The 115,343-nt window shown below is 69.8% G+C and carries 82 protein-coding genes, 6 pseudogenes and 1 riboswitch (1 of these 89 cut by a window edge); of the genes and pseudogenes, 31 read left to right on the forward strand and 57 right to left on the reverse strand.

Annotation, left to right across the window (positions count from 1 at the left end):
* Positions 1–20 precede the first annotated feature (20 nt).
* The 26 genes and pseudogenes from ACFJIX_RS16355 to ACFJIX_RS16480 form a co-directional block, all read right to left on the reverse strand.
* Positions 21–1,712, reverse strand: coding sequence for a phosphoethanolamine transferase (locus tag ACFJIX_RS16355; protein ID WP_377152754.1), 1,692 nt, complete (start codon positions 1,710–1,712; stop codon positions 21–23).
* 119 nt (positions 1,713–1,831) lie between these two features.
* Entirely contained in the window at positions 1,832–3,445 is a 1,614-nt protein-coding gene (locus ACFJIX_RS16360) for a response regulator (RefSeq protein WP_377152756.1), read from the reverse strand.
* A gap of 225 nt (positions 3,446–3,670) precedes the next feature.
* Positions 3,671–4,822: a molecular chaperone DnaJ gene (dnaJ, locus tag ACFJIX_RS16365; RefSeq protein ID WP_377152758.1), complete on the reverse strand. Its 1,152-nt coding sequence runs from the start codon at positions 4,820–4,822 to the stop codon at positions 3,671–3,673.
* A gap of 120 nt (positions 4,823–4,942) precedes the next feature.
* Positions 4,943–6,922, reverse strand: a complete 1,980-nt coding sequence (gene dnaK / locus ACFJIX_RS16370) for a molecular chaperone DnaK (RefSeq protein ID WP_377152760.1) — start codon at positions 6,920–6,922, stop codon at positions 4,943–4,945.
* 178 nt (positions 6,923–7,100) lie between these two features.
* Positions 7,101–7,640: pseudogene (gene grpE / locus ACFJIX_RS16375) on the reverse strand (nucleotide exchange factor GrpE); the annotation flags it as partial.
* Between the two features lie 189 nt (positions 7,641–7,829).
* Positions 7,830–9,089: a sugar MFS transporter gene (locus ACFJIX_RS16380; protein WP_377152762.1), complete on the reverse strand. Its 1,260-nt coding sequence runs from the start codon at positions 9,087–9,089 to the stop codon at positions 7,830–7,832.
* Between the two features lie 84 nt (positions 9,090–9,173).
* On the reverse strand, positions 9,174–10,127 hold the full coding sequence (locus tag ACFJIX_RS16385) for a carbohydrate kinase (RefSeq protein ID WP_377152764.1): 954 nt from the start codon (positions 10,125–10,127) through the stop codon (positions 9,174–9,176).
* On the reverse strand, positions 10,120–11,349 hold the full coding sequence (locus ACFJIX_RS16390; protein WP_377152766.1) for an AGE family epimerase/isomerase: 1,230 nt from the start codon (positions 11,347–11,349) through the stop codon (positions 10,120–10,122). The genes ACFJIX_RS16385 and ACFJIX_RS16390 overlap by 8 nt, the downstream gene beginning before the upstream one ends.
* A gap of 31 nt (positions 11,350–11,380) precedes the next feature.
* Entirely contained in the window at positions 11,381–12,370 is a 990-nt protein-coding gene (locus ACFJIX_RS16395; protein ID WP_377152768.1) for a LacI family DNA-binding transcriptional regulator, read from the reverse strand.
* A gap of 48 nt (positions 12,371–12,418) precedes the next feature.
* Positions 12,419–14,743: a GH92 family glycosyl hydrolase gene (locus tag ACFJIX_RS16400; protein WP_377152770.1), complete on the reverse strand. Its 2,325-nt coding sequence runs from the start codon at positions 14,741–14,743 to the stop codon at positions 12,419–12,421.
* 3 nt (positions 14,744–14,746) lie between these two features.
* Complete coding sequence (locus ACFJIX_RS16405; RefSeq protein WP_377152772.1) at positions 14,747–16,216, reverse strand: glycoside hydrolase family 125 protein; 1,470 nt, start codon at positions 16,214–16,216, stop codon at positions 14,747–14,749.
* Positions 16,217–16,227: 11 nt separating this feature from the next.
* Positions 16,228–18,903: a glycoside hydrolase family 3 C-terminal domain-containing protein gene (locus ACFJIX_RS16410; RefSeq protein ID WP_377152774.1), complete on the reverse strand. Its 2,676-nt coding sequence runs from the start codon at positions 18,901–18,903 to the stop codon at positions 16,228–16,230.
* On the reverse strand, positions 18,872–19,948 hold the full coding sequence (locus ACFJIX_RS16415) for an exo-alpha-sialidase (protein ID WP_377152776.1): 1,077 nt from the start codon (positions 19,946–19,948) through the stop codon (positions 18,872–18,874). Before ACFJIX_RS16415 ends, ACFJIX_RS16410 begins: the two co-directional genes overlap by 32 nt.
* Positions 19,945–20,136, reverse strand: coding sequence for a hypothetical protein (locus ACFJIX_RS16420; protein ID WP_377152778.1), 192 nt, complete (start codon positions 20,134–20,136; stop codon positions 19,945–19,947). The genes ACFJIX_RS16415 and ACFJIX_RS16420 overlap by 4 nt, the downstream gene beginning before the upstream one ends.
* Positions 20,133–20,627 (reverse strand): copper homeostasis protein CutC, encoded by a 495-nt coding sequence (locus ACFJIX_RS16425; protein ID WP_377152780.1) that lies wholly within the window; start codon positions 20,625–20,627, stop codon positions 20,133–20,135. Before ACFJIX_RS16425 ends, ACFJIX_RS16420 begins: the two co-directional genes overlap by 4 nt.
* Before the next feature lie 14 nt (positions 20,628–20,641).
* Positions 20,642–21,172, reverse strand: coding sequence for a discoidin domain-containing protein (locus ACFJIX_RS16430; RefSeq protein WP_377152782.1), 531 nt, complete (start codon positions 21,170–21,172; stop codon positions 20,642–20,644).
* The gene (locus ACFJIX_RS16435) at positions 21,138–21,992 is read right to left on the reverse strand and encodes an alpha-L-fucosidase (RefSeq protein ID WP_377152784.1); all 855 of its coding nucleotides are present in this window, start codon (positions 21,990–21,992) and stop codon (positions 21,138–21,140) included. Before ACFJIX_RS16435 ends, ACFJIX_RS16430 begins: the two co-directional genes overlap by 35 nt.
* 82 nt (positions 21,993–22,074) lie before the next feature.
* On the reverse strand, positions 22,075–23,367 hold the full coding sequence (locus ACFJIX_RS16440) for a TonB-dependent receptor (RefSeq protein ID WP_377161811.1): 1,293 nt from the start codon (positions 23,365–23,367) through the stop codon (positions 22,075–22,077).
* Complete coding sequence (locus ACFJIX_RS16445; RefSeq protein ID WP_377152786.1) at positions 23,277–24,758, reverse strand: TonB-dependent receptor; 1,482 nt, start codon at positions 24,756–24,758, stop codon at positions 23,277–23,279. Before ACFJIX_RS16445 ends, ACFJIX_RS16440 begins: the two co-directional genes overlap by 91 nt.
* A gap of 255 nt (positions 24,759–25,013) precedes the next feature.
* Positions 25,014–27,689 carry a glycoside hydrolase family 2 protein gene (locus tag ACFJIX_RS16450; protein WP_377152788.1) on the reverse strand — a complete coding sequence of 892 codons (2,676 nt, stop codon included), beginning with the start codon at positions 27,687–27,689 and terminating at the stop codon, positions 25,014–25,016.
* Positions 27,690–27,705: 16 nt separating this feature from the next.
* A complete protein-coding gene (locus ACFJIX_RS16455; protein ID WP_377152790.1) occupies positions 27,706–30,081 on the reverse strand; it encodes a beta-N-acetylhexosaminidase in 2,376 nt (791 codons plus the stop codon).
* 11 nt (positions 30,082–30,092) lie between these two features.
* Positions 30,093–31,172, reverse strand: coding sequence for a glycosyl hydrolase family 18 protein (locus ACFJIX_RS16460; RefSeq protein WP_377152793.1), 1,080 nt, complete (start codon positions 31,170–31,172; stop codon positions 30,093–30,095).
* Positions 31,173–31,225: 53 nt separating this feature from the next.
* Complete coding sequence (locus tag ACFJIX_RS16465; RefSeq protein WP_377152795.1) at positions 31,226–32,914, reverse strand: alpha-L-fucosidase; 1,689 nt, start codon at positions 32,912–32,914, stop codon at positions 31,226–31,228.
* Positions 32,915–32,922: 8 nt separating this feature from the next.
* Entirely contained in the window at positions 32,923–35,160 is a 2,238-nt protein-coding gene (locus tag ACFJIX_RS16470; protein WP_377152797.1) for a glycoside hydrolase family 2 protein, read from the reverse strand.
* An 8-nt stretch (positions 35,161–35,168) separates the two neighbouring features.
* On the reverse strand, positions 35,169–36,338 hold the full coding sequence (locus tag ACFJIX_RS16475; protein WP_377152799.1) for a LacI family DNA-binding transcriptional regulator: 1,170 nt from the start codon (positions 36,336–36,338) through the stop codon (positions 35,169–35,171).
* Positions 36,335–37,630, reverse strand: a complete 1,296-nt coding sequence (locus tag ACFJIX_RS16480) for a sugar MFS transporter (protein WP_377152801.1) — start codon at positions 37,628–37,630, stop codon at positions 36,335–36,337. The genes ACFJIX_RS16475 and ACFJIX_RS16480 overlap by 4 nt, the downstream gene beginning before the upstream one ends.
* A 256-nt stretch (positions 37,631–37,886) precedes the next feature.
* On the opposite strand from ACFJIX_RS16480, the gene ACFJIX_RS16485 reads away from it, so the two are divergent.
* Positions 37,887–38,951, forward strand: a complete 1,065-nt coding sequence (locus ACFJIX_RS16485) for a glucokinase (protein ID WP_377152803.1) — start codon at positions 37,887–37,889, stop codon at positions 38,949–38,951.
* A 78-nt stretch (positions 38,952–39,029) separates the two neighbouring features.
* Here the strand turns inward: ACFJIX_RS16485 and ACFJIX_RS16490 are convergent, their stop codons facing one another.
* From ACFJIX_RS16490 to ACFJIX_RS16505, 4 genes are all read right to left on the reverse strand, one after another.
* Positions 39,030–40,439, reverse strand: coding sequence for a hypothetical protein (locus tag ACFJIX_RS16490; RefSeq protein WP_377152805.1), 1,410 nt, complete (start codon positions 40,437–40,439; stop codon positions 39,030–39,032).
* Positions 40,440–40,499: 60 nt separating this feature from the next.
* A complete protein-coding gene (locus ACFJIX_RS16495; RefSeq protein ID WP_377161813.1) occupies positions 40,500–40,886 on the reverse strand; it encodes an RNA-binding S4 domain-containing protein in 387 nt (128 codons plus the stop codon).
* A gap of 95 nt (positions 40,887–40,981) precedes the next feature.
* Positions 40,982–42,409 carry a sensor histidine kinase gene (locus ACFJIX_RS16500; protein ID WP_377152807.1) on the reverse strand — a complete coding sequence of 476 codons (1,428 nt, stop codon included), beginning with the start codon at positions 42,407–42,409 and terminating at the stop codon, positions 40,982–40,984.
* A 9-nt stretch (positions 42,410–42,418) separates the two neighbouring features.
* Complete coding sequence (locus tag ACFJIX_RS16505) at positions 42,419–43,129, reverse strand: response regulator transcription factor (RefSeq protein ID WP_377152809.1); 711 nt, start codon at positions 43,127–43,129, stop codon at positions 42,419–42,421.
* A 162-nt stretch (positions 43,130–43,291) separates the two neighbouring features.
* On the opposite strand from ACFJIX_RS16505, the gene ACFJIX_RS16510 reads away from it, so the two are divergent.
* The 3 genes from ACFJIX_RS16510 (at position 43,292) to ACFJIX_RS16520 (ending at position 46,449) form a co-directional block, all read left to right on the forward strand.
* Positions 43,292–44,260: a Bug family tripartite tricarboxylate transporter substrate binding protein gene (locus tag ACFJIX_RS16510; protein ID WP_377152812.1), complete on the forward strand. Its 969-nt coding sequence runs from the start codon at positions 43,292–43,294 to the stop codon at positions 44,258–44,260.
* Positions 44,261–44,390: 130 nt separating this feature from the next.
* Positions 44,391–44,915 (forward strand): tripartite tricarboxylate transporter TctB family protein, encoded by a 525-nt coding sequence (locus ACFJIX_RS16515; protein WP_377152814.1) that lies wholly within the window; start codon positions 44,391–44,393, stop codon positions 44,913–44,915.
* Between the two features lie 19 nt (positions 44,916–44,934).
* Positions 44,935–46,449 (forward strand): tripartite tricarboxylate transporter permease, encoded by a 1,515-nt coding sequence (locus tag ACFJIX_RS16520; RefSeq protein ID WP_377152817.1) that lies wholly within the window; start codon positions 44,935–44,937, stop codon positions 46,447–46,449.
* Here ACFJIX_RS16520 and hemH read toward each other — a convergent pair whose 3' ends face one another.
* The 10 genes from hemH to argA form a co-directional block, all read right to left on the reverse strand.
* On the reverse strand, positions 46,450–47,550 hold the full coding sequence (hemH, locus tag ACFJIX_RS16525; RefSeq protein ID WP_377152820.1) for a ferrochelatase: 1,101 nt from the start codon (positions 47,548–47,550) through the stop codon (positions 46,450–46,452). It abuts the gene before it with no gap.
* A gap of 72 nt (positions 47,551–47,622) precedes the next feature.
* On the reverse strand, positions 47,623–48,561 hold the full coding sequence (locus tag ACFJIX_RS16530) for an adenylate/guanylate cyclase domain-containing protein (RefSeq protein WP_377152823.1): 939 nt from the start codon (positions 48,559–48,561) through the stop codon (positions 47,623–47,625).
* Between the two features lie 486 nt (positions 48,562–49,047).
* A complete protein-coding gene (gene rpoD / locus ACFJIX_RS16535; RefSeq protein WP_377152826.1) occupies positions 49,048–51,288 on the reverse strand; it encodes an RNA polymerase sigma factor RpoD in 2,241 nt (746 codons plus the stop codon).
* Positions 51,289–51,724: 436 nt separating this feature from the next.
* Entirely contained in the window at positions 51,725–52,150 is a 426-nt protein-coding gene (locus ACFJIX_RS16540; RefSeq protein ID WP_377152829.1) for a hypothetical protein, read from the reverse strand.
* Positions 52,120–53,790: a DNA primase gene (dnaG, locus tag ACFJIX_RS16545; RefSeq protein WP_377152832.1), complete on the reverse strand. Its 1,671-nt coding sequence runs from the start codon at positions 53,788–53,790 to the stop codon at positions 52,120–52,122. Before dnaG ends, ACFJIX_RS16540 begins: the two co-directional genes overlap by 31 nt.
* A 9-nt stretch (positions 53,791–53,799) precedes the next feature.
* Positions 53,800–55,953 carry a putative bifunctional diguanylate cyclase/phosphodiesterase gene (locus ACFJIX_RS16550; protein WP_377152835.1) on the reverse strand — a complete coding sequence of 718 codons (2,154 nt, stop codon included), beginning with the start codon at positions 55,951–55,953 and terminating at the stop codon, positions 53,800–53,802.
* 49 nt (positions 55,954–56,002) lie between these two features.
* Positions 56,003–56,368, reverse strand: coding sequence for a hypothetical protein (locus tag ACFJIX_RS16555; protein ID WP_377152837.1), 366 nt, complete (start codon positions 56,366–56,368; stop codon positions 56,003–56,005).
* Positions 56,369–56,650: 282 nt separating this feature from the next.
* Positions 56,651–56,953: an H-NS family nucleoid-associated regulatory protein gene (locus tag ACFJIX_RS16560; protein ID WP_377152839.1), complete on the reverse strand. Its 303-nt coding sequence runs from the start codon at positions 56,951–56,953 to the stop codon at positions 56,651–56,653.
* Between the two features lie 261 nt (positions 56,954–57,214).
* A complete protein-coding gene (locus tag ACFJIX_RS16565; RefSeq protein WP_088403658.1) occupies positions 57,215–57,487 on the reverse strand; it encodes an oxidative damage protection protein in 273 nt (90 codons plus the stop codon).
* 118 nt (positions 57,488–57,605) lie between these two features.
* Positions 57,606–58,946: an amino-acid N-acetyltransferase gene (gene argA / locus ACFJIX_RS16570; RefSeq protein ID WP_377152841.1), complete on the reverse strand. Its 1,341-nt coding sequence runs from the start codon at positions 58,944–58,946 to the stop codon at positions 57,606–57,608.
* A 110-nt stretch (positions 58,947–59,056) separates the two neighbouring features.
* On the opposite strand from argA, the gene ACFJIX_RS16575 reads away from it, so the two are divergent.
* Positions 59,057–59,470: a VOC family protein gene (locus ACFJIX_RS16575; protein ID WP_377152843.1), complete on the forward strand. Its 414-nt coding sequence runs from the start codon at positions 59,057–59,059 to the stop codon at positions 59,468–59,470.
* Between the two features lie 58 nt (positions 59,471–59,528).
* Here the strand turns inward: ACFJIX_RS16575 and ACFJIX_RS16580 are convergent, their stop codons facing one another.
* Complete coding sequence (locus tag ACFJIX_RS16580; RefSeq protein WP_377152845.1) at positions 59,529–59,780, reverse strand: hypothetical protein; 252 nt, start codon at positions 59,778–59,780, stop codon at positions 59,529–59,531.
* Between the two features lie 176 nt (positions 59,781–59,956).
* Between ACFJIX_RS16580 and ACFJIX_RS16585 the strand changes: the two genes are divergently transcribed.
* The 7 genes and pseudogenes from ACFJIX_RS16585 to ACFJIX_RS16615 all read left to right on the forward strand — a co-directional run bounded on the left by ACFJIX_RS16585 (position 59,957) and on the right by ACFJIX_RS16615 (position 67,978).
* Positions 59,957–60,751, forward strand: a complete 795-nt coding sequence (locus ACFJIX_RS16585; RefSeq protein ID WP_377152847.1) for a helicase-related protein — start codon at positions 59,957–59,959, stop codon at positions 60,749–60,751.
* An 8-nt stretch (positions 60,752–60,759) separates the two neighbouring features.
* Positions 60,760–61,362, forward strand: coding sequence for a hypothetical protein (locus tag ACFJIX_RS16590; protein WP_377152849.1), 603 nt, complete (start codon positions 60,760–60,762; stop codon positions 61,360–61,362).
* Positions 61,319–61,477: pseudogene (locus ACFJIX_RS16595) on the forward strand (hypothetical protein); the annotation flags it as partial. The gene ACFJIX_RS16590 and the pseudogene ACFJIX_RS16595, both read left to right, overlap by 44 nt.
* A gap of 303 nt (positions 61,478–61,780) precedes the next feature.
* A complete protein-coding gene (locus tag ACFJIX_RS16600) occupies positions 61,781–63,538 on the forward strand; it encodes a DUF3418 domain-containing protein (protein ID WP_377161815.1) in 1,758 nt (585 codons plus the stop codon).
* A gap of 104 nt (positions 63,539–63,642) precedes the next feature.
* Positions 63,643–64,494, forward strand: a complete 852-nt coding sequence (locus tag ACFJIX_RS16605) for a hypothetical protein (RefSeq protein ID WP_377152852.1) — start codon at positions 63,643–63,645, stop codon at positions 64,492–64,494.
* Positions 64,495–64,568: 74 nt separating this feature from the next.
* Positions 64,569–65,549: an HDOD domain-containing protein gene (locus tag ACFJIX_RS16610; protein ID WP_377161817.1), complete on the forward strand. Its 981-nt coding sequence runs from the start codon at positions 64,569–64,571 to the stop codon at positions 65,547–65,549.
* Positions 65,546–67,978, forward strand: coding sequence for an HDOD domain-containing protein (locus ACFJIX_RS16615; protein ID WP_377152854.1), 2,433 nt, complete (start codon positions 65,546–65,548; stop codon positions 67,976–67,978). The genes ACFJIX_RS16610 and ACFJIX_RS16615 overlap by 4 nt, the downstream gene beginning before the upstream one ends.
* A gap of 3 nt (positions 67,979–67,981) precedes the next feature.
* Here the strand turns inward: ACFJIX_RS16615 and ACFJIX_RS16620 are convergent, their stop codons facing one another.
* Together ACFJIX_RS16620 and ACFJIX_RS16625 are read right to left on the reverse strand one after the other, a co-directional pair.
* Positions 67,982–68,233, reverse strand: coding sequence for a hypothetical protein (locus tag ACFJIX_RS16620; RefSeq protein WP_297532022.1), 252 nt, complete (start codon positions 68,231–68,233; stop codon positions 67,982–67,984).
* A gap of 174 nt (positions 68,234–68,407) precedes the next feature.
* Positions 68,408–69,010 carry a 2-hydroxychromene-2-carboxylate isomerase gene (locus ACFJIX_RS16625; protein ID WP_377152857.1) on the reverse strand — a complete coding sequence of 201 codons (603 nt, stop codon included), beginning with the start codon at positions 69,008–69,010 and terminating at the stop codon, positions 68,408–68,410.
* A gap of 212 nt (positions 69,011–69,222) precedes the next feature.
* A riboswitch (cyclic di-GMP riboswitch) is annotated at positions 69,223–69,324 on the forward strand.
* 85 nt (positions 69,325–69,409) lie between these two features.
* Here ACFJIX_RS16625 and ACFJIX_RS16630 point away from each other — a divergent pair.
* The 13 genes and pseudogenes from ACFJIX_RS16630 (at position 69,410) to ACFJIX_RS16690 (ending at position 92,296) form a co-directional block, all read left to right on the forward strand.
* Positions 69,410–71,218 carry a ShlB/FhaC/HecB family hemolysin secretion/activation protein gene (locus ACFJIX_RS16630; protein ID WP_377152859.1) on the forward strand — a complete coding sequence of 603 codons (1,809 nt, stop codon included), beginning with the start codon at positions 69,410–69,412 and terminating at the stop codon, positions 71,216–71,218.
* Positions 71,219–71,262: 44 nt separating this feature from the next.
* Positions 71,263–71,370: pseudogene (locus ACFJIX_RS16635) on the forward strand (ESPR domain-containing protein); the annotation flags it as partial.
* A gap of 97 nt (positions 71,371–71,467) precedes the next feature.
* On the forward strand, positions 71,468–75,739 hold the full coding sequence (locus tag ACFJIX_RS16640) for a filamentous hemagglutinin N-terminal domain-containing protein (protein WP_377152861.1): 4,272 nt from the start codon (positions 71,468–71,470) through the stop codon (positions 75,737–75,739).
* Between the two features lie 22 nt (positions 75,740–75,761).
* Positions 75,762–76,553: pseudogene (locus tag ACFJIX_RS16645) on the forward strand (hypothetical protein); the annotation flags it as partial.
* Between the two features lie 442 nt (positions 76,554–76,995).
* On the forward strand, positions 76,996–85,095 hold the full coding sequence (locus ACFJIX_RS16650) for a beta strand repeat-containing protein (protein ID WP_377152863.1): 8,100 nt from the start codon (positions 76,996–76,998) through the stop codon (positions 85,093–85,095).
* Positions 85,092–88,448, forward strand: a complete 3,357-nt coding sequence (locus ACFJIX_RS16655; protein ID WP_377152865.1) for a hemagglutinin repeat-containing protein — start codon at positions 85,092–85,094, stop codon at positions 88,446–88,448. Before ACFJIX_RS16650 ends, ACFJIX_RS16655 begins: the two co-directional genes overlap by 4 nt.
* Complete coding sequence (locus ACFJIX_RS16660) at positions 88,448–88,777, forward strand: hypothetical protein (protein WP_377152867.1); 330 nt, start codon at positions 88,448–88,450, stop codon at positions 88,775–88,777. Before ACFJIX_RS16655 ends, ACFJIX_RS16660 begins: the two co-directional genes overlap by 1 nt.
* Before the next feature lie 110 nt (positions 88,778–88,887).
* Entirely contained in the window at positions 88,888–89,532 is a 645-nt protein-coding gene (locus ACFJIX_RS16665; protein ID WP_377152869.1) for a hypothetical protein, read from the forward strand.
* 14 nt (positions 89,533–89,546) lie between these two features.
* The gene (locus tag ACFJIX_RS16670; RefSeq protein WP_377152872.1) at positions 89,547–90,221 is read left to right on the forward strand and encodes a cysteine peptidase family C39 domain-containing protein; all 675 of its coding nucleotides are present in this window, start codon (positions 89,547–89,549) and stop codon (positions 90,219–90,221) included.
* A gap of 14 nt (positions 90,222–90,235) precedes the next feature.
* Positions 90,236–90,430: a hypothetical protein gene (locus ACFJIX_RS16675; RefSeq protein WP_377152874.1), complete on the forward strand. Its 195-nt coding sequence runs from the start codon at positions 90,236–90,238 to the stop codon at positions 90,428–90,430.
* A gap of 22 nt (positions 90,431–90,452) precedes the next feature.
* Positions 90,453–90,686: a hypothetical protein gene (locus ACFJIX_RS16680; protein WP_377152876.1), complete on the forward strand. Its 234-nt coding sequence runs from the start codon at positions 90,453–90,455 to the stop codon at positions 90,684–90,686.
* Positions 90,687–91,107: 421 nt separating this feature from the next.
* On the forward strand, positions 91,108–91,548 hold the full coding sequence (locus tag ACFJIX_RS16685) for a hypothetical protein (RefSeq protein ID WP_377152878.1): 441 nt from the start codon (positions 91,108–91,110) through the stop codon (positions 91,546–91,548).
* A 70-nt stretch (positions 91,549–91,618) separates the two neighbouring features.
* Positions 91,619–92,296, forward strand: a complete 678-nt coding sequence (locus ACFJIX_RS16690; protein ID WP_377152880.1) for a glutathione S-transferase family protein — start codon at positions 91,619–91,621, stop codon at positions 92,294–92,296.
* A 33-nt stretch (positions 92,297–92,329) separates the two neighbouring features.
* Here ACFJIX_RS16690 and ACFJIX_RS16695 read toward each other — a convergent pair whose 3' ends face one another.
* The gene (locus tag ACFJIX_RS16695; protein WP_377152882.1) at positions 92,330–92,542 is read right to left on the reverse strand and encodes a DUF4287 domain-containing protein; all 213 of its coding nucleotides are present in this window, start codon (positions 92,540–92,542) and stop codon (positions 92,330–92,332) included.
* A gap of 94 nt (positions 92,543–92,636) precedes the next feature.
* Entirely contained in the window at positions 92,637–93,953 is a 1,317-nt protein-coding gene (locus ACFJIX_RS16700) for an Nramp family divalent metal transporter (RefSeq protein WP_377152885.1), read from the reverse strand.
* A 111-nt stretch (positions 93,954–94,064) separates the two neighbouring features.
* Between ACFJIX_RS16700 and ACFJIX_RS16705 the strand changes: the two genes are divergently transcribed.
* The 6 genes and pseudogenes from ACFJIX_RS16705 (at position 94,065) to ACFJIX_RS16730 (ending at position 100,848) form a co-directional block, all read left to right on the forward strand.
* The gene (locus ACFJIX_RS16705; protein ID WP_377152887.1) at positions 94,065–94,574 is read left to right on the forward strand and encodes a lysozyme; all 510 of its coding nucleotides are present in this window, start codon (positions 94,065–94,067) and stop codon (positions 94,572–94,574) included.
* Between the two features lie 67 nt (positions 94,575–94,641).
* Positions 94,642–95,703, forward strand: a complete 1,062-nt coding sequence (locus tag ACFJIX_RS16710; RefSeq protein ID WP_377152889.1) for a hypothetical protein — start codon at positions 94,642–94,644, stop codon at positions 95,701–95,703.
* Between the two features lie 22 nt (positions 95,704–95,725).
* Positions 95,726–97,534 (forward strand): hypothetical protein, encoded by a 1,809-nt coding sequence (locus tag ACFJIX_RS16715; RefSeq protein WP_377152891.1) that lies wholly within the window; start codon positions 95,726–95,728, stop codon positions 97,532–97,534.
* 29 nt (positions 97,535–97,563) lie between these two features.
* Positions 97,564–98,742 carry a hypothetical protein gene (locus ACFJIX_RS16720; RefSeq protein WP_377152893.1) on the forward strand — a complete coding sequence of 393 codons (1,179 nt, stop codon included), beginning with the start codon at positions 97,564–97,566 and terminating at the stop codon, positions 98,740–98,742.
* A 119-nt stretch (positions 98,743–98,861) separates the two neighbouring features.
* A pseudogene (locus tag ACFJIX_RS16725) lies at positions 98,862–100,436 on the forward strand (AAA family ATPase); the annotation flags it as partial.
* 73 nt (positions 100,437–100,509) lie between these two features.
* On the forward strand, positions 100,510–100,848 hold the full coding sequence (locus ACFJIX_RS16730; protein WP_377162088.1) for a hypothetical protein: 339 nt from the start codon (positions 100,510–100,512) through the stop codon (positions 100,846–100,848).
* A 147-nt stretch (positions 100,849–100,995) separates the two neighbouring features.
* Here the strand turns inward: ACFJIX_RS16730 and rpoZ are convergent, their stop codons facing one another.
* The 12 genes and pseudogenes from rpoZ to ACFJIX_RS16790 all read right to left on the reverse strand — a co-directional run.
* The gene (rpoZ, locus tag ACFJIX_RS16735; RefSeq protein ID WP_058936171.1) at positions 100,996–101,199 is read right to left on the reverse strand and encodes a DNA-directed RNA polymerase subunit omega; all 204 of its coding nucleotides are present in this window, start codon (positions 101,197–101,199) and stop codon (positions 100,996–100,998) included.
* Between the two features lie 21 nt (positions 101,200–101,220).
* Entirely contained in the window at positions 101,221–101,856 is a 636-nt protein-coding gene (gmk, locus tag ACFJIX_RS16740; protein WP_377152895.1) for a guanylate kinase, read from the reverse strand.
* Positions 101,857–101,875: 19 nt separating this feature from the next.
* Positions 101,876–102,493 carry a HEAT repeat domain-containing protein gene (locus tag ACFJIX_RS16745; protein ID WP_377152897.1) on the reverse strand — a complete coding sequence of 206 codons (618 nt, stop codon included), beginning with the start codon at positions 102,491–102,493 and terminating at the stop codon, positions 101,876–101,878.
* A 1-nt stretch (position 102,494) separates the two neighbouring features.
* Positions 102,495–104,126: a DUF4157 domain-containing protein gene (locus ACFJIX_RS16750; protein ID WP_377152899.1), complete on the reverse strand. Its 1,632-nt coding sequence runs from the start codon at positions 104,124–104,126 to the stop codon at positions 102,495–102,497.
* 115 nt (positions 104,127–104,241) lie between these two features.
* The gene (locus ACFJIX_RS16755; RefSeq protein WP_377152901.1) at positions 104,242–104,499 is read right to left on the reverse strand and encodes a hypothetical protein; all 258 of its coding nucleotides are present in this window, start codon (positions 104,497–104,499) and stop codon (positions 104,242–104,244) included.
* On the reverse strand, positions 104,451–106,604 hold the full coding sequence (locus tag ACFJIX_RS16760) for a hypothetical protein (protein ID WP_377152903.1): 2,154 nt from the start codon (positions 106,602–106,604) through the stop codon (positions 104,451–104,453). Before ACFJIX_RS16760 ends, ACFJIX_RS16755 begins: the two co-directional genes overlap by 49 nt.
* Positions 106,601–108,784, reverse strand: a complete 2,184-nt coding sequence (locus ACFJIX_RS16765; RefSeq protein WP_377152905.1) for a hypothetical protein — start codon at positions 108,782–108,784, stop codon at positions 106,601–106,603. Before ACFJIX_RS16765 ends, ACFJIX_RS16760 begins: the two co-directional genes overlap by 4 nt.
* A gap of 241 nt (positions 108,785–109,025) precedes the next feature.
* Positions 109,026–109,751, reverse strand: a pseudogene (locus ACFJIX_RS16770) (DUF4157 domain-containing protein); the annotation flags it as partial.
* Positions 109,748–111,805 carry an ATP-binding protein gene (locus ACFJIX_RS16775; protein ID WP_377152907.1) on the reverse strand — a complete coding sequence of 686 codons (2,058 nt, stop codon included), beginning with the start codon at positions 111,803–111,805 and terminating at the stop codon, positions 109,748–109,750. The pseudogene ACFJIX_RS16770 and the gene ACFJIX_RS16775, both read right to left, overlap by 4 nt.
* On the reverse strand, positions 111,802–112,092 hold the full coding sequence (locus tag ACFJIX_RS16780) for a hypothetical protein (RefSeq protein WP_377152909.1): 291 nt from the start codon (positions 112,090–112,092) through the stop codon (positions 111,802–111,804). The genes ACFJIX_RS16775 and ACFJIX_RS16780 overlap by 4 nt, the downstream gene beginning before the upstream one ends.
* Positions 112,061–113,404: a hypothetical protein gene (locus ACFJIX_RS16785; protein WP_377152911.1), complete on the reverse strand. Its 1,344-nt coding sequence runs from the start codon at positions 113,402–113,404 to the stop codon at positions 112,061–112,063. Before ACFJIX_RS16785 ends, ACFJIX_RS16780 begins: the two co-directional genes overlap by 32 nt.
* Positions 113,405–113,408: 4 nt before the next feature.
* Positions 113,409–115,343: the 3' portion of a hypothetical protein gene (locus ACFJIX_RS16790; protein ID WP_377152913.1), read on the reverse strand. It continues 3,207 nt past the right edge of the window; 1,935 of the gene's 5,142 nt are visible here — the last part of the coding sequence; the start codon falls outside the window, past its right edge; the stop codon is at positions 113,409–113,411.

The following is a 115,343-nucleotide window of genomic DNA, read 5'->3' on the forward strand; positions in this document are numbered from 1 at the left end:
CACCCCCTGGGGTCAGGACGTCACGGCCGCCGGCAGGCGCCCACCCAGTCCCAGTCCTTGCGGTAGACCGAGGTCTCCACGCCGCTGAGACTCAGCACCGTGTGATACAGCCCGTCGTGCGACATCGGCGTGTCGCGACGCTGCGTCAGGCAGGCGCTGTCGAGCTTCTGCGACTGCCGCGTCTGTTCCGGCAGCCACAGGATCAGCGGCACGTGCTTCTGCTGCTTGGGCGCCAGCGCGTAAGGCATGCCGTGCAGGAACAGGTTGTTCTCGCCCAGCGACTCGCCGTGGTCCGACACGTAGAGCAGGCTCGGGTCGAAACGCTGCTCCTGCGTGCCCAGCCAGTCGATCGCCTTCGCCAGCACGTGGTCGGTGTAGGCGATCGTGTTGTCGTAGGCGCGACGGACCTGGTCCAGCTCGCACTGCTGCAGCGCGTTGCTGCGGCACTCGGGCTGGAAAGGCTTGCGGTCGTCGGGCGTGCGCAGGTAGTAGGCCGGGCCGTGGCTGCCCATCTGATGCAGCACCAGCACGACGCCGCGCGCGACGCGCTGCGGATCCAGCGCGGCGATGCGCGCGTCCAGGTCGTGCAGCATCACCTCGTCGAGGCACTCGCCGTCGGCGCGGCACAGGCCCGCGGGAATCGGGTGATCGGGCCGGGCGGGATTGATGGCCTGCGCATTCGGCACGCGGTCGCAGATGCCTTTGCAGCCCGCCTGGTTGTCCAGCCACAGCACCGCCAGCCCGGCGCGCTGCAGCACGTCCAACAGCGTCTGCTGGTTGCCGGGGTGGTCGACATACACCTCGCGGCCCAACTGCGAGAACATGCACGGCAGCGACGCCGCCGTCGACGTGCCGCAGGAGGCGACCTCGCGGTAGCTCAGCACCGGCTTCGTCGACAGCTCCGGATTGGTCGGCCGGTCGTAGCCGTTGAGCTGGAAGTTGTCGGAGCGCGCCGTCTCGCCGACCACCAGCAGGACCAGCGGCGGCCGCGCGCCCGCGGCACGCGGCGTGAGCCTGGCATCGGGGGCGACGACCTCGAGCGGTCCCCGGGGCTTCTTCTGCTTCTGCGCGGCCAACGCGGCGCTGGCCCAGATCGCATTGATCGGGCTGACCATCTTGGTCAGCGTCTTGTTGTTGCGCAGCGTGGAGGCCAGGTCGGCCGTCCGCGTCGCCGCCAGGCCGACACCGAGCGCCAGCGCCAGGGCCACGCTCGCCAGGTTCCATCCCAGCCGCTTGAACCAGCGCGTGTCGCTCAGGCGCTGCCGCCAGATCCAGACCAAGGGGATCAGCGCGATCACCGCGACATGCGCCGCCAGTCCCCAGCCGATCAGGTCGCGCGTCTCGCGCACGTCGGTCTGCAGCGCGTTGGTGATCATCGTGCTGTCGATGATCACGCCGTAGCTGCCGATGAAGTAGGCCAGCGGCGCCGTCATCAGCAGCATCAGCGTCAGCAGCGGCTTCACCGCCACGCGCCAGGCCAGCAGGCTGAAGGCGGCGGCCAGCACCATGATCACGATGCCGGCGAAGACGATGACGAACAGCTTGCCTGACGCGCCGGCGTAGTCCGGCATGCCCCACATCCGCTGCCACAGCGGCCAGTTGCCGAGCACGCCAACCCACAGTGCGGTCAGCCACGTCAAGACCAGCGGCGAACGAGCGCGCGCGGTGCCGGCCTCGCGAGCCCGCGAGGTCGAAGAATCGGAAAACGGCATCGTGTTGTGTCAGGCCGGCAAAAAGAAACCGGCCCTTGTAGTTGTCGTACCTGAAGCTCCCCTGAAGCCCCCTTGGCGCATGCTCGAGCTTCGCGGCAGCTTAGCCCCGGGAGCCCCCTTTATCCTCTCAAGGCCATGCCGCCGCCTCGGGCTGCCTTCAACCCATGGCCGCCGGTCTGCACATACCGGCGCTGCAGGTCCTCGATCCGCGGCTCCAGCGCCCCCGGATCGCTCATGCGGTCCCGGTAGCGCTTGAGCACCAGCGCGGCCATGTCGATCAGCTTGGCGTTCAGCGTCAGCGTCCCTTGCTCGACCAGCAGCTGCACGCCGGTCTGCGCGTCGCCGCGCATCGCATGGCGCATGGCCGTCTCGGAGATCGCGAACACCCGCGCATTCGCGTCGCGCAGCAGCTGCGTGCTGGGTTCGTGGCCTTCGGCCATGCTGATCATCACCTCGGTCGCCGACTTCGAACTGCAGAAGCGCAGGCCGAGCTGGCTCATGAGCGTCTCCATCTCGCTGAGCTCGATGTCCTGCCGCGCCATGCGCACCCACAGCGCGACGAGCAGGCTGGCGGCCTCGAGGTCGAAGTCCTCGTCGGCGGCTCGTCGCGCGAACCGGCGCGCGAGGAGCAGGGCGTCGGCCAGCTTGCGTTCCATCAGCAGCCGCAGGCCCTGCATCAGCACGTCGAAGCCCTGCAGGCGCTGGTCGCGCGGTGCGCGGTCCATGCCTTGCGTCAGCGCGTCCATCGCGTATTTCAGTCCCTTGCCGTCCTTCGCATCGAAACGCATCAGCGCGATCAGGGCCAGGCTGTGCGCATCGAACAGCTTGGAGCGCAGGCCCTGCGCCACGCTGCGCTCGAGCATCTTGAGCGCCTCGTCGCGCTGCCCCGCATAGAAGGCCAGCGTGCCGCAATGCTGCTGCCGCAGCAGGCAGCCGGGCGTCAGCGTCGCGGCGGTGCGGTAGGTCGCGAGCGCGGCGTCGATCTCGCCCTGTTCCATCTGCACCCGGCCCATCAGGTCGTAGCTGTCGGCCTGGTCGGGCATGTCGCCGATCAGCGTCTCCAGCGTGCGGCGCGCGGCGCTGAGGTTGCCGCTGGCGACCTCGGTGCGCGCCACCCCCAGCCGCGCCCAGGGCACGGTGCGCGCGGCGATGATGGCCTCGTAGAGTTCACGCGCCTCGGTGTGGCGCTCCAGGCGCAGCAGCAGTTCGGCGCCGATGCGGGCGGCGTACAGCCAGTAGGTCGCCTTGCGCTGGAAGCGCTCCAGGCAGAGGTCCGCGGCGCGGTTGAAGTCCCGCGCGTCGATGGCGTCGAAGATGCCCTTCAGCTCCAGCTTGCGATGCCGGGCGTTGGCCAGCCGGTCGGCCAGCGCGGCGCTCGTGTAGGGCTTGACGAGGTAGGCGTCCAGCGCCGCCTCGGCGGCCTCGGCGACCTTCGCGTACGAGGCTTCGCCCGTGACCATCACGAAGACGGTGGAGTAGGGCAGCAGCTGCTCGCGCCGCAGCTCGTCGAGCAGGTCCTGGCCGGACAGCTCGGAGCCGTCGAAGTAGTAGTCGCACAGGACGATGTCGTAGGGCTGCGTCTCCAGGATCACGCGGGCGTCGCGCACACGGGTGGCCTGGCGCACGTGGCCGACGCCGAGCTCGCGCAACTGCGCCGTCATCAGGCTGCGCGAGTTCGCGTTGCCGTCGATGACCAGCGCCTGCGTCTTGCCCAGCGGGCTGGCGAGCGTCATGGCCGCCGCCCCGCGGCGCCGCGCCACCCGTGCCGGGCGGGCGCCCATGTGAAAAAGCCCGCCTCCGAAGAGAGCGGGCCGGCAGCACCCCAACGATTTGTGCGAATGTCGTCAACCACGGACCGATTGTCTGCCCGGCGACTGGCGCCGGTCCCCCGGGTTTGCGTGGGTGGACCGGCCTGATTCGTGAATCGTGGCGAGGGTTTGCGTGTCGCTGTTGGCGATTTACTTGAAGAGATCCTTGACCCGGTCGGTCCAGCTCTTCGCGTTGGGCGAGTGACGCTCGCCGCCGTCGCGCAGGCTCTTGTCGAGTTCCTTCAGCAGCTTGCGCTGGTGCTCGGTCAGCTTCACCGGCGTCTCGATGCTGATGTGGCAGTACAGGTCGCCCGGATAACTCGAGCGCACGCCCTTGATGCCCTTGCCGCGCAGCCGGAAGGTCTTGCCGTGCTGCGTGCCCTCGGGCAGCTCGATCTCGGCCTTGCCGCCCAGCGTCGGCACCTCGATCGTGCCGCCCAGCGCCGAGGTCGTGATCGACACCGGCATCGTGCAGTGCAGGTCGTCGCCGTCGCGCTCGAAGATGTCGTGCTGCTTGATGCGGATCTCGATGTAGAGATCGCCCGACGGACCGCCGTTGACGCCCGGCTCGCCGTTGCCGGCCGAGCGGATGCGCATGCCTTCGTTGATGCCGGCCGGGATCTTGACTTCCAGCGTCTTGGTCTTCTTGATCTTGCCGGCGCCGTTGCAGGTCGTGCAGGGCTCCGGAATGATCTTGCCGGTGCCGTGGCAGTGCGGGCAGGTCTGCTGGATGCTGAAGAAGCCCTGGCGCATGTGCACCGTGCCGCTGCCGCCGCAGGAGCCGCAGGTCTTGGCGCTGGTGCCGGGTTTTGCGCCGCTGCCGTGGCAGGTCTCGCAGCCTTCCCACGACGGGATGCGGATCTGCGTCTCCTTGCCGCGCGCGGCTTCCTCCAGCGTGATCTCCATCGCGTAGCTCAGGTCGCTGCCGCGGTAGACCTGCTGGCCGCCGCCCTGGCGCCGGCCACCGCCGCCGCCCTGCTGGCCGAAGAGGTCGCCGAAGATGTCGCCGAAAGCCTCCGCGAAGCCGCCGAAGCCTTCCCCGCCCTGGCCGCCGCGGAAGCCCTGGTTCGGATCCACGCCCGCGTGGCCGTACTGGTCGTAGGCGGCCCGCTTCTGGCCGTCCGAGAGCATCTCGTAGGCTTCCTTGGTCTCCTTGAACTTGTCCTCGGCTTCCTTGGCACCGTCGCCCTGATTGCGGTCAGGGTGGTACTTCATCGCGAGCTTGCGATACGCCTTCTTGATGTCCTCTTCGCTGGCGTTCTTCGCGACGCCCAGGACTTCGTAATAGTCACGCTTTGCCATGGATCTTCCTGCGGGCCTCAAACCAAAACGCCGCGCGAGGCTGGCGGCCTCGCGCGGCGGCTGTCAATCGACAGCGATTGCCGTGCGCGATGCCGACGTGAGGGTCGGCATGCACGACGCTTACTTCGAGTCCTTGACTTCCTTGAACTCGGCGTCGACGACGTTGTCGTCGGCCGGCTTGGCCGAGGCCTGCGCACCCGCCGCTTCCGCGTGCTCGGCTCCGGTCGCGCCGGCGGCGCCACCCGCCGCGCCGGCCGCCGCCTGGGCGGCCTGCGCTTCGGCGTACACCTTCTCGCCCAGCTTCTGGCTGGCGGTCATCAGCGCTTCGGTCTTGGCGTCGATGTCGGCCTTGTCCTCGCCCTTGATGGCTTCTTCCAGGTCCTTGATCGATGCCTCGATCTTTTCCTTCTCGCCGGCTTCCAGCTTGTCGCCGTGCTCGGTCAGCGACTTCTGCACCGAGTGGATCAGGCCGTCGGCCTGGTTCTTGGCCTGGACCAGCTCGACCTTCTTCTTGTCCTCGGTCGCGTTGGCCTCGGCGTCCTTGACCATCTTCTCGATCTCGGCCTCGGACAGGCCGGAGTTCGCCTTGATGGTGATCTTGTTTTCCTTGCCGGTGCCCTTGTCCTTGGCGCCGACGTGCAGGATGCCGTTGGCGTCGATGTCGAAGCTGACCTCGATCTGCGGCAGGCCGCGCGGCGCCGGCGGGATGCCTTCGAGGTTGAACTCGCCCAGGCTCTTGTTGGCCTGCGCCAGTTCGCGCTCGCCCTGGTAGACCTTGATGGTCACGGCGGGCTGGCTGTCCTCGGCGGTCGAGAAGGTCTGGCTGAACTTGGTCGGGATGGTCGTGTTCTTCTTGATCATCTTCGTCATCACGCCGCCCAGGGTCTCGATGCCCAGGCTCAGCGGGGTGACGTCCAGCAGCAGCACGTCGGTGCGTTCGCCGCCCAGGACCTGGCCCTGGATCGCGGCGCCGACGGCCACGGCCTCATCGGGGTTCACGTCCTTGCGCGGGTCCTTGCCGAAGAACTCCTTGACCTTCTCCTGCACCTTGGGCATGCGCGACATGCCGCCGACCAGGATCACGTCGTCGATCTCGCCCACCGACACGCCGGCGTCCTTGATCGCGGTGCGGCAGGGGGCGATCGTGCGCTCGATCAGCTCGTCCACCAGCGATTCCAGCTTGGCGCGGGTCAGCTTGATGTTCAGGTGCTTCGGACCGGTGGCGTCGGCCGTGATGTACGGCAGGTTGACGTCGGTCTGCGACGAGTTGGACAGCTCGATCTTGGCCTTCTCGGCCGCTTCCTTCAGGCGCTGCAGGGCCAGCACGTCCTTGGTCAGGTCGACGCCCTGTTCCTTTTTGAACTCGCCGATGATGTAGTCGATGATGCGCTGGTCGAAGTCCTCGCCGCCCAGGAAGGTGTCGCCGTTGGTCGACAGCACTTCGAACTGCTTCTCGCCGTCCACGTCCGCGATCTCGATGATCGAGATGTCGAAGGTGCCGCCGCCCAGGTCGAAGACCGCGATCTTGCGGTCACCCGCGCCGTGCTTGTCCAGGCCGAAGGCCAGGGCCGCGGCGGTGGGCTCGTTGATGATGCGCTTGACGTCCAGGCCGGCGATGCGGCCGGCGTCCTTGGTCGCCTGGCGCTGCGCGTCGTTGAAGTAGGCCGGCACCGTGATGACGGCCTCGGTCACTTCCTCGCCGAGGTAGTCCTCGGCCGTCTTCTTCATCTTGCGCAGGACTTCGGCGGAGACCTGCGGGGGCGCCAGCTTCTTGCCGCGCACTTCCACCCACGCGTCGCCGTTGTCGGCGGCGGCGATGGTGTAGGGCATCAGGTCGATGTCCTTCTGGACTTCCTTTTCCTGGAACTTGCGGCCGATCAGGCGCTTCACCGCGTACAGCGTGTTGCGCGGGTTGGTCACGGCCTGGCGCTTGGCCGAGGCGCCGACCAGCACTTCGCCGTCTTCCTGGTACGCAATGATCGACGGGGTGGTGCGGGCGCCTTCCGCGTTCTCGATGACGCGGGTGGTGTTGCCTTCCATGACCGCGACGCACGAGTTGGTCGTGCCCAGGTCGATGCCGATGATCTTCTTCTTAGCCATGTGGTGCTCCTGAATTTGAAAACGGGGGGAACGGTCAGCGGGGAGGCCTTTCAGGCGGTCCCTGTGCGGCTCATCGGATGAGCGGCTGAAACAACGTTCCGGGATGCTTCTGATCTGTGGATAACTTGCCGGGGTTCAAGGGCCCGGTCACCTTTTTGTGCGAGATCGGTGCGTTTATTTCGGGCGCGGTCACGGTGACCAGCGCCGGACGCAGCACGCGGTCGGCGATCAGGAAACCCTTCTGCAGCACGGTCACGACGGTGTTCGGGTCCTGCTCGGCCGGCACCACGGAAATGGCCTGGTGCTGGTGCGGGTCGAACTTGGTGCCGGCGGCCGGGTTGATCTCGACCACCTTGTTGCGCTCCAGCGCGGACTGCAGCTGGCGCAACGTGGCATGGACGCCCTGGAGGACCTGCTCGACGCTGGCGTCGGGCAGGGCGATGGCGGCCGAAAGGCTGTCCAGCACCGGCAGCATCGCCTCGGCGAAGCCTTCGACGGCGAACTTGCGGGCCTTGGTCGTGTCGTCCTCGCCGCGGCGGCGGGTGTTCTCCACTTCGGCCTTGGCGCGCAGGTAGGCGTCGGACATCTCGGCCAGGCGGCGCTCGGTGTCGGCCAGCCTGGCCTCCAGCGTTTCGGGCACCGCGGCGGCGGCGGCGGCAGCAGCTTGCTGGGTCAGTTCGTCCAGCGTCGGATCGGGATGTTGGTTGTCAGTCGTCATGGTTGGAATGCCCCAATGCGGATGCCCGAGCCTCTCTGCGAAGGCGCGGCCGGCCTCTGGACGGCCAGCCTGCGTCGGGCGACCCGCCGCATCTGAGGCCCATGGCCGGAACTTCAAGAGGGGGATTTTGGCATCCGTGCGCGGGCAAACCCCGGGCCTGCTACCCGGAGGGCCGCGGGGACCACGAGACTAGGGCTTCACGTACATCGAGGCGTACCTGGCGCCGAAGTAGAGGATGAACGCGTAACACGCCGCCGGCAGCAGGAAGGACCACTGGACGCCCCAGCCATCGGCCAGCACGCCCTGCGCGAAGGGGACGATGGCGCCGCCGACGATGGCCATGCACAGGATGCCCGAGCCCTGGCCCGTGTGTCTGCCCAGGCCGTGGAGGGCCATGCTGAAGATCGTCGGGAACATGATCGAGTTGCACAGCCCGACCGCCAGGATGGCCCACATCGCGACCGGTCCGTGTCCGAAGGTCGCCGTCAGCACCAGGGCGATCGCCAGCAGGGCGTTGAAGGCCAGCGTCTTGCCAGGGCTGACGGCGCGCATCACGACGAAGCCGATGAAGCGGCCCACCATGGCGCCGGCCCAGTACATGCTCACGTAGCGCGCGGCGTCGGCCGGCGACAGGCCCGCGATGCCCGGTTCGCCCAGGAAGTTGATGAGGAAGCTGCCGACACTGACTTCCGCGCCCACGTACAGGAAGATGCCGATGGCGCCGAGCACCAGATGGCGGTGCGCCCAGGCCGAGCCATGGCCTTCGCCGGGCAGGGCGACGTCCTCGCCATCGTCGATCCGCGGCAGCCTGGCGGCCAGGAAGAGCAGGGCCAGGACCGCGAGCACCGCGGCGAGCGAGAGATAGGGCCCCCGCACGGTCGAGGCCGCCGCGGCCGCGGAGCCCGCCACGGACAGGATCAGCAGGCCGCCGACGGCCGGGCCGATGGTGGTCCCCAAGGAGTTGAAGGCCTGCGTGAGCGTGAGGCGGCTGGAGGCGGTGCGCGCCGGTCCGAGCACGGTCACATACGGATTGGCGGCGACCTGCAGCACGGTGATGCCCGAAGCCAGCACGAAGAAAGCCAGCAGGAACAGGCCATAGCCGCCGAAGGAGGCGGGGTAGAACAGCGCACAGCCGACGGCGGCGATCAGCAGGCCCGCCACCGCCCCCTTCTGGTACCCGAGGCGCCGGATCAAGGCCCCCGCGGGCAGCGAGACGATGAAGTAGGCGCCGAAGAAGCAGAACTGCACCATCATCGCCTGGACGTAGCTGAGGGTGTAGATCGCCTTGAGGTGCGGGATGAGGATGTCGTTCAGCGAGGTGATCAGTCCCCACATGAAGAACAGGAGGGTGACGACGATCAGCGGGCCGGTATTGCTGCCGTCGTGTCGCGGAGTTCCCGCGCCCGCCCGTTGAGCGCCGAGGGGGAGGTGAGGGGAAGTCTGTGCCATGTCGTCTCCAGTTGTTTTGATCGTCACTGACGCGTTCCGTCCGTCGCGCGCGGCGTTCGTCCGGCGCAGGGGCACGCCCGTTGTTCAGTCCATGGCGCCGCGGCCCTGGACGCTCGGCGGCCCGCTGCCTTGCAGCTGCTCGAACAGGCGATCGATCGCCTGTCTGCCCGGCGGTGTGGCGCCCGACTGCAGGCAGGCCGCGGAGCCGGCAGCCAGTGCCGCATGCAGATGCGCGAGCAGGTCGCGGTCGGCGTGGCGGGTGAGGCTATGCAGCAGCCCGGCCACGCTGGCGTCTCCCGCACCCACGGTGTCGACCACGTCGACCCGGGGCGCCAGGGCATCGCAGCGGACGTCGTCACGGAGCAGGCTCGCCCCCGCGCCGCCGCGTGTCAGCAGGCACAGCGCCGAGGGGTTCATCGCGCGCAGCTCGCGCAGCGCCTCGTCGACGCCGGCGCCGGGGAACAGGCCCCGCAGGTCGTCGTCGGAGACCTTGATCAGATCGGCCAGCGCCGCCATGCGCCGCAGCGTGGGCGTGTAGCTGGCATCCATCAGGTGGCGGTAGTTCGGGTCGTAGCTGATGGCCACCCCCTGCTGCTTGAGCTGCGCGGCCATCGCCACCAGCCGGTCGCCGAGCGGCTGGCGCGCCAGGCTGATGCCCCCGAAATGCGCCCAGCGCAGCGCACCGGACCAGCCGGCCGGCAGGGCCTGTTCGTCGAAGTGCAGGTCGGCGCTGTCGTTGCCGATGAAGAAGTAGGAGGGCGGCTCCCCCTGTTCGACGACGGCCAGCAACGGCGGGCGATCGACGCGCTGCATCAGCCTCCGATCGAGGCCCGCCCGCTCGCTGGCGGCCCACAGGGCGTCGCCGAAGCGATCCCGGCTGACGGACCCGGCGAAGGCGGTGGGCTCGCCCAGCGCCGCCAGCGCCCGCGCGACATTCCAGACGGACCCGCCCACGCGGCTGACCCAGTGGTCCTGGCCCTGATGGAGGAGGTCGGTCAGTGCCTCGCCCGCGCAGAGCATCAGCGGCGCGTCATGCATGAGGGGCCTTTCCGAGCGCGCCGACGATGTCGTAGCAGGCCCCCATGGTGTGGTAGTCCACCTTGCCGGCGGGGCTCTTCTCGTCGCTGAGCTTGTGGTTCCGCGGGTCCAGGATGCGGTACCAGGCGCCGTGCTCATGGTCGACGAAATGCGTCCAGCTGTAGGCCCACAGGCGCTCGTACCAGTCCCAGTAGAAGGCGGCGTCGGCCGCGCGGACCGCGAGCAGCGCCGCCGCGGCGGCGCTCTCCGCCTGCACCCAGAAGTACTTGTCCGCGTCGCACACGCTCAGGTCCGGCGCGAGCGAGTACTGCAGGCCGCCATGCGCGACGTCCCATCCCTTGTCCACCGCGACCTTGAACAGCCGCTCCGCGGTGGGCAGCGCCCAGCTCAGATCGGCACCCAGGACACTGCCGCGCGTTTCCAGCTGCACCAGCAGCTTGGCCCATTCGGTGAAGTGGCCGGGTTGGTAGCCCCAGGGCCGGAACAGGTGGGCCGGATCGTCGATGTTGTAGCGCCAGTCCGGCTGCCATTGCGCGTCGTAGTGCTCCCAGATGAGCCCACCACAGCGTTGGGCCTGCCGCTGGGTGACGTTGTAGGCCAGCAGGCGGGCCCGCTCGAGGTAGCGGTGCTCGCCGGTCGCGTCGTAGGCGGCCAGCATGGCCTCGCAGGCATGCATGTTGGCGTTCTGTCCGCGGTAGCTCGACAGCGACTGCCAGTCGGGGCTGGCCTCGTCCGCATAGAGCCCGGACGCGTCATCCCAGAACCGGCGCTCCATCAGATCGAAGGTCTCGGTCAGCCAGGGCCGGGCTTCGCCCAGTCCTGCCATCAGGGCATGGGCATAGGCCAGCAGCACGAAGGCGTGACCGTAGGCGTGCCGGGTGCCGTCGAGGACCTCGCGCTGTCCCGCGCGCCAGTTCAGCAACCAGTGGTAGCCGCCCTGCGAGGTGTCGAGATGCGCCTCGCGCAGGAAGCGCACCGCGTGCCTGAGCCCGTCGCGATGAGCCGGATCGCCGGAGTGGCGGTAAGCCATCGCGTAGGTGAAGACGAAGCGCGTGCTGCTGACCAGGTGGCGCTGGTGGGCGTCGTAGACGGTGCCGTCGTCCTTGAAGAAGTGGTACATGCCGCCGCTCGGATCGATGCAGCGGGGGTGGTAGAAGCTCATGCTGTGCCGGGCGTGGGCGAGCAGCACGGCGGGAGAGCGGAAGTCGGGGAAGTCGGACATGGTGGGAGGGAGTGAGGTGGGGTGAGGCGCGCTACGCGTCGCCGCTGCTGTCACGCACGATCAGGTCGACCGGCAGGACGATGGCTTCGTCGGGGCTGTCGGGCTCGCGTCGCAGGAGCAGTTCGACGCCGGCGGCGCCGAGCGCCTCCTTGTCCACGCGCAGCGTGCTGAGCGACGGCAACGCGGTGGCGGCACCGCTGATGTCGTCGAAGCCCACCACCGCGATGTCCCGTGGCACGTGCCACCCGTGGTCGCGGCAATGCGCCATGGCCACCAGGGCCGTGCTGTCGTTGTAGCAAAGCACGGCATCGGGCGGCTGGGGCAGGCTCAGCAGGCTGCGCATGGCTTCGACGACCCCGGTGTCGCCGTCGCCCATGTTGGGAACGATGATCTCGAGGGCGGGGTCGGCCAGCGTCCCGGACTCGTACAGGGCGCGACGGAAGCCTTGATTGCGCTGCTGGATGCTGAAGTGGGCCAGCGAGCCCGACAGCATCGCGATCCGTCGCCGGCCGCTGCGCAGCAGGTGCCGCGTGGCCAGGTAGCCCCCCATCGCGTTGTCCGGATTGACCGAGGTGAAACCCCGCTGCTGCATGTCGACGAGCACCATCGGCTTGCCTGTCTGCTTGAGCGCCGCGAGGACTTCGGGCTCGAAGAAGCCGGCGCACAGGATCGCGTCGGGCTGGTGCAGCCGTATCTGCTCCATCACCGGTGCCGCGGGGCCGACCACGTTGAAGGACAGCGCAATGCCCGCCTGCCGGCAGGCTTCCTCGGCACCGTGCAGGACCGGGGAGAAAAAATGGCTGGAGGCCCGCGTCCTGTGCTGGCAGTGCAGCAGGAAGGCGATGCGCCGGATGCGCACCTTGCGCAGCCGCGACAGGTCGTAGCCCATCCGATGAGCGGCGTCGTTGACCTTGTCGCGCGTGGCCGCCGTCATGCCGGCCTGGTTCTTGAGCGCTCGCGACACGGTGCCTGACGACAGCCCCGTCGCATGGGCGATGTCTCGGATCGTCACCTGGGTCATGGGTCTTGCATCGATTCGGGGGTCGGGGATGGCCGTCGAACCGCGCGGTCAGAGCGCGGCGGGCGGACGCGATGCCGGCGCCGCGCCGAAGTCCGGATTGGGGGAGGCCGCCATCGTGAACACGAGCCGGCCGCCCTGCATCAGGCTGGCATGGTCGATCCAGCTGCGCGTGTAGGGCTGGCCGCGCCAGGTCACCGCGCTCACATGGCACTGCGCGGGCCCGTTGCCCACGGCGTCGATCTCCAGCGTGCGGCCACCCGGCAGCGCCAGCGTGGCCCGCTCGACCAGCGGACTGCCGAACACATAACGCGCGCTGACCGGATCCACCGGATACAGCCCCAGCGCGCTGAGCACCAGCCACGCGGACATCTGCCCGCAGTCCTCGTTGCCCGACAGGCCGTCGGGCTGGTCGCTGTACAGCGTGTCCATGATCTGGCGCACGCGGGCCTGGGTCTTCCAGGGCTGGCCCGCGTAGGCGTACAGATAGGCGACGTGGTGGCTCGGCTCGTTGCCGTGTGCGTACTGGCCGATCAGGCCGGCGATGTCCGGCGGCGCGCCGGGCAACTGCTCGGAACTCGTGCTGAACAGCGCGTCGAGTTGGGCAACGAAGGCCTGCTCGCCGCCGAACAGCTGCATGTAGCCGGCCACGTCGTGCTGGTTCAAGAACGTGGCCTGCCAGGCGTTGGACTCGGTGAAGTCGTGCCAGCGCGTCGAATGACCGAGCGCACGCGGATCGAAGGGCTCGGCCCAGCGGCCGTCGGCCAGCCGTGGCCGCACGAAGCGCAGCCGGGCGTCGAAGACGTTGCGGTAGTTCAGCGAGCGCTTCTGCAGCAGCGCCGCATCGGCGCTGGCGCCCACGCCACGGGCCAACCGGGCCAGCGCCCAATCGTCGTAGGCGTATTCCAGGGTCTTGCTGGTGGCCTCTTCCTCGCGGTCGGACGGGATGAAGCCCCGTTGGCGGTACTCGGGCAGACCGCGGTAGGCATCGTCCATCGCGCGCTGGCGCCACAGCGGCCAGGCACGCTGGAAGTCGATGCCGTCGAAGCCCTTGGCCTGGGCCTCGGCCAGGACCACGGCGGAGTGGTAGCCGATCATGCAGCCGGTCTCGCGCCCCTGCAGCGGCCAGACCGGCACGCCCTGGTCGCTCTGCTCCGCCATGCGGATGAGGCTGTTGACGAGGTCGGGGACGCGCGCGGGCGTCAGCAGCGTCAGCAGCGGATGCAGGCTGCGGTAGGTGTCCCACAGCGAGAACTGCGTGTAGTGGCGCTCGCCCTGCGCCAGTCGGTGCACGCGAAGGTCCATGCCGCGGTATTGGCCGTCCACGTCGCTGGAGAGCGTCGGCGCGAGCAGGCAGTGATACAGCGCCGTGTAGAGCATGCGGCCGTGCCGTTCGTCGAAGGTCCGCAGCCGCAGCGCCGCGAGTTCCCGCTCCCAGGCCGCGCTGGCGGAGGCGCGGACCTGGTCGAAGTCCCATCCGGGCAGTTCGTGGCGCAGGTTGCGCAGCGCCCCCTCGGCACTGACGAAGGAGAGGCCGCACTTCACCAGCAAGGACTCCCCGTCCGCCGTGCGCCAGTGCAGGGCGGCGAGCAGCTGGGTCCCTCGCGACACACGGGTCGCGGCGCCGTCCGCGTCCGCCCCGTTGAACACCTCGAAGCGCTCGAAGGGCCGCGAGAACTGCATCGCGAAGTACACCAGCCGCCCCTGGGCCCACTGGTCGACCGCTCGCCCGCCCACGAGCGTGTCGTCGCCGACCACCTCGAGCTCGGCCCATGGCACCCGGGTGGGCACGCCCGGCCGGTCCTGCATGCCGTGGCGCAGATCCACCATGAGATGGCTGCGCGAGCCTTGGGCAAAGGTGTAGCGGTGCAGCCCCACGCGCTCGGTGGCGGTCAGCTCGACCGTGACGCCGCGATCCCGCAGGGCGACCCGGTAGTAGCCCGGTTCGGCGGACTGGTCCTCGTGCGTGAACGGGGCCCGCCAACCCAGCCCGGGGTTGTCGAGGGGGCCGGGCTGTCGCCGCACCTCGCCCACGCAGGGCATGACCAGCACGTCGAGCAGATCGCCGATGCCGGTGCCGCTGAGGTGGGTGTGCGAGAACCCCATGATCGAGCGGTCGTTGTCGTGGTAGCCCGAGCAGGCGTCCCAGTCGGCGTTGTAGGTGTCGGGACCGAGCTGCACCATGCCGAAGGGGCGTGTCGCCGCCGGCGTGGTGTGACCGTGGCCGCCGGTGCCGATGAAGACGTCGACGTGGCGGACGGCCGCTTCGCCCGCGGGTGCCGGTCGCGCAGCGGTCCACCGTCCGGGGTCGGCGCAGCCCGACAGGGGCAGGCTGGTGGCGATCGCCATCTTGAGCAGGTCGCGGCGTGTGGTCATGGGTCAGTTCGCTTGCAGCAGCGCGGGCCGGTGCCGCGCCAGGTCGAGGATCAATTCGCCGAACAGGCCGTTGGCCCAGGCGAACCAGGGGCGGGTGAAATGCGCGGCGTCGTCCTGGTCGAAGGCCTCGTGCATGAAGCCCGTGCCCGCGTGACTGGCCTTGAGCCAGCGCAGACAGTGGCGGACCTCGGCGGCGCCGGCGGCCGTGGCCGGCGCGGTCAGGGCCTTCATCGTGATGGACATCGGCCAGACCATGCGCAGGCCCTCGTGCGGGCCGCCCGTGCCCTCGGCCACGCGGCCGCGGAAGAAGTAGGGGTTGTCCACGCTCCAGGCCCGCGCACGCGTGCGGCGATACAGCGGCTCGTCCACCGCGCAGACGCCGAGATACGGCAGACTCAGCAGGCTGGGCGCATTCGCATCGTCCATGAAGAGCTGGTTGCCGAACCCGTCCACCTCGTAGGCCCAGACCTCGCCGGCCGGGGTGCGCAGCCTCGCGTGGCGATTCAGCGCCGTGGCCGTCTCGTCGGCCAGCGCCTTGGCTTCCGTGGCCAGCGCGGCGTCATGCAGCACCGCGTCGGCCATCACCGCGAGCTGGCGCAAGGACACCACGGCGAACAGGTTGGCCGGCACCAGGAACGGGTAGACGCAGGCATCGTCCGACGGGCGGAACATCGAGTGGATCAGGCCGACCGGCCGTGTCGGCGCGCCGTAGCCATCGAGGACCAGGGTCTCGGTGGCCGCCTCCGCCCGGCGCTGGAACCGGTAGGGGCCCGGCCCGGCCTTGCGCTGCTGCTCGCGCATCGTGCGCAGGACCGCGCGCATCGCCTCGGCCCACTGCGCGTCGAAGGGCGCGACATCGCCGGTGGCGCGCCAGTAGCCGTGTGCCAGGCGCAGGGGCCAGCACAGCGAGTCGAGTTCCCACTTCCGTTCGGACACGCCGGGCCGCATGTCCGTCAAGTCGCCGAGGGCCCACTTGAGCTGCGTGCGGGCAGAGGGGTCCTTCAGGAAGGCGTTGGCGTAGGGGTCGATCAGGAGGCAGCGCACATGGCGGTGGATCACGCCCCGGATGAGACGACGCAGGTCGGCGTCCTCGCGGGCGAACGGCAGGTAGGGCCAGACCTGGGCGGACGAATCGCGCAGCCACATCGCGTCGATGTCGCCGGTGATGACGAAGGCATCGGGCTTGCCGTCGACCGTGCCCAGCGTGACCGTGGTGTCCAGCGTGTTGGGCAGGCAGTTGGCGAACAGCCAGGCCAGCTCCGGATCGCCGATGCGGCGCTGGACCTCCGCGATGGCCGCGTCCACCGCGCGACTGACGAAGTGGCGCTGGTCCGGCGGGGGACGGCGGCTGGTGAACGGTTCAGCCGCAGGGGCCGTTGAGGCCGAGGCCAAAGCCTGCCCTGCGCCCGACCAGCCAACGCTGCCGGCCAGGCCCAGCTTGAGCATCGTGCGTCGAGCAGGGGAGTGAGACATGTCCGGCCTCCTCATCGCGGCAGCACCTGCCGACCTTCGATGTCGAAGCTCGCGCGCACGACCTCGGCGTGGCCGGGTTGACCGCCGCCGATCGCCAGGCGGTAGCGGCCCGGCTGCACCGATCGGACGCCCGCGGCGTCGACCTGGCTGAGCGCCCGGGCATCGAGCTGGAAGCGAAGGCTGCGGCGCTCGCCGGTCTTCAGCGGGACGCGCTGGAAGGCCACCAGCGCATGAGCGGGCGCCGTGGCCTCCGCGGCCTCGCGTTCCAGGTAGACCTGCACCACCTCGTCGCCGTCCCGCGCGCCGGTATTGGCCACGTCGACGTCGAGCGTGAGCGCCTGTCCCGCACTCAGCAGCGCGGTCGACAGCCGGGGCGCCTGGTAGGCGAATCGGGTGTAGCTCAGGCCATGGCCGAAGGGCCACAACGGCGAGCCCTTGAAGTAGCGATAGGTGCGCCCCTGCATGCCGTAGTCGGCGAAGGGCGGCAGGTCCTCTGCCGAGCGGTAGAAGGTGACCGGCAGCCTGCCCGCCGGGTTGTTGCGACCCAGCAAGGTGTCCGCGATCGCCTGTCCGCCGACCTCGCCGGGATACCAGGCGGCCAGCACGGCGTCCGCGTGTTCGGCGGCCCAGCGCAGGGCCACCGCGCTGCCGGACTGCAGCACCACCACCAGCGGCTTGCCCGAGGCCTTGACCGCCTTCAGCAGTTGCTCCTGGGCCGATGGCAGGTCCAGCGAGCTGCGGTCGCCGCCGTCGAAGCCGGGCACCTCCACCTGCAACTGCTCGCCTTCGAGATCGGGCGAGAGACCGACGAAGGCGATGACGACATCGGCCCTGCGCGCGGCGTTCACGGCCTCGGCCAACTGCACGTCGGCCGGCGCCTGCCATTGCAGCGCGAGGCCCTGGTCTTCGCCGGTGTGCAGCCACTCCACGCGCAGCGTCCGCGGGCGGCGATCCTCGAATCTCACGGTGGCGGCGGGCTGGTCGGTGTCGCCGTCCTGCAGCAGATGGTCGTCGAGGTAGAGACGAACCCGATCATGTCCGTCGCAATCGAAGCAGCGCTCGACGCGTACGCCGAGTCGGTACTCGCCGGTCGCCGGTGGCACGAACTGACCCCGCCAACGCACCGAGTAGCCGCGCGGCGGCAAACCGGCCGCGGGCGGGGCCCGGTTGAAGTCGAGATTCAAGGCGGCATCGGTGCTGACAGCGACCGGCTTGCCCGCCAATGCCGCATTGGCAAAGACTTCGCGGCGCAGTCCGGCTTTCCGTCGGGCGTGCGCAGCGCGGCCTGCGGCACGGCCACCGGCACGTCCGCCGCAAGGGCGGACCCCTGGGGCGGCGAGCACGCGTGAAGGCCCCAAGGCGCTGCGCAGCCCGGCCAGCGGCGTGATCGGGCGGTTCGCCACCCCGTGGTAGTTGGCGTGCAGGTCCTCCAGCAGCTCCGCCGTGGGACCGACGACGGCCACGCGGCTGTGCGCCGCCAGGGGCAACACGCCGTTGTTCTTCAACAGGACCATCGACTCGCGCGCGGCGCGCAGCGCCAGCGCGCGGTTGGCCGCCCAGGGGATGGGCCGTGCCGCCCGCGCCGGCGAGAACAGGCCCAGCCGCAAGCGCGCCTCGAACAGCCGCTGCAGCGAGCGGTCCAGCGCCGCCTCGCTGACGCGGCCGCTGGCCACGGCAGCGGCCAGCGCGGCAAAGCTGCGGCCGCAGTTCAGGTCCGTGCCGGCCTGCAGCGCCCGGGCCGACGCCTCGGCGTCATCGGGCGTGGTCTTGTGGAAGAGCGTCATGTCCTCGACCGCATCGCAATCGGTGACGACGAAGCCCTCGAAGCCCCAGTCCCGGCGCAGGCGGTCCTGCAGCAGACCGGCGTTCGCGCAGGCGGGCGTGCCATCCAGGGCGTTGTAGGCGCACATGATCGAGCCGGCATGCGCTTCCGTGACCGCCGCGCGGAAGGCCGGCAGGTAGCTCTCCTCCAGGTCGCGGGCCGAGGGGTTGACGTTGAACTGGTGGCGATCGCGCTCCGGTCCGCTGTGCACGGCGAAGTGCTTCGGCGTGGCGATCACCACCGGGCGCTGCGCGTCGGGACCCTGCAGCCCCCGCACGAAGGCGACGCCAAGGCGAGCGGTGAGGACCGGGTCTTCGCCGTAGGTCTCCTGCCCGCGCCCCCAGCGCGGGTCGCGGAACAGGTTGATGTTGGGCGACCAGATCGTCAGCCCGCCGTAGCGGGCCGAATCGCGCGACGCGCCTGGCGGCGGCACCGCCGTCTTGGCACGCGCCTCGGCGGCGATCACGCCCCCCACGGTCTGCAGCAGCGGGGCGTCCCAGCTGGCGGCCAGGCCGATAGCCTGGGGGAACACCGTGGCACGGCCGTTGCGCGCCAGGCCGTGCAGGCCTTCGCTCCACCATCCGTAGGCCGGCACCCCTAGGCGTTCGATGGCGGGCGCGCCATCCTGCAACTGGGCGATCTTCTCTTGCAGGCTGAGCCGGCGCACGAGATCGGCGGCGCGTTCGGCGTCGCCCAGACGCGTGTCGAGATAGGCGGGCGAGGCGGGCGCGGCGTGGGTCGACTGCCCGTGCAGCAGCGCGGCAAGACACAGCCACAGCGTCAGGTGTTGCGCCGGCTTCGCCCGACGGAGCGCGGGCGAGCGCCTGGCAGCCTCAGCCGAGGCGACGCGGGTCCAATTGCACATGCCGAATCTGGCTCCGTTTGTGGGTGTAGGTGACATGCACGCTGCCGTCCTGCGCCTGGATCGCCGCGGGGTAGGAGAACTCCTGCCCCGGCTCGTCCTCCAGCGTCGCCACGGTGCGCCAGTGCTGCCCGCCGTCGGTCGACAGCGCGACGTCCAGCCGGTCCCGGCCGATCCACCAGTCCCGGCCCCGCTCGCGCGGGTTGAAGACCATCAGCAGATGGCCGCCTCGCAGACCGAGGGCCTCGATGCCGGCATTGGGATTGGGCAGTGAGGTCAGGGTCGGCAACGACCAGGAGCGCCCGCCATCGCGTGAGCGCGTGACGGCGATGCGGTCCGCCATGCTGCGCGCAAAGGCCAGCACGCTGCCGTCGGGCCGCAACACCAGACTGGGCTGGATCAGCATGAACCCGCGAGGGTCGGCCACCGGCGCGTTCTCCAGCCAACTGCGGCCTAGGTCCCGGGTGCGTTCGAAGTGGATGCGCCAGTGGTGCTCGTCGTCCTCGGTGCTGGAGGGGCACAGCAGCGTGCCGTCCGCCAGCAGGAGGGGCTTGCTGCGGATCGGACCCAGGACGCCCTCGGGCAGTCGTCGCGGCGACGACCAACTGCCGCCGCCGTCGTCGGAGGTGATCAGCTCGCCCCACCAGCGCTGGGGGCTGGGGCCGACCTTGTAGAACAGCAGCAGCTGGCCGCCTTGCGCGGCGCCTGCCTGAAAGAGCACGGGGTTCCAGGTGGGCCAGCAGGTGCCGTCGGGCTGGCGCCCATCGGCGACAGGCCGCGGCGGACTCCAGGTGCCTGCTTCAAGCCGCGAGCACCAGATGCGCACGTCGGGCGCGCGCTCGGCGGTGCCCCCGAACCAGGCGGCCAGCAGGCCACCACCGGGCAAGGCCACCAGCGTGGAGGCATGCACCTGCGGCGTGGTCTGCTGCGTGTCGATGAACTCCCCGCGCACCACGGGGCTGGCGCCCCAGGCGCGTGTCCCCGCCATGCTGGCCAGCGCGGCGCCCAGCAGGCGCCGACGGGACGTGCAGACCGCCGCCGCTGTCATCGGGCCGCCCGCATCGCGGCCAGACGTCCGGCATCGATGCGCGCCTCGAAGCTGCCGCCGGCGCGGGCGCCGCTGCCCACGTGATACTGCCGCGCGCCGATGAGGCGATGCAACGCTGCCAGGTTGCCGGCGTTCACGCCCGAGCCCACCAGCGGTTCGACGCCTTCGCCGAGCTGCCAGCGCTTCACGAGTTGCCCGAGCAGCGCCGCGCCCCGCTCAGCGGTCGGCGCCGCGCCGACGTCAGCAATTGCGTCACCGCCCCCCGGTACGCGCTCAGCGCGCCGAAGGCACGGACCGGGTCGCGCACCGCGTCGAAGGCGCGATGGAAGGTCAGCGGCAGGCCATCGGCCCATCGCAGCACCTGGTCCAGGCACGCCCGGTCGATGTCGCCCTCGGGTGTCAGCGCGCCAAACACCACGCCGTGCGCGCCCGCGTCGCGAATCATGGCCACGGCCTCGCGCATCTGGCGCCTGTCGGCCTCGTCGTAGGAGAAGGAGCGGGCGTGAGGCCGCACCATGACCATCACCGGGAGGCGACACTGCTTCACCACGTCGCGCACCACGTCCGCCGCTGGCGTGAGCCCGCCCTGGGCCATGTCGGACACGAGCTCGAGCCGGTCCGCGCCCGCGGCCTCGGCGTCGCGCGCGTCCTGCGCCGACAGGGCGATGACTTCGATCAAGACCGGCGCTTGGCTCATGGGGCGGCGAAGAGCTTGAACTCGCGGATGCTCGCGGTGCCGGCGCTGTTGACGATGCGCAGCCGCACGCGACGGGTGCTCACCGGCGCGAACCTGTCGATCTTCATGTGGCCCACCGCCTGGGCCTTGGCCAGGGTCGTCCATCGGTGCCCGTCCCAGGCCTGGATCACGTAGCCGCGCACATGCTGGCCGTCCTCCAGGCGCTCCATGGTCAGCGCGCGGTCGATGGTGACCGCCTTGCCGAAGTCGACCTCCAGCACGCCCTGATTGACGTCGGTGGCCGTCCAGAAGGTGTCGGGATCGTTGTCCAGCGCCGCTTGCGAGCGCGCGTCGGTCTTGCCGTGCCGCGCCGCCACGTTGGCGGCATCCCCATAACGCGCTTGCAGGGCCTGCCCGAACTCGGCCAGGCGTTTCACGTCCGCGTCCGGCAACAGGCCCCGGCGATCGGGCGCCAGGCCCAGCACCAGCTGGCCGCCTCGGCCCACGCTGTCTTCATAGTTCTGCAGGAGCTCGTCGACCGTCTTCAACGAGGCGGCGAACTCGGGGTCGCGAATTCCAGAACCAGAAATCCTTGTGCAGCGGCGTATCCACTTCCACGGGCCGCCAGCGCAGCTTGCCGTGGCGGTCGATGACGTTCCAGTTCTCGCCTTCGATCACGCCGACCTCGTTGCCTACCCAGCGGATGTCGCCGTACTCGAACAGCGCGGTGTCGGCAAACACCATGGCGTTGGGCTGGTAGGTGCGCAGCGTCGCGACGTAGCGTTCGAAGTCGTAGACGTGGCCCCCGCTGCCCGCACCGTCGAGCCACCATTCGACCAGGGGGCCGTAGCCCGACGCCAGCTCCGTCAACTGGCCGGCGTAGAACTTGTCGTAGGCCTTGGCATCGGCGTAGCGGGGCTCGTGACGGTCCCAGGGCGAGAGGTAGACGCCCATGCCCATGCCTTCCTTCTTCACGGCCTCGGCGGTCATGCGGACCAGGTCGCCCTGGCCGTTCAGCCACGGGCTGGACTTGACCGAGTAGTCGCTCTCATGGGTCGGCCACAGCGCGAAGCCGTCGTGGTGCTTGGCGACCAGCACCAGGTAGTTGGCGCCCGCGGACTTCGCCGCGCGTGCCCACTGGCCCGGGTCCACGCGGTCGGGGTTGAACACGGCAGGGGCCGCTTGCCCGTCGCCCCACTCACGGTCCAGGAAGGTGTTGGTGCCGAAGTGGACCAGCACGCCAAATCCGCGATCCTGCCAGGCCAGCTGCTGCGGCGAGGGCGTGGTGTCGGTGAACGATTCGCTGGCCGATGCAGCGGTGAGCTGCAGGGCAGCCAGGGCCATGCACAGCGCAGGCAGCTTCCTCATCAACGGTCGGTACATCCTCAGATCCATCCAATGTCGCAAGACAAGGCTGATCGGCTCTCGCGAGCCGATCAGCGTGGCACGCTCAGAGCTTGAAGTTCATGCCCAGCACGATCGTGCGTCCGTTCTTGTAGAAGCCGGTGGGCGCATCCTTCGTACCGCTGAACTGGTAATAGGTCTGGTCCAGCAGATTCGTCGCGCTCAAACTGATCCCGATCTTTTTCGTGATCTCGTAGGAGGCGGACAGATCCAGCTGCTTGTACTGGTCGGTGAAATCCTGGGAATTCAGGCGACCGATCTGCGTGAAGTACTGCGAACGCCAGCTGTAGACCAAACGAGCCGCGAAACCGGCGTACTCGAAATACGGAATGATGTTGACCGTGTTCTTCGAGAGGTAGGGCAGGTTGAGACCTTCGCCCGTATCCGCCTTGGCATAGGTGTAGTTGGTCTGCAGACCGAAGCCATAACCCAGGTTCTGCTGATACATCAGCGACAGCCCCTTGACCTTGGCCGAGCTGGCATTGACCGGCGAGCTGATCGAGAAGGTGCGGTCGTTGATGACCCGGTCGTTCGTCACATTCACCACGTAATTGCTCACGTCGCGATAGAAGAACTCGGCGCCGACCATGCTTTGCGGCGCGAAATACCACTCGCCCGCCACGTCGAAGTTGGTCGACTCGTAGGGTTTCAGGTTGGGATTGCCGCCGCTGCCGGTGCCTCTCACCAGATCCAGGTTGGTGGCGCCGGCGAGATCGGAATACCGCGGACGCGCCAGTACTTTCGCCACCGAGAAACGGACGACCTTGGTGGAATCCAGCTCATAGGCGGCGTTGAAGCTGGGGAGGAACTTGTTGTAGCTCGTGTCGGTGGTCGTCGGCGCATAGGTGCTGCCGCCGTCGTTCGACAGGTAATAGTTCGAATCGTCCTTGGTGTGCACATAACGGACACCAAAGTTGCCTCGCCACCCGCCCACGTCGTAATTGAACTGCGTGTAGAGATTGGTCGTGTCCTCACGCACGCTGAAGGAGGAGCCATAGTCCGTCGTGAACGGTCCCTGCGGTTGACCCAGCAGGTAGTTCTTGACCTGCCCCAGGTCGGCGGTCGGCCAGTTCCGGATATCGCCACTCACATCCAGGCCGTCGTACAGCCCCGACGGCGCGTGCGAACTGCCGAACTGGTCCAGGCTGATGTCGCTCGTGGTATTGATGCGATTGCCGCGCGCGGACACGCCGTTGTCGTGCTTGATGAATTTGGTGCCGATCAGCACTTCATTGATCGGGCCCCAATTCAGCTGCCGGGACAGGTCGATCTGGCCGTAGCGCTCGCGGTCGCTGCTTTCCGCGTAGTAAATGCCGCCCGCCTGGTATTTGCCGTCGATCTGCGCGCCGGGCGCGGAGCCGGCCGGCGCGCCGGGAGGCCCCAGTTGGACGCGCTGCCGTTGTCGTAGACGATGCCCGCCTGCTTGGGGCCGTAGTTGAAGGAATAACCGCCCGACTTCAGCAGATACTTCATCAGGTATTCCGGCGATTTGCCGCCGGAGGCTGACGTGTAACCCACCTGACTGGCGAGTTTCCAGTCATCGCCCTTGAAATCGTGCCGCAGGTTCAGGCTCTTGGTGACGACCGTGGACTCGCGGTAATTCGCATCCAGTTCGGCATAGGGCTGGTTGCCGTTGCCGGCGCCTGCCGTGACGGTGGCCGCGGTGATCAGTCCGTTGTTGACGGTCGCCTGGGTGATCTTGTCGACGTCGCCGCAACCCGGGCAGGCATATCGCGCTTCGCTGTAGTTGTTGTATTGGCCGTGCACATAGATGCCGGTCAGATTCAACTCGTTCTTGTCGTTGGGCTTCCACTGCAAGGCGCCCTGGAAGCTGTCGCGCTGACGCGTCTGCTGGAAGAAGTCGCTGTCGATGGCCACGGGCATGCGCGCCGTCTGGGGATTCCCGCTGCCCGAGATCGTCGCCGACGGGCTGATGCCATTGCCGGTGGTATAGCCGAAGAACTCGATGCCGGCTTGCGCAAGGGTTTGCTTGTCATGCGACACCGCAGCCAGGAAACCAAAGTCGTTGGCTTCGTTTTTCCAGCTGTACAGCGCGGACGCCCGCGGATTGCCATCCCGGGAACGGTCGTTGTAGCTGTAGCCCAGCGAGCCCCGCAAGGTATTGGCCGGCAGATCCAGCGGCTTGCGGGTATGAATGATCACCGTGCCGCCGATGCTGCCCTCGTCGATGCGCGCTTCGGGCGACTTGTAGACCTCCATCACGCCGATGATTTCCGGCGACAGCAGGGTGTAGTTGAAGGTGCGGCCGCTGGTGTCGCTGGGGTTTCCGCCCCAATCCCCCGAGGCAATGGTCTGGCCATTGACCAGCACCCGGTTCAACGCCGGATCGGTCCCGTTGATGCTGACCTTTTCGCCTTCGCCGTACAGACGGTCCACCGCCACGCCGGGCAGGTGGGCCAGGGATTCGGCCGCGTTGGTATCGGGGAACTTGCCGATATCCTCGGCACTGATCACATCCTTGATCGAGTCGGCGTTGCGCTTGAGATTCATCGCGCGCAGCAGGCTGGCGCGATAACCGGTCACGTTGACCGTTTCCAGCGCCTCGGCCTTGGTATCGCGAGCGGCTGCCGGTGCGGCCACAGGCGCGGACGCTGCGGCACTCGGCGGCGTCGGTGGCGGCGCCGCCTGTGCAAATGCGGCGGGCCCGTAAATGGCCGCGAGCGAGGACACGAGGGTGGTTTTCAGGAGAAGTCGATTCGGTTTCATCATCGCAATCTTCTTAGAGGGGGGCGTGGAGGGGGACAGTGCCAAGACTGTCGATGGGGCCACGGTGGTTGGGATGTTCGACGGATGTGCCAGAACACTGCGCCGGCGCAGTCTGTTGGGCCATCTGTCGCTGGCACGCGGCCTCATGAGCCCTGCCAGCCTCTTGTCGATTCCATTCCGTCAATTCGGATTCCCTATATCCTTGTGGCATGAAATAACAAATACAAAAGCTGTGTCGATCGATCTTCCCGAGCAAGATCAATGCAGTGTCGAATTCACCAGGGAGCGCAGATTCAGCTGCGCCTGCAATGCTGGCAACGACGCTTTGGACCGCAACGGAATGACCACTTCGTCGCCGGCACGGATATCCAGCGAGTTATCCTCAAGCTCGACATCCAGCAGGCCGAAATCGACCCACACCGCGCGGGCGAAAGACGTGGATGTGATCGACAGCCGCCAGGAATCCGGCGCACCGGAAGGATCCGGACTGATGCGGGTCTGGAACTGGGGATCAACGAGTTTCAAATCCTTGGCGGGCACGAAGTAAACCGGCTGCCTGGCCACCACCTTGCCCCCGGCGATCAACTCGACTTCAGCGACCGTCCGGGTGGGATCCGCACCTTGCAGGAGGGCGGCGTCGGCGCGTTGCCAGACGGGCGTGACGGCGAGGGGCTTGACGACCACGGCCGTACGTTCCGATCGCAGGACGCGGCCATCCAGGTCGGAGACGCGCAGGCGCACCTCGGCGTCGAAGGGCTCGACCTTGTCGGAGACCACGGAGAAGTCGGTCTTGCCGGCCAGGCGCAGGGCCGTCACGGTCGTGTCCGCGTAGAAGCGCCGCGCGTGGAACTGCAGCGCCTTCCATCGACCGAAGAAGTCCACGCTCGACCAGGAGGCCCCGGGCCACACGTCGTTCAGCTGCCAGTAGAGCGAGCCCATGGACCGCGGGCGCTGACTGCGCAGGTGGGTGGCCGCCAGTTCGATGCCCTCGGCCTGCATGACCTGGCTGAGGTAGACGAACGAGGCGAAGTCCTTGGGCTCGCCGTAGTTCTTGCGGATGTAGAACAGCACGCGATCGTTGCCCACGTCGGGACCCGCGGCCACGCCGAACTTCTGGTGCGCGCGGATCACCGGCGAGTCCACGCGCTGGTCCTCGGGACCGGCATAACTCGCGACGGTGCGCATCTCGGGGTAGGACTGCAGGCCGTACTCCGACATGAAGCGCGGCGTGGTGGTCAGGAAGGTCTCGACCGGCGCCGAGCCGCCCGAGACCCGCCAGAAGTGCACGTCGCCATCGTCCATCTGGCCGGACGGCCCCTCGAGGTCGACGCCGGGCGACGTCGCCCAGTAGGGCACCTCCGGCGCATGCCGCTGCACGACGCCGCGCAGCACATCGCCGAACAGCTTGAGGTTGGCGCTCCACAGCCGCTCGCGCTCGTCCGGGGAGATCCGGTTCTTGAAGGCCAGCGTGGCGTCCCACGTTTCCCAGTCGGCCTGCACCTCGTTGCCGCCGCACCAGAGCACGATGCTCGGGTGATCGCGCAGGCGGCGCACCTGCTCGACGGCTTCCTGGCGGACGTTCTCCTGGAAGCCCGTGTCCGCCGGCAGGATGGCGCCGCCGAACATGAAGTCCTGCCAGATCAGGAGGCCCAGGGCATCGGCCTCTTCGTAGAACGCGTCGCTTTCGTAGTAGCCGCCGCCCCAGAGCCGCAGCATGTTCATGTTGGCGCGGCGGGCGCTTTGCAGCAGGGCGCGCTGCCGTGCGCGCGTGACGCGGTTGGGGAAGCTGTCGAGCGGGATCAGGTTCGCGCCCTTGGCGAACACCGGAATGCCGTTGATCACGAACGCGAAGCTTCGGCCCCAGGCATCCTTCTCGCGTCGCAGCTCGACGGTGCGCAGACCGGTGCGACGCGCCACGCGGGCCAGTTCGACACCCCCCTGCGTCAGCGTGGCTTGCAGCGCATACATCGGCTGCGCGCCATAGCCCGCCGGGAACCAGCGCTGCGGACGTTCGATGCGCACCGGCACGCTCAGCGCATTGCGGCCTGGATCCAGCATCACGTCCTGCGTCAGCGTGAAGGCGGCACCGCTGGGCGGCACCACCTCGACCTGCAGCCGGGCCGGGCCCGCGCGGGTGACGTCCACCTCGAGCTCGGCCGCGAGTTGCGCCACGCCTTCGTCCACGCGCTGCTGGCGGACGTGGAAATCCTCGACGCGGACGTGGCTCCAGCTTTCCAAACGCACCGGCTGCCAGATGCCCAGGGTCACGAAACGCGGCCCCCAGTCCCAGCCGTACTGGTACTGCGCCTTGCGGACATAGGTCGCGGTGGCCACGCCCTTGGGTTCGTCGCCGAACTGTGAGTCGTAAGCGCCCGGCAGGGCGTAGGGCTGCTTGAGCAGCCAGGGCAGCGTGCGCTTGATGGGCGATTGCAGGCGCACGAGCAGCGTGTTGCGACCGGGCTTGAGCAAGGCCTTGGCCGGCAGCCGCCAGCGACGGAACATGTTGTCGGTCGTCGCCAGCGGCTGACCGTTGAGGCTGATGCCGGCGAAGGTGTCCAGGCCGTCGAACACCAGGTCGACCTGCTCGCGGGCCAGGGTCGCGGCGTCGACCTGGAACTCCAGCCGGTACTCCCAATCCGACAGCCCGATCCATTGCAGGCGGGCTTCGTGGTCCGCCGCGAAGGGGTCGGCAATCAAACGGGCCTCCAGCAGGTCGGTCTGCACCGTGCCTGGCACGGTCGCGCCGTGCCAGGACGCGGCCTCGGGATGGGCCGAGGCCGCCTCCGGATCGGCCAGTCGGAACTGCCAGCCCGCGTCCAGCGGCTGCGTGTGCATCTGCGCCAGCGCCCATGGCGTCACGCCGGCGAGCGTGGCCGCCAGGCCAAGGGCGCGCACGGCCTGGACCCAACGGGCAATGAGGAGGGACTTGTGCATCTGGAGGCTGCTGCGACTAGTGCGTATCCGCGTGGAGGAGCAGGCGCGCCGCGTCGATCGCGAACAGCGGGCCGTCGATGGGTGCGGTGAACCGCAGGCAAAGGTCGTGGACGCCCGCCGAGGGGGGCAACGCCGCGGTCAGGGTGAAGGTGTCCGGCGCGCTGCCCGCAGGCAACGGCAGGGCTGCCAGCAGCGGCCCGCCACAGTCGTCCCGCCGCACTTCGAGCTCTCCCGTCGGCGTGCTGGCCGCGTGCTGGATCACCTTGACCGCGTCATGCGCCAGTCCGTAGTTGCGCGCGAGCCGTCCCGCCTGGACCGAGACGCCGTGCACGCCGTCCAGGCGCGCCTGCGGGTAGATCCAGCAGGCATCGAGGAGGTTGACGTTGAAGACGGGCGCCCAGGTGGTGGCCTCGGTGCGCAAGGGCACCCGCAGACCCAGCTCGCCGGGAGGGCAGGCCTGGAGCTCGTTGCTCATGCGGGTCAGCAGCGTCGCGGCGTCGAAGCGCTGCTCGCGCACGGCGGCGAGCGGCCGACCCGCGGCGTCGAAGGCGACGGCGCGCAGACGTGCGGGCAGTTTGACGATGAGCGGCTCATCGTCAGCGCCCCCGGCGCCGCCCGCGGCCGGTGACGTGGGCAGAGGCTCCGAGCCGTCCAGCGTGTAGCGGATCTGCCCCTGCCTGACCTGGTTGGACAGGCGCACCGGCGCTGCTCCCGCGGCCAGCATCGCCGCGGCACCGCCCTCGATGTCGAACTGCACGGCGAACGCGCTGTCGGCGGCATTCACGCCCTGGCGCAGATAGCGGGCCCGCTGCAGCGCCAGACGCGGCAGGAACCCGGGCCAGTCTCGCGCGGAGGCCGGCGACCAGGCCACTTCGGCCAGCGCGGCGATGCGGGGGAAGATCGCGTGTTCCCGGTGCTTGCGCGAGGGCATGTATTCCGTCCACAACGCGGCTTCCACCCCGAGGACGTGCCTGGCGCGGTCGGCGCCCAGGTCGCTGGGCATCGGCTCGAAGGCATAGACCTTCTCGATCGGCAGTTGGGCCAGCCGCCCTTCGGGCTCGTCGCCACGCGCGCTCTGCAGGTTGTCGAAGTACAGCGAGCCCGCCGGCGCCAGCACGACATCGTGGCCGAGCCTGGCGGCCGCGACGGCGCCTTCGGTGCCGCGCCAGGACATGACGGAGGCGCCGCTGGGCAGGCCGCCTTCCAGGATCTCATCCCAACCGATCAGCCGCCGGCCGCGGCGCTCCAGATGCCGTCCGATGCGGTCGATGAACCAGCTCTGCAAGGCTTCTTCGTTGGCCAGGCCCAGTGCCCGGATGCGCGCCTGCACGGTGGGCGAGGCCTGCCACTGGTCCTTGATCGCTTCATCGCCGCCGACATGGATGAAGGTGGACGGGAACACCGCCATCACCTCGTCCATCACCTGCTCGACAAAGCGGAGGGTCGATTCGTCGGCGTTGTAGAGGTAGGGGTTCACGCCATGGTTCACCGACACGGCGGGCCGCGGGTTGCGGCCCGGGCCGTCGCCGATGTCCACGCCCACGCCCGGGTAGGCCGCCACCACGGCCTGGGCATGCCCGGGCATGTCCAGCTCCGGCACGATGGTGATGTGGCGATCGGCCGCGTAGGCCACCAGCTCGCGCATCTGAGCCTGCGTATAGAAGCCGCCGTAGCGCGACGGCTCGCCGCCGGGGGGCGTGCGCCACGCGCCGATGCGGGTCAGGTCGGGGTAGCGCTTGATCTCCAGCCGCCAGCCCTGGTCATCGCTCAAGTGCAGGTGCAGCACATTGAGCTTGTGCAGCGCCATCTGGTCGACCAGCGCCTTGACCTCGTCCAGGGGCGCGAAATGACGGACGACGTCCAGCATCAGGCCCCGCCAGCCGAAGCGCGGCTGATCGGCGATGCGCAGCGCCGGCACGCTGGCCTCGCCCTGCGCGCCATCGGCGCTGAGCAGTTGCCACAGACTCACGCCGGCATAGAACAGCCCGGCGTCGCTGCGCGCCTGCAGCGTGGCGCCGCCGGGCGTCACGGCCAGTTCGTAGGCGCCATCGGGTGCGGCAGGCGCGGCCGGCGCGCGCGCGTCGCGACGCAGCACGATGTCGCCGCGCATGCCTTCGCGCAGCCGCAGGCGCAGGTGGCGGTCGCGCCAGGCCATGGCCGCGAGGAACGCCGCCGCGCGGCGGGCACCGCGGTCGCCCGGAGGAACCGCAATGACGGCGCCCGGCGACAGACGCAGGACGCCCGCATCGCGCGCGACCTGGGCCGGCATCGGCACGAGCGGCAGCACCTCGGCGCCGGCATGCGCGGCACCCGCCGCGGTCAGCGCCAGGGCGAGCTGCATCGCACGCACCACGCGGCGCGCGGGCAGGATGGCGGGGCGACAGGCTCGCATCGCAACCGCCCTCAACGACGCGACAGCGGCAGTTCGTCCCAGACGGCGGGGTCTTCGGCCCCAATCACCCAGGCGCTGAAACCGTCGATGCCGGACGCCTTCACCAGCTCGTAGCGCTCGCGGAAACCACGCGCATCGGGCATGAACACCCATTCGCGCATCTGGTCGCGTTCGAACCAGTAGTAGGAGGTCCGGTCGTCCTCGTCCCAGCGGATCTTGGCGCCGTACGTGGCGGCCAGCGGGATCGACTCGTCGGCATCGATGTAGTCGCCGACGATGTTCGGCGCCTCCTTGCCGTCGTCCCGGACCGGATTGCCGGTGGACCAGCGGTAGCCGTACAACGCGATGCCCAGGGAGAGCTTGTGCCGGGGCACGACCTTGAGCGCGTAGTCCAGGTGCTCCTTCATCCAGCGATAGCCGTCGACCGGACCGGGCGCGGTCCAGCGGGTGTGCTGGTCATAGGACATCAGCGAGACCAGATCCGTGACCTTGCCCAGGGCTTCCAGGTCGTAGGCGCCGCGCCAGTACTCCCACATCCACTTGGAGAAGGGGCCGCGGCCGGCCGCGCCGGGGGCGTTGGGCACCACGGCGACGCTCAGCGTCAGGCCCACCTTGTGCAGGGCGTCCGCCGTGCCCTTGGCCATCTTGGTGAAGGCGTCGCGGTCGGTCCAGGCGATGTTCTCGAAGTCGTACTGGAAGCCGACGTAGCCATGCTCCTTGGCGGCACGCAGCAGGGAGGCATTCATGCGGGCCTGGGCCTGCTCGTCGTGCAGGAGCTTGTGGAAGCCCTCCCGGTTGGTCGTCATCGACAGGATGGGCATCACCGGCACCCGCTTGCTCTTGGCCAGCGACAGCACGAGCGGGTTGGGCGCGCCGTTGACCAGGCCGGCGGCATCGACGCCGTACCAGGTGGGCACGAGCAGGTCGACCTTGTCGACATGCGCGACGAAGGCGTTGACCGACTTCTGCGTCTCCATCATGTAGAAGAGCGCGCGCGGCGCGGCCAGGGCCTGCTGCATGAAGCCGGTCAGCAGCAGCAGGAGGGACGCGGCGCACAGCCGCAGGAGCCGGTGTAGGGGGGAGGGAGGCATGGCGGAGGAGGGTGGCGTTGATGAATGCGGAGGGGCGGGTCGGGCGATGGCGCTCACCGCGACTCGATCTTGAAGACGTAGGCGTGGCGGCCCACGGGCTCCTTGGGCACCCGCAGGTGCAGGCCTGCGGCGTCCTGCGTGAAGGGGATGGCGCTGCGGTCCGCGAGCAGCGTGACGCGCTGGACCGGTGCCATCAGCGCGCCGGGCGCCAGCGAGCGGATCAGCAGTTCACTGCGGCCGTCGGCCCGCGGTTGAGGCCAGCCCAGCCCGATCGCGTAGAGGACGTTGCCCTGCGTCGTGAAACGGAAGTCCTCGGGCGTGTAGGGCTTGGCGTTGCGGTCCTGGAAGGTGCCGCCCACCACCTCGGTCGGGCCTTCGCCGAAGCGCGTCCAGGGCCGGCTGCCGTAGATGGCCTCGCCGTTGAGCTTCAGCCACGCGCCCATCTCCAGCAGGATGTCGCGCGCCGGGTCGGGAATGCTCCCGTCGCCGCGCGGGCCGATGTTCAGCAGCAGGTTGCCGTTCTTGGACACCACGTCGATCAGCTGATGCAGCAGCTGACCGGCGGGCTTGTAGGTGTCGCCGTCGATGTAGCCCCAGGAGGCGTTGCTGATCGACGTGTCGGTCTGCCAGGTCTGGGGCTGGATGCCGATCATCTGTCCGCGCTCGACGTCGTAGGTGCCGGCGCCTTGCGGGAAGGCATCCAGCTTGAAATCGATGACGGTGGCTTCGCCGCGCCGGGCCCCCTGGTTGTAGTAGTACGCGGCGAAGGTGGGCATGGTGGTCGCACGCATGCTGGCGTGGCCGATCCACCAGTCGAAGTACATCAGGTCGGGCTGGTAGGCGTCGACCAGCTCGGCGGTGCGGGCGAGCCAGTCGTCCAGCCAGGCCTGGGACACGTAGGTCCAGTCGTGCGGAAGGTCGCCGTCGTCCTTGCCGTGCAGCTCGCGCAACTGCGCCGGCCCGTACAACGCGGCGTAGCGCGGGTCGTTCACGTCGGAGGCGATGTGGCGTCCGCCGTCGAAGAACCAGTTGTGTTCGGCGCGGTGCGAGGAGGTGCCGAAACGCATGCCCTCCGCGCGGATCGCCCGGGCCAGTTCGCCCAGCACGTCGCGTTTCGGGCCCATCGTGGCGGCCGTCCAGTCGCTCAGCCGGGAGCGATACATCGCGAAGCCGTCGTGGTGCTCCGCCACCGGCACCACATACCTGGCCCCCGCCTGGGCAAACAGGCGCGCCCAGTCCTGCGGATCGAAGCGATCGGCCTTGAAGCGGTCGATCAGGTCCTTGTAGCCGACGCTGGCCGGCGTGCCGTACGTGGCGAGGTGGTGCTCATGGGGCTTGCTGCCCTGCTGGTACATGTCCCGCGAGTACCACTCGTTGCCGAAGGCCGGCAGGGAGAACACGCCCCAGTGCACGAAGATGCCGAACTTCGCGTCCGCGTACCACTGCGGCGGCTTGTAGCCCTGCAGCGAGGTCCAGTCGGCCCGGAAGGGGCCGGCCTTCACGCCGGCCTGCACCTGGCGCAGCACGCGGCTCCGCTCGCCGTCGAACTTGCTGACCGACTTGCGCCAGATGGCGTCGATCTCGGCCGGCGAGAGCGTCGCGGCGGTCGGCGCGGTCGGGTCGGCGGCGGGGACGGCCTGCGCCCAGGCGGGTGCCAGGCTGCTCGCCGCCAGCGCGGCGCCGAGGGTCCCCAAGGCGCCCAGGCGGCGCAGTGTCGATGCAGGCATGCGGAGGTGCTTCATGGCGGAGTTCATGGCGTGGCCTGCGAGGCGGTGGCGGTGGCAGCGGCGGGAGGGGTCTCGCCGATGGCGGGGAAGGGCGCGGCGCCCAGGCGCAACGCGGCCTGGTCCAGTCGGGTGTCCAGCGCCAGCGCGCCATCGGGCGCGAAGACGCGCAGGCGCAGGGTGGCGGCCACCAGGCGCTGCTCGGCGGGCCATCGGCCCCGCAGCGTGAACGGCGTCGACAAGGTGGGCATCTCCTGCGCACCCTGCGCGATCAGCCGGCCGTCGCGGTCCATCATTCGCCACTCGGCGCGATAGCCCAGCAGCGGGAACGACGGCAACTGCGTGGCGCCATTGGCCTGCAGCACGGCTTGGAAGCCGGTCAGCCCGTCGCCTGTCCACGCCCAGCCGAGTCGGGCGTTCAAGGGCGCATTGCGCTGCTGGTAGGCCGCGTACGACGGCTTGCGCTGCCGGTTCTCGTCCACCACGCCGTGGTCCACGTAGCCGGCCGTCTCGCCGACGGCGAGGTTGCGGTGGGACTTGTAGTCCTGGTAGATCCAGAAGATCGCGCCGGCCACGAAGTCGCGCCGCGCGAATGCGTCGAGTTGCTGGCGCAGGTTGGCGATGCGCTGGCGGTCCGCCTCGGCGGCATCGGGCGCGAAGGGGCCGACGTAGCCGTACTCGGAGATGACCAGCGCCTGCTCCGGGTAGGTCTTCTGGATGAAGTCCAGCCAGGGGTCGACCTGCTCGGCGGCACCGCTCCAGCTGCCGAAGTAGGCGTTGGCCATGATGAAGTCGGCCTCGTGCAGCGCCGGGTTGTCCTGCCACGGCGCGATGCTCACGTCGGAATCGGCGAAGGTGAAGAAGCGCGTCGGGTCCAGTTCCCGCACCAGCGCCTTCATGCGCCGCACGTAGGCCAGGCCGCCGGGCAGGCGCGTATCGCTTTCGTTGCAGACGCTCCAGGCGAAGATGCTGGCGTGGTTGCCGTCCGTGGCGATCATCTCGCTCAGCATCGTCCGGGCGAGGGCCAGCACGGCCGGGTCCTTCATCTGGGCCTCGCTGAACTGCCACATCGGGATCTCCGGCACCAGCAGGATGCCGTGCCGGTCGGCGTAGTCCAGCACGACGGGGTGCTGCGGGTAGTGCACCGGCCGGGTCAGCGTGGTGTGCAGCGCGCGCAGGTCGTCCCAGTCGTGCACGATGGTGCCGCGGGTCTCCGCCAGGCCTTCCCACGGGGAGTCTTCGTGACGCGTCAGGCCGGTCAGGCGGACCGGGCTGTCGTTGACCCAGAGCTTGCGGTCCCGCAGTTCGATGCGCCGCAGGCCGAGCGTGTCGGTCCGCACGTCGAGCACGCGGCCGTCGGCTTCCTGCAGTTCGGTGACGACGCGGTAGAGCCGCCCGTCGCCGATGTTCCACAGCTGCGGCCGGGCGATGGACAGCGCCAGGTCCACGCTGCGCTTGCCCCCCGCCGGCAGTTGCAGGGCTTCGCGTGTGCTCGAGACCTTGCCGCCGTCCGGCGCGAAGACGGTGGTGAGCAGGTGGAGCTGGCGCGGGCGGGCGCTGGCGTTGCTCAGGTCGACGCGGGCGCTGACCCGTGCCGGGTCCTCGCCGACGGTCCGGCCGGCCAGCCGCCCGCTCAGGGTGGCGCGCAGCGTCTGGCCGCGAATGAGGGCGCCGTCACCGACGCTCAGCCACACGTCGCGCACCAGGCCGCCGTAGTGCCACCAGTCGTACCAGACGCTGCCGCTGCCAGCCAGGCGCATCGCGTAGCCGGGGAGGCTGCGGGCGGTGGGCCGGTTGTCGATCGCCACCACCAGCAGGTTGGGCTTGCCACGCTGCAGCAGGCGGCTGATGTCGAAGGCATGCGCCGTGTGCCCGCCTTCGTGCCGACCCACCTCCACGCCATTGAGCCAGACGCGGCTGCGGTAGAAGGCGGCACCGAAGTTCAGCTCGACATGCGCCTCGTCGTCCAATGGCATGGACAGGTCCAGGCGGCGGAAGTACCAGCCCGTGCCTTCGAAGTCGGCGTCGGCGCCGACGTTCCACGAATGGGGCACGGTCACGCCGCGCGTCTGGCCCGGCACGTCGCGCGTCCAACCCGCGGCGACGCCTTCGTCCTTGGGGTCGGTGCGGAACTGCCAGTCGTCGTTGATGTCGATGCGCGTCGCCGCCCCGGACAGGGCGGGCAGGCCCGAGAGCGTCAGCACCAGACTGGCCAGCAGCACCACGCGGGCCGTCAACGCGGAAAGGAGAGGCGGGAGATGCATCGACGACCTCAGCGGCGGCGCGGCGGCGCGGCGGAACCGCGGACCACCAACTCGGGCGTGAACTCTTCGGCGCCCAGCGTCGGCACCTTGCCGGATTGGGCATGGCGCACGCGCTCGATCAGGCGCAGGGCCGCGCGGCGTCCGACCTCCACCGTGTCCTGCCTGGCGGTGGTCAGCGGGGGCCAGGTGAGCTGGGAGAAGGGGCTGTCTTCGAATCCGGCGATGGCCAGGTCGCTGGGCACGTCGAACCCGACCGAGCGGGCCGCGGCCAGCACCCCGGCCGCAATCTCGTCGTTGCTGCCGAACACCGCCGTGGGCGGCGACGCCAGCGCGAGCAGCTTGCGGGCGCGCCTGAAGCCGGAGTTGAAGTTGAACTCCCCTTCCAGCACCAGGCCCGGATCGACCTCGACGCCGTAGTCGCGCATCGCATCCATGTAGCCCGCATGGCGCTGGATGCTGGACTCGTAGTGCCCGTCGCCCCAGAGGAAGCTGATGCGGCTGTGGCCCAGCTGGATCAGGTGCTCCGTGACGGCATGGGCCGCGCGACGGTCGTTGATGCGCACGCAGTCCTGCATGTCCCGCGGGTCGTCGCCGGCCGACACGATGCGGATCACGACCACCCCGTGCGCCGCCAGCGCCTGCACCAGGTCCCGCTGTTCCGACATCGGCGGCGCCAGCACCAGGCCGGCCAGGCGCGAACGCCGCACCAGGTCCAGCAATTCCTGGATCGAGCCGTGCGCCGGCGTGCCGCAGGGGTGGATCTGCAGGCCGTAGCCTTGCTCCCTGCACGCGGAGAGCACGCCGTTCTGCAGACTGACGAGGTAATGCGCGTTCGGGTTGCTGTAGACCAGTCCGATCGCGAAGGAGTGCGTGCTGCGCAGGCTGCGCGCCAAGGGGTCGGACTGGTAGTTCAGTGCCGCGATGGCCTGGCGCACGCGTTCGCGCATCTCGGGGCGGACGGCGTCGTCCTCGTTGATCACGCGGGACACGGTCTTGAGCGACACGCCGGCCGCTTCGGCCACATCCCGGATCGACGCGCGAGGCGCCGCCGCGGTCCTCGCGGTCTTCGCCGGCTCCGTCGGCGCGGACTCGTCCGTGTCGTGAGGTGGGGGGCCGACGGTCTCGGTGTCGACAGGCTTGACCTTGGCCCTGGTCTTGGGTTTTGCGGTGGGTTTCATTCGGCATCCCCTTTGCGCAGACCCACGCGATAGCCCGCCAGCCCGTAGAAGAGGATGTAGAGATAGCAGGGCCCCATCAGGCACAGGAACACCAGCTGGAAGTCGTGGTGCTGCTTGAGGATGGCGAAGGCCTGGGGAATGATGGCGCCGCCCGCGATGCCCATGATCAGCAGCGCGGCACCGCGCTCGGTCGCCTCGCCCAGCGAGCGGATGGCCAGCGGGAAGATGGCCGGCCACATCATGGCGTTGGCGAAACCCAGGGCGGCCACGAAGCCGACCGAGACATAGCCTTGCGTGGCCCATGCGCACAGGGAGAAGACGACGCCCAACGACGCGGACACCGCCAGATAGCCCTGCTGGGAAATGAATTTCGGGATCAGCACCAGGCCCGCCACGTAGCCCAGCAGCATGGCCACCAGGGTGAAGGACGTGAAGAACTTGGTCTGGTCGGCCGGCAGGTTGAAGCCCGCGCCATAGGTGCCGATGGCATCGCCTGCCATCACCTCCGCCCCCACGTAGACGAACAGGCAGACCACGCCCAGCCAGAGGTGGGGGAAGGACGCCCAGCCACGTCGGGCGCCGCCTGCGTCCGGCTCGCCGCGGTTGGCGTCCGCCGCGCTGATGTCCGGCAGCGGTGACCGCAGGATGCCCACCGCCAGGAGGGCCAGCACGCCGGCCATGATCATGTAGGGCAAGCGGACCTTGTGGGCGAAGGCGTTCAGCAGCGTCTCGCGCGTCGCCGCATCGGCCGACTGCAGGCTCTGCGCCAGGCCGCCGACGTCGGACAGCACCACCGCGCCCAGCAACAGCGGAGCCAGGATGCCGGCCACCTTGTTGCAGATGCCCATCCAGGCGATGCGCTGCGCGGCGCTGTCGATCGGGCCGACGATGCTGATGTAGGGGTTGGCCGCGGTCTGCAGCAGTGACAGGCCGGCGCCGATCACGAACAAGCCGGTCAGCGCGCCCGGATAGAGGCGCAAGGACACGAACTGGCCGAAGACGACCGCGCCGCCCGCAATGACCAGCAAGCCGATCGCCATGCCGCGCTTCATCCCCGTGCGCTTGAACACCGCCGCGGACGGGAGGGCCAGGAAGAAGTAGGACAGGTAGAACGCCATCGGCACCAGGAAGGCGTTCACGTCGTCCAGATCGAAGGCCAGCTTCACGAAGGCAATCAACGGTCCGTTGATCCAGGTGAAGAACCCCATGATGAAGAACAGCAGGCCAATGATGACCACCGGTCCCAGCGGCGCGCGTGGTGCGGAAGGGGGAGAGGTTCCGGCAGTGGGCATTCAAGGACTCCGATATAGGCGGTTGGTGCGGGCTCGAACTCATTTAACTGACTTAATGACACTGTTGTCAATCGAGTCAGATCACCGTCGCAGTTGCGCACGTCGAACTAAAGATGCGGTTGTCACTGGGAAAACTCGTTGCAAGCGGTGAACAACGCTTGGAACAGCGAGGGAAAACACTGAGGAATCGGAGCGCGTTTTGACCGGTTTGGACAGCAATTGACAACTGTGTCATTTGCGGTCGAAACTCGTGGCCATGCTCATTGCTCCCCATTCGTGTGAGCCCGGTCCGTCAGGCTCGGGCGTCCTGTTCCTTGCGGCAGACGTGGGCGGCACGCACGCCCGGGTTGCGTTGGCACGCACGCTGCAAGTCGAGACCGGGGCCTGCCCGGTGGAGTTGCTGCACGGCGAGGTCTACGCCTGCGCGGCGTGGCCCGGCCTGGCCGATCTGCTGGCGGACTTCGCCGCCAGGCTGGCGCAGACGCCTTGGCGCGACGCGGGCCCCATCCAGGCGTGCGTGCTGGCGTGCGCCGGCTACGTGCAGGAGGACGTCGTCGTCAATCGCAACCTGCCGTGGCCGGTCTCCATTTCCGCCTTGCGAGACAGGCTGGGCATTGCCCACCTCGCGGTCATCAACGATTTCGAAGCGCTGGCGCATGCCGTGCCCCACGTCGGGCCGGCAGAGATGCGTCCGCTGATGACGGGCGATGGCGCCGTCGGCGGGCTGGCCGCCGGCCCGATCGTCGTCATGGGGCCCGGCACCGGCCTCGGCTGCGCGGTGATCCTGCCCAACGGGAAGGGCTCGCAGGTGCTGGCCACCGAAGCGGCGCATGTCTCGCTGGCGCCTGGAACGGCGCGCGAGCTCGACATCCTGCGCCTGCTGGCCGGTGACCAGCGCCATGTGCCGGTCGAGTACGCGCTATCGGGACCGGGCCTGCTCAAGCTGTACCGCGTGATCTCGGCGCTTCGAGGCGAGGAGCCCACGCTGCACACGCCCGCCGAGGTCACGGCCAGCGCGCTCGATGGCAGCTCGGCCGCCGCCACCGAGGCGTTGAACACCTTCTGCGCGTTGCTCGGCAGTTTCGCGGCCGACCTGGCGGCGCTCTACAGCGCCTACGGCGGCATCCTGCTGGCCGGCGGCATCCTGCCCAAGATCGAGTCCTTCCTGCAGCAAAGCGATTTCAAGAAGCGCTTCATGCACAAGGGGGTGCTGACCGCATTCCTCGAGCGCGTGCCCGTCCACGTGATCGATCACGGCGACCTGGGCGTGCTGGGCGCCGCGTGCTGGCTCGAAAAGGACCTCGCGCGCAAGACGGACTGAGATCACGGCGCCCATGCTTCCCCAGGGACGCCCTGCGCAACGCCCCGCAGCCGCCGCGGCGAGTGGTGCAGCGCTTCCCTAGAGCTGGCGAAGGGCGAGCGTCTCGACGGGGGACTCGGCATCGGCACGGGGCTCGAGGGGCGCGAGCCGTGCCCATTCGAGCTGCGCCTGCTGCCGCTCCAGCCGGGCGCGATCGCGTGCGAGGACGGCCGGCAGCCCGCCGAAGTAGGGATCGACGGCGGCCCCCACGCCGACGCCCAGTTCGATCGCCTTGCCGACGCGATGGACCCAGTTCAGCGGTTCGCGGCGGGTGGCCGCTCCCGCGAAGCTGACGAGCACGCCCAGCAGGGCCAGCAGCCAGGTCGAGACGGCGAGCAGCCGGATGCGGTCCCCGATGCCCCGGGCGAGGTTGCCCAGGCCGTTGCACGCGCCGGTCCCGGTGAAGCGGGGCATGACCGGCGCCGTCTTCTTCACCTCGAACAGGGGTACCTGCACGAGCGGCGCTTGACCGTCGCCGGTGTGCCTGGCGTCCGGCACGAGATGGCGCTTCCTGGCCATGAGCGTGCCGGCGATCAGGCCCGTGGCCATCCCGGCCATGAAGGACACGGCGGTGGAGATGCCGATGTCCGGCATCACGCCGACCGGCGACTGGCCCAGCGCGGTGCCGCGTACGGCGTTCAGGACGCCGAAGGCCACGACGCCGCTGCGCACGTGCGTGGTCCCGTCGATCTGTCCGGTGGCCTGCTGGACCTGCTGGATCTCCCGGCGGAGCCGGTCCACGCCCTTGTCGCCGTACGGCGCCCCGGTCTCATCCAGCAGGTTGGCCACGTGGTCCGGGATGAGTCGCTCCGGCGCGATGGCCGCCAGTTGACGGCCGGTCAACGCCGCGGCCCGTGGCGCCAGGACGCCGCCCAATGCCGCGAAGGTGCCGCCGACCAGCGTGGCGCCCAGCCACCGGAGGGTGACGACGGCGCAGAGCTGCTGCAGGGCGAGGTCGGTGTCCTGGTCGATGTAGTTGCGGTCCTCGCCGATGCCCAGCGGCATGCGGGTGTCGAAGTGGTAGCGGATGCCGAGTTCGGCGATCGCCGCGCCGGTGCCCCGGCCCATGCCGAATCCGCAGCCGGAGGAGCCGCCGATGTTCAGGGCCAGGGCGCCGATGGCCCGCAGCACTTCGGGATGGCCGGGCGACATCGTCGCGGCGCTCTGTCGGATCTCGTCGAAGCGCGCGACGGCCTGGGACCGGCTTGTCGCCTGGGCCAGGGACTGGACCCGCCATCCGGCGTCCGCGCGGAAGAGGACCCTGGCCATCGATCGGGCATCGGGGCGTGCCACCGGAGACGCATCGATCGCGGCGGGCGTCGGCTGTGCCTCGGACGGGGGGGCGCCGGCGACGACCTCGTCCTCCTTCGCGAGCGGAAACTCGTGAAGCGCCTGGTGCCTGGGAATGCCGATCATGTCGCCCTCGCTGCTCGCGTTGCGGCGGACCATGCGGCGCGCCGATGCCCACCGGGCGGCGCGGGGCCGCGTGGGATCGGCGGAACGGGGGCGTCAGTCCAGGCTGGCGGACCAGCGGTTCCAGTCCGCGAGGCGGCGGCGGTCCTGCTTGGTGGGGCGGCCCTGCTCGATGGCGTCGGCCGGTTCCGGCGCGAGGCGGCGCGCCTCGGCGGCGCGCTCGCGGGTCGCGATGCTGTCGGGCGTTTCCTCGTACAGCGCCTGCGCCACCGGCGCCGGACCGCGCATGGCGCTGAGTCCGGCCACCTTCACCTCGCGATCGATCTGACCCTGGCGCAGCTTCACGAGGTCGCCGACGCGCACGTCGCGCGAGGCCTTCGCCGCCTGCCCGTTGATGGTCACGCGACCCTTGCCGATCTCGTCGACCGCGAGCGAGCGGGTCTTGAAGAAGCGCGCGGCCCAGAGCCATTTGTCCAGGCGCATGCCGGCCGGGCCGGAAGCGGCCGCGGCGGCGGCGGGAGCGGCTGCGGAACCGGCGGAGCGGGAGCGGGCGTGGGAAGACATCAGCGTCGATTGTCCTATGGCGAGATCGGATCGGAGGATGGTGCCGCCGGCAACCGGACCACGGCGTCCAGGCCGGCGATGACCCCATCCTGCTCGCGGTTGTCCAGCGCCAGCGTGCCGCCGAGCGAGCCGACGATCTCCCGGCAGATGGCGAGCCCGAGCCCCGACCCCCCGCCGGCACCGGCAGCGAAGGGCTGTCCGAGCCTGGGCCTCAGCGCCGCCGCGATGCCGGGGCCGCTGTCGGCGATGCGCAGCTCGACGCCGCCGTCGGCTCCCGCGCCCCGCGTCACCCGCACTTCCAGACGTCCACCGCGGGGGCAGTGCCGCAGCGCGTTGTGCAGCAAATTGCGCACGAGCTCCCGCAGGGCCCATGCATGGCCGCGCACCGGCGCGGCGTCGGTGAAGAGCTCGAAGTCCAGTTCCGCGTCCGCGATCAGCGGCGCGAGGTCGAGCGCCACCTCGCGCACCGTCTCCGCCAGGTCGAGCCGCGGCGGATCGCCTTGCTGCCGCAGCTGCTCGACCTTGGCCAGCGCGAGCATCTGGTTGGCGAGCGCGGTGGCGCCGTCGACCGTGGCGCCGATCTCGTCGATCGCCTGCGTCAGCGGCAGGTCGCCGCGCCGCGCCGATTGCACCTGCGCCTTGAGCACCGCCAGCGGCGTGCGCAGCTGGTGCGAGGTGTCGCGCACGAAGCGCTGCTGGTGGGCGAACAGGCCGGCCTGCCGGTGCCAGGCCTCGTTGATCGCGACCACCAGCGGCGCGAGTTCCGCGGGCACGCCCGGCATGGGGATGGGGCTGAGGTCGTCGTCCGCGCGCGCGCCGATCGAGCGGCTCAACTCGCGCACCGGCCAGGTCGCGAAGAGCACCACGCCCCAGACCACGATCGCGATCACCGCAAGCAGCGCCGCCTGCCGCCACAGCGTGGAGACCAGCACCTGTCGCGCCAGCGTGCGGCGGATCTCCAGCGTCTCCGCGACCTGGATCGTCGCCACGCCCAGGCCCGCCTCGCCCGAGACGGGCTGCTTCAGCACCGCGACGCGCACGGCCTCGCCCTGGTAGACGTCGTCGTAGAAATCGACCAGCGCCGCGTAGGCGCCGCGATCGGGCAGCTTGCCATGCCACGCGGGCAGGTCGTCGAAGCCCGACACCCATTCGCCCTGGAAGCCGGTGACGCGATAGAACATGCGGCTGCGGTTGTCCGCCTCGAAGGCCTCCAGCGCCGCGTAGGGGACTTCGGAGACGAGGTGCGGCGCCTCGCGCGTGCCGTGCACGTCGAGCTGCTCGCCGATGGTCTTCGCCGAGGCGAGCAGCGTGCGGTCGTAGGCCGTGTCGATGGCCTTGAGCGCGTCCTCGTAGAGCCGGTGCGCGTTGGCGGCGATCAGCAGCCCGACCGGCACCAGGATGCCGACCAGCAGCCGGCTGCGCATCGAGGAGAGTCTGATCACCCGGCCCACTCAGTCCGGCGCCTTGAGTAGGTAGCCCAGGCCGCGCAGCGTCACCAGCCGCGCGCCGTCGGCGGGCAGCCGCTTGCGCAGCCGGTACGCGACGACCTCGACCGCGTCGGGCTGCACGTCGAGGTCGTCGGCGAAGACGATTTCCGTCAGCCGCTCCTTCGCGACCGCCTGGCCCGGTCGCGCCAGCAGCGCGCGCAGCAGCGCGGCCTCGCGCGGCGGCAGGTCCAGCGGCAGCCCGAGGTGGTAGATCGCGCCGCTGTCGGCGTCGACGCGCAGGCCGTGGAAGGCGTCGTCCTCGTGCGTGCCCATGCCGCCCGTCTGGCCGGTCTGGCCCGCCGATCCCGCCGCGCCGCGGCTGCGCCGCGCGAGCGCACGCACGCGGGCCTCGAGTTCGTCGAGATCGAAGGGCTTGGGCAGGTAGTCGTCGGCGCCGATGTTCAGGCCCAGGATGCGATCGCCCACCGTGCCGCGCGCCGTCAGGATGATCACCGGCGTGGTGAGCTGCTCGGCGCGCGCGGCCGACAGCAGTTCCAGCCCGTCGATGTCGGGCAGCGACAGGTCCAGCAGCACGACGTCCGGCGGTTGTGCGCGCCAGCGCTCGAGCGCCGCGCGGCCCTCGGCGAACACCTGCACCTGGATCCCGCGGCGTTCGAACGAGCGCGCCACCGTGGTCTGCAGCGCGGCGTTGTCCTCGACGAAAAGCAGCCTCATGCCCGGCAGTGTCCGCCACGCGCCGAGGCGCCGCCGCTCAGGGTCAACCCTGAGCTTTCCGACAGCCGATTGAAAGCCACCTTGTGCAGGATTCACGCCTACAACGACCGTCGGGCGCGTGCTCTGCCCCCGATGACCAGATCTACAACAGGAGACATGAGCATGCGTCGAGACCAATTCCTGAAGTCCGCGGCCGCGTTCGCCGCGCTGGGCGCCACCGGCGCGCTGCCGCTGAGCGCGCAAGCCGCGGCGGCATTGAAGATCCTGGTGCCCGCCAACCCCGGCGGCGGCTGGGACATCACCGGCCGCGCGCTGGGCAAGGCGCTGCAGGACGCGGGCGCCGCAGGCGCGGTGACCTTCGAGAACAAGGGCGGCGCCGCCGGCGCCATCGGCCTGGCGCAGTTCGTCAACGCCGCCAAGGGCGACCCGAACGCGATGATGGTGATGGGCGCCGTCATGCTGGGCGGCCTGATCACCAGCAAGCAGCCCGTCACGCTGACGCAGGCCACGCCGATCGCGCGCCTGACCAGCGAGTACAACGTCTTCGTGCTGCCGGCCAACTCGCCGTTCAAGACGATGAAGGACGTGGTCGAGGCGCTGAAGAAGGACCCCGGCTCGGTGAAGTGGGGCGGCGGCTCGCGCGGCGCCACGGAGCACATCGCCGCGGCGATGCTGGCGCGCGAGGTCGGCGTCGACGCGACCAAGATCAACTACGTCGCCTTCCGTGGCGGCGGCGAGGCCGTGGCCGCGATCCTGGGCGGCAACGTCAGCATCGGCGGCAGCGGCTACAGCGAATTCCAGGCCTACATCGAGAGCGGCAAGATGCGCCCGATCGCCATCACCGCGCCGCAGCGCATCAAGGGCCTGGACATCCCGACGATGAAGGAGCTCGGCTACAACGTCGAGATCGGCAACTGGCGCGGCGTGTACGGCGCGCCGGGCATCACGCCGGCGCAGCGGCAGGTGTTGATCGACCTGGTCGTGAAGGCGACCAAGTCCAAGGCCTGGGCCGAGGCGCTCGAGAAGAACGGCTGGACGCCGGCCGTGCTGACGGGCAAGGACTTCGAGGCGTTCGTCGACAACGAGTTCGCCTCGCTGCGCGCCATCATGCACAAGTCCGGGATGGTCTGACCCACCCCCTACCGCCTTCGGCGGCCCCCTCAAGGGGGCGAGCCCAGTGGCCTGGCGGAGCCAGTTCCACGGGCTCCGCTTGGTAGAACGGCGCCGCTGGCACGCTTTGATTCCGGACCGGGAGGTCTCCATGACTGATTCCACTCTGCAGGCCACGCCCGGCCCGCTCTATCAAACCCTGGTCGGCGCCGCGGCGATGGTCGTCGGCGGCGTGATGGCCTTCGGGGCCGCCGCGATCCCGTCCGATGCGGGCTACTCCGGCATCGGCCCGAACGCGCTGCCCTGGTTCGTCGCCGCGGTGCTGCTGATCTGCGGCGCCTGGCTGATCTGGGAATCGCGCAGCGGCGGCTTCCGTTCGATGGAGCCGCCGTCGGGCGCGCCCAAGGCCGACTGGCTGTCGGGGGCCTGGGTGGCCGCGGCCGTCATCGCCAACGCGTCGCTGATCACGACGATCGGTTTCGTCCTCGCCTGCACGCTGTGTTTCGTGCTGGCGGTGCGCGGCCTGCGCCGCGCCGAGGGCAAGGCCCACGGCGGCGTGCGCCAGGTCGTCATCGACGCCGTCACCGGCCTGCTGATCGCGGCCCCGGTGTTCTGGCTGTTCAACAAGCTGCTCGCGCTGAACCTGCCCGCCATCACGGCCGGCGGCTGGCTGTAACCCCAACCGGAGTCCCGACATGCAAGACCTCTGGACCCACCTGATGGGCGGTTTCGCCACGGCCGCCTCCGGCGCCAACCTGATGTGGGCCTTCATCGGCTGCGCGCTCGGGACGGCGATCGGCGTGCTGCCCGGCCTCGGCCCGGCCGTGACCGTCGCGATGCTGCTGCCGATCACCGCGCAGGTCGACCCGACCGCGTCGATGATCTTCTTCGCCGGCATCTACTACGGCGCGATGTACGGCGGCTCGACGACGTCCATCCTGCTCAACACCCCGGGCGAGACCGGCACCATGGTGACCGCGCTCGAAGGCTTCAAGATGGCCCGCCACGGCCGCGCCGGCGCGGCGCTGGCCACGGCGGCGATCGGCTCGTTCTTCGCCGGCACGATCGCGACCGTGCTGGTCACGCTGTTCGCGCCGGTGCTGGCGGACTTCGCCGTCACGCTCGGCCCGCCGGAGTACTTCTGCCTGATGCTGATCGCCTTCACCACCGTCTCCGCGGTGCTGGGCCAGAGCACGCTGCGCGGCATGACCGCGCTGTTCATCGGCCTGGCCATGGGCCTGGTCGGCATGGACCAGATCACCGGCCAGATCCGCTATACCGGCGGCGTGCCCGAGTTCATGGACGGCATCGAGACCGTGCTGGTCGCGGTGGGGCTGTTCGCGGTCGGCGAGACGCTCTACGTGGCGCTCTATGAAGGCCGCAGCAACCTGACGATGAACACCATGGGCCGCGTGCACATGACGCGCCAGGAGTGGAAACGCTCGATCCCCGCGTGGATGCGCGGCACGGCGCTGGGCTTCCCGTTCGGCGTGATCCCGGCCGGCGGCACCGAGATCCCGACCTTCCTGAGCTACGCGACCGAGCGCAAGCTGTCCAGGCACAAGGAGGAGTTCGGCACCGTCGGCGCCATCGAGGGCGTGGCCGGGCCGGAGGCGGCCAACAACGCGGCCGTGACCGGCACGCTGGTGCCGCTGCTGACGCTGGGCATCCCGACCTCGGTGACCGCGGCGATCCTGCTGTCGGCGCTGCAGAACTACGGCATCCAGGCGGGGCCGCAGCTGTTCGAGACCTCGTCGACGCTGGTGTGGGCGCTGATCGCGTCGCTGTACATCGGCAACGTGATGCTGCTGGTGCTGAACCTGCCGATGGTCGGCCTGTGGGTGAAGCTGCTGCGCATCCCGCGCGCGCCGCTGTATGCCGGCATCCTGATCTTCGCGACGGTCGGCGTCTACGGCATGCGCCAGAGCGCCTTCGACCTCTACGTGATGCTGGCCATCGGCCTGCTGGGCGTGGTGATGCGGCGCTTCGACTTCCCGACCGCGCCGGTCGTCGTCGGCATGATCCTGGGCCCGCTCGCCGAGGCGCACCTGCGCAACGGCGTCGCGATCGGCGGCGGGAGCTGGCGCGTGTTCTTCGAACGCCCGCTGTCGGCCGGCCTGCTGGCGATCGTGGTGATCGTGCTGCTGCTGCCGCGGGTGATGAAGTGGATGAGCGCGCGCAAGGCGCGCCAGCAGGCGGCTATCCGCTGATCAGCGCGTCGCGCCGGCGGTCAGCGCCGCGTCGCGCTGGCGGGCGAGGGCGGCCGCCTGTGCCTCGTCGGGCACGGCGGTCGTGGGCCAGCCCTGCAGGTGCTGCTCGGCGATCGCCGCCAGTGCCTTGATGTGGCTCGGGCGGTCGTTCAGGCAGGGGATGTAGCTGAAGCGCTGCCCGCCGCTGTGCAGGAAGGCCTCGCGCGCTTCCATGTCGATCTCTTCCAGGGTCTCGATGCAGTCGGACGAGAAGCCCGGGCAGATCAGGTCGACGGACTTCAGCCCGCGTCCGGCCAGCTCGCGCAGCGTGGGTTCGGTGTAGGGCTCCAGCCAGCGCGCCTTGCCGAAGCGGCTCTGGAAGGTCACCTTGTACTGCGCGTCGGACAGCCCCAGCGCCTCGGCCAGCAGCCGGCCGGTCTTCAGGCATTCGCAGTGGTACGGGTCGCCCAGCGCCAGCGTGCGCGCGGGCATGCCGTGGAAGCTCATCACCAGCAGCTCGCCGCGGCCCTCGGTCTTCCAGTGGGCGCGCACGCTCTCGGCGAGCGCGGCGATGTAGCGCTTGTCGTCGTGGTACCGGTTGACGAAGCGGAACTCCGGCACGTGCCGATGCGCCAGCGACCAGCGCGCCACGTCGTCGATGACGCTGGCGGTCGTCGCGCCCGAGTACTGCGGATACGCCGGCAGCACCAGCACGCGGGTGGCGCCGTCGGCGCGCAGCGCGTCGAGCTGCGACGCGATCGAGGGGTTGCCGTAGCGCATCGCGTGCAGCACCTTGACGCGATGGCCCAACTCGCCGAGCTGGCCCTGCAGCAGCTTGGCCTGCTTCGTGGTCCAGACCATCAGCGGCGAGCCGTCCTTCATCCAGATGCTGGCGTACTTCTTCGCCGATTTCGCCGGGCGTGTCCGCAGGATCACGCCGTGCAGGATCGGCCACCACGCGGCCTTGGGGATCTCGATGACGCGCGGGTCGGACAGGAACTGCGCCAGGTAGCGGCGCGTGGCCTCGGGCGTCGGCGCGTCGGGCGTGCCGAGGTTGACCAGCAGCACGCCGATCGTCGGCGCGCGCCCGTGGGTGTGATCGGGTTCGGGACGGAAGCTCATCCGGCGTGGGGCGGAAGACCGCGAAGAAGAGGGAACGAGGGGAGGGCGACGTGTGCCTGCGACGCGGAAGGTTCAGAGTCCGCGACGCAGCAGCGCCGGCGAGGCGGCTTCGGCCAGATGCAGCACTTCGAAACGCACGGTCGGGGCCTGCGACTCCGAGGCCGCGCCGCCGAGGCCGATCGCGCCCGCGCCGTGCAAGGTGCAGGACCCGCGACGCAGGCTCAGCGTCTGGCCGCCGGCGCCGAAGCGCACGAAGGTGCCGTTGTAGCTGAGGTCGGTCAGGCTGAAGCTGCTGCCCTGCCAGTCGATGCGCGCATGCGATCTGCTGACGCGGACGTCGGTGATGCAGTAGGTCGCCTGCGTGCTGCGGCCCAGCACGATGGGCATCTGCTCGATGTCGAAGACGCGGTCCAGGTCTTGCCAGACCAGCCGGATGCCTTCCGGCGCGGCGCTGCGGACGATCTCGCCGAACTGCGTGGCGCCGGGATCGCCGGTGCCCTGGTCCAGCACGTAGATGTGGACCGGTTCGGCGCGGCCGCGCACGCTGATGTGGTCGAGGCTCCGGAAGCGGGACTTCTGCGCGCTGGTCAGGCCGTTGACGACCTCGGCCGTCACGACGGTCTCGCCGTCGCCCGCGTGGTCGAGCAGCCGCGCCGCGACGTTGACCGCGTCGCCGAAGCAGTCGCCGTGGATCTCGACGACCTCGCCGCGCGCCAGCGCGATCTGCAGGTGGGTGTGGCGCAGGCGCTCGCTGCGCGCCGACGACTTCAGCAGCAGCTCCTGCATCCGCATGGCGGCCTTGATGCCGTCGCGCGGATTGTCGAACGCGGCCATCAGGCCGTCGCCCAGCGTCTTGATGATGTTGCCGCGGTTCTCTTCGACCGCCTGGCCGGTCAGGGCGACCGTCTGCGTCACCAGCCCCGAGGCTTCCGCATTCCCCAGCGTCTCGAACAGCGCCGTGCTGCCGCGCAAGTCGGCAAACAGGACGGTGCGCTCGCGGATCTGGGTCATCGGCCTGGGAAGGGGCTGAGGTGTGATGGAAGTCTCAGTGTAGCCGCGCCACCTTGGGCGTCACGTGGAGATAAGCCCTCGCCTTGGGGGCCTGTCGGCCCCTGTGCGACACCTCCCCCCAACAGGCGGGCGAATGCCGTACGCGACCCCGAGCGGTGGATCCCGAAGCGGATGCGAGGGCGGCCCGGGCTGCGGCGACCACAAAGAAAAAACCGGCCATCGTCCGAGGACGGGGCCGGCTTCTTCGGCAAATCCGGTGCCCATCGCTGGGCCCCGGATCTGAGGCTGGATCAGAGGTTGTCCAGGTACGTGCGCAGCTTGTGGCTTCGCCGCTCGCTGCATGCCGACTGCGTCGTCATCCGCCTGCGGCGGGCACGCCCCTGGTCAATCAAAGATTGTCCAGGTACGTGCGCAGCTTGTGGCTTCGCCGCTCGCTGCATGCCGACTGCGTCGTCATCCGCCTGCGGCGGGCACGCCCCTGGTCAATCAAAGATTGTCCAGGTACGTGCGCAGCTTGTCCGAGCGGCTCGGGTGCTTCAGCTTGCGGATCGCCTTGGCTTCGATCTGGCGGATGCGCTCGCGGGTGACGTCGAACTGCTTGCCGACTTCCTCCAACGTGTGGTCCGTGCTCATCTCGATGCCGAAGCGCATGCGCAGCACCTTGGCTTCGCGCGGGGTCAGGCTGTCGAGGATGTCCTTCACCACCTCGCGCAGGCCGGCCTGCATGGCGGCCTCGATCGGCGCGGTGTTGTTGGTGTCCTCGATGAAGTCGCCCAGGTGGCTGTCGTCGTCGTCCCCGATCGGCGTTTCCATGGAGATCGGCTCCTTGGCGATCTTCATGATCTTGCGGATCTTGTCCTCCGGCATCTCCATCTTCTCGGCCAGCGTCGGCGCGTCCGGCTCGAAGCCGAACTCCTGCAGATGCTGACGCGAGATCCGGTTCATCTTGTTGATCGTCTCGATCATGTGAACCGGGATGCGGATGGTGCGGGCCTGGTCCGCGATCGAGCGGGTGATGGCCTGACGGATCCACCACGTCGCGTAGGTCGAGAACTTGTAGCCGCGGCGGTACTCGAACTTGTCGACCGCCTTCATCAGACCGATGTTGCCTTCCTGGATCAGGTCCAGGAACTGCAGGCCGCGGTTGGTGTACTTCTTGGCGATCGAGATGACCAGGCGCAGGTTGGCCTCGATCATTTCCTTCTTCGCGTCGCGCGAGGCCTTCTCGCCCTCGTTCATCCGCTTGTTGATGCCCTTGAGGTCGTCCAGCGGCACCACGGCCTTGCCCTGGATGTCGATCAGCTTCTGCTGCAGCTCCTGGATCGCGGGCAGGTTGCGCGACATGATGTTCGCGTACGGCTTGCCCGAGGCCACTTCCTTTTCCGCCCACTGCAGGTTCAGCACGTTGGGCGGGAAGGTCTTGATGAAGTGCTCCTGCGGCATGCCGCACTTGTCCACGACGATCTTGCGGATCTCGCGTTCGAAGCGGCGCACGTCGTCCACCTGCGAGCGCAGGATGTCGCACAGCTTCTCGATGGTCTTGACCGTGAAGCGGATCGTCATCAGCTCCTGGCTGATCGCGGACTGGGCCTTGTTGTAGTTGGCCGACTTGTAGCCGTCCTTCTCGAAGGCCTTGCGCATCTTGTCGAAGTTGGTCGCGAGCGAATCCAGCTTCACCAGCGCGGCGTTCTTCAGCTCTTCCAGCTTCTTGGTCAGGGCCTTGGAGCCGCCGGCGCCGTCGTCATCGTCCTCTTCGTCGAACTCGTCGAAGTCTTCTTCCGCGACGTAGTCGTCCGCCTCGTCATCGGAGACGAAGCCGTCCACCGACTCGGAGATCTGCATCTCGCCGGCGCGGATCTTGGCGGCGATGGCCAGGATCTCCGCGATGGTCGTCGGGGAGGCCGAGATGGCCAGCATCATGGCCTGCAGGCCGCCTTCGATGCGCTTGGCGATCTCGATCTCGCCCTCGCGGGTCAGCAGCTCGACGGTGCCCATCTCGCGCATGTACATGCGCACCGGGTCGGTCGTGCGGCCGAACTCGGAGTCGACGGTCGACAGCGCGGCCTCGGCCGCTTCTTCCGCTTCCTCTTCGGTGGCGGTCGGCGAGGTCGAGCCCTGGATTAGCAGCGTGGCGGCGTCCGGCGCCTGCTCGTACACGGCGATGCCCATGTCGTTGAGCATCGACACGATCGCCTCGAGGATTTCCTCGTTGATCAGCTTCTCGGGCAGGTGATCGTTGATTTCCTGATGCGTCAGGAAACCGCGCGTCTTGCCCATCTTGATGAGGGTCTTCAGCTCCTGGCGGCGCTTGGCGACTTCCTCTTCGGTCAGCGCGGTCTCGTCCAGGCCGAACTCGCGCATCAGCGCGCGCTCCTTGGCGCGGCTGACCTTCATGCGCAGCGGCTTGGCCTTGGGCTTGTCCTCGCCGACTTCCTCGACCTCGACGGCCTCGACAGTCTCGACTTCCGCGTCGGCGTCGCCTTCGGTCTCGCCGTCGGCGTCGACATCGGCGAAGTCCTCTTCCTCCACTTCGACCTTGGCCTTGGCGGCCGGCTTCTTCGACTCGGTCTCGGCCTTGGGCTTGCGGCCGCGCTTGGGCTTCGCGTCGTCGTCGGACGCGGCAGCGGTGGCGGCTTTGGTGGTCTTCGCGGCGGCCTTGGCGGCCGGCTTCTTGACTTCTTCGGTTTCTGCGGCGGCGGCCTTGGACGCGGTCTTTTTGGCGGTCATGCAGTTCCTCGGTGGCTCAGGGGCCAGTAGGTGAATGCGGGGAAATCGCAGTGGGTGCAGGCAATGCAAACAGCCACCTGCCCCGCTGGCGCCCGCAAACTCCCGACTCCTGCGGGCTATGCGGCGCGAGCGAGCCAGGCGGCTCGAACTCAGGCCTCGGATGGCAGATCGGGGCAAACCGACTGCCATTCAAGGCTTTGCGCGTGAAGGTTAGCGTGAACCTTTGTTGTTGCAGCCCAGGCGGTGTAAGTTGGCCACTTTGTGTATGAACCCAGGGTCAGTGGGGGGCCGGGGACCGGTTGGCGCTGCGGTCACTCTTGACGCGCGAAAACCATAGATTATCTGCGAATTTTCCCATTCGGTCAAAAAGCGCGTTCTATCTGATGTTCTGCCACCCGATCTGGCGGCGTTCTGATGGGCGTTCTTGCAGCGAATTTCAGGCAGCCTCCAGCTCGCGGATCTGCCGCAGCAAGGCCTGGAACCGGGTCATGTCCGGTTGCGGGCTGCGCGCGATGCGATCGGCCTCCGCACGGAGCTTGCCGACCCACAGCTTGCGCATCACGACGCGGAACTCGACCTCCACATGCTCATCGGGCGGCGGTGCGCTCAGCGGGCCGCCGCTGACGCGCTGCGCGAGGTCCATCAGGTCGGCCTCCTGCAGGGCGATCTGTAGCACCGCCCACGGTGCCGGGCCGTTGTCGACCAACGAACGTTCGAGCCAGGCGATCAACTGGCCGTGTTCGCCGGGAAGCTCGTGCAGCAGCTGCAGGTCCTGCTCGCCGATCTGCTGCCAGAGCTCGCCGTGCAGCAGCAGCATCCGGACCGCCAGGTTCATCGGCGCCGGGGGCAGTTCCAGCGGCATGCCGATGGTTGGATCCTGGTCACGCTTGCGCCAGTCTCCCTTGCCGCCTTTGCCTTTGTATTCGCCCTTGGGCACCCATTTCTTGCGCTCGCCCTGGACTTGCGCCTGGGGCGCCGGAGCGGCGCCAGCGCCCGCTCCGTAAGCATCCGGAGGAATGTGGATGTCGTCCGCGCCGACGTGGGCCTCGTCGCCGTAGGCGGAGGCGGGGATGTCGAAATACGGCTCGTCGTGGGGGCCGTCGGAAGAGGGGAAGGGGCACGCGGCGCCGCCTTCGGAGGGGCGGCGGGCCGTTCCGCGCGCGGACGCGAGCCGGGGGCCGCCGGCGCTTGCGCGTTCGCCCACAGCGCCTGCAGTTCGGCGTCCGGCAACTGCGCGCGGCGGGCGAGCTCGCCCAGCAACTGCCGCTTCAGCAGCCCGTCCGGCAGCGCGGCCCACAGCGGCTTGGCGACGCTCAGCATCTTCGCGCGACCTTCCGGCGTGCCCAGATCGCAGCCGTCGGCGGCGGTCTCCATCAACTGGCGCGACAGCGGCACGGCGCCTTCGACGCAGCGTTCGAACGCGTCGGCACCGAGCTCGCGCACATACGAATCGGGGTCGTGCTCGGTCGGCAGGAACAGGAACTTGATCGTGCGCGTCTCGTTGGCATGGGGCAGGGCGGCCTCGAGCGCGCGCCCGGCCGCGCGGCGCCCGGCGGCGTCGCCGTCGAAGCTGAACACCACCGACTCGGTGAAGCGGAACAGCTTCTGCACGTGCTCCGCCGTGCAGGCCGTGCCCAGCGTCGCGACCGCGTTGCCGAAGCCGTGCTGCGCCAGCGCCACGACGTCCATGTAGCCCTCGACCACCAGCGCATAGCCGCGCCGGCGCATCGCCGGGCGGGCCTCGTAGAGGCCGTAGAGCTCGCGCCCCTTGTGGAAGACCGGCGTCTCCGGCGAGTTCAGGTACTTGGGCTCGCCCTTGTCCAGCACGCGGCCGCCGAAGCCGATGACCTCGCCGAGCACATTGCGGATGGGGAACATCACGCGGTCGCGGAAGCGGTCGTAGCGGCGCTGTTCGGCCTCGCTCTTGCCGGGGTCGTCCTGCAGGATGACCATGCCGGTCTCGACCAGCAGCGGATCGTCATAGGACGGGAAGGCGTTGGCCAGCGAGCGCCAGCCGTCGGGCGCATAACCCAGCCCGAACTGCAGCGCGATCTGGCCGGTCAGGCCGCGGCCCTTGAGGTACTCGATCGCGCGCGGGTTGGCCTTGAGCTGCTGGCGGTAGTGCTGGCCGGCCTTGGCGAGCACCTCGGTGAGCGTCGCCTGGCGCTGCTTCTGCGCCTTCTCGCGCTCGCGCTCCTGCGGACTGCGGTCGTCCTCGGGCACCTGCATGCCGGCCTGCTGCGCGAGGTCGCGCACCGCGTCGATGAAGCCGATGCCCAGGTGCTCCATCAGGAAGCCGACGGCGTTGCCGTGCTGGCCGCAGCCGAAGCAGTGGTAGGTCTGGCGGGACGGGCTGACCGTGAAGCTCGGCGACTTCTCGCCGTGGAACGGACACAGCCCCTTGTGGTTGATGCCGGCCTTCTTGAGGTCGACATGGCGGCCCACGATGTCGACGATGTCGACGCGGGCCAGGAGGTCCTGAATAAAGCCGGGCGGGATCACCGCGGGATTTTAAGTGATCGCCTGGGCGGGCACTTCCCGGGGCGGCAGGGGCGTGCGGCGCTGCGCCCAGGCGAGCAGCGCCTGCGGCGGCAGTGGCTCGCACAGGCCGCTGCCCTGGCCGACGCCGCAGCCCAGCGCGATCAGCGCCTGCGCGTGCGCCGGCGACTCGACGCCCTCGGCCACCAGTTCGCAGCCGAATTGCCCGGCCAGCGCGATCACGCCCTGCACCAGCGCGCGGTCCTGCGGATCGACGAGCATGGTCTGCACGAAGGAGCGATCGATCTTGAGCTGGTCCAGCGGCAGCTGCTCGAGCACCGACAGCGTCGCGTAGCCGGTGCCGAAGTCGTCCATCGCCAGGCGCAGGCCGAGGCGTTTGCAGTCGGTCAGCAGGCGGCGCGCGTGGGCGACGTCGTCGAGCGCGCTGGACTCGAGCAGCTCCAGCACCAGCCGGTGCGGCGGCACGTCGGGATGGCGCGCCAGCAGCGCCTCGAGCCGCGGCACGAAGGCCGGCGCCGCCAGGTGGCGCGGGCTGATGTTGACGCTGAGCTCCAGGTCCAGTCCCTCGGCGCGCCAGAGCCGGTTCTGCTCCAGCGCCTGCTCCAGCACCCAATGGCCGAGCTGCGCGGCCATGCCGCTGTGCTCGACGGTCGGCAGGAAGGCGGCGGGCGCCAGCAGCCCGCGCTGCGGATGGCGCCAGCGCAGCAGCGCCTCGGCGCCGAGCAGCGCGCCGCTGACCAGGTCCAGCTTCGGCTGGTAGTACAGGCAGAGTTCACCGGCCTCCAGCGCCTGCTGCACACGCAGCGCGGCCTGGGCTTGCGCCTCGCGGCTGCGGCGTTTCTCGACGTCGAAGAACTGCACGCCGTCCCGGCCGCTGCGCTTGACGCGGTACAGCGCGTGCGCGGCGTGACGCATCAGCGTCTCGGCCTCGCCGCCGTCCTGCGGGTACAGCGTCGCGCCGACGCTGGCGCTCAGGCGCAGTGCGCCGCCGGGAGCGTCCTCGGTGTCCTCGGCGCCGGCATCGTTGCCGTCGATGTCCCCGCTGTCCCCACTGTTCGGGCCTGGACTCGAGCCCGCGCCCGCGCTGCCGGGAAGGCCCTCGCCGCTCTCGTGGTCCGGATCGATGGGGCGGCGCAGCACCTGCACGAGCCGGTCCAGCGCCTGCTGGGCTTCCTCGAGGCTCTGCACGCGCAGCAGCAGGCCGAATTCATCGCCGCCGAGCCGGGCGACCTCGTCCGACCACTGCGGCGCCTGGCGCAGCGCGAGCGTCAGGCGCCGGGCGAGTTCCCGCATCGCCTGGTCCGCGCGGACGATGCCGTGACGCCGGTTGAAGGCGGCGAAGCCGTCCAGGTCCACGCGCGCGACGCACAGCATGAACCCCGGTCCGACCTGGCGGCTGGTGCGGAGCGCGGCCTGCAGCCGGCGCTGGAATTCCTGCTCGTTGGGCAGGCCGGTCAGCAGGTCGAAGCGGCCCAGCCGCTCCAGCGCCTGCTGCCGCTGCAGTTCCTGCGTCAGGTCGCTCAGCGCCAGCACGCGGTAGCGGGGCGGGCCGTCGGGCTCGGGGATCGAGGACACGGTCAGCCGCAGCGTCCGGGGCTGGCCGCCAGCCGCGCGGACCTTGACCAGGCCGTGCCAATGGCCGGCGGGATCGGCCAGCGCCTCGGCGATCGCGTCGGGATCGTGGCCGGCGCGGCGCAGTTGCGCCTCGTCCATCGGCAGCGCCGGGTGACCGAGCATCCGGCGGCGCAGCGCTTCGGCGGTGTCCGGCGTCTGGCCGTCGTTCTCGAGGACCAGGCCCGCGGGCGGCTCCAGCAGCGCGGCCATCAGCGTCCAGTACGCCGGGTTGGCGTCGAGCAGCCGGTGCTCGAGGTCGGTGATCGCGAGGCCTTCGTGCAGGTGCTGGAACAGCCCGCTGCTCATCCGCTGGCGCTCCTCGGCGGTACGGCGCCACTGGATGTCCTGCAGGCTGGCCAGCACCTGGCGGGCGCGGCCGCGGGGATCGCGGCGCGCGACGCGCAGCCGCAGTTCGTGCCAGACCCAGCCGCCGTCCTCGTCGGGCAGGCGCAGCGCGTGGTGCAGCGTGTCATGCAGCGTGTCGGGCTCGTGCGCCGTCGGGTCCTGGTGGTCGGTGTTCCGCGGCCCGGCCGTCTGCCCGCCCTGCAGCAATGCGGCAGGCGTTCCTCGAGCTTCATCCGGTCGACGGCGTGCACCTGCGTCAGCCAGGCCAGCGGATCGGCGGGATCGAGCGGTCCCAGCCGCGTCTGCCAGCCGGGCGACATCGCGACCGATTCGCCGGGGATCCATTGCGCCAAGGACAGGCCGGCCTCGTCGATCTTGGTGCGCCATTCGCGGCGCTCATCGAGCGCGCGCTGCCGCACCGCGCGCGCGCGTGCAGGACCGCGCCCAGGCCGAGCAAGGGCAGCAGCCACCAGGCCACCGCGCGCCAGGTCGGCCACAGCGCGCCGGCGACCAGGAGCAGGGCCGTGGCGGCCACCAACAGCACGGCCGGCGCCACCGCGGGCAGGCGTCGAGGCAGGGCGGGCGGGGCCCAGCCGGCGGGGGCGGACAACTCGGACTTCAAGATGGCGGCGGGGTAAGGAGGGAAAGAGCGGGCCCGCGCGGGACGCGGGTGGGACCGGCAGGCATGCTAGCCCTGCGCCGACGGTGGCCGGTCAGCGCTATCCCTGCCGGGGGTGGCGCCCCCCCGGAATGAGGGTGCCTCGCCGGACGCGGCGACGACAAGTGGCAGCCGAAAAGCAGCAGCTGAAAAGCAGCAGCTGAAAAGCAGCAGCCGAAAAGCAGAAAGCCACCCGAAGGTGGCTTTCATGGTGCCGGAAGGCGGGTCGCCCTCGGATCCTGGCGCTCAGATCACGAAATCTTCCAGCTTGGCGCCGCCGGAAATGGCGGCCTTCAGCCATTTCGGCTGCAGGCCACGGCCGCTCCAGGTTTCGCCGGTGGCTTGATTGCGATACTTCGCGGCCACCTTGGAGGACTTCGGCGTGCCGGTCTTGGCGGCGCGGGCGGTCAGGTCGGCGACCGTCAGGCCGTATTCCTGCATCAGCGACTTGACTTTGCCGATCGCGTCGGACCGTTCGCGGTCCTGGGTTTCCGCGATTTGCTGTTCGAGGGCGGCCCGCTGGGCCAGGAGGTCTTTGAGCGATGCCATTTATGCAATTCCTCGCGTAGTTCAACGGCTCCCTCGAAAGGGAATGCCGCATTATAGGCAGGGAATCGAGTATCACCGCAAGGGGGTAAATTCCCGGGCCGGCGTTGAAACGGCACGCTGAAACGGCATTTCCTTGAGTTTCCAGCGGATCAACTGTCAGGAAACGTGTCTCGCCTGACACGAGTTGACGATGGCGTCACCTGGATCGGTGGTGCGGAAATGCCCCGGAATCGGACCCCGCCGCGCACCGCGATGGGGAAATCACTCCGTCGGCGGGACATATCCGGCGGGCTGTTCCGCGCCGCCGCCGAAGAAGAACTGTTCCATCTGCCGCGCGAGGTATTGACGCGCGCGCTGGTCGGCCAGATTCAGGCGGTTTTCGTTGACCAGCATGGTCTGGTGCTTCATCCACGCGGCCCAGGCTTCCTTGGACACGTTCTCATAGATGCGCTTGCCGAGTTCGCCGGGATAGATGGGAAAGTCCATGCCCTCGGCTTCCTTCTTCAGATAAACGCATTGGACGGTGCGGGCCATATCAAACCTCGATGCTCAAAAAGTGTTGGGGGAGTGCGGCAGCCGGCCGACGCTGGGCCGCTGCCGCGGGATCGATCCCGGATGACGGGATCCTGGGGGAGGGTGAGGGGATCGCGGATCAGGCGAGTTTCTTGACGAGGACCTGCGAACGCCGGTCCCAGTTGTATTTGCGCTTGCGTTCCTCGGGCAACCAAGTCGGGTCGACCGGCTGGAATCCACGCTTGATGAACCAGTGCATGGTGCGCGTGGTCAGCACGAAGACGCTGGTCAGGCCCATGGCCTTGGCGCGCTGCTCGATGCGCTTGAGGATGCGTTCGCCGTCGCCCTGGCCCTGCACGGCGCTGGACACGGTCAGTGCCGCCATTTCGGCGGTGCGCGCCTCCTGATAGGGATGCAGCGCGGCGCAGCCGAATATCACGCCGTCGTGCTCGATGACGGTATAGGTCTCGATGTCGCGTTCGATTTCGCTGCGTTCGCGTTTGACCAGCGTGCCGTCGCGCTCGAACGGTTCGATCAGCGCGATCAGGCTGCCGATATCGTCGTGCGTCGCCTCGCGCAGGCTTTCGAGTTTTTCATCGACGACCATCGTGCCGATGCCGTCGTGGGTATAGACCTCCTGCAGGATCGCGCCGTCGACGACGAAAGGCAGGATGTGCGAGCGTTCGACGCCCGATTCGCAGGCCTTCACGCAGTACTTGAGATAGAAACCGACGTCGGTCGGCTGGGTCGGCGGCGGGAGTTTGGCGATCAGCCGTTTCGCGTCGGCCAGCGCCAGTTCCGTGTCGATCGCGCTTTCCGGGTCCTCGGGGTTTTCGCGCACGCCCTCGACCTCGGTCATGAACAGCAGCTTGTCGGCCTGCAGCGCGATCGCGGTTTCGGTCGCGACGTCTTCCATCATCAGATTGAAGGCGTCGCCGGTGGGCGAGAAACCGAACGGCGACATCAGCACGATGGCGCCGATATCGATGGCGCGCTGGATCGCGGCGGCATCCACGCGGCGCACGATGCCGGAGTGCTTGAAATCGACGCCGTCGACGATGCCGACCGGCCGCGCGGTCAGGAAATTGCCCGACACCACGCGCACCGTGGAATTGGCCATCGGCGTGTTCGGCAGGCCCTGGGAAAAGGCCGCTTCGATTTCGAATCGCAATTGACCGGCGGCTTCCTGGGCGCTGTCCAGCGCAATGCCGTCCGTGATGCGCATCCCGTGGCTGTATTGCGGCGGGTGGCCCTTGAGGGCGAGCTGTTCGTTCACCTGCGGGCGGAAACCGTGGACCAGCACGATCTTGATGCCCATCGCATGCATGATGGCCAGGTCCTGGACGAAGCTGTTGAGCTTGCCGGCGGCGATCATTTCCCCGGTCATGCCGACGACGAAGGTTTCTCCGCGATACGCATGGATATAAGGGGCCACCGCGCGAAACCACGGCACGAAGGTATGGGGGAAGACCAGGCTCATGGGCGCGGATTGTGCAACAGGCTGTCCCTGCAACGCGGCGGCAAGGTCACTTGCGGGACGCTGTGCGGGAGCGGAGCATGGCGCCTCCGCAACACCCCCCGGAGCGAGACATGGAAGTCTTCAAGACGCATGGTGCCTTCAGCTGGTCGGAGTTGATGACGACCGACACGAAGAAGGCGTCCGAGTTCTACGGCAAGCTGTTCGGCTGGACGATCGAGGCCATGCCGATGCCGGGCGGTCCGGCGGACGCGCCGCCGTACCACGTGATCAAGGCGCGCGGGGCGGACGACGCCATCGGCGGCCTGATGGCCTGCCCGCAGCAGGGCATGCCGCCCGCCTGGGGGATCTACGTCACGGTGGACAACGTCGACGAGACGGTGGCCCAGGCCAAGGCGATGGGCGGCAAGGTGCTCATGGAGATCATGGAAGTGCCCACCGTCGGCCGCATGGCGACGCTGCAGGACCCGCAGGGCGCGGTGATCAACGTGATCACCTATGTCGAGATGCCCGACGAAAAGAAATGAGGGTGACCTGACGTCCGGCCCGTTGTCGCGGGGCGCGAGATAATCCGCGCCCCGTGAGTCAAGACACCAACGCCCCCGCCGCGCCGCCTTCGCGTCCTCCCCGCCCGCCGCGTCCGCCGCGCCAGGCCGGACCTCGCCGCCCCGCGGCGCCCGCCACCCCGATCCCGCCGATCGAGTTCCCCGAATCGCTGCCGGTCTCCGGCCGTCGCGAGGAGATCATGCGGGCGCTCGCCGAGCACCAGGTGGTGATCGTCTGCGGCGAGACCGGCTCCGGCAAGACGACGCAGTTGCCCAAGATCGCGCTGGCCATGGGCCGGGGCCGCGGGCAACGGCGGCGGCCTGATCGGCCACACGCAGCCGCGCCGGATCGCGGCCTCCAGCGTCGCCAAGCGCATCGCCGAAGAGCTCAAGTCGCCGCTGGGCGACGTCGTTGGCTACAAGGTCCGCTTCCAGGACCGGCTGCAGCCGGGCGCCTCGGTCAAGCTGATGACGGACGGCATCCTGCTGGCCGAGACCCAGACCGATCCGCTGCTCAGCGCCTACGACACGCTGATCATCGACGAGGCGCACGAACGCAGCCTCAACATCGACTTCCTGCTCGGCTACCTGCGCGAGATCCTGCCGCGCCGGCCCGACCTGAAGGTGGTCGTGACCTCCGCGACCATCGACGCGGACCGCTTCGCCCAGCACTTCGCCTCGGTGAAGGGACCGGCGCCGGTGTTGATGGTGTCGGGACGGTTGTTCCCCGTCGAGCAGCGCTATCGCCCCTTCGAGGAATCGCGCGAGTACGACGTCAACGACGCCATCTGCGACGCGGTCGACGAGCTCTGGCGCGACGGTCGCGGCGACGTGCTGGTCTTCCTGCCCGGCGAGCGCGAGATCCGCGAGGCCGCCGAGGCGCTGCGCAAGCACCATCCGCCCGGCGTCGAGGTGCTGCCGCTGTTCGCGCGACTGTCCGAGCAGGAGCAGAACCGCGTCTTCCAGCCGCACGGCCAGCCGCGCATCGTGCTGGCGACCAACGTGGCCGAGACCTCGCTGACGGTGCCCGGCATCCGCTACGTGATCGACCCGGCCTGGCGCGCGTCAAGCGCTACAGCTACCGCAACAAGGTCGAGCAGCTGCAGATCGAGAACATCAGCCAAGCGGCGGCCAACCAGCGCGCCGGCCGCTGCGGCCGCGTCAGCAACGGCACCTGCATCCGGCTGTACGACGAGAAGGACTATCTCTCCCGGCCGCGCTTCACCGATCCGGAGATCCTGCGCAGCTCGCTCGCGGGCGTGATCCTGCGGATGAAGTCGCTGCATCTGGGCCAGGTCGAGGACTTCCCCTTCATCGAACCGCCGCCGCGCAAGGCGGTGGCCGACGGCTACCAACTGCTCAACGAGCTGGGCGCCGTCGACGAGCGCAACGAGCTCACGCCGATGGGCCATGAGCTGTCGAAGCTGCCGCTGGATCCGCGCGTTGGCCGGATGATCCTGGAGGCCCGCCAGCGCGACGCGCTGAGCGAGGTGCTGATCATCGCCAGCGCGCTGTCCGGTCAGGACGTGCGTGACCGCCCGATGGAGCAGCAACAGCAGGCCGACGAGAAGCACAAGAAGTTCGACGACGAGAAGTCGGAGTTCATGGGCTACCTGAAGCTGTGGAAGTGGCTTGGAGAGTCCCGCGGAGGGGAAGGGGGAGCACAAGCTCTCCAACCGCAAGCAGGAGCAACTGCTGCGCGACAACTTCGTCAACCCGCGCCGCGTGCGCGAGTGGCGCGACATCTACTCGCAGCTGCACACGGTGATTGCCGAGCACGGCTGGCGCCTGAACGGCGCCCCCGCGACCTACGAGCAGGTCCACCTGTCGATGCTGGCCGGCCTGCTGGGCAACATCGGCGTCAAGGCCGATGACGACGACTGGTACCTGGGCGCGCGCGGCATCAAGTTCTGGCGCCATCCGGGCGCGCACCTGAGCAAGAAGCCGGGGCGCTGGATCGTCGCGGCGGAGCTGGTGGACACGACGCGGCTGTTCGGCCGCGGCATCGCGGCGATCGAGCCGCAGTGGCTGCCCGGCATCGCCGGCCACCTGATCAAGACCCCAGCTGCTGGAACCGCACTGGGAGAGAGAAGGCCGCCGAGGTCGTCGCGCTGGAACGCGCGACGCTCTACGGCATCGTGCTCTACAACAACAAGCGGGTGAACTTCGGCCGCGTCGACGCCGTCGCCGCGCGCGAGATCTTCATCCGCGAGGCGCTGGTCAACGGCGACTGGGGAGACGCGGCTGCCCTTCCTGGCCCACAACCAGAAGCAGATCGCCAAGGTCGAGGAGCTGGAACACAAGTCGCGCCGCCAGGACGTGCTGGTCGACGACGAGCTGATCTACGCCTTCTACGACCAGCAGCTGCCGGCGGACGTGTACTCCGGCGTGACGCTGGAGAAGTGGTTCCGCGAGGCCAGCAAGGCCAACCCGCGCCTGCTGCAGCTCAGCCGCGACGAGCTGATGCGGCACGAGGCCGCCGGCGTGACGAGCAACGCCTTCCCGAAGACGATCCGCCTGGGCGGCGTCGACTGCAGCGCGACCTACCTGCACCAGCCCGGCGACGCGCGCGACGGCCTGACCGTCACCGTGCCGATCTACGCGCTCAACCAGGTCAGCGACGAGCGCGTCGACTGGCTGGTGCCCGGCATGCTCGAGGCCAAGGTGACGGCGCTGCTCAAGAGCCTGCACCAGAAGCCGCGCAACCGGCTGACGCCGCTGCCCGAGTTCGTCGCCGAGTTCGTCGAGCTGAATGCGTTCGCACAGGGCGGCCTGGTCGACGTGCTGCTCAAGGCGGTGAAAGAGCGCTCGCAGGTCGCCGTGCAGCGCAACGACTTCAAGCTGGAGCAGTTGCCCGCGCATCTGTTCATGAACATCCGCGTCGTCGACGAGCACGGGCGGCAACTCGGCCAGGGCCGCAACCTGGCGACGCTGAAAGCAGAGCTCGGCACCCAAGCGCGCTCCGCCTTCCAGGCCCTCGCCGCGCTCAAGCTCCACGGTCCGGGAGACTCCTCCAAGCAGCAAGGCTCGGAAGATTCCCTGGAGCGCCGAGGCGCTGACGACTCCCTCTCCCGCTCGCGGGAGAGGGCAGGGGTGAGGGCTGCGGTCGACGGGGGACGGCCGACGTCAAGCGACGGCCAGCCCTCCCGCGGCATCAAGGCGACGGTGATCCCGCCGACCAAACCCGCGACCGACGCCGCCAAGACCTACACGTCCTGGACCTTCGGCGAACTCCCCGAGCTCATGGAGATCAAGCGCGGCCCGCAGACGCTGATCGGTTTCCCGGCGCTGATCGACAAGGGTCAGCACGTCGAGATCGAAGTCTTCGACGAGCCCGAGATCGCCGCCGCGAAGCACCGTGCCGGCCTGCGCCGCCTGGTCGCGCTGCAGCTGAAGGAACCGCTGAAGTACCTCGAGAAGAACATCCCCGACCTGACCCAGATGTCGGTCGCCTACATGAGCCTGGGCACGGCCGAGGAGCTGCGCGACCAGATCATCGCGGTCGCGCTGGAGCGCGCCTTCCTGTCCGACCCGTTGCCGGTCGACGAGTTCACTTTCAAGGCCCGCCTCGAGGAAGGCCGTGCCCGCCTCAACCTGATCGCGCAGGAGGTGGCCCGCCTCGCCTTCAACGTGCTGATCGAGTACCAGGCCGCGCTGCGCAAGCTCAAGGACGCACGCACGGCGCCCAAGGACGTGGTCGAGGACCTGCAGGCGCAGCTGCAGCGGCTGATGCCCAAGCGCTTCGTGCTGCAGACGCCGTGGAGCCAGCTGCAGCACTTCCCGCGCTACCTGAAGGCGATCACGCTGCGGCTGGACAAGCTGCGTGCCGACGCGCCGCGCGACGCGAAGCTGCTCTCGGAGCTCCGTCCGCTGGAGCAGCGCTGGTCGCGCCGCCTGGCGGAACTCAAGGGCACGACCGACGCGCGGGTGGAGGATTTCCGCTGGCAGCTCGAGGAATTGCGGGTCAGCCTGTTCGCGCAGGAACTGAGGACACCGCAGCCCGTCAGCGTCAAGCGCCTGGAAAAGGTGTGGGCGCAGTTACAGAACTGAGCGGAGAATCCCCCCAGTTCTTCAGGCGGGGATCTCGGGTTTTCGGTCCAATTCAAGCTACAAAAGGTCCGTGGCCCTGCACCGTCGGGTGCCGCACATCGCTCGTGTCTGACAACACCACAACATCCTCCGCCGCCCCGATGCGGCGCTTCGGCCGCTTCGAGCTCCGCGGGCTGCTGCACAAGAGCCTGCGCTCGATGCTGTGGGTGGTCTTCGACCCGCAGAGCGGCCAGGAGCTGTTCCTGATGATGCCGCGCGAGAAGCCCAACAGCGAGGCGGCGATGCTGCACTGGCTGAAGACGGTCGACGGCGCGTCGCGCATCCATCATCCGAACCTGGCGCATGTCGTCGAGACCGGCCGCGTCGATCCGTGGCCCTACGTCGCCTACGACCGGGCGCTGGGTGAGACGCTGGAGGAGCGCATCGCCCGCGGCGCGCCGCCGCTGCCGCTGGACGCCGCCGGCTGGGCCGCGCAGGCGCTCGAGGGCCTGGCCTTCGCGCACGAGGCCGGCCATGCGCACCGCGACATCCAGCTGGCCCACATCGTCGTCGACGGCGCGAACCACGTCCGCGTGCTGGGGCTCGAGGTCGCGCAGGAGGTCGTGCCGCCGAATGCCGACTTCAACACCACCACGCGCCGCGCCGCGCGCGAGGCCGCCGAGGAAGACGTCGTCTGCGTCGGCCTGGTGCTGCATCGTCTGCTAGCGGCAAGCCGGTGCTGGAGGAGTCCGACCTGCAGGTCGTGCTCCAGCGCATGCAGCCGCAGGGGCATGACCTCGTGCGCCTGGGCTGGGAAACCCCTTATGCGATCCCCGAGCCGCTGCGCGCCATCGTCAACCGCGCCAGCGACCGGCAGACGCGCCAGCGTTACCACCTGGCGCGCAGCTTCTGGCGCGCGCTGGACGGCTGGCGGCTGTCGGCCGAGCAGGACGACGGCGGCCCGATCGCGCTGCTGAAGGACAAGATGCAGCGCTTCGGCCATCTGCCGAGCACCTCGGCCCGGCTGGTGACGACGGTGTCCTCGTCGGCGATGGCGGGCCAGCACGGCAGCCAGCTGGCGTCGATGGCACTGAAGGACATGGCGCTGGCGCTGGAGCTGATCCGGCGCGTCAACAACGCGCTGCGCCAGCAGGGCCCGACCAGCGGCGGCACGGTGCTCAACCTGCAGCGCGCGATCGCCATGCTGGGCCTGAACGGGCTGGAGGACGCGGCGCGGGCGCTCAAGCCCTGGCCCGGTCCGATGAACGAGGGCCAGGCGCAGTTCATGCAGAGCGTGATGCGCCGCGTCCAGCGCGCCGGCCAGGTGGCGCAGGCGCTGCGTCCGGCCGGGTACGACGGCGAGGTGATCTACCTGATCTCGCTGATGCAGAACCTGGGGCGGCTGCTGGTGCAGTACCACTTCCCCGACGATGCGCAGCAGATCCGCCAACTGCAGGTCGCGCCGGAGGCGACCGAGGACAACCCCAACCCGCGCGGCATGAGCGAGCAGTCCGCCGCCTACGCGGTGCTGGGCTGCGACCTGGAGAGTCTCGGCCTGGCCGTCGCCCGGTACTGGGGCCTCGGCGACGAGTTGCAGCACATGATGCGCCGCCAGCCGCAGGAGGCGCCGGTGCGCCATGCCGACGGCGACACGGAGCTGCTGCGGCTGACCTGCAGCCTGGCCAATGAACTGGTGGATGCGCTGGCGCTGCCGGAGCGCAAGCGCCAGGCGGCGATCGAGCTCGCGACGCGGCGTTATGCGCGCGCGCTCGGGCTGGGCCTGCGCGAGATCTACGACGCGCTCGGCACCAGCGGCGCGATCACCGACGCCGGCGAGAGCGGCCTCGGCGCGATGAGCGATCCGGCCGTCGGCGCGGCCGCGACCGCGGCGCCGCGCTCCCGGCTGCGCGAGCGTGCCGAGTCCGGCGCTCCCGCTCCCGCGGGCATGAAGACTGCCAACAACAACGCGAACAGCACCGCCCAGCCAGGATCGCCGACCGGCGCTTCCGAGCCCGGCAAGGACCGACCATGACCGCCATGCCGCCCGCCGTCGGGCGATTCAAGCCGTTGCGCAGCCTGGGGCAGGGCGCCCAGGCGGTGGTCTGGCTCGCCCACGATCCGCGGTTGGATCGCGAGGTCGCGCTGAAGGTGCTGACGCAGGCCGTCGACCGCGCGAGCGTGGACGCCTGGCTGCATGAGGCGCGCGCGGTCAGCCGGCTGACGCATCCCAACATCGTGCCGGTCTTCGAGGCGGACATCGAAGGCGGCCAGGCCTACATGGTCTTCGAGTACGTGCCCGGCGGCACGCTGACCGAGCGGCTGCGCCAGCGCGGCCGGCTGCCGGCGCGCGAGGCCGTCGCGATGATGCTGGGCATCCTCGACGGGCTGCACGCGGCGCACCAGGCGGGCGTCGTGCACCGCGACCTGAAGCCGTCCAACATCCTGATCGACTCGACGGGCCGGCCCAAGGTGATGGACTTCGGCATCGCCGGGCGCATCCAGTCCGGTGCGGTCAATGCGACCGGTGCGGGCGGTACGGCCGGCGCGGCCCCGCGCCCCAACCGCATCGTCGGCACGCCGGGCTACATCTCGCCGGAAGCGGCCCGGGGCGACGCCGCCTCGCCGGTGATGGACGTCTTTGCGGCGGCCGTGATGCTCAGCGAGATGCTGTCCGGCCAGCGGCTCAACTACGACCCCGATCCGTGGCGCGCGGTGCGCCGCGCGATGGAGCAGACGCTGGATCCGCCGGCCGATCTCGGACCCGACAGCGACGACGCGTTGCGCGCCGTGCTGCTGCGCGGCCTGTCGCGCGAGTCGTCGCAGCGCTGGGCCGATGCCAAGGCCTTCCACGACGCGCTGGCCGCGTGGCTGCATCCGGCCAGCGAGGCGCCCGAGGCGGGCGAGGGCGGCAGCGCCACGCTGGAGTTCCTGCTGCGCCGCATGCGGCATCGCAGCGACTTCCCCGCGATGGCCGACTCGGTGACGCGCATCCAGCGGATGACGCAGTCGGAGAACGAGAGCCTCACCTCGCTCTCCAACGAGATCCTCAAGGACGTCGCGCTGACCAACAAGCTGCTGCGCCTGGTCAACACGGTGCAGTTCAGCCACGCGGGCGGCGGGCACATCAGCACGGTGTCGCGCGCGGTGGCGCTGGTGGGCTTCGGCGGCATCCGCAACCTGGCGCTGTCGCTGGTGCTGCTGGAGCGGATGGAGAACAAGGGCCACGCGCAGCGCCTGAAGGAGGAGTTCCTCCGCTCGCTGATGGCGGGCTCGCTGGCGCGCGAGCTGTGCCTGGTGCCGCGCGAGAACGAGGAGTCCTTCCTCGCCACGATGTTCCAGGGCCTGGGCCGGCTGCTGGCCGAGTTCTACCTCCCCGAGGAGGCGCAGCAGGTGCGCCGCGTCGTGCGGCCCGAGCGCGGCATGGGCGAGCAGGCCGCGCCGCCGCTGAGCGAGGCCGCGGCCTCCGCGCAGGTGCTGGGGCTGAGCTACGAGAGCCTCGGCCTGGGCGTGGCCCGGCAGTGGGGTTTCCCGGACACCCTGCAGCGCAGCATGCAGCGGCCCGACGGTGACGCGCCGACGCGGCTGGTGGAGCACTCGACGGACCGGATGCGCTGGCTGGGCCGCGCGAGCAACGATGTCGCGGACGTCATCCTGAACAGCGATCCCGCCGAGGCGCATGCCAAGGTGCGCGCGATGGCGCAGCGCTACGCACGCGCGCTGGGTGTCGAGGCCAAGGCCTTCGAGGCCGCGGCGGACCAGGCGCGGCAGCGGCTGACGCAGCTGGCACAGGCAATGGACATCAAGCTGGCGAAGAACTCGCCGGCGCAGCGCCTGCTGGCGCCGCTGACGCCGTCGGCGGAGGACACCCTCTCGCCGCACCAGCTGCAGGCGACGATGGTGGACGGGCAGGCGCCGGCCGGCGTGATCCCGCCCGAGCAGGCGGCGGCGACGCTGGCCGCGGGCATCCAGGACATCACCAACGCGATGGTGGAGAGCTTCAAGCTCAACGAGATCCTGCGGATGATCCTGGAGACGATGTACCGCGGGCTGGGTTTCCGCCGGGTGATCTTCTGCCTGCGCGATCCGAAGACCGAGACGCTCACCGGCCGCTTCGGCCTGGGCGACGGGGTGGAGGCGGTGGTGCCGCTGTTCCGCGTCCCGTTGCGGGTGATGCCGGGTCTGCCGGCAGACCTGTTCACGGCGATCTGCACAAAGGGCGTGGACACGCTGATCGCCGACGCCTCCCAGCCCAAGATCGCCGAGCGGCTGCCGCCATGGTTCCTCAGCGGGGCCAAGGCGCACAGCTTCCTGATCCTGCCGATGGCGCTGCGCGGCGCGCCGTTCGCGATGATCTACGCGGACAAGACGGAGCCGGGCAGCGTGGTGCTCGACGAGAAGCAGCTGTCGCTGCTGCGCACGCTGCGCAACCAGGCCGTGATGGCCTTCAAGCAGGCGAGCTGAGCCTCAACGACGCGGGCCGTAATGGCCCGGGATCCAGCGGCGACCGCCGCCGCGGTTGTCCCAGTAGCCGTCGATCCAGATGGTGCCGGTGACGACCGGGCCGCCGTCCGAATAACCGGCGCCGTAGCCACCACCGTCGCCGTAGCCGCGGTCGTAGCCGTGATAACGATGGGCGGGAACCACGACGCAGCCGGTCAATGTCGCGACCAGCGGAGCCGCGACCAGCGCAAGGAGCAGGGGACGAAGCGTTCGCATGTGGGACCTCCATGAAGGGGACTGCATGCGTCAGACAACGCGGTCCCGGAGGTCGCCGATGACCGGTCACGCCGGACATTACGCGGCGGACACGGAGTAACGGTCGGTGAGCCCGCCCCCCGAACGGACCCGCAGGCCTGGCAGGCCCGACCTCCCGGTCGAGCCAAAGCCCGATCAATACGGGCCGTTCTTCAGCCAGTGTTCGAGTTGCGGCAGGCGGTCGTTGCCCCAGAAGCGTTCGCCCTCGACGATGAAGAACGGCGAGCCGAACACGCCGCGGGCTTCCGCGAGGTCGATCTCGGCCTTCAGGCGGGCGCGTGCGGCGGTGTCGTTGGCGATGGCCTGGAGCTGGTCGGGCGAGACGTGCTGGGTGGCGCAGAGGTCCTGGAGCACCTCGCCCTGGGCGATGTTGCGGTCGTCGACGAAGTAGGCCTTGTAGACGGCCTGGGCGAACTTGCGGCCCTGCTCGGGGTCGCGGTCGTTGAACCAGTGGAACAGGCGCGCGGCCATCTCGGTGTGCAGGCCCAGCGAGGACGGCGTGTTGTAGGGCACCTTCATGAAGGCGGCGAGCCGCACGACGTCGCGACGGACGTAGTCGCTGCGCATGACGCTGTTGGGAACGCGGATGCGTTCGAGCGACTGGAAGTTGGCGTCCAGCACGATGGCGTGCCAGTTGACGGTGCGGCCGTACCCGGCCGCGAGCTCGTCGATGCTCTGCGCGGCGATGTAGCCGTAAGGCGAGGCGAAGTCGAAATAGAAGTCGATCGGTGCGGACATGCGGGCTCCTGACAAGGCGCGCGGATTGTAGGAGGGTGTCTCGACGCGCCTCGAGACGCATCCGCCGGATGGGTGATGCCGCTACCGCATCCCCCGCCCGCGCGTCAACCACCCCCGGTTGGCGATGTGTCAGCGCTGTTGCCGTCCGATACAGTCATTTACTTCGGTACCCCCTGAGGGCGTTCATTCCGTGAGGGATGTCACACCCAGGGGGCTGACCAGGGCAAAACCGGCGCGAGCCGGCGACGCAAAGCCTCCGGTCTCGGCGCCGACATCCCAAAGATGTCACGACTCGAGATAGCGGGGTTGCCGTACCGGCATCGACCGGTTCGTGACGCATCGCCGCTTGTCCGGCCCGTCCTGGGTCGAAAAACAACGCCAGACCAACGGCAGGCAGGGATGCAAGAGAAGTATGAAACGCGGACGCCCGCGCGGCGGCGTCCGGCCGTCGGCGTGCCGACGGTGGCCACGATCGCGATCGCTGCCGCCTTGTGCGCCGGCATGGAAACCGCCTGGGGTCAGTCCTTGCCCCCGGGCACCGTCGACCCCGATGCGCAGCGCCAGCTCCAGCAGCAGCGCGAGGCGCAGCAGCGCCAGTCGCTCGAACGCGAACCGGACGTCCGCCTGCGCGCCAGCGCGCCGCAGGCGCGCCCCCGTCTGCGCGACGACGAGTCCCCCTGCTTCCAGATCACGCAGATCGAGCTGCGCGGCGTCGACGGCCAACCCCGCATGGCGCGCCAGATCGGCGCGCTCGACGGTCCCCAGGGCGACGACGCGCCGATCGGCCGCTGCCTCGGAGCCGGCAGCATCGCCACGCTGGTGACGCGCCTGCAGGACGCGCTGATCGAGGAAGGCTTCATCACCACGCGCGTCCTCGCGGCGCCGCAGGACCTGTCCACCGGCCGCCTCGTGCTGACCGTCGTGCCGGGCCGCGTCCACGCGATCCGCCTGCGCGAAGGCACCTCGCCGCAGGTGCGGCTCGCCAACGCGCTGCCGGTGAAGCCGGGCGACGTGCTCAACCTGCGCGACATGGAGCAGGCGCTCGAGAACCTGCAGCGCGTCCCCGGCGCGCAGGCCGACATCCAGGTCGAGCCCGCGCTGGGCACCAGCGAGCCCGGCTACAGCGACCTCGCCGTCAGCTACCAGGGCGGCCGTCAGTGGCGCTGGCAGGTCTCGCTCGACGACAGCGGCAGCGAGGCCACCGGTCGCTACCCGCTCGCGCTGACCGCGTCGCTGGACCACGCGCTGACGCTCAACGACCTCTTCTACGCGACGCTGAACCGCGATGCCGACTGGCTCGCGCGCCGCGTCGACCACCGCGAGGGCCCGCACAAGGGCACCGGCGGCCACGTGCTGCACTACTCGCTGCCGTGGGGCCATTCGCTGATCAGCGTCACGGTCAGCCGCAGCGGCTATCGCCAGGTCGTCATCGGCGCCAACCAGACCTACGTCTACCGCGGCGCCAGCAGCAACGGCGAGCTGAAGCTGACCCGCATGCTCTGGCGCGACGGCCAGTACAAGTTCAGCGGCTATGTGAAGCTGTTCGGCCGCGGCTCGCGCAACTACATCGACGATGCCGAGGTCGAGGTCCAGCGCCGCCGCACCGGCGGCTGGGAGGCCGGCATCAATCTGAAGCGCAATGCCGGCGGCATCGGCAGCGAGGCCGAGCTCAGCCTGAAGCGCGGCACCGGCGCCTTCCACGCGCTGTCCGCACCCGAGGAAGCCTTCGGCGAAGGCGATTCGCGCGTGCGCCTGCTGCAGGGCGGCTACAGCCTCAACGGCGCGATGACGCTCGGCGCCCGACAGTTGCAGCTGAGCACCTCGCTGCGCGGCCAGTACGCGTTGAACCGGCTGACGCCGCAGGACCGCTTCTCGATCGGCGGCCGCTACACGGTGCGCGGCTTCGGCAGCGACGCGTCGCTGTCCGCCGACAACGGCCTGCTCTGGCGCAACGAGGCCGAACTGCCGCTGTCCGCGGCGCAGCAGTCGCCGGCCGTGTCGATGTACCTCGGCGTCGACGCGGGCCTGGTCGGCGGCCATGGCGCCGAGCGCCTCGCGGGACGCCACCTGACCGGTGCCGTCATCGGCTCGCGTGTGCGCACGCAGGGATTCTCGCTCGAGGTCTTTGCCGGCGCGCCGCTGTGGCAACCGTCCCGCTTCCCCGCAGCCCGCGTCGTCGCGGGCTTCAACCTGACCTATTCGCGCTGAGCTCCCGTCGAGCCAGGCCCTGAACTCTTTCCGTTGAGATCGCGATGAACCGTCTTCAGTACCGAATCGTCTTCAACAAGCAACGCGGCCAACTGATGGCCGTGGCGGAAACCGCCTTGAGCCACAGCAAGGGCGGCACGAGCGGAGAGAGCGATGCGCCGGCGCGTCGCGCGCTGGGGACGGTGGAGACGGTGCCCGCGGCGTCGCGCGGACCGCCCTCGCTGCTCGCGCTGGCGGCCGCCTTTCGCGATGGGCGCGGTGATCACGCTGGCGCCGGACGCGCTGGCGCAGGTCAAGGCCGACCCCAACGCGCCGAAGCACCAGCAGCCGACGGTGGTCAACAGCGCCAACGGCACGGTGCAGGTCAACATCCAGACGCCGAGCGCCGCCGGCGTCTCGCGCAACACCTACAGCCAGTTCGACGTCGACAAGCGCGGCGTCATCCTGAACAACGCGCGCACCGACGCCAGCACGCAGCTCGGCGGCTACGTGCAGGCCAACCCGTGGCTGGCCACCGGCAGCGCGCGCGTGATCCTCAACGAGGTCAACAGCAGCGCGCCCAGTCAGCTCAAAGGCTACGTCGAGGTGGCCGGCCAGCGCGCCGAGGTCGTCATCGCCAACCCGTCCGGCATCCAGGTCGACGGTGCCGGCTTCATCAACGCCAGCGCGGCCGTGCTGACCACCGGCACGCCGCGCTTCAACGTCGACGGCAGCATCGCCGGCTACGGCGTGCAGGGCGGCCTGATCCGCGTGGACGGGGCGGGCCTGGACGGCTCGTCGACCGACTACACGGCGCTGCTCGCGCGCGCGGTCGAGATCAACGCCGGGATCTGGGCCAAGGACGCCCGCATCCAGACCGGCACGCAGGTCATGACGGTGGACGAGACCGGCGTCGCAGGCGGCGAGTCGCTCGCGCCGACGGGGGAGCGCCCGCGCTATGCGCTGGACAGCACCGCGCTTGGCGGCATCTACGCGCAGCGCATCACGCTGGTGGGCACCGAGGCGGGCCTCGGCGTGCGCCAGGCCGGGCAGGTGGTCGGCGGACAGCTGACGCTGCGCGCGGACGGCTGGCTGGACAACACCGGCACGGTCTACGCGCAGGAGGCCGATGCCAACGGCACGCCCGCGCTGACGGTGCAATCGAACGCCGGCGTGCGCAACGCCGGTTGGCTGGCGTCGCGCGGCTCGGCGGACGTCCGCGCTCCGCAGCTGAACGGCGAAGCCGGCAGCGTGAGCGCGGCGGGCATGACCGCCGACGGCGCGATCGTGGCCGGCGGCGGCCAGCTGTCGCTGACCGCCTCGCAATCGGCGAAGCAGGCCGGCCAGCTGCTGGCCGCGGACCGCCTGGCGGTGCAGGCGCCGGCGCTCGATCTCGGCGGTGCGCAGGTGCAGGCCGGATCGATCGCCCTCGTCGGCGACACCGTCGCGGCGCGCCAGTCGCTGCTGATCGCCGGAAGCGGCATCGACGTCGCAGGCAGCGCCTCCGTCGATCTGACGCGCGCGCAGGTGCAGGCGACCACGGTCGCCGCCACCGCGCCGACGCTGACCGCCGACGGCGCGCAGCTGTCGGCCACCGGCACCCTGAGCCTGAAGGCGGACGGCACGCTGAGCACGCAGGCGGCGAGCCTCGCTGGCGGGAAGCTGTCGATCACGGCGCACGACGCCGATCTGCGCCAAGCGGAATGGTTGCAGGTCGGCACCGACGCGCTCTCGCTGCGCGTCGACGGCACCCTGGCCGCCGACGGCGCGCGCGTGGCGAGCAACGGCGCTTCGCTGTCGATCGCGGCGAACGCCTTCAGCGCGATCGGCGCGAGCCTGGAGCAGTACGGCAGCGGCGCGCTGAGCATCGACGGCCAATCGGTCCAGCTGAATGGCGCCACGCTGTGGTCTAACGGCGCGCTGTCGGCGACGGCGGCGCAGCTGACGCTCGATGGCGCGGACGCGCAAGCGCGTGCGATCGCGCTGAAGGCCGACGGCACGCTGAGCCAGCAACGCGCGACGCTGCGCACGACCGGCACCGCGACGCTGAGCGCGGACCGCGTCGACAACCGCGACGGTCGCGTCGCCGCCGATGGCGGCCTGACGGTCCAGGCCGCTACCGAGCTTCGCAACGACCGCGGCGAACTGCAGGCGGCGTCGGGTGGCATCGCGATCGTCGGGCAGGCCGACATCGCCAACGCCGCCGGCCTGATCGCCGCGCGCGACGGCGTGTCGGTGCAGGGACGTTCGCTGGTGCAGGAGCAGGGGGCCGCGATCGGCGGCCAGGACGTGACGCTGACGCTGCAGGGCGAAGTCCGCCAGGACGCGTCGTCGACCATGTCCTCGACGAAGGGCCTCGGCATCGAGGCGCGCGCCATCAACGCCGATGGGCAAGTGCGCGCGGGCGGTGCGCTGACCTTGTCGGCGCAGGAGAACGTGGCACTGGGCGGCTCCGTCTACGGCGGACAGGTGACGGCGTCCTCGGGCGGCGACCTGAGCGTCGCCGGCCTGCTGGCGGCGCAAGGTGCCTTGAGCGCCACCGCGGCGCAACGACTGCAGACTGGCCCTGGCGCGACCATTGCGGCGGGCCTCGGCGCCGACGGCCGCCTCGGCGGCCAAGGCGCGCTGGCGATGTCGGCGGGTTCCGCGATGACGCTGCGCGGCCAGGTGCTGGCGGTCGATGCACGGCTCGAGGCCGCCGGTCTCGACCTCACCGGGTCGCAGATCCAGGCGATCAACGCGCTGGGCTTGAAGAGCGGCAGCGAACTGGTCACCGCGGGCGCGCAATTGAGCGCGTCGTCCCTGTCGCTCCAGGCGCAGGACTGGCGCCACGCCAGCGGCCAACTGGCACTGAGCGGCAGCGGCGACCTGACCGTTGCGCTGACCGGTCGGCTGGACAACCGCCAGGGCGTGATCCAGGCGAATGCGAAGAGCGTCTCGCTGACGGCGCAGACCATCGACAACACCGCCGGAAAGATTGTCTCCGGCGGCGACGCGCTGGCGCTGCGCGCGCAGTCGCTCGCGAACCAGGGCGGCACGCTGACGACATCGGGTGACCTGACTGTCGAGGCGCGCCAGCTCGACAACCGCGACGGCGAGTTGAGCGGTCGTCGTGTCGAGCTCGCCAGCCAGCAGCTCGACAACACCGGCCGCGGCCTGATCCGCGCGACCGGCGCGGTCTCCGTCGATGCCGACACGCTGACGCACACCGGCACCCTCGCGGCCGGCGACGCGCTGAGCGTGCGCGCGGGTGCGATCGACAGCAGCGGCACCTTCGCCGCGGGCCTGCGGGCCGACAACACGATCGGCGCATCGGGGGACCTGACGCTGAATGCCTCTCGCACGCTGCAGCATTCGGGCACGAGCCTGGCCGGCGGCATCGCACGCCTCGACGGCGGCGAGCTCCAGCTGCAAGGCAGCCAGACCCAGGCGGCGGGTCTCGTCGCCCAGGCGCATGGCGGCGAGCTGCGCCTGGATCGCGCCGTGGTGGTGGCGACCGATGGATTGAGCCTTCGCACGGGCGCGGCGCTGGTCACGGACAACGCGCAGGTGAGCGGCGGCACGGTGACCGTGTCGGCCGCCGACTGGCGCAACGCCGGCGGCGCGATCGCCCAGACCGCCGCGATCGGCGGCCTGACGGCCGCGGTGAACGGCACGCTGGACAACACCGGCGGCCGCATCGCCGGGAACGGCACGACGCTGTCGCTGAGCGCGCAGCGCATCGACAACGTCTCGGGTCAGGTGATTCACGCCGGCGGCGCGAGCGGCGAACTGCGCCTCGACGCGACGACGCTTAACGGCGCCGGCGGCACCATCGCCGGCGCCGGCGGGCTCACGCTCAACGTCGGTGGCCATGCCGACCTGGGCGGCGCCCAGGCGCTCACGCAGGCGGACCGCGTGGCCATCACCGCCGGCAGTCTCAGCACGCGTGAGGCGAAGCTGATCGCGCAGAACGCCGCGCAGCTGAGCGTGACCGGCACACTCGACAACACCGCCGGCCTGGTCCAGAGCGGCGGCCCGTTGACCGTGCAGGCGGCGACGCTGACCAACCGGGACGGCCAGATCGGCGGCGCGGGCATCACGTTGAACGGCGGCACCGTCGACAACGCGGGGCAGGGGCTGATCTCGTCGACGTCGTCGCTGACGGTGGCGGCGGACCGGCTGGCCAACGCGGGTCAGCTGCAGGCCGCGGGCGATCTCTCCGCCGCGGTGCGCGACGTGCTCGACAACACCGGCCTGATCGTGTCGCAGGGCGACGCCCGCGTGAACGCCGAGACCTTCCATCACACCGGTACCTTGGCCGCGCGCGGCAACGTCGTCGTGGCGGGTGGAACGCTCGACAGCACCGGCACCTTCGCCGCCGGCCTCAAGAATGACAACACCGTCGATGATCGCGGCGACCTGACGCTGACGGCGCGCGATGCGACGCACAGCGGGCTGTCGCTCGCGGGCGGCACGTTCTCGCTTGCCGCGGATCGCGCGGCGCTGCAGGGCAGCAGGACGCAGGCGGGGGACGGTTTCGCTCCAGGCCCTGGCCGGTGATCTGGGCCTGGCGCAGGCCACTGTGGCTGCGACGCGGCAACTGAGCCTGTCCGCCTCGGGTGCGCTGGACACGTCTGCCGCCGCACTGAGTGGCGGCAGCGTCTCCATCGCCGCCGCCGATTGGCGCCATGCGGCGGGATCGCTGGCGCAGACCGACACGGCCGGCGCCTTCCGCGCGGACGTCATCGGGACGATCGACAACCAGGGCGGCCGCATCGGCGCCAACGCCCAGTCGGTCAGCTTGAACGCCGGTGTCCTGGACAACCGGGGCGGCGACATCACCCATGCGGGCACGGGAACGCTGTCGGTGACGGCGACGACCTTGTCCGGCACCGCCGGCCGCATCGCCAGCGCGGGCGACGTGACGCTCGACGTGAGCGGCGCGGCAACGCTCGACCGGGCCTGGACGCAAGGCCGCGACATCGCCGTCGCGGCGGGCAGCCTCAGCCACCGCGAGGGGCAACTCGTCAGCGACGGCCAGACCGCGTTGACGGTCGGTGGCGCGCTGGACAACACCGGCGGCCTGCTGCAGTCGACCCAGGCGCTGACGTTGCGCGCTGGTTCGCTGAACAACGACGACGGCCGCATCGACGGGCGCGCGGTGCAACTGCGCGCGGATGGTCTGCTGAACAATGGCGCGGAAGGTGTCGTCACGGCGGCCCAGCTGCTGCGCATCGATGCGGCCCAACTGACCAACGCGGGAACCCTGCAATCGCGCGGCGACGCGACGCTGGTCGTCGGCGACGCCTTCACCAATACCGGCAGCGTCTACGGACAGGGCGCGGTGTCGATCACGACCGGCGGCGCGTTGACGCATGGCGGCATGATCGCGGCGCAAGGCGATCTCACGGTGCACGCGGACCGCATTGCCAGCGTCGGTGTCTTCGCGGCGGGTCTGCGACCCGACAACACGATGGGCGCGTCGGGCGACCTGACGATCTCGGCGGCCGGCACGCTGCAGCACTCCGGCACGGCGCAGGCCGCCGGACGCGCGTTGCTGGACGGCGCCGCGCTGCTGCTGCAGGACAGCCAGACCTCGGCCGCGGCGGTGGCGCTGACGGCACGCGGCGGGGAACTCCGTCTCGATCGCGCGCTGCTGTCGGTGAGCGGACTGCTCGACCTGCACAGCAGCACGACGCTGAACACGGAAGGCAGCCGGATGAGCGGCGCCAGCGTCGCTGTCACTGCGGTGGACTGGCGCAATGCCGGCGGGCAGATCGGCCAGACCGACGCGGCGGGGAAGCTTCACCGCGGCGGTGACGGGCCTGCTCGACAACCACGGTGGCCGCATCGCCGGCAATGGCGCGTCGCTCGCGCTGTCCGCGGCGACGCTGGACAACGCGGCGGGACAGATCGTGCACGCGGGCGGCGTGTCCGGCGAACTGCGCATCGATGCGGCCTCGCTGTCCGGAGCGAGCGGCACGATCGCCGCCAACGGCGGCCTGACGCTCAACGTCACCGGCGCCGCGGATCTGAGCGGCGCCAAGACGCAGGCCGACCGCGTGGCGGTGACCGTCGGCAGCCTGAACAACCGGGGCGGCGAGCTGCTCGCGCAGCACGCGGCGCGGCTCACGGTCGCCGGGGAACTCGACAACACCAGCGGCCTGCTCCAGGCCGGCGACAGCCTCGCGATCGACGCCGGCACGCTGACGAACCGCGACGGCCAGATCGGCGCCGGCGATGTGGCGCTGACCGGCGCGTCGATCGTCAACGCCGGTCAAGGTCTGATCGCGGCGCAGGGACGACTGTCCGCCGATGTGGCCAGCCTGAGCAACGCGGGCGCGATGCAAGCCGGCGGCGACCTCGATGTTCGCGCGAGCGGCAGCCTGTTGAACAGCGGATCGATCCGCGCGCAAGGCGACGCGCTGGTTCGTGCCGACGTGCTGACCCACAGCGGCACGGTGACGGCGCAGGGCGCGGTGACGGTGAACGCGCGGGAGATCGCCAGCACCGGCGCTTTCGCCGCGGGCCTGAACGCCGACAACACCGTCGGCACGCGCGGCGATCTGACGCTGACCGCGTCGGGCGCGCTGCAGCACAGCGGCACCGCGCTCGCGGGCGGCACGATGACGCTGAGCGGTGCCGCACTGGCGCTGCAGGACAGCCGCGTCCAGGCGCAGCGCGTGACGATGTCCGCGCTGACCGGCGATGTCCGGTTGGATCGCGCCGTGGCGACGGGCGGCGAGCGACTGACGCTCACCGCCGCCGGCACGCTCGACACATCCGGCGCGACGCTGGGTGCCGGCTCGGTGGGCATCACGGCCACGGACTGGCGCAACGTCGCCGGCGACGTCGCCCAGACCGCCACCGCGGGGGAACTGCGCGTCGATGTCTCCGGCGCGCTGAACAACCAGGGCGGCTCGATCGCAGCGAACGCCACCGACGTCACGCTGAACACGCAAACGCTCGACAACCGCGACGGCACGCTGCTGCACGCCGGCACGGGCACCTTGACGCTGAATGCGCAGCAGATCGACGGCAGCGACGGCGAGATCCTGGGCAAGGGCGCGCTGCGCGTGCTGGCGCAGGGCGCGGTGACCTTGAACGGCGCGCTGACGCAGGCGCGCGGCATCGAGCTGCAGGCGGGCAGCCTGAGCCACCGTGACGGACAGCTGCTGAGCCAGGCCGGCGCGACGCTGTCGGTCGGCGGCGACGTGGACAACACCGGCGGCCTGATCCAGAGCGCCGAGGACCTGCGCGTGAGCGCCGGATCGATCGACAACACCGGCGGACAGCTCGACGGTCGAGGCGTCCATCTGAACACGACGGGCCGCTTGAACAACGGTGCGCAGGGCCTGATCGCGTCCGTGCAGGCGCTGACCATCGAGGCGGGCCGGCTGGACAACGCAGGCCTTCTGCAATCGCAGGCGGCGATGGACCTGACGGTCCACGACGCGTTCGCCAACGCCGGCACCGCGTACGCGCGCGGCCCGATGACGATCACGACCAGCGGCCTGCTGGGCAACACCGGCATGCTGGCCGCGCAGAGCGCGCTGAGCGTGCAGGCGGCCAGCATCGCGAGCAGCGGTGCTTTCGTCGCCGGGCTGAATCCGGACAACACGCTGGGCGCGCAAGGCGATCTGACGCTGCGCAGCACGGGCGCGCTGCAGCAGAGCGGCCAGACCCTCGCCGCTGGCGCGATGTCGCTGAGCGGCACGGCGCTGCAACTGCAGGATGCCAGGCTCCAGGCGCAGACCGTCGGGCTGACGGCCACGGCGGGCGACCTTCAGCTGAATCGCGCGACGCTGGCGTCCTCCGGCGCGCTGACGCTGACCAGCGCCGGTGCGCTCGACACCGGCGCGGCGACGGTCTCCGGCGCCGGCATCGCCGTGACGGCGCAGCGCTGGTCCAACGTCGACGGCACCGTGACGCAGACGGCGCAGACCGGTCAGGGCGCGACCTTCAGCGCGACGCTGCAAGGCGCGCTCGACAACACGCGCGGCGAGATCGCCGCGGCGGGGCGCACGCTGACGATCTCGGCGGGCGCGGTGGACAACACGCAAGGGCGCGTCGTGCACGCGGGTGCCGACGGGATGCGGATCGATGCGACCTCGCTGAACGGCGTCGGCGGCGAGATCCTCGGCGCGCACGCGGTGACCTTGGCGGTGACCGGCTCAGTCGATCTGAGCCAGGCGAAGACGCAAGGCGCGTTGCTCACGATCGAGGCGGGCAGCCTGCGCCATCGAGGCGGCGAGATGCTGAGCGCCGGCGATGCGCAACTGCGCGTCACGGGCACGTTCGACAACACCGCCGGCGCGATCGTCGCGGGCGGCAACCTGCTCGGGCAGGCCAATGCGCTCGACAACACGGGCGGCCAGATCGGTGCCCGTGCCGTCGACCTGACGGTGGGCACGCTGACCAACGGTGCGCAAGGGCTGATCAATGCGCAGGGCGCGCTGACGGTCGGTGCGAGCCAGTTGACCAACGCGGGCGCGCTGCAGTCCGGCACGGACACGCGCCTCACCGTGACCGGTGACCTGAACAACAGCGGTGCCGTGTACGCACAGGGGAATGCCGTCTTGAACGTGGGCAATGCGCTCGCGAACACGGGGTCCATCGGCGCGCAGGGCGCCTTGACGATCGATGCCGCGTCGCTGTCGGGCACCGGCTCGCTGGCGGCGGGGCTGCGTCCGGACAACACCTTGGCCGCACAGGGCGACCTCACGGTGCGCACCACCGGCACGCTGCAGTCCAGCGGCGCGATGCTGTCGGCGGGTCGTTTGACCATCAGCGGGCGTGAGCTTCAACTCCAGGACAGCCGCCTGCAAGCGGCCGCGGCATCGCTGACCTCGAGCAATGGCCCGCTGCGGCTCGACCGCGCGGCGCTGGCCAGTGCCGGCGACCTGATGCTCGCGAGCGCGGGCCTGCTGTCGACCGACGGCGCGACGCTGAGCGGCGCGAACGTCGGCTTCACGGCGGGCGACTGGCGCAACGTCGGCGGCTCGCTCACGCAGGTCGGTTCGACGGGCCAACTGACGGCGAACGTCGGCGGCCAGATCACCAACACCGACGGCCGCATCCAGTCGGGCGGCTCGCTGCTGCGCCTGCAGGCGCAGGCGATCGACAACGTGCGCGGCGCGCTCGTCCAGGCGGGCAGCGGTCCGCTGACGTTGTCGACCGGCACGCTGAACGGCGCCAACGGCCAGATCCTGAGCAACGGCGCGCTGACGATCGGCGCGACCGGCGCGGTGACGCTGACCAATGCCCAGACGCAAGGTGCCGGCGTGACGGTCACGGGCAGCAGCCTCGACCATCGCGGCGGCAACCTGGTGAGCACCGGCGCGGCGCAACTGAGCATCGACGGCGCCATCGACAACACGGGCGGCACGCTGGCGAGCGCGGGTGCGCTCGACGTGCGCGCGGCCAGCCTCGCCAACCGCGGCAACGGCCTGCTGCAGAGCGATTCGACGCTGCAGGCGACGATCGGCGGCACGCTGGACAACCAGGGCGGTCGACTGCGCAGCGGCTCGACGATGAGCTTGAACGCCGGCGCCGTGGACAACCGCGGCGGCTCGGTCGGCAGCGACGGCGCGTTGACGCTCACCACCGGTAGCGCGCTGCTCAATGCGGGCGGCAGCCTGCTGGCACAGCAGGGCGTGACGCTGACCGCCGCCTCCGTCGGCAACCAGCAAGGCCGCATCGCGAGCCTGCAAGGCGGCGTGACGGTGCGCGCGCAGGGCGCGCTCGACAACACCCAGGGCGCGATCCAGGCGGCGCAGACGGCGGACCTGCTGTCGACCTCGCTGATCAACCGCCAGGGCGAGGTCTCGGGCGCGACGGTCGCGATCGACACGCGCGGCCAGACGCTGGACAACACCGGCGGTCGCCTGCTCGCCTCGCAATCGCTGACGACGGAGAGCGGCACGCTGGAGAACCGCGGCGGCCTGCTGCAGTCGCTCGGATCGATGTCGGTGCAGACGCACGGCGCGGCGCTGAACAACACGCGCGACGCGGGCGTCTCGACGCCGACCGGCCTGCACGCGCAAGGCGCGATGACGATCAACGCCGGCGCGCTGACCAACGAGAACGGCATCAGCGCGGGCACCACCGCGCAGGTGTCGGCGAGCCAGCTGACGAACCGCGCGGAGCTGTCGGCGTCGTCGCTGGGCCTGACGGTCGGCGGCACGCTGGACAACCAGGGCGGTCGCGTCGTCGGCGCGCAGTCGCTCAACGCCTCCGCGCAGCAGGTGCTGAACCAGGGCGGCCTGATCTACGGCGGCAACACGTTGACGCTGAGTGCGGCGGGCCGTGTCGACAACACCAACACCTCGGGCGGCGGCCAGGGCATCCAGGGCGGCAACGTCACGGTGCAGGCACAGCAGCTCGACAACATCGGCGGCCAGGTGCTGGCCAGCGGCAACCTCGGGCTGACGATCACGCAGGCGCTGAACAACGCCGGCGGCGCGTTGGGCTCGTCGGGCACGCAGTCGATCGGCGACGGGGCGCAGGCTTCGGCGCTGTCGCTGAACAACGCGGGCGGCCGCATCTGGTCGGGCGACGCGATGGGCCTGAACCTGCGCGAACTCGCCGGCGGTGTCGGCGGCCAGATCAGCAGCGGCGCGGGCATGACGGTGAAGCTCGCCGGCGATTTCAGCTACGGCGCGGGCAGCCAGTTCCAGGCGGCGGGCAACCTGTCGCTGGACCTCTCGGGCAACTTCAGCAACCAGGGCACGCTGCGCAGCGGCGGCGCCTTGTCCATCCGGGCGGCCAGCATCGACAACGCCGCCAGCGGCGAACTCAGCGGTGCGCAGACCTTCCTGACGGCGGCGGGGCAGCTCACCAACCGCGGCCTGATCGACGGCGACGGCGTGTGGCTGACGGCCGACCGGGTCGTCAACCTCGGCACTGGCCGGATCTACGGCGGCGACGTCATCATCGACGGCGGTCAGCTGGTCAACGGCGCGGAGGGCGGCGTGTCGGCGGTGATCGCGGGCCGGCGCTCGATCGACGCGGCGCTGACGCGGGACATCTCCAACACCGGCGGTGCGCTGATCTTCGCGGACGGCACGTTGACGATGTCCGGCGCGAGCCTGCTCAACGAGAACTCGATCATCGAGGCGAGCAGCGCGCTGGGCCTCAACATGACGGGGGCCATCGTCAACCGGACCGTGCTGGCGGGTGTGAGCACGGGGCAGGTGGCGGGCACGGGATCGGGCGGCACTGGCGGGGGCGGCAGCAGCGGCGGCGGCAAGCCCGGCAACGGCGAGTCGACGGAGACGGCGCCCGAGGACACCTCCGGCGGCAGCGAGGTCGCACCGAGTTCGGGGAGCGGCAGCGTGGCCTTCCTCGAGACGAAGGCATTCATCCGCAGCGGCGGCAACATGAGCCTGACCGGCGCGACGCTGCTCAACAGCGGCGCCAACATCGAGGCGCGGGGCAATCTGCTGTTGCAGGCCGGCACGATCGACAACCTCAATCCCTACCTGGCGTGGCAGACCAATCCGAACGCAGGCGCTCCGTCGTCCTTGAGGATCGACTACTCGCCGAGCACCGGCATCTACGAGGAATACACGACCACCATCCAGCTCAACGGCAAGACGGCGGATCAGGCGCTGCGGGACTGGCAGAACACGCATCGGAACATGCGCGTGACCCGCTCGGTCGAGATTGGCGGCGGTGAGCCGGCGACGGTGACGCAGTCGCTGGCGGCCAACATCATCGTGGGCGGGCAACTGACGGTGCTGGGCGCCACGTCGATCCGCAACGACATGAGCCGCGTCGTGGGGTACACCGGCGTTGCCATCACCGGCGGGCAGGTGAACAACGTCGAGCACAAGGTCGATGTCGTGGATGCGCAAGGCGTGACGCGACAGGCGACGCTGGTACTGCCGTCGCAGGCGCAGTCGTTCATTCCCGATGCGCAGGGCGCCGGCGGCCGCCAGCAGGCGGGCGGCGTGAGCACGGGCGGCGGCGCGTCACAGCAGGCGTCGGGAAGCTACGGCCAGGCGACGGCGGGCGGCGGCAGCGGCCTGGGCGGGCTGATCAACCGGGTCATGCAGCAGGTCAACCAGGGCAACGCGGCGCAGACCGGCGCGCAAGGACGCGCGCAATGGCGCAGCGGCGGTCAACTGGTGGCGGAGGCTGTTGACGCGGGCAACGCGGCAGGCGGCGTCGGCGCGGTGAACGCTGGCCTGCGCGCCGGCGTCAACGGCGGCGCCAAGGCGGTGAATGCCGCCCAGTCCGGCGATGCCGGCGCCTCGGTGCGAGCCGGCACGCAGCAGAGGCGCGACGGCGACTTCGTGCAAGCGGGCGGCGCACAGAACGTGGCGGGTGCCCAACTGACGACGCAGTGGCGCGACGGCGATGCCGCATCGGCCCAGAACGTGCAGAAGTCCGAAACCATCGGCTTCGAGCCCGGTGTTCAAGGCAGCGCGCGCCAAGGCCTCTCGGCGATCAGCCAGACGCTGCGTGCGGCAGCCGCCGCGCAGCTGGACGGCTCCGCGCCCGACAGCAAGGCGACGACGCAGATCGGCAAGGTGCAGACCGCCGCCGGGACCTCGTCGCAGCGGCCGGGTGCGATGCAAGGCGTGAGCGTGCGCGGCTCGGGCGCGACCTTCAACGGCAAGCCGCTGGCGCTGAGCGTGCAGATCAACCTGACGCCGCCGTCCAACAGCCTGTTCAAGACGCACAAGGAGCCGACGTCGAAGTACCTGGTCGAGACCGACCCGCGCTTCGCCAACTACCGGGACTGGCTGTCCAGCGACTTCCTGCTGGAGGCGATGGCGCTGGACCCGGCGGTGACGCAGAAGCGCCTGGGCGACGGCTTCTACGAGCAGCGCCTGGTGCGCGAGCAGATCGGCCAGCTGACCGGCACGGGCTACCTGTCGGGCTACGCGGACGACGAGTCCCAGTACCGCGCGCTGCTGACCAACGGCGCGACCTTCGCCAAGGAACACCAGCTGGTGCCAGGTGTTGCGCTGACGGCGGAGCAGATGTCGCAACTCACCAGCGACCTGGTGTGGCTGGTGGAGCAGACGGTGACGCTGGCGGACGGGACGACGCAGCGCGTGCTGGTGCCGCAGGTGTACCTGGTGCCGCGCGAGGGCGACCTGCTGCCGAGCGGCTCGCTCATCGCGGGCGGCCGCGTGGAGATGGCGCTGAGCGGCGACTTCACCAACGGCGGCGACGTGCGCGGCGGCGCGGTGAACATCACCGCGCAGAACATCGCCAACACCGGCGACATGCGCGGCACGACGCTGGCGCTGAGCGCGCGTGACGACCTGCGCAACATCGGCGGTGCGTTGAACGCCACGGGCGACATGAGCCTGGTGGCCGGTCGCGACATCACGATGGAGACGACCATCGCGAGCGGCGGCACGCAGCGCGGCAACGTGACGACCAAGTCGACGGTGCTGGATCAGGTCGCTTCGCTGAGCGCGGGTGGCGTGATGGTGGTGCAGGCCGGACGCGACGTGACGCTGCAGGCGGTGCAGATCACGCAGGGCGGTGCGGACGGCGCGGGCGCGGACGGCGGCGTGCTGATCCAGGCGGGACGCGATCTGTCGCTGACGACGGTGACGACGGCCAGCGCGCGCGACGAGATCAAGAACGCCAACAACTACAAGAAGGAGAGCCAGCACCAGGACGTGGGCACGGCGCTGCAGGCCGAGGGCGCGATCGTGCTCAAGGCGGGGCAGGACCTGACGGCCACGGCGGCGCAGATCGCCAGCGCGCAGGGCGAGGTGACGCTCGGCGCGGGGCGCGACGTGCAGCTGCTCGCGGGCGAGGCGAACTCGGTCGTCGAGGAGATGACGCAGAAGACGAAGAAGAGCCTGTTCAGAAGAAGACGGTCACGACCTACAACAAGACCGACGAGACGACGGCGATCGGCACGACGGTGTCGGGCGACACGGTGAACATCGTGGCCGGCCGCGACATCACGCTGGCAGCGGCGCAGGCGGTGTCGGACAACGGCACCAAGCTGATCGCGGATCGCGACATCACCATCGACGGGGTGACGAACTCGGTCGACACCGAGCAGTTCAAGAAGACGGTGAAGTCGGGGCTGTTCAGCGGCGGCGGGATTGGCGTGACGATCGGCAAGCAGGAGCTGTCGCAGGCGACGAAGTCCACGCAGGAGACCAACCAGGGCTCGATGGTGGGCAGCGTCAACGGCGACGTGGACATCCTCGCGGGCGGAAAGTACAGGCAGATCGGTTCGGAGGTGCAGGCGCCGGGCGGCAACGTGACGATCCAGGCCAAGTCGATCGAGATCGAGGAGGCGCGCAACAAGTCCGCGCAGGACAGCGAGACGAAGTTCAAGCAGGCCGGTGTGACGCTGGCGCTGAGCGCGCCGGGGATCAGCACCGCGATGGATGCGACCAAGGCGGCCGAGCATGTCACGCAGACGCAGGATGACCGCATGAAGGCGCTCGCCGCGGCGACGGCGATCTCCAAGGCGATGCAGGCGGTCGATGAGATCAAGAAGCTCGGCGAGGCGATGAACGAGGCCAACCAGAACGCCGGCATCCGACTCAGCCTGACGGTGGGCAGCTCGCAGAGCAAGAGCACGCAGCACAACGAGTCCGACCAGGCCGTGAGCAGCGCGATCTCTGCGGGCAAGAACCTCAGCCTGATCGCGAGCGGCGGCGGCGCGGATTCCAACGTGACGGTGCGCGGCAGCGCGTTGACGGGCCAGGATGTCCTGATCAAGGCGGACAACGCGATCAACCTGCTGGCCGCGGGCAACAGCAGCGAGCAGCACAGCAAGGACAGCAGCACCAGCGCCTCGGTGGGGATCGGCGTCACGCTGGGCAAGCAGAACAGCCTGGGCTTCACCGCCTCGGCCAGCGTGTCCAAGGGCAACTCCGACGGCACGGACAACTACTTCACGACGACGCAGGTCACGGGCGGCAGCTCGGTGAAGCTGGTGTCCGGCGGCGACACGACGCTGCAGGGTGCGGTGGTGAGCGGTCCGAAGGTGGGCGTGGATGTCGGCGGCAACCTGAAGATCGAAAGCCTGCAGGACACGGCCAAGTTCGACAGCAAGAGCATGAGCGCCGGCGGCAGCGTGACCATCGGGTACGGCTCGAGCGCCAGCGGCAACTTCAGCCAGTCCAAGGTCACCGCGGACTTCGCGGCGGTTGGCGAGCAGGCGGGCATCCGCGCGGGCGATGGCGGCTTCCAGGTGAACGTGAAGGGCAACACCGACCTGAAGGGTGGGGCGATCACGAGCAGCCAGGCGTCGATCGATGCGGGCAACAACAGCCTGAGCACCGGCACGCTGACGACCAGCGACATCGAGAACCGCAGCCAGTTCAAGGCGAGCGCCGTGATGGTGAGCGCGGGGACGGGCGGCGGCATGGCCGGCGCGTTCAAGGACAGCGACGACGACCGCAGCACGACGCGCAGCACGATCAGCGCGGGGAGCACGACGATCACCAGCGGGGATGCGGCGAGCCAGGCCGCGCTCGACAAGCTGGATCGTGGGGCAACCAACGATGCGACGGCGGGCAAGCTCGCGCAAGGCTGGAACGGGCAAGACCTGGCACAGCAGGCGAAGCTGAATGCGCAGATCGTGGCGGAGTTCGGGGCGCAGGCGTCGAAGGAGGTGGGTACGTTTGCGGGGGACAAGGCCGCAGATCTTCGCAAGCAAGCGAAGGACGCTGAGAACGCCGGCGACGCAAAGGCCGCCGAGGCGCTCAACACGGAAGCCAAGAAGTGGGATGAAGGCGGCGCATACCGGGTAGCGATGCATTCGGTGGTCGGGGCGCTCACTGGCGATTTGGGCGGAGCCTTGGGGGCGGCCGGCAGTGCCGCCGCAGCCGACCAGTTGGACAAGCTCCAGTCGTCGATGGAAAAGGCCCTCACAGAGGCCGGATTCGGCCCTGACAAGAAGGGAAACAACGATTGGGCGTCGGCACTGTCGAAGCTGGCCAGTGGGGCCCTGGCGACGGGTATCGGCGCTGCGGCCGGCGGTGGATTTGATGGCGCATCGGCTGGGTTGAACGAGGACTACAACAATCGGCAACTGCACGAAACGGAATCGAAACGGCTTGCCGTATTGAAGACCGGAAAAACTCCAGAACAACAAGCTCGTTTGGACGCTGCCGCCTGTGCGCTGACCCGGTGTGCGGACGGTGTACCCAACTCGGATCCGAACAAGCAATACCTCGTTCAATTGCAAGCTGAAGGCGATAGATACTCAGCTGAAAAAGCGGATTTGACGCAGGGAGGGATGTTTGAATACACCAGGCCGGACGGTTGGCGCGACGCGATTACACGTAATGGTGAATTGAGTCGGAGGGTGGGCGGATTCACCAACGCTACGCTTGGCGCTGGCGCCATGGTGGGTGGAGGACTTTTGGCAAGTGGAGGTGTCCTTACGTGCGCCGGGACTGTAATTACTTGTGTGGCAATTCCAGCCGGAGGATATATTGCCTACGCGGGTTCAGAGCAGGCCAGCGATGGCACACACAAGCTCTTCGGTACCTACACATCAACCGAAGGCGCGCGCGTATTGGCGGCATTTAATCCTGCGAGCTACCCAGGCGAACGTGACCCCCTCGCTGAAATCGGCATCGATGCCGCAAAACTAGGTACTATTGCACTGGTAGGTAAATACTTGCCAAAGAGTCTGTGGGCTGCGGAGGAAGGATTAGCTTCGAAGGGCATCAAGATTGGAGGGCCGTCGGAGCAGGCGACCCTAAGTGCTCAAGCGAAATTGACTTATGGCGACGGATTTACGACCCAAGGGGTAAAAGTCTCCGCTGATGTTGCCAACAGCGCGCAATTCAGGGCAGTGGTAGAGGAGTACAAGGCAGCTGGAAATACTACCGAGCGCGCAATCGGATATGCCGAGAACGTGGTCAAGTCAGGAGCGGAGTTGCCGGTGTCCCGAATCGTAGCCCCAGGCGAAGAGCTCATCAAGATCGTCCCTAAGAAGGCTATCGGGGATGATGGCGTTGGACCGTATTCGCCATATTTCATGACAAAGTCAGAGTATGAAAAGCTGTCAAAACTTCCGCCTGAGCAAATTGTGCAAAAATTGGGATTGCCGGCGGAACAAGCAATACGCGGAACACAACTAGGATTTGAAGTTTATTCGATGACGCCGAAGACCGGGGCAACGCCGCAGGTGTTCGTGAGCACGATCGCTCCAATCGAGCAAGGTGCATACAAAGGTGTTGGTGGCGGAGAGCAAACGCTGGTTGCCAATCGTTCTCAATGGAACGAGCCGGTGAAAATCGGAACACTCAAGGGGAAATGATGGATGACGCGAAGCCAACGGGCTACAGGGTGATAGGAGACGCAAACGTCGACAAGATTCGACTACGAATATTGGCAGTTAATCTGGAGCAATCGCTTGATAAGCATCGGACATTTTCTCCAGATGTGGCTCGGCTCGCGGAATACGCGCCTCTAAAAGACGCGATGAGGCGCGCGGAGGAGCAGATGATCGACCTACCCGAGGAACTGGGTAATCTTGGCTACTGGCTCTTTGAAACTGAGCTGAGTGGTCCGGATTTTGTTGGGTTAATCGACTGCCTCATTAAATTCGATCAATGTTTGAAGGGTTGGCGAGTGATTGAAGAGTAAGCCGCCGCACTGCAATCCTCCGACAGCTGCACCCCAATGGACGAAAGAAGGCGGCTGACCTCGCGAAGAAGAGCGGAGGCAAGTACACGCAGCAGCAGATCGAAGATGCTATGCGCAACAGCGGGAACAGTCAGTACAAGGAAGATATCACTGCAGGTCTGGTCGTTCGAGACCCAAATAGTCCCAATGCATTCTTCGATAAGGACGCGCCGTTCACAACAAGCGATAACGGAACGAGCTTCGTCCAGATCAATCGCGATGGCTTGGCATTGAACCCTTCGCGTGTTGATCCGGACTTGGCTGCGTTCATTCGAGCGAATACCGGAGGGGCCAGTTCTCCTTACTACGATCTCGTTCCAATCAAGCCGACTTACCCTTCGCTGACTCAAGCAGGTAAGAGCGGTGAGCAGCAGTACCAGATGCTGACGGCCAACGGCCAGTCGTTCCGTTTGGCAATTGCTGACTGCCCTGCTGTCAGTTGCCAGAATACTGACAACATCGCTCGATACGGCCTTAGTTCGATAGATCAAATTCAACTTGATGCCTATACGTCAGCGCTGAAGAAGGAACAGGCAAAAGATGCAGTTAAAGGAGTGGTCGCCGTAGGAGTTGCTGTGACCGCTCCGGTGACTGTGACTGGAGCAGTGATAGGCGGTGCTGTGATCGGTGGGGCGTCAAGCGCAAGCGACCAATATATCGATCATGGCGAAGTCGACGGCGGTAAGGTTGCCCGTGACACCGTCATTGGCGGGTAGTTGGTGGAGGAACGGTGCTGGCGGCAGGGGCAATCGGGGTGGTCATCCAGAAAACTGGTAAGACTCTGGACGAATTGGTTGCGGCCAAGATAATTTCTAAATCCGATGCCGATGCGTATCTCGCAGGGAAGGTGCCCACATCTCCGACCGATTTGAAAGCCTCGGTCTCCCCGTCTGGTGATAAGCTGTCCCTTGACAAGGGGGCAGCAGCCAATCCGGAGAATCCATTGCTGGCCGATGCCATGACGCGAAATGGTGATCGGCTCGTGGTAAATCAAGGTAATATTCCTACATGTGGGCACAATTCCTGTGCGATGGTAGGCGACACGCTTGGAGTGCCGGTTGATTTGTATGCGCTGGTGAAGAATTTCCCCCCGAGTAAAGACGGTATTGTTATTGATACGGTCGCAAGCGCCCTCAAGGCTTCTGATATTGCTGCGCAAGCCTATCGCAGGCAAACAGTCCAAGATCTAGCGGAGTTCACAAGCGATGGAGTCCCAGTTATTGTTAGAATCAAGAATGGAACCGGGACATTCTCGCATTTTGTTGTTGTTGACGGCGTCACCGTCCGTGAAGGTGTTGCTGTTGTTGCAATTCGAGATCCGCACGGTCTTCAATACTTTAGTCCAGTGGAGACGTTTAAAAAGTCATTCACTGGAGAAGTCGCCGTTCCAAAGGGGCCAAAGTGAGTAATAAGCTAACGTTGAAGGCGAAGTTTCCTTCCGATTTCCTGACCGTAGAGATGTTGAAATTTTCCTCTCTGCCCTGTATCTGTAAAATTGGCAAAGGCCGATTTCTGATTGAATTCATCGATCCTCTTCCTCAGGTTGTTGGTGAAGTTGAAGAATTTAATTTGTCGGAGATCGATCAACGCGCGCCGGCGGGCGGGGGGGGGTGAATATATTCATTATTCGTTTGCGTTGATCACGCTTCATTCGCTTGGCGATGATTTGTTCTCTATAGAAGATCTTTCTCTGTTCAAGCGTCTTTCACCAGGCTGGTTCCCGATAATGATAAATGGCGATTGGGCATTGCCATTTGGGGGCGATGAACCAAAGGTTCGAGAGGGAACTGCGAATGCAAAGAAAATTGGTCGGAAGGCCGCAAGAAAGCAAGAAATTCTCATGACTGCGCTTAAGGGTAAGGCTGAATAGTCGTTTGATGTGTTTTGCCTGGTTGGTGAAAAATTCTTAAAAGCGAGCGATGAATCACGTGATGCCTGGTCAGCTGAAACTGATGCCCGACTATCACTGTTTTCCGCTTTGAGGCGATTGCGAGAACATTGATCCGGACTCTTTGCCCCTCTCTGAAGAGTTGCGTGCGGACCTGATGACTTGGGCATTGGCATTCGACGCAACGTTGGTGAGGGATGACCCGCTTTCCTCCGGCTTTCCGACTGACGCTGATGAGTTTGAGTTCATGCGCGAAGGACAGCGCTTGAGGGACTGCCTTCAAGCGGAGTTGGGTGCCAGGTCTTGCGTGACATTGGTGGTCTGAGTCGAGAAGCAGGAGAACCTTGTGCGCGTGGGACTCACTGGCGGAAGCACCCTCTTTGAGCTGGGCACCGTCTCCGACATGGTGCTCTTCGACTGCATCCGTCTCCACGCGATTCCAACGACGCCCAAGGCTCACCGGGCGCTGATCGACGATCGCCTCTTCAGGCGTTATCTGCGGTCGAGCGAACTGGACGTCGCCGCGGAGATGCTGCGGCTCGCGAGGGTGAAGTTGTCGACGCTCCCGGTCTCCTCGATCGACTGGGCGCCTGAAGGGCGTATCGAGTCAATGCTGGACCGAGCAGCGGGGGATCTCGCATCGCTCGTCGGGCGCTACTTCGAGGCCTTCGACCGATGCTCGGAGTCGGCGAAGCTATTCCTTGAGACCTTCAACATCGAGCAGCCGGTGAGGGCCATCAGATCGGACACGGCATGGTTCGCTTGGGAGAAGTGCAGGCCATTGGAGGCGTATGAAGCGCTCGACGGTTTGCCGTTCTGGATTGAATGCGGATCAATGGATTGAAACCGGTGTGGGAGCTTGAGCCGGGGAAACGCTGCCGTGTTGCGCCTTTCTCCCCGCATAGACTCCCCCGATGCTCACCGTCCACCACCTCAACAATTCCCGCTCGCAGCGGGTCCTGTGGCTGCTTGAAGAACTTGGGCTCCCGTACGAGATCAAGCACTACCAGCGCGACCCGAAGACGATGCTTGCGCCGCCCGAGCTGCGCGCCGTGCACCCGCTCGGCAAGTCCCCGGTGATCAGCGACGACGGGCTCGTCATCGCCGAATCCGGCGCCATCCTGGAGTACCTCGTCGACCGCTACGGCGAGGGCCGTTTCAAGCCTGCCGTCGGCACGTCCGACGCGCTGCGCTACCGCTACTGGATGCACTACGCCGAGGGCTCGGCGATGCCGCCGCTGCTGCTCAAGCTGGTCTTCGACCGCATCGAGCGCGCGCCCGTGCCGTTCTTCGTGAAGCCGATCGCCAAGGGCATCGCCGCGAAAGCCAAGGCGACCTTCGTGCAGCCGCAGATCGACAACCACATGAACTACCTGGAAGGCGAACTCGGCAAGAGCCCGTGGTTCGCCGGCGCCGAGTTCAGCGCGGCGGACGTGCAGATGAGCTTCCCGCTCGAAGCCGCCGTGCAACGCGGCGGCGCCGCGGCGCGTCAGCCGCGCATCACCGAGTTCCTGCAGCGCATCCACGCGCGGCCCGCTTACCAGCGGGCGCTGGAGCGCGGTGGTCCCTACGCGCTCGTGCCGTCGAAGTGAGCGGTTCGGCGCACGAGGTCCGTGCGCCTGCCCTCAACCCTGCTTCGCCAAGAACGCCGCCACCAACGCATTCGCATGCCCGTGGCCCATCTCGTGTTCCGTCTTCAACAGCGCGACCAGCTCCATGTGCTTCATCGGCCCGGCCGCCTTCAGCACGCCCATCCAGTGATCGATGGGCTGACCGTACTTCTTCTCGATGGACGGGAAGTACGACGCGGGTCCTTTGACTTTCTCTTCGGTGCTCATGAATCGCTCCTGGTTGGCTGGTGATCGTCGGGTCAGTGCCTGACCTCATCCTCACGACGATCGACCCGCGCCGTTTTCGACACGGCGTTCCTCTTCAACCGACCAGCGACCACAGCAACGCCGCATTCGCCCCGGTCACCAGCGCGAAGAGCCCCCAGCTCAGCACCCGCACCACCGGCCCGTTGGCGAATTCGCCCATCACCGCGCGGTCGCCCGTCAGGCGGATCAGCGGCCACATCGCGAAGGGCAGTTGCAGGCTCAGCACCACCTGGCTCGCGACCAGCAGCTGTCCGACCGCCGCCTCGCCGAACCACCACAGGCCGATGAACGCCGGCACCAGTGCCAGGAACCGCGTCGCCAGCCGGCGCTGCCAGCACGGGATCTTCAGCCGGAGGAAGCCCTCCATCAAGACCTGACCCGCGATCGTGCCGGTGAAGGTCGAGCTCTGGCCCGCCGCCAGCAGCGCCACGCCGAACAGCACCGACGCGATGGAGCCGCCCACCAGCGGGTCCAGCAGGTGGTACGCGTCCTGGATCTCCGTCACCTCCGTGTGCCCGTGCGCGTGGAAGGCCGTCGCGGCCAGGATCAGGATCGCCGCGTTCACCATCAAGGCCAGCGTCAGCGACACCAGCGTGTCGATCGTCGACAGCTTGATCGCGTCGCGCTTGGCCGACGCCGTGTTCCCCACGCGCCGCGTCTGCACGATCGACGAGTGCAGGTAGAGGTTGTGCGGCATCACCGTCGCGCCCAGGATGCCGATGGCCAGCAGCAGCGCCTTCGGGTCCTGCACCGCGACGCCGTTGGGCACGAAGCCGCGCGCCACCGCCGCCCAGTCCGGCCCGATCAGGAACAGCTGCACCGCGTAGCAGACGCCGATCGTCATCACCAGGCCGAGGATGATCGCTTCCACCTGCCGGAAGCCCCGGCCCTTCAGCCCAAGCACGATCACCGTGTCCAGCGCCGCGATGCCGACCCCCGCCAGCAGCGACATCCCGAACAGCAGGTGCAGCGCCAGCGCCGTGCCCAGCACCTCGGCCACGTCGCAGGCGACGATGGCGAGCTCGGCCATCACCCACAGCGGCAGGCGCACCGCGGGCCGGTAGCGCTCGCGGCAGGCCTGCGCGAGGTCAAGACCCGACACCAGCCCCAGCCGCAGCGACAAGGTCTGCAGCAGCATCGCCGCCAGGCTCGACGCCAGCACCACCCACAGCAGCGCATGGCCGAAGCGCGAGCCGGCCTCGATGTCCGTGGCCCAGTTGCCCGGGTCCATGTAGCCGACCGAGACCAGCAGCCCCGGCCCCGCGACGCGCAGCAACCGCTTCCACAACGGCGCGCCCTCGCGCAGATCGATCGAGCCGTGGACCTCGGAGGGACAGAACGGGGCGGTGGCGGTGGTGGGCAGGCCGAGCATGGGGCGGATTCTCGGGGCAGAACGCCGCCCGTCTCCTCATCATCACTTTGAAGGATGCCGGTGCGGGGGGGCGCTGTCAGCATGGGTCAACGCAAGGCGCGAGGAGGGGCCATGGCCCAGAGAGACATCAACCAGGCCGGGCTGGATCTGATCAAGGGCTTCGAGGGCATCGTCGACGGCGATCCGGCCACCGTCAATCTCGATCCCTATGCGGATCCCGTCGGCATCTGGACCATCGGCTGGGGCCACGCCATCCGGCAGGGCGGACGCTTCCTGACCGGCGACGGCGACAAGGCCGCGGCCTACGCGCTGTACCCCGGCGGCATCACCGACATCGAGGCGGAGGACCTGCTGCGCGCCGACCTGATGGACGCCTCCCGCGACGTGGAGCACCTCGTCAAGGTGGGCCTCACCGACAACGAATTCGCCGCCCTGGTCAGCTTCACCTTCAACGTCGGCAGCGGCAACCTCGGCGCCTCGACGCTGCTGCGCCTGCTCAACACCGGCGACAAGGGCGCGGCCGCGGAGCAGTTCGGGCGCTGGGTCCTCGCCAAGGGCGTCGTCCTCAACGGGCTCAAGCGGCGCCGCGCGGCGGAGCGCGAGCTCTTCCTCACGCCATGAGCGCAGCCAGCCCCATGAACCCGGACCGCCTCATGCCCGCACCCCGCCACCTCCTTGCGAGACGCCCATGACCGTCAAGTTGTCCTCCCATGCGAAGGTGCTGCTCGTCACCGTCGTCGTCCTCGGCGCGATCGTTGCCACCTTCGTCGGACTGAGCCCCGGCGCGCGCGCCTCGCGGCTCGCCGACACGCGCATCAACGAGCAATTCTCCTTTCCACGCCTCACCGAGCCGACCTGCGACCAGATCCCGTCGCCCACCGCCATGGCCTTGTGGATCGAGGGCATGGACACCGGCATCAAGGCCGTCGGCTGCGAGGACAACCCGCCGGTCGCGCGCTTCGACTTCCGCCACGTGCGCCCGCCCGGCCAGTCCGTCGAGGTGGACCGCGCCGTCTGGGGACTGATCCTCGGACATCCGCTGCGCACCGTCGCCGAGCCCCGTACCCTGGCCTACAAGATCGTCCTGACCCCCGAGGGCGGCGCCCCCCGGCGCATCACGCAGCCGGGCAGCCAGTTCAGCTTCGTCATCTTCGAGTGGTGGGCGCCGCTGGCGCTGGTCGTCGTGCTGCTCGTCTGGGGGCTCATCGTCTACCTCGCCGGACACTCGGCCCTGCTGCGCGACGTCGGTCAGGCCGACCTGCCGCTGGAGCGCCGGACCTTCAGTCTGGCGAAGACGCAGTTCGCCTGGTGGTTCGCCATCGTCTTCGCGTCCTTCGTGTTCCTGTGGCTGGTCACCGGGCAACTGCCGAGCGTGAGCCCGCAGGCCCTCGCGCTGATGGGGATCTCGGGCGCGACCACCGTCGTGGCCGTCGGCATCTCGAACGGCCGCGAGGTCGCCCCCGGCCGCGAGGGCGTGTTCTTCCACGACATCCTGGCCGATGCCGGCGGCGTCGCCATCCAGCGCCTGCAGATGGTCGTCATGACCGCGGCGCTGGGGATCATGTTCCTGATCGAGGTCGCGACCGAACTCGCGATGCCCGAGTTCGACGGCTCGCTGCTGACGCTCATGGGGCTGAGCGCCGGCGCCTACGTCGGCATGAAGGTGCCCGAAGACCTGTCCGGCAAGGCCGGCGCCGCCGAGGACGGCCCGGCCGCCGATCCGAAATCCGGCTACACGCCGACCCCCTGATCGTCCGGAGAAGGAGCTCCCCATGCGTCGCGACATCCTGCCCATCGGCATCGCCGCCGTCCTGACCGCCGGCTGCGCCGGCAATCCGATCGTCGACATCGACGCGCCCGGCTTCAGGGTCGCGACCACCAAGGAAAGCGGCAAGGAGATCGACACGCTGCCCAAGGCGCAGCAGTTCGCCAACCTGGTCCGGGCCACCTACCAGGAGGCCATCCGCGACCAGTCCGCGCAGGCCCAGGCGTCGTTCTCGGGCCTGCTCTGGCTGGGCGCCGGCATCCTCGGCATCGCCGCCGGCCATCCGCACCGCGACGCGATCCTGGTGCCGTCCCTCGTCGGCGGCACCTTGCTCGGGCAGTCCCGCATCCAGCTCGATGCCCGCCGCGTCCAGGTCTGGAACGAAGGCATCCGGGCGATCGATTGCGCGAAGGATGCGTCCCTGCCGCTGGAGATCAGCGCGAAACGGTACGCGGAGATCGACGCGAGGCAGGAGGTCCTCGGCCAGCAGATGGACCGCACCGAGCGGGCCGCGCAGGCGCTGCGCGACCTGGTGGCCAAGGCCATCGCCGACAAGGCCTCGGTGCCCATCACCAGCGGCGCGGAAACCCTGCTCGCCCAGTCGGCCGTGGCCATCAAGGACGCGTCGACGATGCGCGGCAGCGCGCTGACCTTGCTCGACGCCCTCAGCGGCAAGGAACTGAGGCAGGCCGTCTACCGCATCGCGCAGGCGGTGAACAAGGCGATGGAATCGCTGCTGGTGAATCCCGAAGCCGCGATGGACGCGGGACTGAAGGGCTACAAGGACTTCGCCGCGTCGATCGCCCAGGGCGGCGAAGCCATCGCGGGCAAGGCGGCCACGGCCGAGTACACGCCGGACGCCAAGCGGTCGGTGGCCCAAGGCGACAACGCCAGCGACATCGACGCGGCGGCTCGGACCCTGGCCAATGAAATGGTCGCGCTGGAAGCCGCCCGCGTGGCGGTCTCGGGCGTGCTATCCACCGTCGATGTCTCGGGCGTGCCCAAGGCGCTGAAGAAGTGCGGCGTGACCGACGTCGTCGCGGCGATGGCGCTGGCGCCGCGCGAGCTCGAGTTCGTGCTCAAGGGCGCCGTCACCGGTCAGCGCATCCACGTCACCGGCGGCTCGCCGCCCTATCGCTTCGAAGCCCAGGAGGAGGGCAGCGCCGACCTGCTGCTGCTGGTCGATACCGGCAACACGGACAGCCGCTCGGTCCGGTTGACCCCGGCCACCACGGCGGGGACCTATCACTTCCGGGTGTCGGACACGAGCGCGATCAGGCAGACGCAGTGGCTCGTGGTGCGGGTCAGGGAGGCCGCCGCGTCCGCGCCGGCCGAGGATCCGAAAAAGAAGGGGACCGTCACCGCGCCGCCTCCGCCCGCACCCCCACCGAAGAAGCCCGACCCGGCCGCGTCGGCGCCCGCTCCCGCTCCCGCTCCCGTGGGCGCGGCCTCGGTCGTGGTGGTCGCACCGCCGGCGCCGCCGGCCTCCGACGCCGAAGCGAAGAAGGCCCAGGGCGCTCGTGTCGATGCCGCCTGGCGCGCGCTCGACGCGTCGCTGAAGGCCGGTGGCGGCCTCAAGGGCACAGTGGCCGGCACCCAGTTCAGGGTGGCCTCGACCGAATTCGCCACCGCCAGGTTCTTCGTGACCCTCAAGTGCGATCCGATGCCCGCGCAGGGACTGCCCGTCAAGGACGTGCGCAGCCTCCTGACGGCGGCGAACAAGGACGCCGTCAAGTCGCTGGTCGCCGACAAGGCCCTGTCGCCGGACTTCACGCAGATCGACCTCACGCGCAGCGCGCCCTGCGTCAAATCGTGACCCCGTCCGATCGCAGCCGGCGGTCGCCCGTGCCGCCGGCCCGTCAGACCTGGGCCGCCCGCATGCGCGCGCAGGCCCTGCGGATGGACGAGGCCCTGCTGGCCGAAGCCAGGACCAACACCGAGGCGGCCGCGAAGGACGTCGCCTTCCTGTTCGGCCTGGCGCGCGAGATCTGCCTGACGCGCGCGCCGGAACTGCTGGGCGCGCATCGGGACGTGGTGTCCCTGGCCCCCGGCTTCCGGCAGCGCGGCGACGGCGCGAGCTGGTCCGTCACCAGCGACGTCTGCATCGTGCTGGTGGTGCGGGAGAAGCGCGCCTTGCCCGCAGACTCGCCGGCGCGCCTGCCGCGGTGGCTGGTGACCTTCGCCGATCGCGGCGCAGGCCGGGTGCCTTTCGCGATGCCGATCGACGTGCAGGACAGCGGGTCCTACCACCGCAGCGTGCCGCACGGCGATCGGCGCGTCAGCGTGCACCACGCGGGTCACGCGATGCCCGAGCGGGGCAGCTTCGCATGCCTGGTCCGGCTGTCGGAGCCCGGCGGCGTGCGCGACTGCCTGCTGAGCGCGCAACACGTGTTCTCGCCGTCGCCGGACGGTGACACCGGCGCGGTGTTCGGCGGCCTCGAGGTGAAGGAATTCGTCACTGGATCCACCCTCGCGCGCACGCTGGAGGTCGGAGGGCTGATCGATGGCGACGAGGCGTCTACCCAGCCCAGCTTCGACGTGCAGCTGGCGGAGATCCTCGACCCGGCGGCGGTGGCGCGGCTCGCGGCCTTGGGACGCTTCGACCCCGTCCACCCCTGGGTGCGCTCCGTGGAAGAGCTGCTGATCCTGGACCGCGACCACTGGTTCGAACTGCTGTCGCCGCGCGAGGGCGTGGGGTCGATACGCGTGACCGTGAGCGTCACGCCGCATCTTCCGGTGCCCTTGCCCTATGAACTGGCCGGCACCCCGCGCAACGTGGTCCGCACGCTGTACCAGACGGAGCTGATCGGCTTCGAGGCGATCGATGCCCAGGGCTCGCGCCCGGGCGACAGCGGCAGCCCCATCGTGCTGGTCGGCGCGGACGGCCGCATGACGCTGGTGGCCATGCACATCGCCGGCGACGACGGCCTGGCCTGGGCCATTCCCGCGTGGCGGCTCTTCGACCTGTCGAACTGGCTGCCGCTGCCCGCCGGGGCGACCCTCGCGCCGATGGATGCGCGCTGATCGCCGGATCGCCTCACCACCTGAGCGCCTGACCGCCTGACCGCCTGTGGGGGACCGCCGGATCGCCGGACCGTTATAGTCCCGCCTCCTTCGCAGTTCCCGCCTTTGCGTCGCGACCCATGCCCCTGGCCGACCTCCGCGCGGCGATAGCCGCCGAGCTGGCCGCGACGCCCGAGTTCTACGATTTCCGCGTGCTCCGCAGCACGGCCGACGGCGCGCTCTGGCGCGTGACGCTCGAGCCCGACTACGTCTACGCCGAAGGCCAGCGGCCGGGGCAGGCGTCCGCGCACACGCTGCTCGACGAGCGACTCGAAGGCGCGTCCGCGTGGTGGGGCGCGCCGACCAAGGGCAGCGCGACCGTGCGCGCCGTCGTCGTCGAGGACGACCAGCTCGTGCTGCAGAACGCCAGCGCCCCGCCGCCGGGCGAGGGTCATCTCTTGCGCCTCTACCCGCCGCGTTTCTTGAACGCTATCGCCGATGCCTGGCGCGACGACGCCTGGGCGCGCCGCGCCGCCGACTGCTGGCCGGGACTCTCGAGGCCGAGACCGAGGCCCGACGCGCCCGCGCTCGACGGCTCGCCGTTCCGATGGCTGCGGCCGGCGCAGCGCGAGGCGCTGAAGCTCGTCGGCTTCCACGACGCCTTCCTGTGGGGCCCGCCCGGCACCGGCAAGACGACGACGCTCGGCGTGCTGCTCGCCGAATACCTCGACCGCCGACCCGCCGCGCGCGTGCTGTTGCTCTCGACGACCAACCATGCCGTGGACCTCGCGACGATCGCCGTCGACAAGGCGCTGCAGAAGGGCCGTCGCGAGCCTCTGCGTCCGACGGTCCAGCGCCTCGGCTCGCGCTTCGATGCCGATGCCTACGAGGGACGCGGGCATCTGATCCCGTCCTCGGGCACACCGTCGCCGCAAGTGCTGGAGCGATGCCGACTCGCCACGATGACGACGACACGCGCCGCCTTCACGCTGAAGACGCTGCGCGAGCTCTCGCCCGATGGCGAGCCGCCGTTCGACCTCGTCGTCTTCGACGAAGCCAGCCAGGTGAGCCTGGCCCACGCGCTGGCGCTGATGCCGCTGGGACGCGCGCGGCTCTTCGCGGGCGATCCGCAGCAGCTCTCGCCGGTCCTGCGCAGCGAGGACCGCTTGGCGCGACAGTGGCTCGGACGCTCGCCGTTCGCGGCGATGCCGCGCGGCGGACGGAGCGGACGGAGCGGACGGAGCGGACAGAGCGGACAGAGCGGACAGAGCGGGGAAAGTGGGCAAGTCGGGCAAGCTGAGCAGAGCGGCCAGGGCAGGGGACCGGTGGCGATGCTCAACGAGCAGTCCCGCATGGCCGCGCCGATCGGGGCGCTCGTCAGCGACCTGTTCTACGACGGCGCGCTGCGCGTCGCCGCGGATGCGCTGGCATCGGAGGCGTGGCACCAGGCGCGCGCCCGGGCGCTCGGCGATATTCCCGCAGACGTCCACGTGAAGGTGCATCGCATCACGCGCGAGGGCTTCTGGTCCGCGAAGGATCGCGGTCCGATCCGGCGCGAGTCCGCCGATGCCATCGCGGGCCTGATCGCGCAGGCGCTCGCCAGCGGCGACTGGGCGCCGCACGAGCTCATCGTGCTGACGCCGTTCCGCGCGCAGCGGGCGCTGATCCGGCAGCGGATGGATGCGCTCGGCGTCGATGAGCGCGTGAGAGTCAGTACCGTCCACCGCGCGCAGGGCAGCGAGGCCCCGGTGGTGTTCTTCGACCCCGGCCGACGGCACGCAGCCCTTCTTGAAGACGGAAGAGGCGCGCCGGCTGCTCAACGTCGCGCTGAGCCGCGCGCAGGCGAAGGTGGTGATCTGCCTCTCGTCGGCGGACCTGACCAACGAGGTGCTCGCGCCGATCGTCCATCGCATGCGCCTGGCCGGCGATCCGCGCGAGGCGGTGCCGCTGCTGACGCTGGCGAAGGCGCCGGACTTCCCGTTCAACACGCGCGGGTTGCGCGTGGCCGCAGGGCGCTTGGTCGGCGAGGTCGACCGCATCGCGCCCGACGGCGCGCGCTTCTGGATCATCAACGAGCGCAGCGGCAACGAGGTCGTGATCGACGCCGAGTTCTGGCGCCAGAAGTAGGCGCTGGAAAGGCCCATCGCCGCTCGGCCTCGCCACTTGGCCATCCCTTCGGGCGCCAGAAATGGGCGCCACAAAAGCAAACGCCCCGCGGAGCGGGGCGTTCCTGGGCGAGGGCGGCGCCGGTGGGCGTCGCCGTTCAGCCTGCGATCAGACCGGCACGCGGCGCAGCATTTCCACGCCGACGTCGCCGTTGGCGACTTCGCGCAGCGCGGTCACGCCGGGCTTGTTCTTCGACTCCAGCTTCGGCGCGTGGCCTTGGCTCAGCATGCGGGCGCGGTAGGTCGCGGCAAGCACCAGCTGGAAGCGGTTCGGGATCTTGGTCAGGCAGTCTTCGACAGTGATGCGGGCCATGCTGGTTCCTGAAAGTCGGGGTTATTCGGTAACGTCGTCGATGAGGTCGAGCGCGCGGAAGACGGTCGACCGGTTACGGCGTTGGGTCGCGTATTTTAGCCGCTGCGCCTGGACAATCGACTTCAGGTCGAAAATCGCCGTCTCGAACACGGCATTGATGACCACGAAATCGAAGTGTTTCGCCTGCGCGACCTCTTCGCGCGCGGTCTTCATCCGCTTGGCGATCACCTCGTCCGCGGTGTCGCCGCGGCGGATCAGGCGCTGCTTCAGTTCCTCCCAGCTCGGCGGCAGGATGAAGATCAGCACCGCGTGCGGGAACAGCTGCTTGATCTGCAGCGCGCCCTGGTAATCGATCTCCAGCACGACGTCGTCGCCATGCGCGAGCCGCGCCTCGATCGCCGCGCGCGAGGTGCCGTACAGGTTGTCGTGGACATGCGCCCATTCGAAGAACTCGCCGCGGTCGATCATCCCGCGGAACGCTTCCTCCGTGACGAACAGGTATTCGCGGCCATGCTGCTCCTGCCCGCGGGGATCGCGCGAGGTGTGGGAGACGGAGACGCTCAGCTTGGCGTCCAGCTCCAGCAGCGCCTTCACGAGACTGGATTTGCCCGCGCCGCTCGGCGCGGCGACGACGAAGAGATTGCCCGGATATTCCATCCCTAGATTTTAGGGGGCTTCAGCGACCTCCAGCGACCAGCCAGGCCTGCCAGCGGTGCGCCACGTCCACGTCGCCGGCTCCGGCGCCCTGTGGGTCCGGATCCCCCAGCCGGGCCGTCAAGACCTGCCACGCGGGCTTGCCGCGCGCCTGCAGCAGCACGTCGCGCACGACCAGCGCCGCCCTTGTCCGCGTGAGCGCGTCGGGCGAGTCCAGCAGCGGCGTCACCGCCGGCAAGGCGGCTTCGCCTCTCTGGACCAGCATGAACACCGCGACCGTGTACGGACCGTGCAGCTCGTCCGGCAGGTCGTTGATCGTGCGCGCCAGCGCCTCCGTGGCGCGCGGATCGTTCAGGCGGGCCAGGCCTTGCGCGCCCCGTCCCCGCACGAGCGGGTCCGCATCGGCGAGCAGTCCCGCCAGCGCATCGGCGGATCCGGGATCGGCGATCTCGGCCAGCGCCTGGGCGATCTGCGCACGCGTCGTTGCGCAGGCCTGGGGCAACGCGGCCACGAGCGCCGCCGTGGCCGCCGCCCCTTGACCCACCAGCGCAGCGAGCGCCAGTGCCCGCGCGTTCGGATCAGCCGCGTCCAGCTGGGTCACCAGGTCGTGCGGCGGTGTGCGGTTCGAGGGCTGGGTCATGTCAGGGTCCCGCAGGGGCCGGCACGGGCACCGGGGCGGCGCCCGGCGGTGCGGTGTCGGTGAAGGTGAGCAGCACCCGCCGGTTCATCTGCCGGTTGGCGTCGCGCGACTGGTCGGCGCCGACGGCCGGATTGCCGCCCTGGTCGCCGGTGCCGGCATCGGCGGTGGCCGCGGTGGAGGCGCCGTGGGTGATGACGATGCCGTCGATGCGCGCCGCATCGATGCCGCGCGCGAGCAGGCCGGCCTCGACCGACGCCGCGCGTCGCCCGGACAGGTCCACGTTGTACTGGCTGGCCCCGCCGACCTGGTCCGCGAAACCCTCCAGCGACACGTGCACCGTGGGGTTGCGGGTCATGTACGCGAGGAACGCGTCGATCTTGCCGGCCTCGGCGGGCGTGAGCACGTCGCTGTCGAAGTCGAAGTAGAAGGTCACCGGCTCGTGCACGTAGAAATCGCGGTGGCGCTCGAGCGCTTCGTCGAAGGTCGCGGACGTCCCCCCGACGGCGACCGCCCGTTCGTTCTGGACGACGCCGGCGCGGACCTGGAAGCCCCAGTTCAGCGAGCCGTAGACGACGCCGGTGTCCTCGCTGCGGGCCACGGTCTCGAAGGAGAAATCCCGGTTGTTGGGACCGGTCGTGCCCGGCGCATCGAACATCTGCGCCGAGCGGATGTCCGCCGGATCGCTCGAACGCTTGAAGCCGGTCTGCTGCGCGCCGCCGCCCGGTCCGAACGGATAGTTCGGCGACAGCGCGCTGCCCGGGGCCGCGGCCGCGCCGCCGCCGAAGGGCTGGTGGAGCGCGTCGATGAAGAAGCCGCCTTCGACGCCGCGTGTCGTGTCCTCCTGCGTGCGCAGCCCGGGATCGCCGAGCGCGCCGCGCGGCGCCTGCAGCGCCCCCATCGTGGCGATGGCGACGTCGGCGCCGGCATCGGTGTCGCGGACGACCTGGACCAGGGAGATGACGTTGGCGTTCGGCGCGTCCACGTCCGGGATGAAGCGGATGGTGCCGCTCATGCCGCTGGGCGTGGGCGGGGTGTTGGTGACGCCTTGCTGGGTCGCCATGCCGATCTCGAAGCCGCCCAGCGGCACGGGCATGCTCTGCATCAGGTCGCGCTGGATCAGCGGCGGACCGCCGCGCGCGCTGATGCCTCCGGTGACGCCCGCGCCGGTCGCGCCGCCGCCCTGCTGCACGGTGTGCGTCAGCTCGTGCGCCATCAGGTCGCGGTCCTGCGGGCCGTGGCCGGCACCGAAGTAGATGTCGCCGCCCAGCGTGAAGGCGCGCGAGCCGAGGTCGCGGTTCAGCGAGGCGGCCTGGCTGCCGCTGTGCAGGCGCACGTGGCCCAGGTCCATGCCGAAGTGGGGCTCCATCGCGGCGCGCGTGGCCGTGTCCAGCGGCCGGCCGTCCGAGGGCAGGGCGGACAGGGCGGGCGCGGAGGTGCCGCGAGGGGCCTCGGCGGGAGCTGCAGCGGAAGAAGCCGCAGAAGAAGCCGCAGAAGAAGCCGCAGAAGAAGCAGCAGAAGCAGCGGCAGAAGAAGCCGCAGGAGAAGCGGACTCGCGCACGCGATCGGCCATGCGATCGGCCTCGCGCTCGAAGCTGTCGCGCGGCCGGCCCAGGGCGACGGTGCCGCCCGGCACGGGCGGACGGCGGCCTGCTGCAGGAAGCGCGGCGTGCCGGCCTTCGGGGATCGGCGGCCGCCGGCCGGTTCGCCGCCGCGGCGCGCGGCGGCGCCGGCGGCATGGGTCTTGTAGGTCATGGCTCCTCCTGTTGCGAGCTCGCGCGCCGGCGCCGCCACCACGACACGAGCGCCACCGCGACCAGCGCGAGGTAGGCCCAGCCGAGCCACGGCACCAGCCCTTGCGAGATCCACGCCGGCACCGGCCGGTCGCGCCCGGTCCACCAGCCGGCGAGCGCGATCGCCACGATCACGGCGATCGCGAGCACCCAGCGCGCCACCGGCGTCAGCAGGCGGAACAGGTCGACGCGACGGCGGGGCGGGTGTTCAGGCATGAAGGTCCTCGGTCCGTGGGCAGGGGCAGGTCAGAAGGCCTGCGAAAGGCGGAAGAACTCCGACGTCGGCTCGACGGCGCCGAGGTTGACGTCGGCACACCGGGGCGGGGCCGGATGTTGAAGCGCGGTTGCAGGCGATAGGTGCTCGTGGGTGGCAGTGTCGTGCCGTGCGGGATGGCGGCGCCGCGGGCTTCCACGATCCCGCCGTTGCGCGCCAGCAGCGGATAGCCCGCGAGCTGGTTCTCGGTGAATGGTGCGCTTGCGCTGAGCTTGGAGTCAAACGCGATCAGGCGACCGTCGAGCCGGCTGCTGCCGAGGTTGTCGGCGATGAAGAAGAAGTCCGCCGGTTGCCCGTTGTCCAGCAGGGGGCGGATGCGCACCTGGCGCGAGACCCCGTCGAAGTTGTCGGCGAGGAACTCGTTGCCCATGTACTCCGCCGTCCGGCCATAGGAGCCGCTGCCTTCGACCGCGCTCGCGCGGGCGCTCCAGCCTGGATCGTCCCGGCGCAGCCGCGAGGCCCCCATTTCCTCGCGCCCGGCGATCTCGGGCGAGGCGGTCGCTTCGCGGTGCATGGAGAGCACGTCGTCCGCCGCGCCGCCGCCGGGCAGTTCCGGACCGGCGCGCAGGCGGGCGACCACGTCGCGCTCATTGGCCGCGCCCTTGAACAGCGCCTGACGCTGTTCCGGCGTGTGGAATCCGAATTCGTCGAGCACCTCGTCCATCGTCTTGCCTTCCGCGGACACGCGGGCGGCGAAGGCATCCCGCACGCCCTGCTCCGCCGGGGTGAAGCAGTCCGGGCACGGGATCGGCAAGGCGCCATTCGAGCGCCGCACGCAGCCGCCGCCCGGCAGCTCGACGATCTCGTGCTCGCCCAGCGTGGCACGCTGGTTCGGCGGCTGGCCTTCGACGAGATTGGGATGCTCGTCCACGAAGGCCACTTCGTTGGCCGCCTCGCGCGGCGTGATCTGGTCGCTCTCCATCCGCGAGCTGCGCGACACCGATGCGTCCCGCTCCGCGCCGGTCGCGGGCGGCGTGTCCTCGACGCGCGCGCGGCTCTCGGACGCGGAGGGCATGGCCTCGTCGGAGGCGGCGGGAACAGCGTCGTCCGCGGCCGAGGGAACCGCGTCGTCCGCGGCGGCCGGCACCGGCTCGTCGACGGCGCCCGGCGCATGGACGTCGTCCGCGGCGCCGGCCACGCGCGCCTCGCCCGCCAGCGCGCCACCGGGTGCGCGCGCCTCGGCCCACACCGCGGCGCGGGCCTCGGCCGACGCGTTGCGGGCCATGCCGAGGTTGGCGATGTCGTCGCCGACGATGAAGCTGCGCGAGAAGCGGCTGCCGAAGTACTCGCGCGTGCCGGACCACGCGCCGCGCACACCGCGCCCGACGCTGCCCGGCAGACCGCGCACGCCGCGCGCCACGGCGCCCGGCAGGGCCCGCGCACCGCGCGCCACCGCGCCGGGCAGGGCCCGTGCGCCTCGCGCCACGGCGCCGGGCAGCGCGCGCACGCCGCGGCCGGCCGCGCCGAGGCCACGCCCGACCGCGCGTCCCGCCGCCACGGTGCCGCGCGCGATGCCGCGCCCCGCGGCCACGGTGCCGCGGCCGATCGCCCGGCCGGTCGCGACGGCGCCGCGACCGATGGCACGCCCCGTCGCCAGCGCCCCACGCCCGATCGCGCCCGGTGCCGCGCGCGCGCCGCGCGCCAAGGCACCCGGCAAGGCGCGCACGCCGCGGGCCGCCGCGGCCGGCAGCGCGCGCAGGCCGCGTCCCGCCGCGCCGAGCGCCGCCCGTCCGCCGACGCCGGCCCGCGCGCCCATCTGCGCGGCGTAGCGCACGCCGCCGCCCGCCGCGCGGATCTCCGACGCCGCCGCCCGGCCGCCGAGCTGCCCCGCCTTGGCCATGCCCATCTGCATCAGCACGTTGCCGGCGTCGCTGACGTTCTCCGTCATCTGGTCGGCCTCGGACTGCAGCTCCGCCGCGGTCTGCGCGCAGGCCGCGTCGATGAGGTTCTTGATGAACACCAGCGCCTGCAGCACCAGCGCCACCTTGCCCACGGCGATGGTCCAGCCGCCGACCGTCGTGAGCACCGTGGTGCAGAACGCGATCACCGGGCGGTCACCGGCGCCGCCGTCCCGAAGGACAGGATGGTGATCGCCGTCATGATCGCGATGATCACGCCCGCCAGCGCGGTGATCGAGCCCAGCACGATCGTCAGGCCGGTGGCGATGTCGGCCGCCGACTTCAGCAGGTTGCCCAGCGGATCGCGCCGCCACTGCTCCGCGCTGAGCAGGTTGGCCCCGCCGGACAGCATCATCCCCAGCCCGCTGACCACGCCCATCATCGGCCCGCGCGGGTCGATCAGGCCCAGCGCGAGGTGGCCGAAACCGGGCCACTGGATGTTGCCCACCGAGCCGAACAGGTTGCGGCCGGTCTGCCGCAGCGCCCAGCCCATGCGGTCGGTCGCGCTCATGGCGGCGAAGCCGCCCTCGGTCTGGCTCTCGATGTCCGCGATCTGCGCGGCGCGGCGCTCGGCGGCGGCCTGCTGCGCCTGCTGGCGCGCCTCCTCGTTGGGCGGCTCCACGCCGGTCAGCCAACTGGGCAGGGCGCCCGACACCGCGCCGGCCGCATCGACGCGCTCGCGTTCCGGCGCCGCGGGCGCGGCCGGTGCCGCCGCGGCGATGGGACCCCCGTCCGCGGCGCCGCCGGACGCATCGGCGCCACCGTCGCTGCTCCCCTCGGCCGCCATCGCGCCGGCATCGCCGGCGTCGCCCGCATCAGCTCCAGCGCCGGCATCGCCTTGCGGCGACGGCGCGTCCGGTCCGGCGCTCGCGTCGGCCTCCGGCGCTGCTCCTGCATCACCGGCAGCGCCGCCTGCGGCACTGTCCGCTGCACCACCGTCGCCGGCTGGCGCCTGTGGAGGCGGTGAAGGCGGAGGTGGCGGCGTCTCGACATCTCCGCTGTCCGCGGGTGTGCGCTGCACCAGCTGATCGCCGCCATCGAGCGGCGCGGCGTCGATCGATTCGGTCTCCATCGGCGGCTCGACCTCTGCCGCTTCGGGCTCGTCGCCCGAGGCCTCTTCTTCCGAGACCTCTTCGCCAAGGGCTTCCTCGCCATAGAGTTCGACGACCTTCTCGCGGGTCCACGGTTCCGGCGCCGGGACCGCCGCCATGTTGGCGGCGTAGTCGCCCTGCACCGTCTGCAGGCGCGATTCGAGCTCGTTCGAGGTCTCCGCCAGCGCCGCGCCGCGGTCGTCGATCGCGGCGGCCTGGCCGGTGTGCTCGTCGGGCGCGCTCGCCAGCGACTCCATCTCGCCGCGCGCCGCGCCCGTCTGCTCGCCCATCGTGCCGAGCTTGTCGCTGGTGGCCGCCAGCGTCTGGTCCATGCCCTCCAGCCGGCTCTGCGTGACCGCGTTCTGCTGCTGCGCCTGCGCGGCGTCCTGACCCAGCGTGCCGGCCTTGGTGCGCGTCTGCGTGACGGCGTCGTCAGTCGTGCCGATGTCGCTGCCGGCCTGGTTCATCGCGCCGCCCTGTTCGCGCGCGTTGGCCGCGGCCTCGGCGTCGTCGGGCGTGTTGGCGGCGTTCTCGGCCGCCAGGCCGGAGGCCTCGCTGGCCATCGGTCCGGATTCGGCCTTGCCTTCGTCCGCCTTGGACTCGAAGTTCGGCGCCTCGGCCGCGACCGTCGCGGCCTTCTCCTGCGACACGCCCAGTCCCTGCCGCGCCTGACCGAGCAGCTCCTGCCGGAAGGCCAGGTGCTCGCGCGACTTCGAGACGCCCATCTCGGCCTGCATGACGCCGCCGCGCACCAGCGCCAGATTGCCGCGCAGGGTGGTGGCGTTGCGCCGTTCCTCGGTGGCGAAGGAACGGATGCGGCCGCTCTGCTCGCGCAGGCTCTGCGCCTGTGCCGCGAGGCCGGCGACCTGCTCGTCGGCGGCGGGATCGGCGGGCAACGGCCCACCGCCCGCATCGGTGGGCGCGCTGACCGCGGCGGGCACGGTCACCGGCATCTCGGGCGCCGGCATCGCGGTCCCCGCCGCGGTCCCGAAGGCGGCCTGCGCCTGTCCCGCACCGCCGTCCGCGAGACCGCCCGCCGCGCCCTTGCCGCCGCCTTTCCCGCCGGCCGCGGGCGGTCCGTCCGCCTCCACCAGCGGATCGGCGGGGGCGTCCGCGGCCTGCTCCGTCTGGGCGGCGGCCTCCTCGACCTTCGGCGCCTCCTGCGCCGGCCGGTCCACCGACGGCTTGGCCTGAGGCTCCAGCTTGCCGCGTTCCTGCGCCAGTTCGCCGCGGTCCACGCCGCCGGCCGCGCTGCGCGCCGTGTGCGCCCGCGCCGCCGCGTCCCCGGTCGGCTGCTCGTCCTCGTGGCCCTCGCTGGCCGCGCTGATCTTTCCCCTGCATCCGCGACAGCACGCCGCCGCCGTCCTCCGGGTGGCGGTAGTCGGCGGGCGCGCGCTGCACCGCCTCCGGACGGGCGCGGCCGCTGCCCTGCTGCATCACGTGCGCGACCTCGTGCGCCATCAGCGGCAGGTCGTCCGCGCGCTGCTGCGGACCGAGCCAGATGTGCTCGCCGTGGGTGAAGGCCTTTGCGTTCAGCGCCTTCGCCATGCCGTCGGCGGCGGGGCCGGCGTGCACGCGCACGTCGCCGAGATCCGCGCCGAGCGAGGACTCCAGCCGCGTGCGCACGCCCGCCTGCAGCGGGCTGCCGGCGTCGGGCGCCTGCGGCAATGCCGCGGCGCCGGGCGCTTCGTCCGCCGTGTCGGCCCCGCTGCCGGAGCTGCTGCCCGTGCCGCTGCGTTGCACGAGCGCGTCGTCGAGCGGCGTCTCTGCTTCGGCGGCGCATTCCGCGCAGAGCCTCTGGACGACGGGCGTCTCGCCTGAGACGGTGAATGCGCCGGGCGCGCCCGATGCACCCGATGCACCTGATGCACTCGATGCACTCGATGCACCCGATGCGCTTGATGCGCTTGATGCGCCAGCAGCCCCGGACGCAGCGGGCAGTCCGGGCACGTTCACCGCTTCGTTGCGCATCACCGCGTCGGCGACGGCATCGGCCTCGCGCTCGAAGGGATCGTCCTGCCGTCCGATCGTGAGCTTGGGCTGGACGCCGCAGCCCGGACCGGACGCGCCGTGGCGGGCGAGGAAGCGCGGCAGTCCGGCGGCCGCCGACTCGCCCGCCGCGCAATCGCAGTGCGAGGCGCCGCGATGACCGGCCGACGTCGGCGCGACAGCCTGGGTCCTGGCCTGAGGCGCCGCCGTGTTCATGGCCCCTCCGGCGCGGCTCCGTCGGACGCGAGCACCCGCAGCGCGGCGGGCAGCGGCTTGCCGAGCTTGCCGTACTCCGCGACCAGCGCCGGCAGCAGATCCGCCGCGCCGACCGGCCCGCCGTGCGTGCGCGCCGCGGCGGCCAGCACCACGTTGCGGACATGGCCGCCGGCCAGCTCGCACCCGGCCGCCAGCTGGTTCACCGTGCCGCCGTCCAGCCGGTGCCCGTCGCCGAGATGCGCCAGCCACAGCGCGCGGCGCTCCTTGGGCCCGGGCGGCGGGAACTCGACGATCACGTCCAGCCGCCGCGTGAAGGCCGAATCGAAACGCGCGCGGCTGTTGCTGGTGAGCACGGCGATGCCCGCATAGGACTCGATCCGCGAGAGCAGGTAGTTGGTCTGCGCGTTGGCGAAGCGGTCGTTGGAATCCTTCACGTCGGTGCGTTTGCCGAAGAGCGAATCGGCCTCGTCGAACATCAGCACCACCTCGGCGTGTTCGGCGCGGGCGAACAGCTGGGCGAGGTTCTTCTCGGTCTCGCCGATGTACTTGCTGGTCACCGAGGCCAGGTCGACGCGGTACAGCGGCAGGCCCAGCCGCGTCGCGAGCCAGCCGACGGCCAGCGACTTGCCGGTGCCCGACGGCCCGACGAACAGCCCCCGCACCCCGGTGCGGAAGCGCGCGCGCATCGCCGGACCGAGGCCCCGGGCGGCGGTGTCGCGCGCCAGGCATCGGTCGGCGAAGGCGTCGAGCTCGGCGCGCAGCGGCGCGGGCAGGACCAGCGCCTCGTCCGGCACGGGGTCGGCGAGCAGTTCGGCCAGGGCGCCGAGGTCGCCGGCGCTGCCGCCTCGCGCGGCCTGCACGACGTGGGCGGGGGTGACGGTCTCGGCGCCGGCGGCTTGCGCCTCGAAGCGCGCCGCGCGGCCGAGTTCCGCGATGCGGCCCGCCGCGTGGCAGTGCCGGTGCCCCAGCGCCTGGGCGAAGCCGGCATCGCCCAGCGCGTCGAGCCAGAGCGCGCTGCGTTCTTCCGCCGGCGGAATCGGGACGGACCAGCCGGGGGCGGTGTCGCCGTTGAACTCGATGCTGCCGTCCGGGCCGGCGGCGACGAGCAGCGGCCCGTGCCAGCCGGGGATCGCGGCCACGCGGCGGCGTTCGCCGGGGGCGAGTTCGAGGCTCACGACCGGGACCGCCGCGGCGAGCCAGAGCCATGGGCCGAGGCCTTCGGGGACGTCGCCCTCGATGAACACGGCGCGGGCGCGCAACTGGCGGGCGACCTCGGCGGCGGCGGCCTGCGCCTCCTTCGGATGGCCGCTGCGCACGACGAGCACCGCGCTCGCGCCGCGGCCCAGCGCCTGCGCCCGCGAGCGGGCGGCGTCCTGCAGGCTGGGCGGCAGCGGCGTGTCGTCCACGCGGCCGATGCGCAGGCCCGGCCATTGCAAGGCCGGCGGATCGGACAGCGCGAACACGATCGGCTGCGGCACGGTGAGCGTGGCCTCGGGCAGGGCGCGGTGATCGTCGTCGATGTGCAGCAGGCCGCTGCGCCGCGCCGCGCCGGTGGCCAGTGCGGGGAAGGGCGAGGCCTCGCCGAGCGCTGCGGCCACCTGCGCGGCCAAGCCGACCGTCGGCCGGGCGCCGCCGACGGGCGCCTGCAGCCAGGCGAGGACGCGCGCGGCCATCGCGTCGGTCTCGGCCGCGCGGGCGATGGCGACGGCCACCTCCTCGGCGAGTGTCAGCTGCAGCGTGGCGGACAGCGCGACCAGCCGGCGGTCGGCTGGCGGGGGCGCGGCGCGCCAGCGCGACAGCCAGGCGGCGACGTCCAGCGCGCCGAGGTCGACACGCGCGGCGCACTCGGTCAGCCAGGCGGCCTCGGCGCTTGCGCCGCTCGCCGCCGTCGGGCTGTGCTCCTGCGCTGGCGCCAGCAGCGCGAAGGCGAGGTCGGCGAGCGTCGCGGTAGCGGCAGCGGCAGCGGCGGCGTTCGCGGCATCGGCGGTCGCAGCGGACAGCGACGCGGCGTCGGCCGTCGGCGGACGCAGATCGGGACGCAGCGGCGCGTTCATGCCGGGCGCTCCGCGCCGAAGTGGAATGCCACCACGCGCCCGAACCATGGCAGCCAGCCGGGATCGATGTCGAGCCCGAGCCGGCGCAATCGAAGCTCGCAGTCGCCGAGCGGGAAATGCAGGTCCACATGCGTGGCCGTGGCGCACACGTGTCCGCGGCGCCGGACGAGTCGTACCAGTCCGATCCGCCCGGCGCCTTGCAGCCAGCGGCGCGCGTCGGCCAAGGCCGCTGCAGCGTCGGCCTCCATCGTCGGGTCATTGCAGGGCGCCGCCGCGAGCTGCCACATCGGATCGTCGCGTGGCGCATGCGAGCGTCGCAGTGCCAGGCGGAGCACCTCCCGCAACGAGGCGGCAAGCCGACTCGTCGTCCGGCGCGCGTCGCGGCACGCCGAGGTGCGCCAGCACGGGGAGCAGGAACAGCAGCCCGCCGCAGCTCGTCGGCTGCATCCAGGGCCAGGCGCCCGATCGCAGCGGGTCGATGGTGACGCGCGTACTGCCCGGGCCGTCGGCGTCGTCCTCGGCAAGCGCGTGCGAACGGGACCGTGTCTGGCCATGCGCATCGCTCGACATCGATGGCGACGCGCGGGGAGTCTCCGACGGCAGCGCCGGATCGGCACGATCGACGGCACCGTTCGGAGACATGGCGTCGTCATTGCGGTGGCCGAGTGCCGGGAGGCGCTGATTCCAGAGCGAGCCCCCGCTTGTCGCGCTGGGCGGGAGATCGGAACTGGACGTCCGGGACGCTCCGTCGCGACCGCCGGTGGTCGCGGCAGTGGCGCCGGCGGCCTCCAGAAGCCGGTGCAGCCAGTGCGGCACGAGCGCCTCGTCGTCTGCACCCGTCGTGGGGGAACGAGTCGCGGACGTCGTCGACCAGGACGAGGGATTCGCGCGCGATCCCATCGCACCTGCGGCCTCGTTCAACGCCTCGTTCGGGGTTTCGTTCGACGCCCTCCGTGCGGAGCGGAACGACGCGCCGGCGGACGCAAGGCCTGACACCCGCGCCAGGCCGGCCAGGTGCAGCAGGCGGTGGCCCGCTGCCTCGTCGAAGCACGCGGCGACGCGCGCGGCACCGACACCCCGCACGAGCGCCGCCGCCCACTGGGGCAGGGCCACGCGGCCCTCGGGCGTGCGAGCGATCGCGAGCGCGATCCGCGCGAGGTTGTGCCGCACCGGCAGCTGCCCATCGAACTCCGGCACCGCCAGCGGCCAGTACCACGCGTCGGCACGCCGACCCCGCAGCAACCGCGACGCCAGCTGCGTCCGCGCTTCCAGCACACCGGCGAAGACGACGCAGCCCGCGCGGTTCGCGGCGCTGTCGTCGATGTCCGTCGTGGCGTGCCCCGTGGCATCGCCCGGCGTCACCCACTGTCGAGCGACGGCGGCCGTCTTCTCCTCGATCAATCGCGACAGCGCCTGCGACGTCGCGCGCGCCGTCACGGGCCCCAGCGCCAGCTTCCTCACGACGATCAGCCGGCCGCCGTCGTCGCCAAGACTGGCGCAGCGCAACGCATCCTCCAGCGTCGGCATCATCCGGCGCACCGCCGCCTCGCCGGGCGCACGCAGCCGCAGGTGACGGACGATGCGTTCAGGCGCGGCCATGCGATCACCTCGCCTTGAACAGCGTCCGTTTCGCCGCGCCCGCCGACAGGCTGACCATCGCCGTCGTGTCGAAGTGCACCCGCACGTCGTCGCCCAGGTCGACCTTGGCGGACACCGTGTGGATCACGCGCGCCGCGACTTCCTGCTGCCCGAGGTCCTCGACCGTCGCGCGCGCCACCAGCGTGTCGCCGCGGTACATCAGCGCCTGCATGCCCACGCGCAGCTTGGTCGTGTCCAGCACCGTCAGCGGGATGCGCGTGCCCGGGATCACGCCCGGCGTGGGCCGCGCCATCCGGCCTTGCACGATGCGGTCCACCGGCGCGTGGCTGGCCAGCAGCAGCGCCATGCGCACCACGTCGTTGACCAGCGCCACCGCCTGCGGCTGGCCGGGCTCGATCTGCGCGAACAGCCAGTCCACATAGGACTGCATCCGCCGCCGGTCGAGGTAGGCGATCTCGCCCCAGCGCGGCAGGCTGGCGAGGTTGCGCAGGTTGGGCGCGGCGTCGAACTCCGACAGCATCTCCGCCCATTGCAGCCGGATCACCGGCAGCACGCCGCTGAACTCCGCATGCAGGCAGGCGGTGACGGCGCGGATGCGGTCCAGTTCCGCCGCGGCCTCGCGTGCCACGTCGGCGCGGCCGTGGCCGCCTTCGGCGAGGTCACCGAAGCTCACGACCTGTTCGGCCTGCTGCCGCACGCCTTGCCAGGTGGCGACCTTCAGCAGGCCGAGGTCGAGCGTGCGCAGCGTCGCGATGCGCGGCCCCAGCGCCTCGGCCTGGCGCGTGGCGACCTGCACGATGCCGGCCGCGACCTTGGTGCTGGCCGCGATCGTCTGCACCGCCAGCATCGGCGCCGCGAGCCCGGCCACCGCGCGGGCCTGCGCGCTGCCGACCAGCCGCACCAGATGATCGACCTTGTCCAGCCGATGCAGCAGCGGCGGCGCGCGCACGAACCAGCTGGCCGGCGCCTCGCGCACCACGCGCAGCATGTCCAGCAGCTCGTCGGGCGCGTCGGGATGCTCGCGCAGGCAGGCCGGGACGGCCGGATCGACCAGCCCCGGATCGACCGCGCGTGTCGGCGCGGACAGCAGGTTGTCGGCCTCGCGCGGCCGGATGAAGGCGATGAACTTCACCTCCTCCGCCAGCACCTTGGCGCGGCGCGTGTTGATCCCCGCGACACGCTCCGTCTCCTCGGCGAGCAGGGCGCGAGCGACGCTGACATCGTGCCGCGCTTCGGCCAGCGCGTCGCCGACCTGGGACAGCCGCGCGGTCATCGTGTCGATCTCGCCGCGCAGCGACTCCAGCGCGCTGTCGCAGCGGTTGAGCGCATCGCGGTACACCGTCAGCCGCGCCTCCAGCTGGCGCAGGACCGCGATGGTGATGTCGGACAGGCTCACCGCCTGCGTGAACAGCGTGGCCTCGTCCAGCGCGGCGTCCGATCCCGTCGGCGGCTTGGCCAGCGCGGCCTGCAGCGTCGGGTTGTTGCGGAAGTCCGTCAGCGGCCGCTGCTGCGCGTTCGTGTTGGCCAGGAAGGGATCGTTCGCCAGCCCCGGGATCTGGAAGTCCTGGAACAGCGCGGGCAGCTCGCCGCTGTCCTCGGCCGCGAAGGACTCCAGCAGCCCGAGCAGCGACATCACCGTGCGCTGCCGGTTGGCCAGCGCGTAGTTGCGCGCCTCGGGCGACGGCGGGTTCTTCAGCCGCTCGGCGATCGCCGTGGTGCGGATCTCCGACAGCCCCACCACCGGATTGGCATAGATGATCGGTGGCGGCGCCTTGGGCGGCTTGATCAGCACGGCCTCGACCTGCGCGCGCGCATCGATGCGGGCGTTGAGCTGGGCGTTGGCCTGCGACTTCAGTGGCGCGTTGGCCTGGGCATTGAGCTGAGCGTTGGCCTGCGCATTGAAGTTGGCGTTGGCATTGAGGCCGGCATTGAGCCCGGC

This window comes from Roseateles sp. UC29_93 (assembly GCF_042695725.1).
Classification (GTDB): Bacteria; Pseudomonadota; Gammaproteobacteria; order Burkholderiales; family Burkholderiaceae_C; genus Roseateles; species Roseateles noduli_A.

What these genes read in the sequence shown, in the direction of transcription:
- ACFJIX_RS16355 (WP_377152754.1), bottom strand. Translation starts at nt 1,712, where the DNA reads ATGCCGTTTTCCGATTCTTCGACCTCGCGGGCTCGCGAGGCCGGCACC.
- ACFJIX_RS16360 (WP_377152756.1), bottom strand. Translation starts at nt 3,445, where the DNA reads ATGACGCTCGCCAGCCCGCTGGGCAAGACGCAGGCGCTGGTCATCGAC.
- dnaJ (WP_377152758.1), bottom strand. Translation starts at nt 4,822, where the DNA reads ATGGCAAAGCGTGACTATTACGAAGTCCTGGGCGTCGCGAAGAACGCC.
- dnaK (WP_377152760.1), bottom strand. Translation starts at nt 6,922, where the DNA reads ATGGCTAAGAAGAAGATCATCGGCATCGACCTGGGCACGACCAACTCG.
- ACFJIX_RS16380 (WP_377152762.1), bottom strand. Translation starts at nt 9,089, where the DNA reads ATGGCACAGACTTCCCCTCACCTCCCCCTCGGCGCTCAACGGGCGGGC.
- ACFJIX_RS16385 (WP_377152764.1), bottom strand. Translation starts at nt 10,127, where the DNA reads ATGCATGACGCGCCGCTGATGCTCTGCGCGGGCGAGGCACTGACCGAC.
- ACFJIX_RS16390 (WP_377152766.1), bottom strand. Translation starts at nt 11,349, where the DNA reads ATGTCCGACTTCCCCGACTTCCGCTCTCCCGCCGTGCTGCTCGCCCAC.
- ACFJIX_RS16395 (WP_377152768.1), bottom strand. Translation starts at nt 12,370, where the DNA reads ATGACCCAGGTGACGATCCGAGACATCGCCCATGCGACGGGGCTGTCG.
- ACFJIX_RS16400 (WP_377152770.1), bottom strand. Translation starts at nt 14,743, where the DNA reads ATGACCACACGCCGCGACCTGCTCAAGATGGCGATCGCCACCAGCCTG.
- ACFJIX_RS16405 (WP_377152772.1), bottom strand. Translation starts at nt 16,216, where the DNA reads ATGTCTCACTCCCCTGCTCGACGCACGATGCTCAAGCTGGGCCTGGCC.
- ACFJIX_RS16410 (WP_377152774.1), bottom strand. Translation starts at nt 18,903, where the DNA reads ATGTGCAATTGGACCCGCGTCGCCTCGGCTGAGGCTGCCAGGCGCTCG.
- ACFJIX_RS16415 (WP_377152776.1), bottom strand. Translation starts at nt 19,948, where the DNA reads ATGACAGCGGCGGCGGTCTGCACGTCCCGTCGGCGCCTGCTGGGCGCC.
- ACFJIX_RS16435 (WP_377152784.1), bottom strand. Translation starts at nt 21,992, where the DNA reads ATGAGGAAGCTGCCTGCGCTGTGCATGGCCCTGGCTGCCCTGCAGCTC.
- ACFJIX_RS16445 (WP_377152786.1), bottom strand. Translation starts at nt 24,758, where the DNA reads ATGATGAAACCGAATCGACTTCTCCTGAAAACCACCCTCGTGTCCTCG.
- ACFJIX_RS16450 (WP_377152788.1), bottom strand. Translation starts at nt 27,689, where the DNA reads ATGCACAAGTCCCTCCTCATTGCCCGTTGGGTCCAGGCCGTGCGCGCC.
- ACFJIX_RS16455 (WP_377152790.1), bottom strand. Translation starts at nt 30,081, where the DNA reads ATGCGAGCCTGTCGCCCCGCCATCCTGCCCGCGCGCCGCGTGGTGCGT.
- ACFJIX_RS16460 (WP_377152793.1), bottom strand. Translation starts at nt 31,172, where the DNA reads ATGCCTCCCTCCCCCCTACACCGGCTCCTGCGGCTGTGCGCCGCGTCC.
- ACFJIX_RS16465 (WP_377152795.1), bottom strand. Translation starts at nt 32,914, where the DNA reads ATGAAGCACCTCCGCATGCCTGCATCGACACTGCGCCGCCTGGGCGCC.
- ACFJIX_RS16470 (WP_377152797.1), bottom strand. Translation starts at nt 35,160, where the DNA reads ATGCATCTCCCGCCTCTCCTTTCCGCGTTGACGGCCCGCGTGGTGCTG.
- ACFJIX_RS16475 (WP_377152799.1), bottom strand. Translation starts at nt 36,338, where the DNA reads ATGAAACCCACCGCAAAACCCAAGACCAGGGCCAAGGTCAAGCCTGTC.
- ACFJIX_RS16480 (WP_377152801.1), bottom strand. Translation starts at nt 37,630, where the DNA reads ATGCCCACTGCCGGAACCTCTCCCCCTTCCGCACCACGCGCGCCGCTG.
- ACFJIX_RS16485 (WP_377152803.1), top strand. Translation starts at nt 37,887, where the DNA reads ATGCTCATTGCTCCCCATTCGTGTGAGCCCGGTCCGTCAGGCTCGGGC.
- ACFJIX_RS16490 (WP_377152805.1), bottom strand. Translation starts at nt 40,439, where the DNA reads ATGGTCCGCCGCAACGCGAGCAGCGAGGGCGACATGATCGGCATTCCC.
- ACFJIX_RS16495 (WP_377161813.1), bottom strand. Translation starts at nt 40,886, where the DNA reads ATGCGCCTGGACAAATGGCTCTGGGCCGCGCGCTTCTTCAAGACCCGC.
- ACFJIX_RS16505 (WP_377152809.1), bottom strand. Translation starts at nt 43,129, where the DNA reads ATGAGGCTGCTTTTCGTCGAGGACAACGCCGCGCTGCAGACCACGGTG.
- ACFJIX_RS16510 (WP_377152812.1), top strand. Translation starts at nt 43,292, where the DNA reads ATGCGTCGAGACCAATTCCTGAAGTCCGCGGCCGCGTTCGCCGCGCTG.
- ACFJIX_RS16515 (WP_377152814.1), top strand. Translation starts at nt 44,391, where the DNA reads ATGACTGATTCCACTCTGCAGGCCACGCCCGGCCCGCTCTATCAAACC.
- ACFJIX_RS16520 (WP_377152817.1), top strand. Translation starts at nt 44,935, where the DNA reads ATGCAAGACCTCTGGACCCACCTGATGGGCGGTTTCGCCACGGCCGCC.
- hemH (WP_377152820.1), bottom strand. Translation starts at nt 47,550, where the DNA reads ATGAGCTTCCGTCCCGAACCCGATCACACCCACGGGCGCGCGCCGACG.
- ACFJIX_RS16530 (WP_377152823.1), bottom strand. Translation starts at nt 48,561, where the DNA reads ATGACCCAGATCCGCGAGCGCACCGTCCTGTTTGCCGACTTGCGCGGC.
- rpoD (WP_377152826.1), bottom strand. Translation starts at nt 51,288, where the DNA reads ATGACCGCCAAAAAGACCGCGTCCAAGGCCGCCGCCGCAGAAACCGAA.
- ACFJIX_RS16540 (WP_377152829.1), bottom strand. Translation starts at nt 52,150, where the DNA reads ATGCCGCTGGAACTGCCCCCGGCGCCGATGAACCTGGCGGTCCGGATG.
- ACFJIX_RS16560 (WP_377152839.1), bottom strand. Translation starts at nt 56,953, where the DNA reads ATGGCATCGCTCAAAGACCTCCTGGCCCAGCGGGCCGCCCTCGAACAG.
- ACFJIX_RS16565 (WP_088403658.1), bottom strand. Translation starts at nt 57,487, where the DNA reads ATGGCCCGCACCGTCCAATGCGTTTATCTGAAGAAGGAAGCCGAGGGC.
- argA (WP_377152841.1), bottom strand. Translation starts at nt 58,946, where the DNA reads ATGAGCCTGGTCTTCCCCCATACCTTCGTGCCGTGGTTTCGCGCGGTG.
- ACFJIX_RS16575 (WP_377152843.1), top strand. Translation starts at nt 59,057, where the DNA reads ATGGAAGTCTTCAAGACGCATGGTGCCTTCAGCTGGTCGGAGTTGATG.
- ACFJIX_RS16580 (WP_377152845.1), bottom strand. Translation starts at nt 59,780, where the DNA reads ATGGCCAGCGCGATCTTGGGCAACTGCGTCGTCTTGCCGGAGCCGGTC.
- ACFJIX_RS16585 (WP_377152847.1), top strand. Translation starts at nt 59,957, where the DNA reads ATGACGGACGGCATCCTGCTGGCCGAGACCCAGACCGATCCGCTGCTC.
- ACFJIX_RS16590 (WP_377152849.1), top strand. Translation starts at nt 60,760, where the DNA reads ATGAAGTCGCTGCATCTGGGCCAGGTCGAGGACTTCCCCTTCATCGAA.
- ACFJIX_RS16610 (WP_377161817.1), top strand. Translation starts at nt 64,569, where the DNA reads ATGGCGGGCCAGCACGGCAGCCAGCTGGCGTCGATGGCACTGAAGGAC.
- ACFJIX_RS16615 (WP_377152854.1), top strand. Translation starts at nt 65,546, where the DNA reads ATGACCGCCATGCCGCCCGCCGTCGGGCGATTCAAGCCGTTGCGCAGC.
- ACFJIX_RS16620 (WP_297532022.1), bottom strand. Translation starts at nt 68,233, where the DNA reads ATGCGAACGCTTCGTCCCCTGCTCCTTGCGCTGGTCGCGGCTCCGCTG.
- ACFJIX_RS16625 (WP_377152857.1), bottom strand. Translation starts at nt 69,010, where the DNA reads ATGTCCGCACCGATCGACTTCTATTTCGACTTCGCCTCGCCTTACGGC.
- ACFJIX_RS16630 (WP_377152859.1), top strand. Translation starts at nt 69,410, where the DNA reads ATGCAAGAGAAGTATGAAACGCGGACGCCCGCGCGGCGGCGTCCGGCC.
- ACFJIX_RS16640 (WP_377152861.1), top strand. Translation starts at nt 71,468, where the DNA reads ATGGGCGCGGTGATCACGCTGGCGCCGGACGCGCTGGCGCAGGTCAAG.
- ACFJIX_RS16660 (WP_377152867.1), top strand. Translation starts at nt 88,448, where the DNA reads ATGGATGACGCGAAGCCAACGGGCTACAGGGTGATAGGAGACGCAAAC.
- ACFJIX_RS16665 (WP_377152869.1), top strand. Translation starts at nt 88,888, where the DNA reads ATGCGCAACAGCGGGAACAGTCAGTACAAGGAAGATATCACTGCAGGT.
- ACFJIX_RS16685 (WP_377152878.1), top strand. Translation starts at nt 91,108, where the DNA reads ATGGTGCTCTTCGACTGCATCCGTCTCCACGCGATTCCAACGACGCCC.
- ACFJIX_RS16690 (WP_377152880.1), top strand. Translation starts at nt 91,619, where the DNA reads ATGCTCACCGTCCACCACCTCAACAATTCCCGCTCGCAGCGGGTCCTG.
- ACFJIX_RS16695 (WP_377152882.1), bottom strand. Translation starts at nt 92,542, where the DNA reads ATGAGCACCGAAGAGAAAGTCAAAGGACCCGCGTCGTACTTCCCGTCC.
- ACFJIX_RS16700 (WP_377152885.1), bottom strand. Translation starts at nt 93,953, where the DNA reads ATGCTCGGCCTGCCCACCACCGCCACCGCCCCGTTCTGTCCCTCCGAG.
- ACFJIX_RS16705 (WP_377152887.1), top strand. Translation starts at nt 94,065, where the DNA reads ATGGCCCAGAGAGACATCAACCAGGCCGGGCTGGATCTGATCAAGGGC.
- ACFJIX_RS16710 (WP_377152889.1), top strand. Translation starts at nt 94,642, where the DNA reads ATGACCGTCAAGTTGTCCTCCCATGCGAAGGTGCTGCTCGTCACCGTC.
- ACFJIX_RS16715 (WP_377152891.1), top strand. Translation starts at nt 95,726, where the DNA reads ATGCGTCGCGACATCCTGCCCATCGGCATCGCCGCCGTCCTGACCGCC.
- rpoZ (WP_058936171.1), bottom strand. Translation starts at nt 101,199, where the DNA reads ATGGCCCGCATCACTGTCGAAGACTGCCTGACCAAGATCCCGAACCGC.
- gmk (WP_377152895.1), bottom strand. Translation starts at nt 101,856, where the DNA reads ATGGAATATCCGGGCAATCTCTTCGTCGTCGCCGCGCCGAGCGGCGCG.
- ACFJIX_RS16745 (WP_377152897.1), bottom strand. Translation starts at nt 102,493, where the DNA reads ATGACCCAGCCCTCGAACCGCACACCGCCGCACGACCTGGTGACCCAG.
- ACFJIX_RS16755 (WP_377152901.1), bottom strand. Translation starts at nt 104,499, where the DNA reads ATGCCTGAACACCCGCCCCGCCGTCGCGTCGACCTGTTCCGCCTGCTG.
- ACFJIX_RS16775 (WP_377152907.1), bottom strand. Translation starts at nt 111,805, where the DNA reads ATGAACGCGCCGCTGCGTCCCGATCTGCGTCCGCCGACGGCCGACGCC.
- ACFJIX_RS16780 (WP_377152909.1), bottom strand. Translation starts at nt 112,092, where the DNA reads ATGTGGCAGCTCGCGGCGGCGCCCTGCAATGACCCGACGATGGAGGCC.
- ACFJIX_RS16785 (WP_377152911.1), bottom strand. Translation starts at nt 113,404, where the DNA reads ATGGCCGCGCCTGAACGCATCGTCCGTCACCTGCGGCTGCGTGCGCCC.